At 63.6% G+C, this 113,616-nt stretch carries 103 protein-coding genes, 3 tRNA genes and 1 pseudogene (1 of these 107 only partly in view); 47 read left to right on the top strand and 60 right to left on the bottom strand.

Going from position 1 to position 113,616, the window contains the following annotated elements; all coding sequences use genetic code 11:
• The 3 genes in view from IG122_RS00535 to pobA are tightly spaced (at most 54 nt apart) and all read right to left on the bottom strand, a layout consistent with a single transcriptional unit that may run on beyond the window.
• Positions 1-1,473, bottom strand: the 5' portion of a protein-coding gene (locus IG122_RS00535; RefSeq protein ID WP_193179440.1) for a tetratricopeptide repeat protein. The gene continues 90 nt to the left of window position 1, outside the view; 1,473 of the gene's 1,563 nt are visible here — the first part of the coding sequence; its start codon is at positions 1,471-1,473; the stop codon falls past the left edge of the window.
• Positions 1,460-3,115 (bottom strand): tetratricopeptide repeat protein, encoded by a 1,656-nt coding sequence (locus IG122_RS00530; protein ID WP_193179438.1) that lies wholly within the window; start codon positions 3,113-3,115, stop codon positions 1,460-1,462. Before IG122_RS00530 ends, IG122_RS00535 begins: the two co-directional genes overlap by 14 nt.
• A 54-nt stretch (positions 3,116-3,169) precedes the next feature.
• Positions 3,170-4,360, bottom strand: coding sequence for a 4-hydroxybenzoate 3-monooxygenase (pobA, locus tag IG122_RS00525; protein WP_193179436.1), 1,191 nt, complete (start codon positions 4,358-4,360; stop codon positions 3,170-3,172).
• A 155-nt stretch (positions 4,361-4,515) separates the two neighbouring features.
• Here pobA and IG122_RS00520 point away from each other — a divergent pair, with 155 nt between their 5' ends.
• A complete protein-coding gene (locus tag IG122_RS00520) occupies positions 4,516-5,421 on the top strand; it encodes a helix-turn-helix domain-containing protein (RefSeq protein ID WP_193179434.1) in 906 nt (301 codons plus the stop codon).
• Here IG122_RS00520 and IG122_RS00515 read toward each other — a convergent pair.
• The 5 genes from IG122_RS00515 to IG122_RS00495 all read right to left on the bottom strand — a co-directional run bounded on the left by IG122_RS00515 (position 5,418) and on the right by IG122_RS00495 (position 12,243).
• Entirely contained in the window at positions 5,418-7,355 is a 1,938-nt protein-coding gene (locus IG122_RS00515; RefSeq protein ID WP_193179432.1) for a polysaccharide biosynthesis protein, read from the bottom strand. The genes IG122_RS00520 and IG122_RS00515 overlap by 4 nt on opposite strands.
• A 102-nt stretch (positions 7,356-7,457) precedes the next feature.
• The gene (locus IG122_RS00510; protein WP_193179430.1) at positions 7,458-8,483 is read right to left on the bottom strand and encodes an MraY family glycosyltransferase; all 1,026 of its coding nucleotides are present in this window, start codon (positions 8,481-8,483) and stop codon (positions 7,458-7,460) included.
• 43 nt (positions 8,484-8,526) lie between these two features.
• Complete coding sequence (locus tag IG122_RS00505; RefSeq protein ID WP_193179428.1) at positions 8,527-10,149, bottom strand: heparinase II/III family protein; 1,623 nt, start codon at positions 10,147-10,149, stop codon at positions 8,527-8,529.
• Between the two features lie 28 nt (positions 10,150-10,177).
• Entirely contained in the window at positions 10,178-10,843 is a 666-nt protein-coding gene (gene rpe / locus IG122_RS00500; RefSeq protein WP_193179426.1) for a ribulose-phosphate 3-epimerase, read from the bottom strand.
• Positions 10,844-10,884: 41 nt separating this feature from the next.
• Positions 10,885-12,243, bottom strand: a complete 1,359-nt coding sequence (locus IG122_RS00495) for an RsmB/NOP family class I SAM-dependent RNA methyltransferase (RefSeq protein WP_226893236.1) — start codon at positions 12,241-12,243, stop codon at positions 10,885-10,887.
• Positions 12,244-12,357: 114 nt separating this feature from the next.
• On the opposite strand from IG122_RS00495, the gene IG122_RS00490 reads away from it, so the two are divergent.
• Complete coding sequence (locus IG122_RS00490; protein WP_193179424.1) at positions 12,358-13,695, top strand: methyl-accepting chemotaxis protein; 1,338 nt, start codon at positions 12,358-12,360, stop codon at positions 13,693-13,695.
• 13 nt (positions 13,696-13,708) lie between these two features.
• On the opposite strand, the gene htpX is transcribed toward IG122_RS00490, so the two are convergent.
• Positions 13,709-14,572, bottom strand: a complete 864-nt coding sequence (gene htpX / locus IG122_RS00485) for a zinc metalloprotease HtpX (protein ID WP_193179422.1) — start codon at positions 14,570-14,572, stop codon at positions 13,709-13,711.
• Positions 14,573-14,690: 118 nt separating this feature from the next.
• Between htpX and IG122_RS00480 the strand changes: the two genes are divergently transcribed.
• Positions 14,691-14,903 carry a DUF1674 domain-containing protein gene (locus tag IG122_RS00480; RefSeq protein ID WP_193179420.1) on the top strand — a complete coding sequence of 71 codons (213 nt, stop codon included), beginning with the start codon at positions 14,691-14,693 and terminating at the stop codon, positions 14,901-14,903.
• Between the two features lie 23 nt (positions 14,904-14,926).
• On the opposite strand, the gene IG122_RS00475 is transcribed toward IG122_RS00480, so the two are convergent.
• From IG122_RS00475 to IG122_RS00465, 3 genes are read right to left on the bottom strand one after another with little or no spacing between them, the layout of a single operon-like run.
• Complete coding sequence (locus IG122_RS00475) at positions 14,927-15,889, bottom strand: dimethylarginine dimethylaminohydrolase family protein (protein WP_193179418.1); 963 nt, start codon at positions 15,887-15,889, stop codon at positions 14,927-14,929.
• On the bottom strand, positions 15,886-17,046 hold the full coding sequence (locus tag IG122_RS00470) for a CaiB/BaiF CoA transferase family protein (protein WP_193179416.1): 1,161 nt from the start codon (positions 17,044-17,046) through the stop codon (positions 15,886-15,888). The genes IG122_RS00475 and IG122_RS00470 overlap by 4 nt, the downstream gene beginning before the upstream one ends.
• Before the next feature lie 5 nt (positions 17,047-17,051).
• Entirely contained in the window at positions 17,052-17,990 is a 939-nt protein-coding gene (locus IG122_RS00465; RefSeq protein WP_193179414.1) for a hydroxymethylglutaryl-CoA lyase, read from the bottom strand.
• A 193-nt stretch (positions 17,991-18,183) separates the two neighbouring features.
• On the opposite strand from IG122_RS00465, the gene IG122_RS00460 reads away from it, so the two are divergent.
• The gene (locus IG122_RS00460) at positions 18,184-18,690 is read left to right on the top strand and encodes a YHS domain-containing (seleno)protein (RefSeq protein WP_193179412.1); all 507 of its coding nucleotides are present in this window, start codon (positions 18,184-18,186) and stop codon (positions 18,688-18,690) included.
• The gene (locus IG122_RS00455; protein WP_193179410.1) at positions 18,683-20,215 is read left to right on the top strand and encodes a sensor histidine kinase; all 1,533 of its coding nucleotides are present in this window, start codon (positions 18,683-18,685) and stop codon (positions 20,213-20,215) included. The genes IG122_RS00460 and IG122_RS00455 overlap by 8 nt, the downstream gene beginning before the upstream one ends.
• Before the next feature lie 86 nt (positions 20,216-20,301).
• Here the strand turns inward: IG122_RS00455 and IG122_RS00450 are convergent, their stop codons facing one another.
• Positions 20,302-20,538 (bottom strand): LysE family translocator, encoded by a 237-nt coding sequence (locus IG122_RS00450; protein ID WP_193179408.1) that lies wholly within the window; start codon positions 20,536-20,538, stop codon positions 20,302-20,304.
• Between the two features lie 116 nt (positions 20,539-20,654).
• Between IG122_RS00450 and IG122_RS00445 the strand changes: the two genes are divergently transcribed.
• The gene (locus IG122_RS00445; RefSeq protein ID WP_319024787.1) at positions 20,655-21,587 is read left to right on the top strand and encodes an SMP-30/gluconolactonase/LRE family protein; all 933 of its coding nucleotides are present in this window, start codon (positions 20,655-20,657) and stop codon (positions 21,585-21,587) included.
• 171 nt (positions 21,588-21,758) lie between these two features.
• On the top strand, positions 21,759-23,156 hold the full coding sequence (locus IG122_RS00440; RefSeq protein ID WP_193179406.1) for an MATE family efflux transporter: 1,398 nt from the start codon (positions 21,759-21,761) through the stop codon (positions 23,154-23,156).
• 3 nt (positions 23,157-23,159) lie between these two features.
• Here the strand turns inward: IG122_RS00440 and IG122_RS00435 are convergent, their stop codons facing one another.
• Positions 23,160-24,653, bottom strand: coding sequence for an alkaline phosphatase family protein (locus IG122_RS00435; RefSeq protein WP_193179404.1), 1,494 nt, complete (start codon positions 24,651-24,653; stop codon positions 23,160-23,162).
• A 183-nt stretch (positions 24,654-24,836) separates the two neighbouring features.
• On the opposite strand from IG122_RS00435, the gene IG122_RS00430 reads away from it, so the two are divergent.
• From IG122_RS00430 to cysE, 3 genes are all read left to right on the top strand, one after another.
• The gene (locus tag IG122_RS00430) at positions 24,837-25,157 is read left to right on the top strand and encodes an ArsR/SmtB family transcription factor (protein ID WP_193179402.1); all 321 of its coding nucleotides are present in this window, start codon (positions 24,837-24,839) and stop codon (positions 25,155-25,157) included.
• 53 nt (positions 25,158-25,210) lie between these two features.
• Positions 25,211-26,263: a permease gene (locus IG122_RS00425; protein ID WP_193179401.1), complete on the top strand. Its 1,053-nt coding sequence runs from the start codon at positions 25,211-25,213 to the stop codon at positions 26,261-26,263.
• 119 nt (positions 26,264-26,382) lie between these two features.
• Positions 26,383-27,201, top strand: coding sequence for a serine O-acetyltransferase (gene cysE, locus IG122_RS00420; protein ID WP_193179400.1), 819 nt, complete (start codon positions 26,383-26,385; stop codon positions 27,199-27,201).
• Between the two features lie 29 nt (positions 27,202-27,230).
• Here the strand turns inward: cysE and IG122_RS00415 are convergent, their stop codons facing one another.
• Complete coding sequence (locus IG122_RS00415) at positions 27,231-28,040, bottom strand: IclR family transcriptional regulator (protein ID WP_193179399.1); 810 nt, start codon at positions 28,038-28,040, stop codon at positions 27,231-27,233.
• Positions 28,041-28,243: 203 nt separating this feature from the next.
• On the opposite strand from IG122_RS00415, the gene IG122_RS00410 reads away from it, so the two are divergent.
• Genes IG122_RS00410 through IG122_RS00400 form a run of 3 tightly spaced genes read left to right on the top strand, consistent with a single transcriptional unit; the run spans position 28,244 to position 31,458 of the window.
• On the top strand, positions 28,244-29,305 hold the full coding sequence (locus IG122_RS00410; protein WP_193179398.1) for an NAD-dependent epimerase/dehydratase family protein: 1,062 nt from the start codon (positions 28,244-28,246) through the stop codon (positions 29,303-29,305).
• Between the two features lie 9 nt (positions 29,306-29,314).
• Positions 29,315-30,583: a TIGR04372 family glycosyltransferase gene (locus tag IG122_RS00405; protein WP_193179397.1), complete on the top strand. Its 1,269-nt coding sequence runs from the start codon at positions 29,315-29,317 to the stop codon at positions 30,581-30,583.
• A complete protein-coding gene (locus tag IG122_RS00400) occupies positions 30,580-31,458 on the top strand; it encodes a DMT family transporter (RefSeq protein ID WP_193179396.1) in 879 nt (292 codons plus the stop codon). The genes IG122_RS00405 and IG122_RS00400 overlap by 4 nt, the downstream gene beginning before the upstream one ends.
• A 13-nt stretch (positions 31,459-31,471) precedes the next feature.
• Here IG122_RS00400 and IG122_RS00395 read toward each other — a convergent pair whose 3' ends face one another.
• From IG122_RS00395 to IG122_RS00380, 4 genes are all read right to left on the bottom strand, one after another.
• Complete coding sequence (locus tag IG122_RS00395) at positions 31,472-32,704, bottom strand: hypothetical protein (protein WP_193179394.1); 1,233 nt, start codon at positions 32,702-32,704, stop codon at positions 31,472-31,474.
• 363 nt (positions 32,705-33,067) lie between these two features.
• A tRNA-Leu gene (locus IG122_RS00390) sits at positions 33,068-33,151 on the bottom strand.
• A 44-nt stretch (positions 33,152-33,195) separates the two neighbouring features.
• Complete coding sequence (locus IG122_RS00385; RefSeq protein WP_193179392.1) at positions 33,196-34,617, bottom strand: ATP-binding protein; 1,422 nt, start codon at positions 34,615-34,617, stop codon at positions 33,196-33,198.
• 30 nt (positions 34,618-34,647) lie between these two features.
• On the bottom strand, positions 34,648-35,403 hold the full coding sequence (locus IG122_RS00380; protein WP_226893235.1) for a response regulator: 756 nt from the start codon (positions 35,401-35,403) through the stop codon (positions 34,648-34,650).
• 191 nt (positions 35,404-35,594) lie between these two features.
• Between IG122_RS00380 and IG122_RS00375 the strand changes: the two genes are divergently transcribed.
• From IG122_RS00375 to IG122_RS00365, 3 genes are all read left to right on the top strand, one after another.
• A complete protein-coding gene (locus tag IG122_RS00375) occupies positions 35,595-36,383 on the top strand; it encodes a MipA/OmpV family protein (RefSeq protein WP_193179390.1) in 789 nt (262 codons plus the stop codon).
• A 17-nt stretch (positions 36,384-36,400) separates the two neighbouring features.
• Complete coding sequence (locus IG122_RS00370) at positions 36,401-36,658, top strand: hypothetical protein (protein WP_193179389.1); 258 nt, start codon at positions 36,401-36,403, stop codon at positions 36,656-36,658.
• 365 nt (positions 36,659-37,023) lie between these two features.
• Entirely contained in the window at positions 37,024-39,360 is a 2,337-nt protein-coding gene (locus IG122_RS00365) for a hypothetical protein (RefSeq protein ID WP_193179388.1), read from the top strand.
• A 103-nt stretch (positions 39,361-39,463) separates the two neighbouring features.
• Here the strand turns inward: IG122_RS00365 and IG122_RS00360 are convergent.
• Positions 39,464-39,550, bottom strand: a tRNA-Leu gene (locus IG122_RS00360).
• Between the two features lie 102 nt (positions 39,551-39,652).
• Between IG122_RS00360 and IG122_RS00355 the strand changes: the two genes are divergently transcribed.
• Entirely contained in the window at positions 39,653-40,273 is a 621-nt protein-coding gene (locus tag IG122_RS00355) for a YqaA family protein (RefSeq protein ID WP_319024786.1), read from the top strand.
• A gap of 6 nt (positions 40,274-40,279) precedes the next feature.
• Here the strand turns inward: IG122_RS00355 and mnmA are convergent, their stop codons facing one another.
• From mnmA to IG122_RS00320, 7 genes are all read right to left on the bottom strand, one after another.
• On the bottom strand, positions 40,280-41,455 hold the full coding sequence (gene mnmA, locus IG122_RS00350) for a tRNA 2-thiouridine(34) synthase MnmA (protein WP_193179387.1): 1,176 nt from the start codon (positions 41,453-41,455) through the stop codon (positions 40,280-40,282).
• Positions 41,456-41,524: 69 nt separating this feature from the next.
• Positions 41,525-42,256: a methyltransferase domain-containing protein gene (locus IG122_RS00345; protein WP_193179386.1), complete on the bottom strand. Its 732-nt coding sequence runs from the start codon at positions 42,254-42,256 to the stop codon at positions 41,525-41,527.
• 151 nt (positions 42,257-42,407) lie between these two features.
• Positions 42,408-43,727: a methyl-accepting chemotaxis protein gene (locus IG122_RS00340; RefSeq protein WP_193179385.1), complete on the bottom strand. Its 1,320-nt coding sequence runs from the start codon at positions 43,725-43,727 to the stop codon at positions 42,408-42,410.
• 118 nt (positions 43,728-43,845) lie between these two features.
• Entirely contained in the window at positions 43,846-44,538 is a 693-nt protein-coding gene (gene tenA / locus IG122_RS00335) for a thiaminase II (protein ID WP_193179384.1), read from the bottom strand.
• The gene (locus tag IG122_RS00330) at positions 44,535-44,855 is read right to left on the bottom strand and encodes a ferredoxin family 2Fe-2S iron-sulfur cluster binding protein (protein WP_193179383.1); all 321 of its coding nucleotides are present in this window, start codon (positions 44,853-44,855) and stop codon (positions 44,535-44,537) included. Before IG122_RS00330 ends, tenA begins: the two co-directional genes overlap by 4 nt.
• A 25-nt stretch (positions 44,856-44,880) precedes the next feature.
• A complete protein-coding gene (locus tag IG122_RS00325) occupies positions 44,881-46,002 on the bottom strand; it encodes a cysteine desulfurase family protein (RefSeq protein WP_193179382.1) in 1,122 nt (373 codons plus the stop codon).
• 72 nt (positions 46,003-46,074) lie between these two features.
• Complete coding sequence (locus IG122_RS00320; RefSeq protein ID WP_193179380.1) at positions 46,075-46,488, bottom strand: RrF2 family transcriptional regulator; 414 nt, start codon at positions 46,486-46,488, stop codon at positions 46,075-46,077.
• A gap of 354 nt (positions 46,489-46,842) precedes the next feature.
• On the opposite strand from IG122_RS00320, the gene IG122_RS00315 reads away from it, so the two are divergent.
• Complete coding sequence (locus IG122_RS00315; RefSeq protein ID WP_193179379.1) at positions 46,843-47,508, top strand: alpha/beta hydrolase; 666 nt, start codon at positions 46,843-46,845, stop codon at positions 47,506-47,508.
• Between the two features lie 10 nt (positions 47,509-47,518).
• Here IG122_RS00315 and IG122_RS00310 read toward each other — a convergent pair whose 3' ends face one another.
• On the bottom strand, positions 47,519-48,622 hold the full coding sequence (locus IG122_RS00310; protein WP_319024785.1) for an anhydro-N-acetylmuramic acid kinase: 1,104 nt from the start codon (positions 48,620-48,622) through the stop codon (positions 47,519-47,521).
• Positions 48,623-48,752: 130 nt separating this feature from the next.
• Between IG122_RS00310 and tyrS the strand changes: the two genes are divergently transcribed.
• The gene (gene tyrS, locus IG122_RS00305; protein ID WP_193179378.1) at positions 48,753-50,000 is read left to right on the top strand and encodes a tyrosine--tRNA ligase; all 1,248 of its coding nucleotides are present in this window, start codon (positions 48,753-48,755) and stop codon (positions 49,998-50,000) included.
• A 25-nt stretch (positions 50,001-50,025) separates the two neighbouring features.
• Here tyrS and IG122_RS00300 read toward each other — a convergent pair whose 3' ends face one another.
• On the bottom strand, positions 50,026-53,148 hold the full coding sequence (locus tag IG122_RS00300) for a YhdP family protein (protein WP_193179377.1): 3,123 nt from the start codon (positions 53,146-53,148) through the stop codon (positions 50,026-50,028).
• 167 nt (positions 53,149-53,315) lie between these two features.
• Here IG122_RS00300 and IG122_RS00295 point away from each other — a divergent pair, with 167 nt between their 5' ends.
• The 3 genes from IG122_RS00295 to bcp all read left to right on the top strand — a co-directional run bounded on the left by IG122_RS00295 (position 53,316) and on the right by bcp (position 58,789).
• Positions 53,316-56,312, top strand: a complete 2,997-nt coding sequence (locus tag IG122_RS00295) for a bifunctional [glutamine synthetase] adenylyltransferase/[glutamine synthetase]-adenylyl-L-tyrosine phosphorylase (protein ID WP_319024784.1) — start codon at positions 53,316-53,318, stop codon at positions 56,310-56,312.
• A 100-nt stretch (positions 56,313-56,412) separates the two neighbouring features.
• Complete coding sequence (gene recQ / locus IG122_RS00290) at positions 56,413-58,251, top strand: DNA helicase RecQ (RefSeq protein WP_193179376.1); 1,839 nt, start codon at positions 56,413-56,415, stop codon at positions 58,249-58,251.
• Between the two features lie 76 nt (positions 58,252-58,327).
• Positions 58,328-58,789: a thioredoxin-dependent thiol peroxidase gene (bcp, locus tag IG122_RS00285; RefSeq protein WP_193179375.1), complete on the top strand. Its 462-nt coding sequence runs from the start codon at positions 58,328-58,330 to the stop codon at positions 58,787-58,789.
• Between the two features lie 3 nt (positions 58,790-58,792).
• On the opposite strand, the gene IG122_RS00280 is transcribed toward bcp, so the two are convergent.
• Together IG122_RS00280 and IG122_RS00275 are read right to left on the bottom strand one after the other, a co-directional pair.
• Positions 58,793-59,215 carry a cupin domain-containing protein gene (locus IG122_RS00280; RefSeq protein ID WP_193179374.1) on the bottom strand — a complete coding sequence of 141 codons (423 nt, stop codon included), beginning with the start codon at positions 59,213-59,215 and terminating at the stop codon, positions 58,793-58,795.
• A gap of 10 nt (positions 59,216-59,225) precedes the next feature.
• The gene (locus tag IG122_RS00275) at positions 59,226-59,711 is read right to left on the bottom strand and encodes a GFA family protein (protein ID WP_226893234.1); all 486 of its coding nucleotides are present in this window, start codon (positions 59,709-59,711) and stop codon (positions 59,226-59,228) included.
• A 117-nt stretch (positions 59,712-59,828) separates the two neighbouring features.
• Here IG122_RS00275 and IG122_RS00270 point away from each other — a divergent pair, with 117 nt between their 5' ends.
• Complete coding sequence (locus tag IG122_RS00270) at positions 59,829-60,671, top strand: flagellin (RefSeq protein ID WP_193179373.1); 843 nt, start codon at positions 59,829-59,831, stop codon at positions 60,669-60,671.
• A 24-nt stretch (positions 60,672-60,695) separates the two neighbouring features.
• Here IG122_RS00270 and IG122_RS00265 read toward each other — a convergent pair whose 3' ends face one another.
• Positions 60,696-61,226 (bottom strand): Lrp/AsnC family transcriptional regulator, encoded by a 531-nt coding sequence (locus IG122_RS00265; RefSeq protein ID WP_193179372.1) that lies wholly within the window; start codon positions 61,224-61,226, stop codon positions 60,696-60,698.
• Positions 61,227-61,295: 69 nt separating this feature from the next.
• On the opposite strand from IG122_RS00265, the gene IG122_RS00260 reads away from it, so the two are divergent.
• Positions 61,296-61,679, top strand: coding sequence for a RidA family protein (locus IG122_RS00260; protein WP_193179371.1), 384 nt, complete (start codon positions 61,296-61,298; stop codon positions 61,677-61,679).
• Here IG122_RS00260 and IG122_RS00255 read toward each other — a convergent pair.
• Together IG122_RS00255 and hisI are read right to left on the bottom strand one after the other, a co-directional pair.
• Complete coding sequence (locus IG122_RS00255) at positions 61,676-62,227, bottom strand: cytidine deaminase (RefSeq protein WP_193179370.1); 552 nt, start codon at positions 62,225-62,227, stop codon at positions 61,676-61,678. The two genes, IG122_RS00260 and IG122_RS00255, sit on opposite strands and share 4 nt — an antisense overlap.
• Positions 62,228-62,231: 4 nt before the next feature.
• Positions 62,232-62,681 carry a phosphoribosyl-AMP cyclohydrolase gene (gene hisI / locus IG122_RS00250; protein ID WP_193179369.1) on the bottom strand — a complete coding sequence of 150 codons (450 nt, stop codon included), beginning with the start codon at positions 62,679-62,681 and terminating at the stop codon, positions 62,232-62,234.
• Positions 62,682-62,813: 132 nt separating this feature from the next.
• Here hisI and IG122_RS00245 point away from each other — a divergent pair, with 132 nt between their 5' ends.
• The 4 genes from IG122_RS00245 to IG122_RS00230 all read left to right on the top strand — a co-directional run bounded on the left by IG122_RS00245 (position 62,814) and on the right by IG122_RS00230 (position 67,113).
• Entirely contained in the window at positions 62,814-63,662 is an 849-nt protein-coding gene (locus tag IG122_RS00245) for a ferritin-like domain-containing protein (protein ID WP_193179368.1), read from the top strand.
• Positions 63,659-65,467, top strand: coding sequence for an adenylate/guanylate cyclase domain-containing protein (locus tag IG122_RS00240; RefSeq protein ID WP_193179367.1), 1,809 nt, complete (start codon positions 63,659-63,661; stop codon positions 65,465-65,467). Before IG122_RS00245 ends, IG122_RS00240 begins: the two co-directional genes overlap by 4 nt.
• 31 nt (positions 65,468-65,498) lie before the next feature.
• The gene (locus IG122_RS00235; RefSeq protein ID WP_193179366.1) at positions 65,499-66,656 is read left to right on the top strand and encodes a M20 family metallopeptidase; all 1,158 of its coding nucleotides are present in this window, start codon (positions 65,499-65,501) and stop codon (positions 66,654-66,656) included.
• A gap of 172 nt (positions 66,657-66,828) precedes the next feature.
• A complete protein-coding gene (locus tag IG122_RS00230; protein WP_193179365.1) occupies positions 66,829-67,113 on the top strand; it encodes a GIY-YIG nuclease family protein in 285 nt (94 codons plus the stop codon).
• A 118-nt stretch (positions 67,114-67,231) separates the two neighbouring features.
• Here the strand turns inward: IG122_RS00230 and IG122_RS00225 are convergent, their stop codons facing one another.
• On the bottom strand, positions 67,232-70,855 hold the full coding sequence (locus IG122_RS00225; protein WP_193179364.1) for an ABC transporter ATP-binding protein/permease: 3,624 nt from the start codon (positions 70,853-70,855) through the stop codon (positions 67,232-67,234).
• 165 nt (positions 70,856-71,020) lie between these two features.
• On the opposite strand from IG122_RS00225, the gene IG122_RS00220 reads away from it, so the two are divergent.
• The gene (locus IG122_RS00220) at positions 71,021-71,932 is read left to right on the top strand and encodes a LysR family transcriptional regulator (protein ID WP_193179363.1); all 912 of its coding nucleotides are present in this window, start codon (positions 71,021-71,023) and stop codon (positions 71,930-71,932) included.
• Between the two features lie 148 nt (positions 71,933-72,080).
• On the opposite strand, the gene IG122_RS00215 is transcribed toward IG122_RS00220, so the two are convergent.
• From IG122_RS00215 to IG122_RS00185, 7 genes are all read right to left on the bottom strand, one after another.
• Positions 72,081-72,692 (bottom strand): pyridoxamine 5'-phosphate oxidase family protein, encoded by a 612-nt coding sequence (locus IG122_RS00215; RefSeq protein ID WP_193179362.1) that lies wholly within the window; start codon positions 72,690-72,692, stop codon positions 72,081-72,083.
• A 57-nt stretch (positions 72,693-72,749) separates the two neighbouring features.
• Positions 72,750-73,817 carry an aromatic ring-hydroxylating oxygenase subunit alpha gene (locus tag IG122_RS00210; RefSeq protein ID WP_193179360.1) on the bottom strand — a complete coding sequence of 356 codons (1,068 nt, stop codon included), beginning with the start codon at positions 73,815-73,817 and terminating at the stop codon, positions 72,750-72,752.
• A 43-nt stretch (positions 73,818-73,860) separates the two neighbouring features.
• Positions 73,861-74,196 (bottom strand): TraR/DksA family transcriptional regulator, encoded by a 336-nt coding sequence (locus tag IG122_RS00205; RefSeq protein WP_193179358.1) that lies wholly within the window; start codon positions 74,194-74,196, stop codon positions 73,861-73,863.
• A 25-nt stretch (positions 74,197-74,221) separates the two neighbouring features.
• A complete protein-coding gene (fliG, locus tag IG122_RS00200; protein ID WP_193179357.1) occupies positions 74,222-75,244 on the bottom strand; it encodes a flagellar motor switch protein FliG in 1,023 nt (340 codons plus the stop codon).
• A gap of 100 nt (positions 75,245-75,344) precedes the next feature.
• Positions 75,345-76,157, bottom strand: coding sequence for a universal stress protein (locus IG122_RS00195; RefSeq protein WP_193179356.1), 813 nt, complete (start codon positions 76,155-76,157; stop codon positions 75,345-75,347).
• 227 nt (positions 76,158-76,384) lie between these two features.
• Positions 76,385-77,260, bottom strand: coding sequence for a DUF547 domain-containing protein (locus IG122_RS00190; protein ID WP_193179355.1), 876 nt, complete (start codon positions 77,258-77,260; stop codon positions 76,385-76,387).
• Positions 77,257-78,060, bottom strand: coding sequence for a 2-keto-4-pentenoate hydratase (locus tag IG122_RS00185; protein WP_193179354.1), 804 nt, complete (start codon positions 78,058-78,060; stop codon positions 77,257-77,259). The genes IG122_RS00190 and IG122_RS00185 overlap by 4 nt, the downstream gene beginning before the upstream one ends.
• A 144-nt stretch (positions 78,061-78,204) precedes the next feature.
• Here IG122_RS00185 and IG122_RS00180 point away from each other — a divergent pair, with 144 nt between their 5' ends.
• From IG122_RS00180 to IG122_RS00165, 4 genes are all read left to right on the top strand, one after another.
• Positions 78,205-79,023, top strand: coding sequence for a formate/nitrite transporter family protein (locus IG122_RS00180; RefSeq protein ID WP_226893233.1), 819 nt, complete (start codon positions 78,205-78,207; stop codon positions 79,021-79,023).
• A 188-nt stretch (positions 79,024-79,211) separates the two neighbouring features.
• Positions 79,212-79,601: a ParB N-terminal domain-containing protein gene (locus IG122_RS00175; RefSeq protein WP_193179351.1), complete on the top strand. Its 390-nt coding sequence runs from the start codon at positions 79,212-79,214 to the stop codon at positions 79,599-79,601.
• Positions 79,602-79,756: 155 nt separating this feature from the next.
• Positions 79,757-80,257: a DUF4405 domain-containing protein gene (locus tag IG122_RS00170; protein WP_193179350.1), complete on the top strand. Its 501-nt coding sequence runs from the start codon at positions 79,757-79,759 to the stop codon at positions 80,255-80,257.
• A gap of 91 nt (positions 80,258-80,348) precedes the next feature.
• Positions 80,349-80,425: transfer RNA gene (locus IG122_RS00165), tRNA-Arg, on the top strand.
• A gap of 39 nt (positions 80,426-80,464) precedes the next feature.
• On the opposite strand, the gene IG122_RS00160 is transcribed toward IG122_RS00165, so the two are convergent.
• On the bottom strand, positions 80,465-80,998 hold the full coding sequence (locus IG122_RS00160) for a helix-turn-helix transcriptional regulator (protein WP_193179349.1): 534 nt from the start codon (positions 80,996-80,998) through the stop codon (positions 80,465-80,467).
• A gap of 143 nt (positions 80,999-81,141) precedes the next feature.
• On the opposite strand from IG122_RS00160, the gene IG122_RS00155 reads away from it, so the two are divergent.
• On the top strand, positions 81,142-81,885 hold the full coding sequence (locus IG122_RS00155; RefSeq protein ID WP_193179348.1) for a calcium-binding protein: 744 nt from the start codon (positions 81,142-81,144) through the stop codon (positions 81,883-81,885).
• 19 nt (positions 81,886-81,904) lie between these two features.
• Here IG122_RS00155 and IG122_RS00150 read toward each other — a convergent pair whose 3' ends face one another.
• On the bottom strand, positions 81,905-82,795 hold the full coding sequence (locus IG122_RS00150; protein WP_193179347.1) for an NAD(P)-dependent oxidoreductase: 891 nt from the start codon (positions 82,793-82,795) through the stop codon (positions 81,905-81,907).
• Between the two features lie 159 nt (positions 82,796-82,954).
• On the opposite strand from IG122_RS00150, the gene IG122_RS00145 reads away from it, so the two are divergent.
• Positions 82,955-84,253, top strand: a complete 1,299-nt coding sequence (locus IG122_RS00145) for an MFS transporter (protein WP_226893232.1) — start codon at positions 82,955-82,957, stop codon at positions 84,251-84,253.
• On the opposite strand, the gene IG122_RS00140 is transcribed toward IG122_RS00145, so the two are convergent.
• Genes IG122_RS00140 through IG122_RS00125 form a run of 4 tightly spaced genes read right to left on the bottom strand, consistent with a single transcriptional unit; the run spans position 84,246 to position 87,647 of the window.
• Complete coding sequence (locus IG122_RS00140) at positions 84,246-85,349, bottom strand: CaiB/BaiF CoA transferase family protein (RefSeq protein ID WP_193179345.1); 1,104 nt, start codon at positions 85,347-85,349, stop codon at positions 84,246-84,248. The two genes, IG122_RS00145 and IG122_RS00140, sit on opposite strands and share 8 nt — an antisense overlap.
• Positions 85,350-85,357: 8 nt before the next feature.
• On the bottom strand, positions 85,358-86,515 hold the full coding sequence (locus tag IG122_RS00135; RefSeq protein WP_193179344.1) for an acyl-CoA dehydrogenase family protein: 1,158 nt from the start codon (positions 86,513-86,515) through the stop codon (positions 85,358-85,360).
• Positions 86,516-86,526: 11 nt separating this feature from the next.
• Complete coding sequence (locus IG122_RS00130; protein ID WP_193179343.1) at positions 86,527-87,111, bottom strand: thiamine pyrophosphate-dependent enzyme; 585 nt, start codon at positions 87,109-87,111, stop codon at positions 86,527-86,529.
• The gene (locus tag IG122_RS00125) at positions 87,111-87,647 is read right to left on the bottom strand and encodes a thiamine pyrophosphate-binding protein (RefSeq protein WP_193179342.1); all 537 of its coding nucleotides are present in this window, start codon (positions 87,645-87,647) and stop codon (positions 87,111-87,113) included. The genes IG122_RS00130 and IG122_RS00125 overlap by 1 nt, the downstream gene beginning before the upstream one ends.
• A gap of 107 nt (positions 87,648-87,754) precedes the next feature.
• Here IG122_RS00125 and IG122_RS00120 point away from each other — a divergent pair, with 107 nt between their 5' ends.
• The gene (locus IG122_RS00120; protein ID WP_193179341.1) at positions 87,755-88,693 is read left to right on the top strand and encodes a LysR family transcriptional regulator; all 939 of its coding nucleotides are present in this window, start codon (positions 87,755-87,757) and stop codon (positions 88,691-88,693) included.
• Between the two features lie 68 nt (positions 88,694-88,761).
• Here IG122_RS00120 and katG read toward each other — a convergent pair whose 3' ends face one another.
• From katG to IG122_RS00080, 8 genes are all read right to left on the bottom strand, one after another.
• Positions 88,762-90,915, bottom strand: coding sequence for a catalase/peroxidase HPI (gene katG, locus IG122_RS00115; protein ID WP_226893231.1), 2,154 nt, complete (start codon positions 90,913-90,915; stop codon positions 88,762-88,764).
• A gap of 193 nt (positions 90,916-91,108) precedes the next feature.
• A complete protein-coding gene (locus IG122_RS00110; protein ID WP_193179339.1) occupies positions 91,109-92,401 on the bottom strand; it encodes an NAD(P)/FAD-dependent oxidoreductase in 1,293 nt (430 codons plus the stop codon).
• 5 nt (positions 92,402-92,406) lie between these two features.
• Complete coding sequence (locus IG122_RS00105) at positions 92,407-93,168, bottom strand: DUF1028 domain-containing protein (RefSeq protein WP_193179333.1); 762 nt, start codon at positions 93,166-93,168, stop codon at positions 92,407-92,409.
• Positions 93,169-93,289: 121 nt separating this feature from the next.
• Positions 93,290-94,069, bottom strand: coding sequence for an ABC transporter permease (locus tag IG122_RS00100; RefSeq protein ID WP_193179331.1), 780 nt, complete (start codon positions 94,067-94,069; stop codon positions 93,290-93,292).
• Entirely contained in the window at positions 94,069-94,911 is an 843-nt protein-coding gene (locus IG122_RS00095; RefSeq protein ID WP_193179330.1) for an ABC transporter permease, read from the bottom strand. The genes IG122_RS00100 and IG122_RS00095 overlap by 1 nt, the downstream gene beginning before the upstream one ends.
• Positions 94,912-94,991: 80 nt before the next feature.
• Positions 94,992-96,125 (bottom strand): extracellular solute-binding protein, encoded by a 1,134-nt coding sequence (locus tag IG122_RS00090; RefSeq protein ID WP_193179322.1) that lies wholly within the window; start codon positions 96,123-96,125, stop codon positions 94,992-94,994.
• A gap of 52 nt (positions 96,126-96,177) precedes the next feature.
• On the bottom strand, positions 96,178-97,251 hold the full coding sequence (locus IG122_RS00085) for an ABC transporter ATP-binding protein (protein WP_193179320.1): 1,074 nt from the start codon (positions 97,249-97,251) through the stop codon (positions 96,178-96,180).
• 129 nt (positions 97,252-97,380) lie between these two features.
• Complete coding sequence (locus tag IG122_RS00080; RefSeq protein WP_193179318.1) at positions 97,381-98,289, bottom strand: LysR family transcriptional regulator; 909 nt, start codon at positions 98,287-98,289, stop codon at positions 97,381-97,383.
• 103 nt (positions 98,290-98,392) lie between these two features.
• Here IG122_RS00080 and IG122_RS00075 point away from each other — a divergent pair, with 103 nt between their 5' ends.
• The 10 genes from IG122_RS00075 to IG122_RS00030 all read left to right on the top strand — a co-directional run bounded on the left by IG122_RS00075 (position 98,393) and on the right by IG122_RS00030 (position 108,697).
• A complete protein-coding gene (locus IG122_RS00075; protein WP_226893230.1) occupies positions 98,393-99,328 on the top strand; it encodes an N-carbamoyl-D-amino-acid hydrolase in 936 nt (311 codons plus the stop codon).
• Positions 99,325-99,993, top strand: a complete 669-nt coding sequence (locus tag IG122_RS00070) for a DUF1028 domain-containing protein (RefSeq protein ID WP_193179316.1) — start codon at positions 99,325-99,327, stop codon at positions 99,991-99,993. Before IG122_RS00075 ends, IG122_RS00070 begins: the two co-directional genes overlap by 4 nt.
• 427 nt (positions 99,994-100,420) lie before the next feature.
• The gene (locus tag IG122_RS00065; RefSeq protein ID WP_193179314.1) at positions 100,421-101,974 is read left to right on the top strand and encodes a PfkB family carbohydrate kinase; all 1,554 of its coding nucleotides are present in this window, start codon (positions 100,421-100,423) and stop codon (positions 101,972-101,974) included.
• Positions 101,975-101,989: 15 nt separating this feature from the next.
• Positions 101,990-102,916, top strand: coding sequence for a Gfo/Idh/MocA family protein (locus IG122_RS00060; RefSeq protein ID WP_193179312.1), 927 nt, complete (start codon positions 101,990-101,992; stop codon positions 102,914-102,916).
• A gap of 4 nt (positions 102,917-102,920) precedes the next feature.
• The gene (locus tag IG122_RS00055) at positions 102,921-104,213 is read left to right on the top strand and encodes a UDP-glucose/GDP-mannose dehydrogenase family protein (protein ID WP_193179310.1); all 1,293 of its coding nucleotides are present in this window, start codon (positions 102,921-102,923) and stop codon (positions 104,211-104,213) included.
• A gap of 29 nt (positions 104,214-104,242) precedes the next feature.
• A complete protein-coding gene (locus IG122_RS00050) occupies positions 104,243-105,124 on the top strand; it encodes an NAD-dependent epimerase/dehydratase family protein (protein WP_193179308.1) in 882 nt (293 codons plus the stop codon).
• A 126-nt stretch (positions 105,125-105,250) separates the two neighbouring features.
• Positions 105,251-105,910 carry a class I SAM-dependent methyltransferase gene (locus tag IG122_RS00045; RefSeq protein WP_193179306.1) on the top strand — a complete coding sequence of 220 codons (660 nt, stop codon included), beginning with the start codon at positions 105,251-105,253 and terminating at the stop codon, positions 105,908-105,910.
• Positions 105,911-105,945: 35 nt separating this feature from the next.
• Positions 105,946-106,941, top strand: a complete 996-nt coding sequence (locus tag IG122_RS00040; RefSeq protein WP_193179304.1) for an NAD-dependent epimerase/dehydratase family protein — start codon at positions 105,946-105,948, stop codon at positions 106,939-106,941.
• An 11-nt stretch (positions 106,942-106,952) separates the two neighbouring features.
• On the top strand, positions 106,953-107,783 hold the full coding sequence (locus IG122_RS00035; RefSeq protein WP_193179302.1) for a transketolase: 831 nt from the start codon (positions 106,953-106,955) through the stop codon (positions 107,781-107,783).
• Entirely contained in the window at positions 107,780-108,697 is a 918-nt protein-coding gene (locus IG122_RS00030; protein ID WP_193179300.1) for a transketolase family protein, read from the top strand. Before IG122_RS00035 ends, IG122_RS00030 begins: the two co-directional genes overlap by 4 nt.
• Positions 108,698-108,804: 107 nt before the next feature.
• On the opposite strand, the gene IG122_RS00025 is transcribed toward IG122_RS00030, so the two are convergent.
• Positions 108,805-109,359 (bottom strand): SAM-dependent methyltransferase, encoded by a 555-nt coding sequence (locus tag IG122_RS00025; RefSeq protein WP_193179297.1) that lies wholly within the window; start codon positions 109,357-109,359, stop codon positions 108,805-108,807.
• A gap of 250 nt (positions 109,360-109,609) precedes the next feature.
• The gene (locus IG122_RS00020) at positions 109,610-110,542 is read right to left on the bottom strand and encodes a radical SAM/SPASM domain-containing protein (protein ID WP_193179295.1); all 933 of its coding nucleotides are present in this window, start codon (positions 110,540-110,542) and stop codon (positions 109,610-109,612) included.
• 387 nt (positions 110,543-110,929) lie between these two features.
• On the opposite strand from IG122_RS00020, the gene IG122_RS00015 reads away from it, so the two are divergent.
• Positions 110,930-112,084, top strand: a complete 1,155-nt coding sequence (locus IG122_RS00015) for an FkbM family methyltransferase (RefSeq protein WP_193179293.1) — start codon at positions 110,930-110,932, stop codon at positions 112,082-112,084.
• Between the two features lie 37 nt (positions 112,085-112,121).
• On the opposite strand, the gene IG122_RS00010 is transcribed toward IG122_RS00015, so the two are convergent.
• Together IG122_RS00010 and IG122_RS00005 are read right to left on the bottom strand one after the other, a co-directional pair.
• Entirely contained in the window at positions 112,122-113,345 is a 1,224-nt protein-coding gene (locus IG122_RS00010) for a DegT/DnrJ/EryC1/StrS family aminotransferase (RefSeq protein WP_193179291.1), read from the bottom strand.
• Positions 113,346-113,395: 50 nt separating this feature from the next.
• Positions 113,396-113,616, bottom strand: a pseudogene (locus tag IG122_RS00005) (SDR family NAD-dependent epimerase/dehydratase); the annotation flags it as partial.

The raw sequence follows: 113,616 nt of genomic DNA, 5'->3' as shown, positions 1-113,616 counted from the left end.
CGCGCGGGAATAGAGCGGACTGTCCGCCCGCTCGCGGAACCAGAACCAGCTGGAGCCGAAACCGGTCGGCAGCAGGACCCAGAACGGGGTCTTGGTGCATCCGGCGACATGTGCCGTCGTATTGGCGACCGTGATCACGAGGTCGAGATCCGCGATGATTTCCGCGAACGCCAGTGTCGACCCGAAGGGCTCGAAGCCGGGAATGCGCTCGACCTCCGGAAAGGCATCGAGTTCCCTTGCGACGTCACCGTATTGCAGCGAGAAGAACCGGCAGCCCGGCTGTCTCAGGACCGGCGACCAGTCGGCGAGCCGCGTCGATTTGAGCGCGCCGACCAGCGAGGCGTCAGACTTCCAGGATATCCCGATCTTGAGAGATCCGCCGCCGCTTCCGGCTTTTCGAGGGAGCGACCGGTGTCCGCCCGGGCAGGCAAGGTCTGCCGGCTGTGCAGAAAAGAACCGTCCGGCGAATTCCAGCGGATAGCCGGTCACAGGTCTCCAGTCCGGATCGGCCGGATCCTCTTCCGGCAGGGTGGCAATTACCCGGACTTGGGGATGCAGACGGGAGAGCAAGGCGACGTTGCGCCGGTCGACGACGGCGATCACCCTCCCTGCCGCCTGCCGGGCGCGTTCCAGAAAGACCGAGAACAGCAGTTCGTCCCCGACCTTGTCGACACTCCAGAGCAACAGGGCGCCGTTCCGGACCGGACCGCCGTCCCAGCGCGGGAGCCCATCGATCGGCGGCTCCCATTCAGGCAGCCGGAAGCGTTCCAGCCGGTCCCAGCCCTCGGCCAGATGGCCGTCGCTGAGCAGCGCCCGGCCAAGTTCCCCCTGCGCCTCCCGGCTGGTCGGGTTGACCGCGACGGCGCGGCGAAACCAGCGCGCGCCCTCGGCCGAGCGGTCCTGCTTGCGCTGCCAGAGCCCCATGTTGCGGAGCGCGTTGAAATCGGACGGACTGAGGGCGAGCGCCCGCAGGAACGCGGCGCCCGGATGCGCGCCATCCGTCAGCAGGCCCAGGATCCGGGCAATTTCGCCCAACGTTCCCGGATCGAGCGGTCTTGCGGCATTTGCGCGCCGGAGCTGGGTCAATGCGGCCCGGTAATTCTCCCTGCGGACCTCCATATTGGCCAGATTGAACAGGCCCGCCCCCTGATCGGGCGAGACCAGAACCGCCCGCCGGAGCGCATCCCGATGGCCCGCCGCAAGCCCCTGCAGCGTGAAGAGTTCCTTGTGCAACGGAACGACAACAGGACGTGGGATGGCTGCGCACGCCCAGTCCGCAGAGCGTCCAGACGAGGCGGCATCGCCGAGGCGACCGGTCGCGAGACTGAAGAAATAGCCCCCAATCGGGTCCCGCGGGCTGACGAGGAGAAGCTTCCGGGCAACGGCGCGGCAGGCACTCCAGTTACCCGCGACCGCTTGCTCCGAGGCAGACCGGCGCCATTCGTCCGCCGGCGGGGTCTCAGGTTCCGCCATGCCCGAACAGCATGGTGATATTGATCCGCCGGTGGATATAGCCGTCCTTGAAGCTGAAGCGGTCGGTCTCGTGGAACAGGCGGGAGTCGAACAGGAGCGCGCGGTTCTCGCGGTTCGGAACCCGGATCGGGTTGTTCCTGTCCTCACCGAGCGCCGCGTAGATCTCCTCCGCCGGAGCCGTGTTGTAACGCTGGAAAGTCCAGTCCTTCGGCGCCGGCTTGCGGAACACCAGCAACCCACCGGACTCAGGATCCAGGTTGGATTCGGCGTGATTGATCCAGAAATTCACGTTCACGGCCGCGAAGTCGGCATGCGGATTGATGCCGGACATGTGCTGGTCGTACTTGTAGGCCCACATCAGCTTCAGCCCGTGCGGCCCCAGAACGCGCGACATGCGTTCCCTGAGCCCACGTCCGATGGCGAAGAGCAGGGGATCGTTGAAACCGGAGCGGTAATAGGCGCCGAGATAGCCGGCGCCCTTCAGTTGGTGCCAGATCGTCGACTCGAAGCAGAAACGCCGGATGGCGGCGAGCGCTTCGCCGTTGAGCAGCGCATCGATCGCCACCGCCTGCGGGTCGGCATCGAGATAGCTTTCCTCGATCGCGGACCAGTCGAGATCGGGGTTCATTGGATCCGCATCTGCCCAGCCTGTCGCGGCAATATGGACGAAGCGGTTGTAGGAGCGCGCGATCCGTCCATAGCGCGCATCGTCGAGCTTGAAGGAGATCGCGTCCCGCTCCTCGGGATCGAGCCCGTCGAGGAGCTCCTGATAGGTCTTCCATTCGTCCTGATACTCGGGCGGCAGAACGCCCTGCTCCGTCAGGTAATGGTACTGTTCGGCATCGTGTTTCAGGCGATGGCGGGCGCAGGTCCGGTCGACGGGGACCACCGGATCCGCGGGCATCTCCGCATAGGCCGGTGCATCGTTCAGCGGCCGGCCATGCACGAGTCGCGCGCGCCGCGCATAGGGCTCTGCCGCGTCCTCGAAACGGTCGGACTCGATCAGCGTCACACCGAGATTGAACCAGAGGTCCGGATCGTTCGGGCTTTTCTCCAGGATGTTGCGGTAGAGCCGCTCGGCGTCAGCGCCGTAGCCGTTTTTCAGCAATTGGTGGGCGCTGTTGATCGAGGCCGCGCGATCCCTCGGATCTGTCGCCAGCAGCCTCGCAACCGCAGCCTCCACACGCATCGTGTCGCCCGCCTTGCGGGCAGCTTCCAGCAAAAGACCACACTGGCTTTTCGGATCTAGGTAAAAGGCCCGCTTTGCCGCGCGCAGCGCGGCAGCCGCATCGGCTCCAGCAGCGGCAGCCTCCGATGTCACGACATAGGGGCCGCCGCCCTCCGGAGCGAGAAGCGCCGCCCGCCGCGATGCAAGGCGCGCCACCTCCGGCTCCCCCGCGCGGTGCGACGCGAGCGCCAGGTTCGAATGAACCGCCGCAACGCCAGGCAGGCCGCGGGCCGCGGCCCTGTATGCTGCCGCAGCCTCCGCGTTTCGCCCCTGTTTCAGGCGGATGATCCCGAGATAAAACTGCGCCGCGGGCTGCCGCGGGTTCGCCTCGACAAAGGCCACGAGACCGGGCTCGGCGGCGTCGGTCCGACCCGCCTCGACCATTTTCATCAGCGCATTGAGATCTTCGCTCATAACCGGTTCTTAGCGCGGATGCGGCCGGGCGCCAACCGGCGAAAGTGCGCAGCCTCAGGCAGCTCCGGTCCAGCCGAACGGAAGCCCGACATAGTTCTCCGCGATGGTCCTGCGTCCGGCCTCGGTTCCCGTGAAGTAGTCGAGATCCGCGAACTGCACTTCCTCGTCGAACGCGTTGGCGCCCGGATCCTTGTGCAGCAGCCGCGTCATGAACCAGGAAAAGCGCTGCGCCGCCCAGATCCGCTTGAGGGCCAGCGCCTCATATCCGTCGAGCTGCGCGGTGTCGCCGGACTTGAAATAGGCAGCAAGCGCATCGCTCAGCAGCTTCACGTCGCCGGCCGCGAGATTGAGCCCTTTCGCACCGGTCGGCGGCACGATATGCGCGGCGTCACCGGCAAGGAACAGCCGGCCGTGGCGCATGGTCTCGCAGACGAAGCTCCGCATCGGGGTGACGTCCTTGCGGGTGATCCGGCCCTCGTTGACGCGAAAACCGTCCTTCGCCTCAAGACGTCGGTGCAGCTCGTCCCAGACCCGGCTGTCCGGCCATTCGCCCAGATTCTCTTCCGGATCGCACTGCAGGTAGAGGCGGGTGACCTCGGGCGAGCGCATGCTGAACAGCGCGAAGCCGTTCTCGTGCCGGGAATAGATCAGTTCGTCCTGCGCCGGCGCCGCATCCGCAAGGATACCGAGCCAGGCGAAGGGATAGATTTTCTCGAACAGCTTCAGCTTCGCGTCCGGAATGGACTGGCGGGCGACGCCGTGAAAGCCGTCGCATCCGGCAATGAAATCGCAGGAGAGCGCCTTCTTCTCGCCACCATGTGTGAAGGAAAGCGACGGGCTGTCGCTCTCGGCGCCGTGGATCGCGACGTCTTCCGACTCGAAGAAGATCTGGCCGTCGAAGTCCTTCTTCAGCCTGATCAGGTCCTTCACGACCTCCTGCTGGCCGTAGACCGTGACCTTCTTGCCGCCGGTGAGGCTCGGGAAATCGATGCGCCTTTTCTCGCCGCGGAACAGCATGTCGATGCCCTCGTGCGGCATGCCCTCCTTCGCGAGGCGCTCGCCGGCGCCCATCGCGTGAAGGAATTCGACCGCCGGGTGCTCCAGTACGCCGGCGCGGATCCGGCTGAGCACGTAATCTTCCGAACGCTGCTCGAGGATGACGGAGTCGATCCCGTGCAGCCGGAGAACCTGGGCCAGCATGAGACCGGCGGGCCCGGCGCCGATGATCCCGACTTGAGTCTTCATGGTCGTTTCCCCCTGCATTTTGACGTTTGTCAGTAATCTAGAGGGGCCAGGGAAGCGCCAGAAGAGCAGGACGGGACAAATTCTTGCATTTTCCGGCCAAAGGGGACTTTATCGATGCTCTTGCACGATGGTTGCGGCACCGACAGGCACTGCGAATGAACCTCGTTCCGTCCTTCACACTCTATGCGGACAGCAGATCGAACGTTCCGCCGCAGTTCATTCATATCGAGACCATTCCGGTTCGCAGCCGGGTCAATGATTGGATAATCCGGCCACATCGGCATCCGGAGCTCTTCCAGATCCTGCTTCTGACACGCGGCGGAGCGGAAATGCGGCTGGAGAGCAATTCGACCCGCCTGGAGGCGCCCACCCTGACGGCGATCGCGCCGAACGCCGTGCACGGCTACGCTTTCCAGACCGATGCCGAAGGGTTCGTGCTCAGCGTGTCGGACGCCTATCTGCGGGACCTGTTGCGTGCCACGGGCGATCAGGACGCCATCGACGCCGCCGCAACCTCGTCAATCATCCCTCTCTCAGGCTGGAACGAGGCCGCGGAGAACATCCGGGCCGCCTGCGAGCGCGTTGCCGTCGAAAGCCAGAGTGCGCGCACCGGCCGCCAGGCGCGGATCGGCAGCGACCTGATGCTTATCTTCGGCTTGCTGGCCGAACTCGGTCCGGACGGGCGGGGCACGACCTCGACGGAGCGCGGCGCCGATGCCGTGCTATTCGACAGGTTCCGGCTGCTGGTCGAGGAACGGTTCCGGGATCAGATGTCGATCCGGGAGTATGCCGCCGCCCTCGCAACGTCGGAACGCACCCTTCGACGTGCGGTAAAGGCGCGCTCGGGGGAGACGCCGCTCGACATTCTGCATCAGCGGATCTTGCTCGAGGCGCAGCGCGACCTGCTCTATTCCGCAATGTCGGTTTCCGAGATCGCCTACGGCCTCGGCTTCGAGGATCAGGCCTACTTCTCGCGTTTCTTCGCCGCGGCCACCGGGCAGAGCCCGAGCCGATTCCGCGCGACCCACAAGAGCGGCTGGGCCGGAACCGTCGCGGACTAGGCGGGCCGCGCGGCTCCTTCGGCCACAGGACCGGCCGCGCCCTCGGCCTTGCCGGAAAACTCGGGCACGAGCCTCGCCAAAAGCGTGAGCACCTGCTCTGCGTTGCGCTGGCCACCCGCGCTCTCGATCTCGTCCAGCGCCCGCGACAACACGGCCAGATCGGCGGTGCGCGGCGACGCCGTGCGGATACCCTCGATTGCGGTCGGCCGCAGCGACTCCGCGTCGTGGAACAGCTCCTCGTAGAGCTTCTCGCCCGGACGCGGGCCGGTAAAGGCGATGGCGATATCCTTGTCCGGCACGAAGCCCGAGAGCCGGATCATCTGGCGCGCGAGATCGACGATCTTCACCGGCTCGCCCATGTCGAGCACGCAGATCGCGCCGCTTTCCCGCGCATTGCCGTCGAGCCCGCCATCGATCGCGGCGGCCTGAAGCACCAGCTCCACCGCCTCGCGGACGGTCATGAAATAGCGGGTCATATCCGGATGGGTCACGGTCACCGGACCGCCGCGGGCGATCTGGCGGCGGAACAGCGGGATCACCGATCCGGTCGAGCCGAGCACGTTGCCGAACCGGACGGTGACGTAGCGCGGCCCGCCCTTCTCCGCCTGCTCTCGGTCCTTCGCCTGGCAATAGGCCTCGGCCGAGCGCTTGGTTGCGCCCATGACATTCGTCGGATTGACCGCCTTGTCGGTCGAGATCAGCACCATCGCTTTGACGCCGTGCCGCGCCACCGCGTCGGCGACGTTACGGGTGCCGATCACATTGGTCATGACGCCGTCGACCGGGTTCGCCTCGACCAGCGGCACGTGCTTCAGCGCCGCCGCATGGAAGACGATGTCCGGCGCGAAATCCGCGAAACAGGCATTCAGCGCCTCGACATCGCGGACATCGGTCAGCAGCGCCCGGCGCGGCAGGTCTGGGAAGCTCTCGGAGATCTCAAGATCGATCTGGTAGAGCGGAAACTCGCCCATATCCATCAGCGCCAACTCCGCCGGGCCGAGCGCGGCGATCTGGCGCGACAGCTCGCCGCCGATGGTGCCGCCGGCGCCGGTCACCAGCACCCGCCGGCCCTCGATCAGGTCGGAAACGCCCTTGCGGTCGAGCACTTTCTGAGGGCGTCCGAGCAGGTCCTCGACGCTGACCGAGCGCACCGTCTCCGCCTCGCCGTCGGCGCCCTCGAGCGTGCCGAGCTTCGGCATCCGCCCAACCGCGAGCCCGAGCTCGTTCGCCTTGTCGAGCAGCTCGCGCACCACCGCACCGTCGATCGACTGCCGGGTGATCACCAGGCGCTGCGGAGCGGTATCCCGTTTACGCAGGCCGGCGACGACCTCGTCGAGATCCTTCAGGGTCCCGAGAACCGGCACACCGCGGATCGCCCGGCCGACCCGGCCGCCGCGGTCGTCGACGATCCCGACCGCGCGGTAGGGTGCGTCCTTCTCACGGGCCATCTCGCGGATAAAGGCATCGGACCCGTCGCCAGCCCCGATCAGCAGCACCGGCACCCGGTTCGCCGCATTGCGCTCGAACAGGCTCGAGAACGCACCGTCCTTGACCAGCCGGTAGGCGAAGCGCGGCCCGGCGAGCAGCAGGGTCAGGACGAAGAATTCGATGACGAGGAAGGAGCGCGGGAAATCGTCGAGCCGGGTGGCGAGGAACTGCACCGCAAGAAAGAGCGTGATGCAGAGCACGACGGCGCGCACGATCCGGCTGAGATCGCTCATCGAGGAATAGCGCCAGACCGTGCGGTCGAGTCGCATGGAAAGGAAAACGAGCGCGGAAACACCGGTGAAGGCGAGAAGGCCGAAGACGACGACCTCGCGCGGCCAGACCAGAATGTCCTGGCCCAGCCGGAGCGTCAGCGAAATCAGGAAGGAGAGCGCCGCCATCCCGACATCGTGCAGGTAAGTCAGAAGACCGCGTTTAGACCCGAACATCGTACTCGCTCATCCAATCTCGCGCCCGTTGCCGGACGCAATCATCCGCAAACCTAAACCAGATGGAGCGATCCGTCTTGCCCCGGTTAGCCGACCGTCGGGTCACTCTGCCGCTTCCGTTTTCGTCAGCCCGCGGCGGAACAGCAGGCAGAGCGCGGCCACAGCGGCATATCCGGCCAGCAGCGCCGGCAGCGGAGCGTCCGGCGCCACGAACAGCGCGAGCAGGACCAGGACCGCGTTCAGCCCGGCGATCGCGAGGCAGGCGCCCGCATGGCTGAAGCCTTTCTGCGTCGCCTGCTGATAGAAATGCTGTCTGTGCGCCTCGAAGACGTTCTCCCGCCGCAGCAGCCTCTTGCCGAGCGTGAAGGTCGCGTCGAACAGGTAATAACCGGGCAGCAGCAAGGCCGCTGTCCACCCGCCGAGCCCGTCCGAGGCTGCGGCCGTTTCCAGCAACATCCAGCCGATCAGGAAGCCGAGCGGGATCGAGGCGACGTCGCCGATGAAGATCTTCGAGGGCTGCCAGTTCCACACCAGGAAACCGGAGATCGCCGCCACCATGGCGAGGGCCGGTAACTGCAGCGCGGCAGAGGTGCCGCCGATCAGGACAAGCGCCAGAATGCCGCCGCCGATGCTGATCGTCTCCACCCCGGTAATCCCGTCGATCCCGTCCATGAAGTTGAACAGGTTGACGAACCAGAGCCAGCCGAATCCCGCTATGGGCAGCTCAAGCCAGATCGGGAGCAGACCGCCCGTGAAGCCACTTTCCGGGACAGTTACCCAGAGCCCGCCCGCGACGCAGAGCGCCTGCACGACAAGCCGCAGGCGCGCCGGCAGGTTCTTCATATCGTCGACGAAGGAGAGCGCCGCGAGCGCCAGCGTCAGACCCGCGATGACCAGCGCTTTGCCGCCCAGACTGCCGGAAATACCGGCCCACCCGATCCAGCCCGCCAGCATCACCGCGACCACGGCGATGCCACCGCCACGCGGCTTCGGCACGTCGTGGCTGCTGCGCTCGTTCGGCACGTCGACGACGCGGCGACGCGTCAGCAGGGAGATCAAGAGCCGTGTCCCGATCAGGGCGGCGAGAAACAGGATCGCGAAAAAGACAATGGCTGAAAGCGGTTGCATGGGCGCCCTTATACCTTTCCGCCGGTTGCCAGCGCCAGCCGCATCAGCCGGCCGCCTTGCCGTCTTCCCGCTGCAGGGCCCAGCGCATCGTCACCTCTCCGCTCGCGCGGATATCGGCAAGCGGCTCGCGGATGACGAGTTGCTCGCAGCGCTGGAACTTGCCGTCCTGGCCGAAATAGACGCTCTCGTTGAGCGCCAGCCCGCGGTCGCAGCGCAACCGCCAGCCGGAGCCGCTGGCAAGCCGGATCAGCGCCGCCGTCCCGCTCTGGATGATCGAGGCGCGGACTTTCGGATGCAGATGCAGGCGAATGCACGCCTCCGCCGGAATGTCGCCCGGATCGCCGGTATAGAGCAGCCGGTCCTCGACCCGGATGTCGTCGCCGCTGCGCGCAAGATAGACCCGGCGGAAATGCTTCAGGCCGTGGGTCGGCAAGTAACCGTCATGCTCTGCCTCGACCAGCATGTCCCCGTCCTGGTCCATGCGCCGCGCCGCGACCTTGCCCGGCCGCTTGCCGACCGTCCCGTCGCTCTCGATCTCGGCCGCGTTCCGGTCGTCGACCACGAGGGTCGAGTGCGCCGCGGTGGCGCGCAGCACATTGTCCCATTTCGGATCCGCAGGGCTGGCGCCGCAATTCACGATCATGCGCTGCTTGCCGACGCTGAGTTCGAAGGAGAGCAGCCCCGCATGCGCGGCATGATCGGCCGAGGACGGTTTGCCGGTATCCATGATCAGGCAGGTGCGCCCGGCGATCAGCCTCTCGTAGCCGCTCTCCGGCGCGGAAAGCTGCGACTTCCGCTTGGTCTCGGCCTGCGCGATCAGGCTGTCGATGAACCAGACAGGCCCCTCGGTCGCGTGATTGAACACCGCGAGCCCGCCGTCTCCATGGCGCAACATCCGCAGCATTGCGGTCATCGAGGAGATCCGCTCGTCCAGCGTCTCGTCTTCCAGTCCGGCAAGGCGGAGCGCGCGGCGAATCTCGACCAGATCGGCCAGCACGGAGACCTGCTGGGCGGGCGAGCGGGAGATATGGCCGCCGTCGCCACGGACCTGCCGGCCGAGCTCCCGGTGCAGCCAGTGCAACGCCTGCGCGAACTTGCCCTCGCCCTCCCCGACCACCGCCATCGCGGCGAACAGCCCCTTGGCAGCAAGCAGCCGGCGGGCGCCCGGCGCGGAGGCCTCGATGTCACCGGAGAGATGACGGTACTGACGCCCGACCGAGTCGAAAAAGTCCGCCCGGAAGGCATCGTCGCCAGACGCGCCGAAGAAGTCGTAATTGCCGATCCAGGCCGCCAGCCGCGCGCCGAGGATGTCCGGACGCCAGATCAGCGCGTCCCACTCGTCATGGCGTTCGAGCCAGCCGTCGACCAGCTCGCGCGCCCGCAGACGCGCCGCCTCGCCGCCGAGATCCCGCAGGTCGCGCAGCCAGGAAAAACCGTGCAGATGTTCGAGCGCCCCCGGCTCGCCCGGCTCCCGCGCCCAGGCATCCTCGCCGAGCGCGATCGTGCCCTGGGTATAGGGCATCCGTCCTTCGAGGATCGCCCGGCCGCCGTCGGCGTCGCCCGGAAGATCGTCGGAGAGCCGGTCCCTGAACCCGATGAGGGATTTCGTCCCGAGACGCCAGCGATAGATCGGCGAGGCGAAATAGAGTTCCTTCAATGTGCGCATCACAGCCCCCAAAAGGCCCGGCCGATCGTCAGCCCGCCCCCCGGATCGCCGCGATGTTCGCAGCATAGGCTTCCGGCCCACCCTTGAAAACGGCGGTCCCGGCGACGAGCAGGTCGGCCCCCGCGGCGATGCAGCGCGGCGCGGTTTCCGCCGTCACCCCGCCATCGACCTCGAGATCGATGGTGCGGCCGGTCGCGTCGATGCGCTTGCGAATCGCCTCGATCTTGGAGAGCTGGCTGTCGATGAATTTCTGCCCGCCGAAACCCGGGTTGACCGACATGACGAGGATCAGGTCGCAGAGGTCGATCAGGTTGTCCACGACCTCCACCGGCGTGCCCGGATTGAGGGAGATGCCCGCCTTCTTGCCGAAGGACTTGATCAGCTGCAGCGTGCGGTGGGTATGCGCGCCCGCCTCCGGATGCACGGTGATGATGTCGGCGCCCGCATCGACGAAGGCCTCGATGAAGGGATCGACCGGCGAGATCATGAGGTGGACGTCGAAGGTCTTCTTCGTCACCCCGCGCACCGCCCTGGTCACCGCCGGGCCGAAGGAGATGTTCGGCACGAAATGGCCGTCCATCACATCGACATGGATATAGTCGGCGCCGGCCTTGTCGATGGCCTCGATTTCCGCCCCGAGCCGGGCGAAATCCGCCGCCAGGATCGAGGGTGCGATTCGCGTTTTCTGCTGCATGGCTTTCACCTAACAGGTTGCCTGACGGGGGACAAGGGCGGCTATCTCTTCCGGAACCGCGCGATGAAGAACCCGTCGAACCCGCCAAGCTCCTTGTAGAGATGCGGGCCTGTCCGGACATCGCCGTCCGGCGTGATCAGATCCCCGAGCCCGCCGAGTTCCTCCGGCGTTACCGGATCGCGCTCCAGCGGCAGCTCCTTCAACGCACGGGCGACCTGGGCCTCGCCTTCCTCCGCCTGCATCGAGCAGGTGCAATAAACCAGCCGCCCGCCCGGCTGCAACATGTCCGCCGCCTTGGCCAGCAGCCGGAACTGCAGGGTCGTGAGCTTGGCGAGATCGCCGATCCCCTTGGCATGGAGAATGTCCGGATGGCGCCGGATCGTGCCGGTCGCCGTGCAGGGCGGATCGAGCAGGATCGCGTCCGGCTGATAGGGCGGTTTCCATTCCGTGATGTCGGCCGCCGCGACTCCGGCCCTGAGGCCGAGCCGGTCGAGATTGCGTTCGAGCCGCTTCAGGCGTTTCGGCGAGCGGTCGACGGCAAGCACGTTCGCGCCCATGGCCGCGAGCTGCAGCGTCTTGCCGCCCGGTGCGGCACAGAGATCGAAGACCCGCTTGCCCTTGATGTCGCCGAGCAGTTTCGCCGGCAGGGCCGCCGCGGCGTCCTGCACCCACCAGGCCCCCTCCTCGAAGCCCGGCAGGCCGGTGATCGCACCGTCGAATTCCCGCCGGAGCGAGCCGGTCGGCAGCAGGGTCGCTTCCAGTTTCTCCGCCCAGAGTTCCGGGTCCGCCTTCACCGAGATATCGAGCGTCGGCGCGCTCAGCGAGGCCTCGGCGATGGCATGCGCAATCTCGGCGCCGTAGGCGGCCTGCCAGCTCTCGATCATCCAGGGCTGGTAATTCGTCTCGGCCGGGAAGTCGGCAAGCCGCTCCCGTCCCTCCTTCGCCACCCGGCGGAGGACGGCATTGACCAGCCCCTTGAACTTCGGATGACCACGGCTCTCCGCCAGCGTCACGGCGCTGTCGACAGCGGCATGGGGCGCAACGTCGAGGAACAGCAATTCGCCCACCGCGAGACGGAGAATGTCGCGCACGGTGCCGGCCTGACGCGGCAGCGGTTTTTCGATGAAAGTCTCGATCAGCGCGTCGATCTGGCCGAGGCGGCGCAACGCCACGCCGACGATGCTGCGGGCAAAGCCTCGGTCCCGCCGGGGCAACTTGTTCAGCCCGTCATGCACGGCGATCGCTTCGTCCAGCGGCGTATTCTTGCTCAGAACCGCACGGAGCAGATCGAAGGCGACGCTTCTCGCTGCGGAGACATCCTGTTTACGTTCGGTTTCCATCAGCGTCGGATAATGCAGATTGCAGCCGGCAGGCCAGAAGATTCGCTGCAAGGCGGCCATGCGGCTGCGTTTTCGCCCGAGCGGGAGAGACGCGAGTGCACCGACCGGCAGATCTTTAAGGAAAATTAACCGAGACTGCCTTTAGTGGGCCTCAGGGACAGAAAGGGCGAGGACATGACCACCGATACCGAAAGCGACGAGAAAATCGAGGTGATCCCGGACGCGTTCGTGGACGCGCTTCTCAGCCGGCGCGCCGACCTGATCGAACCCTATCTCGGCGCCCGCACTGCCGAAGTCGTCGCCGCGCTCAATGGCTCTTCCGCTGCGGAAGAGCAACTGAAACAGTGGGTCGAGATGTCGATCACGGCCAACAGCAGCGTCCGGCAGGTGGCGGAGATGACCCGCTCCGTCCAGGAGGTCGATCACCGCACCCAGTCGATCGCCTCGGCCGTGGAAGAACTCTCGGCGACGGTGCAGAGCATCAGTTCCACGTCCGAGGCCGCGGCGTCCGAGGCGCGCGACGCCGTGGAAGTCTCCGAGTCCGGACGGCGCGCGACGACCGATGCCGTCGCGGCGATGGAAGCGGTTTTCGAGGTCGTGCAGTCGGCGGTGGAAAAGGTCGAGTCTCTGGCGGAGGCCTCGAAAACCATCGGCGAGATCGTCTCCACCATCGAGGCCATCGCCAAGCAGACCAATCTGCTCGCCCTCAACGCGACCATCGAGGCGGCACGTGCCGGCGAGGCCGGCAAGGGTTTCGCAGTCGTCGCCGGCGAAGTGAAGGGCCTTGCGAACCAGACCGCCGGCGCGACCGACGATATCCGGGCCCGGATCTCCGAACTGCGGAGCGAGATGGACCAAATCGTCACGGTGATGCGCGACGGCGCCGAGAAGGTCGAGCACGGCCGCGGATCGATCGACACAGCCGGTACCGAAATGGAGCGGCTGGCCGCCGGCATTACTTCGGTCACCGACCGGATGGAACAGGTCGCCGGCATCCTCATCGAACAGGAAGCCGCCACCTCCGAAATCGCGAGCGGCGTTTCCGTCATCGCCCGGATGAGCGCCGAGAACGTCGAACTTATCAACGGCGCGATTACCTCGCTCGAACGAAGCGCGCCGATCGTCGCCAAGTCGATCGACGCGTTCGTGAAGCAGGGAGTGCCCAACGCCACCATTCACGCGGCGAAATCGGATCACATGATCTGGATGCGCCGGCTGTCCCAGATGCTGGCTGGACGTCAGGTGCTCAACCCTACGGAACTTGCAGACCACCACAGCTGCCGCCTTGGCAAGTGGTACGACGCGCAGAACGACGCCGAGCTGACCGGCCATCCGGCCTGGAAGGCTCTGGTCGCGCCGCATAAGGAAGTTCACCGCGCCGGGATCGCGGCGGCGGAAACCTTCAATTCAGGCGACCTGGATGGCGCGATCAAATTGGTCTACGAGGCCAGCAAGGCTTCGGACGAGGTGATGCGCCTCCTGGACGACCTCTCCGAGCATCTCGCGGCATAGGGAGAGGGGGCGGCTAGCCCCACGGCCCCTGCACCGCGCCGCGCGTACCGGCCATCTTTTCGAGCGCTGCGATCCGGTTCCGCGTGTTCGGATGGGTGGAGAAGAGATTGTCCACCGCGTGGGCATGCAGCGGATTGATGATGAACATGTGTGCCGTCGCCGGGTTCCGCTCGGCGGCGTGGTTATCAATCGTCTGCGCGCCTTTCTCCAGCTTGGCGAGCGCCGAGGCGAGCCAGAGCGGACGGCCACAGATCTCCGCGCCGATCCGGTCCGCTTCGTATTCCCGAGAGCGGCTGATCGCCATCTGCACCAGCATGGCGGCCATCGGCGCAAGAAACATCATCGCAAGCGTGCCGATGAGGCCGAGCGGATTGTTCCGGTTGTTTCCGAAGAAGAGCGCGAAATTCGCCAGCATGGAGATCGCGCCGGCAATGGTCGCGGTGATGGTCATGATCAGAGTGTCGCGATTCTTCACGTGGGCGAGTTCGTGCGCCATAACCCCCGCGACCTCCTCGCGGCTCATCCGTTCCAGCAGACCGCGGGTCGCCGCGACGGCCGCGTTCTCGGGATTGCGCCCGGTCGCGAAGGCATTCGGCTGGGCCTGGTCGATCAGGTAGACCTTCGGCATCGGCAACTCGGCGCGGGCCGCGAGGTCCCGCACCAAGTCGTGAAACCACGGCAGATCGCCGCGTTGGATTTCCCGCGCGCCATACATGCCGAGCACCATCTTGTCGGCATTCCAGTAGGTGAAGAGATTCATGCCGGCCGCGAAGACCAGCGCCATCAGCATGCCCGCCTCGCCGCCGAGCAGATAGCCGACGCCGAGAAACAGCGCCGTCATCCCGGCCAGAAGTAAAGCAGTGCGCGCGTACCCCATTTTTTCCTCTGCTCGTTCGCCAATTCGCCCGGGAAGCCCCGGAACGTTGAATAGGTGGGAACGGCCACCGCCCGATCAAGACTTGGCGAGGAACACGCGAGAGCGCATATAGGGGCACATGAGCGACAAGAAACGAAGCTTCACCGAAGTCACGGTCAAGGGCGCCGGCACGACACGCAAGGTGCTCGACGCCGCCGAGTTCGTCGTCCCGGCCCAGTTGAAACCGGAGACGAAAGGCGCGCCGAACGCGGACGAGATCGGCGGCTATGACGGGCCGGAGCCGACCCGTTTTGGCGACTGGGAGCACAAGGGCCGCACGACGGACTTCTGAGCCGCGCGGCCTCTTACGTCAGATCAGGCGACCGGCTCGCGGTGAATGACGCCGGTCAGGCATCCCATCGCGCCCGCCGCCTTCACGAGTTCCGAGCAGTCGACCGTGATGCATTCCACACCCGCATCTTCATAGACCTTCTGCGCGGCCTCGTACCCGGCACACATCAGGATCTTGCGGGGGCCGAGAGTGACGATGTTCATCGCCCGGTTCAGCTCCAGATCCGGGCCTTCCGGCAGCCAGATCACCTTGTAGCCGCGCTCTTCCAGCGTCCTCACCGTCGCGTGCGGCGTACGGCGCCACCAGCAGACCGCCAGATCCTTGTCGATGATCCGGAGCAGGCCCATGAAATGCATGCAGCCGAACGGCATGTCGACCGGGATGGTCTCGATCTCCATGTCCGCCATCAGATCGTCGATCTGCATCGCGGCCTCGGCGTTGGTGCGCTGGCCGAGACCGATCATGACGGTCTCGGGATCGAGCCACATCAGGTCCGCGCCCTCGAACAGCGCATCGCCGCGCAGGGTCCTGAGGATCGGCACCCCGATATCCGCGAGCCGACGGGCGACCAGCCGCTCCTCGCCCGCGCGCACGGTCGAGGCCGGGCGGGCCAGGATCGCGCCCTCCGGGGTCATGACGAAGAGGTCGGCGCAGAACATCTGGTTCGGCGAGGGCGTCGCCGGCGGATCGACATAGTGCACCTCGACGCCGTTCGCCCTGTAGGCCTCGGCGATCGCATCGTGCTGGGCCCGGGCGAGCCCGAGATCCACCGGCGCCAGCATTTGCACCGCGTCCGGATCGTTGTGCGAGATATCGAGCTCGGCGCCTGGACGATGCATCAGCACGCTCTTGAGCGGCGCCCATTCGGTATCGATCCCTGAAGGCGCCCAGAGATCGCCGATCTCTTCCCTGTGTGTACGCTCACGCCCGGACCAGCCGGGGCCACCATAGGCGGACGTGTTGAACAGACCCTTGCGGTCGCTCATGCGGTGTCTCCTCTGTCTTCGGGCACCGGGCGGAGTGATGCCAGGACGGCCTCCGTATCCGCTCCGAGGGCCGGAACGGGTCGGCGGAGCCTCGCCGGTGTATCGGATAGCTTGACCGGGAAACCGGTCATCCGGATCGTGCTACCATCCGGCTGCTCGACATCCAAGACAAGATCCTGCGCCAGTACCTGCGGATCGCTGAAAACCTCCTCGAGGTTCATCACCCGGCCGCAGGGACAGCCCGCCTTGTTGATCGCCCCGATCCAGTGATCGACGGACTGTTTCTCCATCGTCTCGTTGATCGCCGCGTTGAGCGCCGGCCGGTTCCGCATCCGGCGCTCGTTGGTGGCGTAATCCGGCTGCTCCAGCAGATGCCCGAGACCGATGCAGTTCAGGAAGCGGACGACGAAGGCGTCGTTGGAGGGCGCCACCGCGACCATCCCGTCCGAAGCCCGGAAGAGACCGTAAGGCGCCACGATCGGGTGATCGTTACCGGTGCGCTTCGGAACGTTACCCGTCGCAAAATACTCCGCCGAGAGATACCCCATCATGCTGATCAACCCGCCGGTCAGCGAGGATTCGACGCGCTGTCCCTTCCCGATCCGGCCTCGCGCATGCAGCGCCGCGAGCGTCCCGAAAGCGGCATAGAGTCCCGCGATCAGGTCGCTCATCGGCGGCGCCGCCCGCATCGGATCTTCGCCGTCCGCCCCGTTCACGCTCATGAAGCCGCTCATCGCCTGGGCGATAAAGTCGAAGGACGGCCGGTCGACATAGGGTCCGGTCGAACCGTAGCCGTTGACGCTGGTGACGATCAGGTTCGGGTTCAGATCGTCGAGCCGCGCCTGGGTGAACCCCATCTTGGCAAGCACGCCCGGCCGGTAGTTCTCCACCAGAACATCCGCGGTCTCGATCAGCCGCCCAAGCGTCTCCTTGCCCTCCTCCGTGTAGAGGTCGAGCACGACCGAGCGCTTGTTGCGGTTGAACTGGGCGAAATACCAGCTGACGCCATGCTTGATGACGCCCTGATCGCGGACCGGGTCGCCGGACGGCGTCTCGACCTTGATCACTTCGGCGCCCATGTCGGCGAGCAGCTGGGTACAGAACGGTCCGGCCAGAATGCGGGTCAGATCGACGACCCGGATATCGGAAAGCGGCATCTGGATCAGCCCACCGCCGTCTGCACATCCCCCATGCCATGAAGCTGCAGGCGCGGGCCCGCCTTCATCACCTGTCCCGGCAGCGGATGATCGAGCGCCTCCTCGACCTCGTTCGCGATATGCATCAGCTTCTCGAGATCGATGCCGGTTTCGATGCCCATCTCGTGCATCAGATAGACCAGATCCTCGGTGCAGATATTGCCCGTCGCCTTCGGCGCAAAGGGACAGCCGCCGGCACCGCCGAAGGAACTGTCGTAATGGGTCACGCCCTCGTCGAGGCCGGCCACAACGTTCACGAGGCCGATGCCACGCGTGTTGTGGAAATGCAGATGAATCGGCAGGCTCGGCACGTGCTCCTTCAGATAGCGCACGTTGCGGGAGACCAGCGGCGGCGTCGCCATCCCGGTGGTGTCGCCCAGCGCCACGCTCTGGAAGCCGAAATCGACGAAATGCTTGGCGATATAGCCGAGCCGCTCCGCCGGGACATTGCCCTCGAACGGACAGCCAAAAGCGGTCGCGATCGCGGCGGACACAGGAATTTTCGCCTCCTCGGCGATCTTCGCGACCTGGGCGAAGCCGGCGAGCGACTCGTCCGTGGAGCGGTTCACGTTCTTTTGATTGTGGCTCTCGGAGGCGGAGACGAAGACGATCATCTCGTCCACTCCGGCCTCGGCGGCGCGGATCGCGCCCTTCACGTTCGGGACGAGAGCCGCCAGCACGGCGCCCTTGCTGCGGTCGACGCCCGCGAGGACATCGAGCACATCGGCCAGCTGCGGCACCGCCCGCGGCGAGACGAAAGAGGAGAACTCCATACGCTTCACACCCGCGTCGATCAGCTCGTTGATCAATTTGATCTTGAGTTCCGTCGGCACGAATTTCGGCTCCGCCTGAAGGCCGTCACGCGGCCCGACTTCCGTAATTTCCACCCTGGTCGGCCTTGCCATTTTCCTGACTCCTGTCGCCTGTGTCGCACCGGTTCCCGGTTTCGGCCCGCATCCTAGCGGATTCCGCCGCCCGATCCAGTCGCCGCTCGGGAACAATTGCCGTTCCGAGCGACGGATGAGAGGCGCTCGAATTTAGGAATTGGTAACGAAATGCGCCGATATTGTTTTTGCAAACGATTCGCGGAACTTCGCCATGAAGAGCAAGAAGAGCAAGGCCCTTCAACCAATTGACCCTAGACCGCTGGCGCTCGCCGCCCTGATTGCGGTGCTTTTCTGGTGCGCCCAGGCATTCGGAGCCTCGCCGGCGCGCAACCTGAATCAGGATGGTCTGGCGCTCCGGGGATACGATCCCGTCGCTTATTTCGTCGTCGGCCGAGCCGAGCGCGGCGACGCTTCCTTTGCGGCGGCCTATGAGGGCGCGACCTACCATTTTGCCTCGGCAGAGCGCCGCGAGGCCTTTCTCGCGGAACCGCGCCTCTATGTACCGAGCTATGGCGGGTTCTGCGCCTACGGCGTCGCTGTCGGCCAGAAATTCGACGGCGATCCGGAAGTGTTCGCCCTGGTGGAGGGCAAGCTGTATCTGCAGCTCGATCGCGCGACCCAGACGCTCTGGAAAGCCGACCTCGACAAGAACATCGCGATCGCCGACCGGACATGGCCGGTGATCGCAAAGATTCCCGCGGCGGTCCTGAATGACTAATCCCACCACCCCGAGCCCCGTGGACCAACCCGCCCTCAAATCGATCAGCGCCCGGTACCTCACACGGTTCGTGCCGATCATCGTCGTGGTGTTCGCCGTCCTGATTGCCATCTACGGCACCATCACCTACCGCGAATCGAAGGTGAATCTGGCCGCGAAGCTCGATACGCTCCTCGCCCGGCAGTCGCTGCTGCTCGGAGAAGCGGTCGCAAACAGGCGCGACGACCGCATCGGCCTGCTGGTTGCACAGACCATCGCCGACCGGGACCTTGCAACCATCGCCGTGCTCGACAGCGATGGCGCCGTACTGAACAAATACGGCTCCGTTCCGGATCGGACCGACGCCCTCGTGGGGCGGATCGCGATCAATCACATGAGCGCGGACAGCTATGAGCGTGTCGGGACCCTCATCGTCAGCATGAGCGACGGGCCGGCGATCGCGCAGCTGGTCAATTCGCTGATCTATATTTCTCTGCTCGGGCTCGCCCTGATCGCGTCGGCCGCGGTCGCGGCGCATCTCGTGCTCCGTGCGACCGTTAGCCAGCCGCTCGACATGATGCTGAACGCGATCCATATCCAGCGCGACAGCGGCGCCCGGATCCCGATCGATTGGGAAAGCCAGGACCAGATCGGCCAGGTGGTGGCGGCCTACAACGCGCTGCAGGGCCGTCAGACGAAGACCGAAGCTGACCTGACCCGGCTGCGAGACAAGGCGGAGCGGGCGCACCAGTCGAAATCCGATTTCGTCGCCCGCGTGATCGACGAGATCCGGACGCCTCTCAACTCGATCGTCGGGTTCTCGGAGATCGTCAGCACCCGGCGCTTCGGACCGGACACGATCCAGCGTTACATAAACTATGCGGGCAACATCAACCAGGCGGCCCGCCACCTTCTGTTTCTGATCGAGAACGTTCTGGAGCTTACCCGGCTCGAAGGCGGCGAAGTCGAGCCGACCTTCGCTCCGACGCCGGTGATCTCGATCCTGCGCCGCGCCGAGACAAACGCCGCGTCTCTCCCGCGCAACCGCGATGTGCGTCTGCGGGTGGCGGGCGGCAAAGCAGACCAAGCGTTGCATGTCGACGGAGAGCTCATGGTTTCCCTACTCGGGAAACTGCTCGAAAACGCGCTGCGCCACACGCCCGAAGGGGGCAATGTCGAGCTGTCCTACGAGGTCAGACCGAGCGGTACCGCTTGCTTTACCGTGACGGACCCGGGCCCTGGAATGCCCGAGGAAGAGGCGCAGAGACTGCTTATTCCTTTTGCGGCCTCGCGCGATTTCGAGGATCGCAGTTCCCAAGGCTCCGGCCTCGGCCTGCCGATCTGCAAGATCCTCGCGGAACTGCACGGCGGCGCCATCGAGATCACCAACCTCGCGGGGGGCGGCCTCGCGGTATCCGTTCTGCTTCCGCCCTCGCGGACGATCGAGGCACGGCCATCCGATGCATCAGCGCGTGGCGATGAAGAGCCCCGCACCGATCATCACGCCTCCGGCGCTGCGGTTCAGCACCTGAACGGCGCGGGCTGAGCGAACACTTGGAGCCGACCGGGCGCGCCTCGAGCGGAACCGGTTTCGCCAGCCAGAGCTTCGCCCCGAGCCAGAGCAGATAGGCCCTACATCCACTTCACGACGAAGAACACATCGCCCAGCAATTCGGCGACGATCTGCAGGCCGGAGATGGCGAGCATGAGGAAGATCAGATCGCCGATGCAGACGCCGATATTGTACTGGAACCCGCTCCAGAACCCGTTCGCCAGGGATTTGGCGATCGTGGTCAGCATTGAGGGGCCGGGCGTCAGGGTCAGGATGACCATGCCGAGCGCGAAGGCAAGCGCGGTTTCCAGTGTCATGGGATCAACTCCGAAAGGCAAAGGGAGAAGCGGGTAATTGACCGATTGCACGGCCAAACGGCGCCGGCCGATACTCCCTACAAAACCATAACAGGCGCTCCGGGGAGGAAAGACCAGTGGCAAACGACAGGATCATCACCGACGGCCTGATGTTCCCGGAAGGACCGATCGCGATGCCGGACGGCACGGTTGTTCTGGTCGAGATCGGGCGCCGCACGCTGACGCGCGTCTTCCCGGACGGGCGCAAGGAGATTATCGCCGAGCCCGGCGGCGGCCCGAACGGCGCTGCCATCGGCCCCGACGGCAAGTGCTATGTCTGCAACAATGGCGGCTTCAAGTTCCTCGGGGGCAACGCGCCCGGCAACATGCGGGTGGTCGGTCAGGCGGACGATTACAGTGGCGGGCGCATAGAACGTATCGACCTGGAAACCGGGAAGGTCGAACGGCTCTATGACAGCTGCGACGGCCGGCCGCTCAAAGGTCCGAACGACATCGTCTTCGACCGCGACGGCGGCTTCTGGTTCACCGATCTCGGCAAGGTGCGCGACCGGGAGATGGATCGGGGTGCGGTCTACTACGCGAAAGCGGACGGCAGCCTGATCAAGGAGGCGATCCAGCCGATCCTGACCCCGAACGGCATCGGTCTCAGCCCTGACGAGAAAACCCTCTATGTCGCCGAGACCGAAAGCGGTCAGCTCTGGGCCTATCCTATCACCGGCCAGGGCGAGGTCTCGAAGCTGGGCTTTCCGCCTTCAATCAACGGCGGCCGGCTGGTCGGCGCGGACGGCGGGTGGCGGCGCTACGACTCGCTCGCTGTCGAAGCGAACGGCAATATCTGCGTCGCCACGCTGATGAGCGGCGGCATCACCGTCGCCAGGCCGGAGGGCGGTCTGGTCGAGTTCATCGAGACCGGCGATCCCTACACGACGAACATCTGCTTCGGCGGTCCGGATCTGAAGACCGCCTACATCACGCTCTCCTGGGCCGGGCAGCTGCTCGAGATGGACTGGCCCCGCCCCGGACTGCCGCTCAACTTCCTCAATGTCTGAAGAGATATCCCGCATTGCCTCCCGGCGGGTTGACCACCCCTGTCGGGAGGCGTAAAGACAGCTCCATGGAAATCAAGCTCCAGGCCCTACCGCCACGAATGTCCGAATAAGCGGCCGCGCTGCGCGGTGACCGCCCGCCGACTTTCGTCCATTTTCGCCTGAGCTTTTTCCATGACCGATTTTTCCACGATCACTCCTGTCCGCACGCCGTGGCGCCATGAACTTTCGGCGACCCTGAAACTCGCTTGGCCGCTGGTTCTGACACAGCTCGCCACCATCGCGCTGAACACCATCGACGTCATCATGATAGGCTGGCTCGGCCCGGAAGAACTGGCCGCCGCCACGCTGGCGACCTCCACGATCTTCCCGCTGGTATTCTTCGGCATCGGCCTGCTTGCCGCGACCGCCGCGATGTTCAGCCATGAGATCGGCGGCATCCATCTGCGCGGCGTCAGGCGGACATTGCGCCAGGGCTTCTGGGTCGCGATCACCCTTTGCATCCCCTGCATAGCGCTGCTCTCGAATGCCGAGGCACTGATGCTCCTGATGGGCCAGGATCCGTGGCTCGCGGCGACCGCCGACACCTATGTCGCACATGCCAAATGGGGACTGCTGCCGCTGATGTGCTTCACGGTGCTGCGCAATTTCGTCACCGCCCATTCCCGGCCGCGGTCCTCGATGGTGATCCTGATCGTCTCCATCGGCCTCAACGCCGTGCTGGATTATGGCCTGATCTTCGGCAGGTTCGGCTTTCCGGAAATGGGGCTCGTCGGTGCCGCCATCGCAACGGTCGCCGTGCAGTGCTTCATGTTCCTGGCCCAGACCGCCTTCGTGCTGACCGACCGCAAGTTCCGGCGCTACAACCTGTTCGGCCGCTTTTGGCGCCCGGACTGGCACCGCTATTTCGAGATCATGAAGATCGGTGTGCCGATCGGTCTGACCGTTCTCGCAGAGGCCGGGCTGTTCGCGGCAAGCTCCTTCATGGTCGGCCTGTTCGGTCCCGACCAGCTCGCCGCGCACGCCGTTGCGCTGCAATGTTCGTCGGTCACCTTCATGGTCCCGCTCGGCGTCAGCCAGGCGGCGACCATCCGGGTCGGCCTCGCCATGGGCCGCAAGCGGCTGCACGACGCCCTGCTCGCGGGCCGGATATCGGCCTTTGTCGGGGTGGGATTCGCGGTGATCGCCGCCCTGATCTTCTGGTTCGGGAGCGAGATCCTCGTCGGCTTCTATCTGCACCTCGACGATCCGGAGAATGCGGACGCCGTCAGGTTTGCCGTCCTGTTCCTCTGGATCAGCGCGGTCTTCCAGCTCGTCGATGCGGGGCAAGCCGTGGCAGCGGGCAGTCTGCGCGGGTTGAAAGACACGACGATCCCGGCGGTTCTGGCGTTCCTCGGATATTGGGTCTTCGGTTTCTCGGCGGGCGCCCTGCTCGCCTTCGAGTTCGATCTGAAGGGCGCGGGCGTCTGGAGCGGGCTCGCGGTCGGGCTGACCGCCGCCTGCTTCGCGCTGATGATCCGCTTCGAGGTGCTGATGCGCCGGGCGATCGCCCGGCACGACGCACCGGCCTAACCGTCAGGCGGTGCGCCGGCCCCCGCGCAGATAGTGGTTCGGCGCGCCCTCGACCTGCGCGACGCGGAGTTCCTGGGCATAGTCGCCGCGCTCCGCGCGCAGCAGCATTTCCTGCCAGAACGGCGGACGGGTCTCGATGCGGAAGGCCTCGGCCAGCACCCGCCCGGTCATGCTCTCCGGCGCCTCGACCTCCAGCGCGGCCAGCATGGTCGGCACGATGTCGACCAGCCCCGTCGGCGTTTCGACCACATGTGCCTCGCGGAACAGGTCGCCTCCGGCGGTGAGCAGGTTGTTCAGCTCGTGCTGGTGCAGCCCGCCATGCATGCCACCGCCGACCGAGATGTCGCCGTTATCGGCATAGGCCAGCCCCGGATAACCATGCGCGTTGGCGCCGTCCGAGGTGCGCAGCACCATGTAGAGATCGGGCGCCCGGCTGCCCGCGACGTTGATCGCGCTCATCGGCAGCGCGCCCTGCCGCTCCTCGCGGCTGAAGACGAGACCGCACCAGTCCTGCCGGATCAGCCAGTCGAAGACCTTCTCCGTGATCTCCGGGTCGCGATCCCGGATGCTGATGCCGCCCGCGTAGCTCCGCTTGACGACCACGTCCACGTCCGGACCGATCGCCCGGCCGACCCGGAACCCGGCCTTCGCCAGTTCGTCTGCGACATTGATCTGCCCGGTGACGGTGATCTGGCCGTGATCGGAGGCGGCGACGATCTGCCAGCCTTCCTCCCGGCCCACGGCTTCCCACCAATCGAGAATGCGGCGGAAAGCATCGTCCACCGCCTTGATCGCCCTGAGGCTCTCCGGCGAGCCGATCTCCCGGTAATGGAAACTGAGGTCCGGCTCGTTGAACCAGACCACCTGAACGTCGGCGTCGTGCTTCGGAATGAACTCCTCGAGCAGCACGCTCGCCGCATAGTCCATCACCGCGACATTGGGCAATTGCTGTTCCGGAACCGGACCGAAGCGTTCGACAACCGCGTCGAATTCCGCCGCCGGGCTGGAGATATCCGCGCCCCAGATCGAGAACACCGGTTGGCCCTGAGAGGCGGCGCCGAGATTGAGCAGACGGGCATTCCCGATCTTGCCGGTCGTGACCACGGCATATTTCCGTCCCGCCTCGTGCAGGATCTCGCCGATATTGCGCGAGCCCTGCAGGCGACCGTAATGCTTCGCCGCCGCTGTCATCTTGGCATCGTCCGAAGTATCCATCGGCCCGTCGAAGCCGAGATCAGGATCGTAGAAGCTGTTGCCCATGATCCCGTGTCCCGGGCGCTGGTTGTCGCCCGCCGGATGCAGCGCGGCATGCCCCGGAAAGGACCCGGTGACGAAGCTGGACACTTGCACCCGGGTCTCTACGGGGAAGACCGAGGCGCTGTTCGGAAAATCGGTCCAGGTCTGGCGGAAACCATGGATGGCCGGCGCGGTGTCGGCACGCACCATGTCCCGGCGGAGGCCGTCGAAAAGCACGAAGAGAAAACGCGGCCGCGGCATGGAATAACCTCACGAGACATGGGCAAAAGACCCGGCATTCTCCTCCCGCGAAGAACGCCGGGCAAGATGCCTCCGCGTGAAAGCTGCGTTACGGAATGCGACAGGATGGCTGCAAATTTATTTCAGTTCGATAAGTCTAGAACAATCGTTGACTCGGTTCCTCAACGCGATTAGATTGGGCCCATGGATATCGAAACCGCATCGAAGTGCCTTTCCGAACTCGGCAACCCGCATCGGCTTGAGGCGTTCCGCCTGCTGATCAAGGCGGGGCCCGAGGGGGTGTCTGTCGGGGATATTCAGAGGCATCTGAACATCCCGAAATCGACCCTCTCCCATCACATCTCGCATCTGGTCTGGGCCGGTCTCGCCCGCCAGGAACGGGAAGGAAGGGTGCTGCGCTGCACGGCGAATTTCGAACTGGCCAACCAGCTCGTCGCTTATCTCTGTGCCGAGTGCTGCAGCGGTCTCGATGTCGTGCCGATGGAAGAACAGGAAGGCGCCTGAGCCTTTTTATTTGCGAAAATAATTCGACAATTCTGGAATCACGGGACAAGATCATGACCACCGCAGAACTGACACGCTCCCTCTCGCTCAGGTTCGGCCGCATCGACCGGGTCTGGATCGTCATCGCCCTGCTCTTCGGCGCACTCGCGCTTCTGGCGCCCCCGCAAATGCCGACCAGCGCCCGCTTCACGATCAACGCCCTGATCAACATCGCCCCCTTCCTCGCCGTTTCCGTGGCCGTTGCCGCCTTCGCCCGGGCGAGCGGTCTCGACCACCAGATCGGGCGCGCCTTTTCCGGCAATGCCCCACGGGCGATCATGCTAGCCGCCGCCTTCGGCGCGCTGTCGCCCTTCTGTTCCTGCGGCGTGGTACCGATCATCGCCGGATTGCTCGGCGCCGGCGTTCCCCTGGCTCCGGTCATGGCCTTCTGGCTCGCCTCGCCGCTGATGGATCCGGAGATGTTCATCCTGATGCTGCCGGTGATGGGCGTTGAATTCACCGTCGCCAAAATGCTCGCCGCCTTCGGGATCGGCGCGGTCGCCGGTTTCGCCACCCATGTCATGATCAAGGGAGGCGCCTTCAGCGACGCCTTGCGGCCGCAACTGACCAAAGGATGCGGCAGCGGCTGCGGCGGCTCCAGCGCCCTTAGAACGGAAAAGATCGTCTGGTCCTTCTGGTCGGAGCCCGAGCGGCGCTCGGCCTTTGCAGGCGAAGCCAGGACCACAGGCCTCTTTCTGCTGAAATGGCTGACCCTCGCCTTCCTGCTCGAGAGCCTGATGGTCGCCTACGTGCCCGCGGACAAGATCGCGACCTATCTCGGCGGCGGCGAGTGGTGGACCATTCCGGCGGCCATTCTGGTCGGCGTGCCGACTTATCTCAACGGCTACGCGGCAATCCCGCTGGTCGGCGGCCTGATGGATCTCGGTATGATGCCGGCGGCAGGCCTCGCCTTCATGATCGCGGGCGGGATCACCAGCATTCCCGCGTCCATGGCCGTATTCGCCTTGGTACGCGGTGGTGTCTTCGCCTGGTACCTGGCGCTCGGTCTGCTCGGGTCGCTCGCCACGGCGTACGGATTTGCCCTCTATCTTGCGATTTCGGCATGATATCCTTGCATCTAGCCGGTTATTGCTTCAGCAAGCGACGTGCTTACTTAAGCTGACACCGCCGGGCCTCTGACGGGCCCTGCAGCCAACGACGCCGCGGATGCAGCGGGGAGGACTGAATGGTGGACATAAATCCGAGACCTAAAGCGGTCCTCGATCCGGTCTGGAACGACATGTTGAGGGATGCGGCGGCTTGGGCTGACCAGGAATCCGCGCTTGCGAGCTGGATGCATGCAAGTGTCCTCGATCAGCAGACATTCGAAGACGCGCTCTCCTATCTGATCTCGCAAAAAATCGGCGGGCCGGAAATGAGCGATCTCTCGGTCTACCAGGTCGTGCACAGCGCCGTGCTGTCCGATCCGAGGATCGGCGAGGCGGCCCGGGCCGATCTCTCCGCCACTTACGAGCGCGACCCCGCCTGCACCAGCTATCTGGAGCCGTTCCTTTACTTCAAGGGTTTCCACGCCCTGCAGGCCTACCGCATCTCCCACTGGCTCTGGGGCCACGGGCGCGAATATCTCGCCAAGTATTTCCAGAGCCGGATTGCCAGCGTGTTCGGCGTCGACATCCACCCGGCCGCCCGCATCGGCAAGGGCATCATGGTCGACCATGGCACCGGCCTTGTCATCGGCGAGACCGCGGTGGTCGAGGACGGCGTCTCCCTGCTCCACGCGGTGACCCTCGGCGGTACCGGCAAGGAAACCGGCGACCGTCACCCGAAGGTCCGCCGCGGCACCATGATCGGTGCCGGCGCAAAAATCCTCGGCAATATCGAAGTCGGAGAATGCTCCCGCGGCGGCGCGGGGTCCGTGGTGGAGAAGACCGTGCCGCCGACCCCCACCGTCGCCGGCGTGCCGGCGAAAGAAGTGGGCACGGCCGGCTGCGAGCAGCCGGCCCTCTCCATGAACCAGCAGTTTCTCGAGGAAGATTACGACTGACCTGCGGGCGAACCTGAGCGCGGATGCGCTCAGGCTGCCTTCTGCGGCCAGATTCCTCCGAGCGCGGCGGTCGCCTCGCGTGCGACCGAGCAGACGATCTTTCCGAGCTTGTCGATCCGCTCGTCGGTGATACGTGCGGTCGGCCCCGAGATCGAGATCGCCGCCAGCGGTTCGCTGTGATGCCCGAAGACAGCCGAGGCGACACAGCGCAGCCCGACCGAGTGTTCCTCGTTGTCGACAGCGAATTCGACGTCGCGAACACGCTGGAGTTCCGCTTCCATCCTCGGCAGAGCGTCGATGGTGCGGCGCGTCTTGTATTCCGCACTGACCCGGGCCAGCAGTTTCGACACCTCGTCGGTCTTCATCCGCGCCAGCAAGGTCTTGCCGACGGCGGAGCCGGCGATGGGCACACGCGCGCCCGGCTTGGCAAAGGCCCGCATCATCTCGCGGCATTCAACCTGGGCCAGATAGACCATTTCGTCATGGTCGCGGACCGCCAGGTTGACGGTCTCCCCGCTCTCCTCCATCAGGCGGCGCATATAGGGACGGGTGATCGCGACGAGATCCCGGGTGCGCAGAAAGGCATTGCCGACGGCGAAACACTGCACGCCGATCTGCCAGGCGCCGCGTTCGGTATCGAAACGGACATAGCGCTCCTGCTGCAACGTCGTGAGCAGCCGGTGCACCGTTGAGGGTGGCAGTGTGACGGTGTGGGCAATCTCTGTCAGGGTCATGCCGTCCTCGTCCGCCGCGAGCGCGTTCAGAACGCTTATAGCGCGTGCGACAGATTGGATCTGGCCTGACCGTTCTGCATCCGATCGCTTGGGAGATGCGGTCATGTGCTCGTATGTTTCCCTTAGCTTTGTATACAATTTCTATTGGCGCGACTTTACTGCCAACGTCCGGTTTTGATTCATTCTAAGTTTCCGCATGGTGGGATACAATTGCATTTTTGGAATGAATGGTTCTCATTTGAGTTTGCCCCGCTGACGGGGCTGCGCTAAGTCGAGTCAGACAGAGCCCGGGAGCTGACGAAAGACCTATGCGCATTCTCGTAACCGGTGGCGCCGGCTTCGTCGGCTCAAGCCTTGCCCTTGCCTTCAAAAACGACAATCCGTCCGCCGAGATCATCGCCGCCGATAACCTGAAGCGGCGCGGAAGCGAGCTCAACCTGCCGCGCCTCAGGGAGGCAGGAATCCGTTTCGAGCATGCCGACATTCGCGAGCCGGACGACATCGCGGCACTGGGACCGATGGATCTGCTGCTGGAATGCTCGGCCGAACCCTCGGTTCAGGCCGGTTATTCCGGCAGCCCGGCCTACCTGCTCGACACGAACCTGCGCGGCACGCTGAATTGCCTGGAAGCCGCGCGGCACCACGATGCCATCATGGTCTTCCTTTCCACCAGCCGGATCTACCCGATCGATCCTCTGTGTGCATTGCCGCTGGAGACGGAGAACCACGCCCTATCGATCCCGTCCGGAGCGACCGGCCCGGGGTGGTCGGAGCATGGCATCGCAGAGGGTTTTCCTCTCGACGGTCACCGCTCGCTCTACGGCACGACGAAACTCGCCTCGGAGCAGTTCATCGAGGAATACCGTGCCGCCTTCGGCCTGAAAGCCATCATCAACCGTTGCGGTGTGCTCGCCGGTCCGTGGCAGATGGGAAAGGTGGATCAGGGCTTCATGTGTCTTTGGGCCGCGCGTCATCTTTACGGCGGCAAACTCAGCTACAACGGCTTCGGCGGTTTCGGGCATCAGGTCCGCGACGTGCTGCATGTCGCGGACCTCTACGATCTCCTGGTCCGTCAGCTCGCCGACATGGAGATCTCGGCCAAGGGCGTGTGGAATGTCGGCGGCGGCAAAGCGAACGCCACTTCGCTTCGCCAGTTGAGTGCGGCTTGTGCTGCCCGCGCTCGCCGGGAACTCGATATCGTATCTCATCCGGACACAAACCCGGCGGACATCCCTTGGTTCGTAACCGATGCGCGGCGTGCCATGGCTGCTTTCGGCTGGGCGCCGAAACGTCCTCTCGACATACTGCTCGACGAGATCTTCGATTGGCTGGAGGCCAAGCGGGAAAGTCTCCAGCCGCTGCTGTCCTAGGGAGAGGTTTTGGCGGAATCGCAATCCATCAACCGGCTCGGAGCAACACAGCTTCGGCGCATCTTTGACCCGGAGCGCGTCGCCCGGCTGATCCAGATCGTCGGCCCGCATCTCGTTGGAGGGCGCCGCTGCGTGCTGCATATCATGCCGCTGGCCTGGCGCATCGGCCATATCGCCATGGAGCCGCACGCGCTATGGGAACTCTACGGAGAGTCCCATGATCGCATGGTCCTGCTCTTTCCCGACAGCCGCGTGGCCCCCCACAGCCTCGGCATGCGCGCCGTCATCGATCCCTATTTCCGGATCCAGGAGACTGACGAACCCGGGATCATGATCATGGGTCATGTGGATGCCGGAATCCTCGAGCAGCAGAACCTCACCTGGTTTCAGAGAGGGCCGAGCGGACTCCTGGACAATTACATCAAGCGTCTGATCGAAACCGGTGCACGGCCGCGCCACTTCGAAGTGCCACCCCAGGTGCGGGATGCCGCCCGCGACTTCTGTGCGAGCCGTGGAATGACGGATAGCGACCGATTGGTCGTGCTCAATGTCAGGGACCGGAATTTTCTCGCCGACCAGGAGATGCATTTCTACCGGACCGCCGATATCTCGACATATGTCCCGGCAATCCGGCATTTGCTCGACAAGGGCTACTGGGTAATGCGCCTCGGCGTCGACGGCTCGGTCCCCGGTCCGATCGACGATCCGCGCTATGTCGAGGTCTGGCGGGAGCCGGATTACACCACCCTGCTCGATCCGGGACTGATCGCACGGGCGTGCTTCGGGATCACCTGCTCATCGGGACCGGAAGCTGTGTTCCGCGTTCTTGGCATCCCGCAGATCATAGTCAACTGTATCCTGCAATGCGAGATGTGGACCAATCCCGGCGACCGGCTACTTTTCAAGTCCTACCGCACCGTCGAGGACGGCAAGCCGGCCCGGCTGACCGCCATGCTGGAAGGTGGTGTCGCACTTCATGCGGATGCCGAAGCGGTGAAACAGTGCGGTTTCGTCGTCGAGGACAACAGCGCCGCCGAGATCCTTGCAAGCGTGGAGGAAATGGACGCTTTGGTGGGGGTCGCCGAGACCGCGACGCCATCTTGCGATGCTGGACGCTTTCTGGAGATCGGCAGAGAGTACCAACTCTTCCTGGACGAGACGGGTCATCCGCGAGACGCTCGGAGCCTGACAGCCGCCCTCACACAGTTCGCCTATGCTCTCCCTTGGACGCGGCTCTCCGTCGCCAATCAGAGTGCCAACCCGGATTTTCTTGAATGACATTCCTGTCGCAGGTTGTGGCTCCGATGATCTTCGTGATCCTCTGGAGCTCTGCCTTTATCGCCGCCAAATTCGGCGTCGCTCATGTCGAGCCTTTCACCTTCCTGACCACCCGTTTCGGTTTCGTCACAGTGATCTTCGCCGCCATGGCGCTGGCGGCGAGAGCTCCCTGGCCCCGCTCCCCCCGGGCCTATTTCGACATCGCCGTGGTCGGGCTGTTCCTGCACGCCTTCTATCTCTCCAGCGTCTTCATCGCCATCCGGAGCGGGATGCCGTCCGGACTGGTCGCGCTGGTTTCGGGGCTACAGCCGGTGCTGACGGCGGTCGCCGCCGGGCTCTTCCTCGGCGAACCGCCGAGCGCGCGGCAATGGGCCGGATGCTTCGTCGGCTTCGCAGGCATGGTGCTCGTGCTCTCGGACCGGATCAGTGTCGAGGGCGTCACAATGCTCGGCATCGGCTTTTCCGTGCTGGCCCTCATTTCGATCAGCTTCGGCACGCTCTACCAGAAGCGGAACGCCGCCGAGATGAACCTGCTGACAGGAAATGCCGTCATGGCCGCCACCGGCTGCCTCGTCACGCTTGCCGGCGCCGCCCTTTTCGAGACTATGAAGCTGGTCTGGGAGCCAGCCTTTATCGGCGCCTTTCTCTGGCTTTCGCTCGCGGTTTCACTCGGCGCCTTCTCCCTGCTGATGATGCTGATCAAACACGGGCAGGCGACCAAGGTGGCGAGCCTGTTCTATCTCGTGCCGCCGACGGCGGCAGTGATGGCCTATATCGCGTTCGGGGAGGAGATCAGCATCCTTGCCGGCATCGGCATTCTGGTCACGGCAGGCGGCGTGGCAATGGTGGTGTTGCCGCAGGCGAAACGCGCCTGAACTCCCCCGGCGGTCAGGAAATCAGCCGTCCGGCGTCCTCGGTCTCGACCTGTTTCTGACCCTTTTCGACCCGGCGCGCCAGTTCGATATCGAGTTCCTCGGTCGACCAGGAATGCATGGCCGCGACGATCTTGACCCGGGCGCGCTCGATGCTCGCCTGCGTATCGAATCCGTCGTCCGGATAGAGTTCCTTGTGCGGGATGATCGGCAGGAAATTCATCACGTAGGCAACCGCCTTGTCGCGGTGTTCAACGTTGCCCGCGACCTTGCAGTCCTCCGCGTCCGCCTCCGTCCAGCGTTCGATCAGGCTTGCCCAGCCATCGAGCGCATAGGCCACATCCCGGCGCAGCTTGATCAGGTAGGAGACGTTCGCGTCCTGCTTGCCGAAGACGTTCGCGAAACTGCCCAAGAGGGAGTCCAGCGTCACGATGCGCTCGTCGACATACATGATGGTCTGGTCGATCACCTGCAGCAGGATCTCGGCGGTGGCACCGTACTCGTCCGGCTTCTGCGCCAGATAGGCGGCAACGGACTTGCGAAACTCCATCAGGTTTACATGCTCGAGAAACAGGTGCCCGTTGGTGCGGTCCTTTTGCGTGCCCTTCACCGTGCCGAACGGTGTGATCAGCCCGACCAGCGGCTCCAGCCATTCACGGACATTGTCGACGCTGACCCCGCTGCGCTGGGAGGCAAACAGAAATACCCGGTCGATCAGCATCTCGAGATCGAAATGAGCCTTTGATTCCTCCGCCGTCATCAATTCGACGAGGGTTTTGGTGTTGGCGCTCGCCATCACCGGGTCGCCGCGTTCAATCCCGCATTCCTTCATCAACTGCGCGATACAGGACATGCGGACAACCTCCTTGTCCTCGCTGTCCTGCTTCGCCTGGGCCTGGGCCCTGGCGCGAACCTCCGGATCGTCCGAATGGGCGGCGTTGATCTTGTTCACCAGTTCGCGGACCTGCAGCGGATCGATGCCGTTCTTGCCGACGATCCCCGGGATGCCGTCATGAAGCTCGCGGTCCCTGTCGTTGAGCGGGACAAAATTGGGCAGATCCTTCCACGGCACGACCATCAGCTCGCCGCGCCGTCCGCCGCCAAGGCTCGGGATCACGGCTTCGAGTATGCGGTCATTGCCGTGCTTGTAGATGCGCGCGCGAGTGTGGCGCAACGACTCGTTTGCCGTAAAAGGCACCGTCGTCCCACGCCGTTCAAAGGTCTGCGCGACACTGATATTATTCGCCATCAGGCGGCGTCCCAAGCATCTGTGTGAGCCGTGATTACGGCAAAAATTCTCTGATTTTGCAAGAATTTAGGGCTATGTCACCACGATTACGTTAACGATTGGTTACCGCACCCGCGAAAACGCAACCCCGGAATCCTGCCCCGAGGCATGGCGTCAGCGCACAAATTGCATTCGTGAACCGCAGCGTCGCACCATCCGGCTCGATGTACGTTCGCTGCTTTCTGCAGGCTAGGAATTGCAAAACGGCCGTTATCGGATCGTTAGCTGGATGCTCAAAACCGGCAAACCCGTTGCGATCCGAGAAAAGGGAAGCGGCCGACGCAGGATTATCGAACGGTAACATTCGCGGGAAAGTCCGATCGGTACCCCCGGGAGACTCGAACTCCCACTCCGTAGCCGGAAACAGATTTTGAGTCTGCCGCGTCTACCGGTTCCGCCACGGGGGGCCCTGCCTCGGCGTTTACCCCCGGCTCATGGCGATCATCGGCTGATCAGCGATCCCGCACTCTCGGCAGTGTAACGGACACTTCCAGGCCATGCGGCGGCGCGGGTGCAAAAGCAAGAATTCCACGGTGCGCCCGGATCACTTCGTCGGTAATGGCAAGGCCGAGACCGCTCCCGCCGGTATCGCGGTTACGCGAAGTCTCCAGCCGAACAAAGGGGCGGAGGGCCACCTCGACCTGATCCGCCGGGATTCCCGGGCCGTCGTCCGACACCATGACCCGGACTGCCTCCGCCGTAACGTCGAGCGCCACCTTGACCGATTTCGCATATTTGCAGCCGTTATCGATCAAATTCGCGAAAGCACGGCGGATGGCTACCGGCTGGCAGGCAATGAGAGCATGGTCCGGGCCGTCATAAGAGACAGCGCAGCCAGCATCGGATGCCGTGTCACAAATGCTGATCAGGAGGGCGGCGAGATCGACCGTTTCCGGAGTTTCCTTGCTGAGCTGATGACTGGCAAAAGTCAGTGTCGAGCTGACGATAGCCTCCATTTCAGCAATATCGGCCAGGACCGTGCGACGCTGTTCCGCATCCGGAAGGTACTCGGCAAAGAGCCGTAGCCGCGTCAGCGGCGTGCGCAGATCGTGGGAAATGGCGGCGACCAACTGAAGGCGTTCGTCGACGAAACGTTTCAGCTCATGCTGCATCTGATTGAAAGAGTCGGAGATCGCCTGCAGCTCTGGGCTTCCATAATTGCCGATCGGCGTCGGCTCACGATCCCGTCCGAGACGCTCCGCAGCGGCGGAAAGGTCGGTCAATGGCCGTACGATGCTGCGCGCGACCCAGACCGACAGGCTGCAAATCAGCAGAATGGCCGCGATTGGCACCAGGAGGTTACGAACGAGGCGGGCCGTTTCCAGCCCATCGCTCTTGGGCGAGATCGTAAGCCATCCCCCGGACGATAGGCGGACGGCAATCCGCAGATGCTCCACGACCATCTTGTCGGTATCGTCTTCTATCAGATCGGAGATCAGCATCGGGATGCTCTCGAGAATGATCACGATCGGAGTCAGAGCACGCTCGGGTCCTTCTGTATCGCCAGTCCGCACAAGCACGTCATCAACCTGCAGACCCAGGCGCCCGGCCAGTTCCTCCCGGAGGATTCCGAATGCATGCTGCTCCCAATGATTGGTTATCGGTTGCTCGACCGTCTCTTCGAATTCAAGCCATTGGGCGCCCGGCAAGGCCTCCAACTCCCCGGCCCGCTCCCCAGAGCCTGCTTGCTCGGCGCGCTGCACCGTTTCGACCACCGTGTCGACCAGCCAATTCTGCTCAAAAAACAGGATGTCCGGCATGCCGACCAGCATTCCGAGAAGCTTGTCCGTCACGGTTGTCGCGACGAACGTCACGACGATGACAATTCCGATCCGCGGGGCGAGGCGCAGGCGGGACCAAACCGGTATGCGCATGAGCGAACTGCTTCCATGACTGGCCACCGCTCACCCTCCTGCCTTGGGCAAGTCGGTGACTGTAGCCGTGAAAAAATATCCCTCGTTCCTGACCGTCTTGATGAGAACGGGGGCCTGTGGATTGGCTTCGATCTTGCGGCGAAGACGGCTGATCTGGACGTCTATGCTGCGATCGTAAGCCTGGCTCGACCGGCCATGAGCGAGATCGAGCAACTGGTCGCGGTTCAGAACGCGCTGCGGATGCTCAAGGAAAACCGTCAACAAGTCGAACTCGCCGCTTGTGAGATCCGTCAAAGCACCGTCGGGCGAGATCAGCGTCCGGCGGTTGGCGTCCAGCACCCAGCCCTCGAACGTGTATGTGGCACTCCCACGGCCTTTCGGAACCGTGCTGTTCGCCATCATCCGCCGTGTAACGGCACGGATACGAGCCAGCAGCTCGCGCGGATTGAAAGGTTTCACCACGTAATCGTCGGCACCGATCTCCAGCCCGATGATACGATCGGTCTCGGCATTCATCGCGGTCAGCAGGATAATCGGCACCGGGCTTTCCGCCCGCATCCGGCGGCACAGCGAAAGGCCGTCTTCGCCGGGCATCATGATGTCGAGAACGATGACGTCTATCCGCGCATCGGCGCTTACCTGAAACATCTCCACTCCGTTGCTCGCCTGGCTGACACGAAGACCGTGATCCACCAGAAACCGCGCCAGCATCGTGCGGATCCGTTGATCGTCATCGACGACAAGGACATGCGTCCCGCCGCCATTCAGGCTGCCGCTCTGGTCCATTGGGTCTCTCCGACTGAATGGGATGGTAGCTCTTTCGCTCGCGGCCGGCACGGCACAGCAACATTCTGAAACATATTGATACGCTACCGACACGCATCACGCCGTCGCTCTCGGTAGTTTGCCTTCGCAACGCATACAGCGAACGGATTTTAGATATGAGATGCCAAATTGCCAAAGTGATCGGCGCCCGGATGACAGCCCAGATCCTGATGATCAGCGCGTTGGCGATCCTGGGCAGTTCCTGCAGTGTATTGGCAGAAGAACCTGCGTCCGACTGGGATATCCAGATCGGCGCCGGCGCCATGGTCAAACCTGACTATGAAGGCAGCGACGACTATGAAGCCAGCCCGCTGCCCTTGGTAAATATCAGCTACAAGGATCTTGTCTTTCTGGACGGTCCGTCGCTTGGGGCCAACCTTTTCGTCTGGAACGGCACCCGGCCGGGCGATCAGCTCAAGATCGGTCCGCTTGTGCGCTATCAGATGGGACGAGACGACGACGACAATGATGCGCTGAACGGGCTCGGCAGTGTTGACGGTTCCGCCGAGATCGGCGGCTTCATAAGCTATGACAACGGGCCGTTCTCCGCCGGACTCAAAGCATTTCAGGATGTCGGAGACGGGCATGAGGGCATGACCGTCGAGCTTGAAGGCGGATACAGGCATCGTTTTGACGAAACCTGGTCCGTGCAGGCCGGAATCGCAACAACCTGGGCTGACGAGGACTATACGCAGTCCTTTTTCGGCATCGATGCCGGCCAGTCGCTCCGCAGCGGCTACCGGGAATACAGCCCTGACGCCGGGTTCAAGGATGTCAGCCTGTCAATCGGTGTCAATTACGCTTTGACCGAGAACTGGAATGTCACCGGAATGGTCGGATACAGCCGGCTCCTCGGCGACGTTGCGGACAGTCCGATCGTGGACGGACAGGGTTCCGCCGACGCCTTCATGACCGGGATATTCGTCGGCTACCGCTTCTAGTCCGGCTGGACGACAACATGCAAAAAATCGAAACCAAATCCGCCGCGCCGGAGTGCCCGCCGGGGCACGACCGGGCGCCCGTCGCCGATAGCGACGTCACGGCAGAGATGATCTGGGCCGGCCTCGAGGAATGGTCCTGCTTCGACGAAGCCCGCGATGAACTGCAGGAGTTTCTCGCCCGCATGTACCGGGCGATGAACGCAGTTCACCGCAAAACCGGCGCCCGTCGCATCCCGCCGATCGCTCACGCCGATGGGGCGGACACATCGGGGTGAAATGCCCCGTTCCTGATGAAATGCTGCTCCCGGGGAGACTTGAACTCCCACTCCGTTGTCGGGAACGGATTTTGAGTCTTCCGCGGCCTTGACGTCGCGCGACATTTCAAGGCGTTTCAGCGGTGCACCGTTACCGAGCCACCGACTCATAAAAAGCTCCGTCCTTGACAAAATATGCAATCTTTGCATGTATTTTTTTTGCGCCTATAGGATGCCTACGACGGCATAGCTTCGCACCGCCTCGCGCCGCATCGCGTAGCTCAGAAGAAAGGCCGCAAGAAATGACATACCCATATCAATGGTTGCAGCCTAGTGTCGGGTTACCAGCCAACTACCTTCAGTTCGGCTGGAACGCCCGTCCGCGAATGGGCACCATTAATTGGAACGATTCAATCTATCTCGCATATCAGTTTGGTTACGAATGGTCGAATAAAGGTAATCCCTATCCACCAGGCGGCGGCCCTAAAGGAAGTTTCATCTATAAAGGCAGCGTCGCGTACGACGACAGCAACGGCATCTTCTGCAGTGAATCGTTCAATCAAACAAGCCAGGGATTCCTTGAATTCAATTTTGATTACAGCGCCCCTGTCCAAACGTTCCTCTTCTCATTCTGTGCCTTTAATTCCGACGTACTTTTCCTCTGCGAAACCGTTATCGACCCTGGCACCTGCGAATTTGTCAGCCTCTCATTTTTTACGGAACAGCCGACATCGGACGGGAGCCTCAATTTCGCTCTCCCGACACCGGCAATCGATCAGACGGAATTTAAAGCACCAACCGGAGCGATTCGTGACGTCAAACTTGCCTCGGCAGGCCGCATTGCCTTTCTGATCATCGCAACGGATACAGCGCTTTCGATCTCTACTTTTGACGGCATCCGACTATCGGCGCCGACGCTCATTCCGCTTTCATTCTTCTCTTCAATTTCGAGCATCGATGCAGAAAGCATGTTGCTGCCGGCCTCCGGGCACGGCGGAGGCCAGGTCATGGTGGCGGTCATGGGAGCATCGGCCGGGACCCGCCAAGTTGCAGTCAAATTGTACGGCCTTGACCTCCTCAACGACGCTCCGGAGCTCTCGGAATACCAAGCGAATATTACCGTCCCGAACCATACGCAGTATGCGGAACCGGCGCTCCGCCTCGGATCGGGTTGCCTGGCCCCGGATGCTTCTATGCCGCAGTCCACGACGCCCGGATATACCCTGATGCTGATTCTGGAAGAAGAGGAGCCTCCAAAGTCAAATCTAGCTTACGGATATGGGAGAGTATTTGTCGGTTGCGGGACCCTCGATGGGACGGGAGATCCTTCCGACATAACCTCGTTTGAATTGATCGAACAGACATGGCCGACTGTCGTGCCGGCAAACCTCGGTGCCTGCAGCGTAACAGTTAGGAAACCGAACAGCTCGCCTGAGGTCGCATATTCGTTCCTCCAACTTTTTTGCTGCATTTACAGGAACCAACCCGAAGACAAGACAGCCCCATTCGTGACGTCAATCACTTTTCAGAAATATCAGTTGAAGCAGATTGGGTCGCCGGAAACAGCTCCGACAACGGCGAGCTCCGGCGATCCGGACGAATGGGACGCAGCGGTTTCAGCCTGGATTCTGCAAGGCATTATCCTCGGCCCCCCACCCTACCCCACGAATTTCGACTACGGTTCCAGCACCTCGGTGTTCGGCTTGCAGACTCAGGATTCCGGCGGCCAGACATTGTCCTACAAAACCACGGCCGGAGTGAGCGTCAGCGCCGGACCAGGTATCGGCCAGGTCTTTTCAGTCGACGCGACCTACTCGAATTCCGTCAGCACCGGCAGTGAAGTTAATTACAACGTCAGTAAGCTTTCTTCCGAGTCTCTGAGTGCGGAAATAAATCAACTCGCCTCTGACGGAAACACCGTCGGATGGTATATTTTTCTCGAACCCACCTACACGCGGTACGACTACCAGCTGTACACATTCGATGGAAACAAACAGATCAGCTACAATGGCCAGGATCCAATAACACTCATTTCCATCTTTCTCGATAGTCCGCTCGACGATCCAATCAGCAGCACTTGTGCGTTTTATATAACGGACCCGTCAACAGCCCCCACCAATCCGAGCATCGCCGCAGGACCTCCCGCTCTCTATGTTTTTTCCGATCCGACCGAAATCGCGACCTGGCCACAAAGCTCGAATTGCGGAAGCAGCCCTGAGCTGAACTGGTACAGCGCCTTCGCCGGAGCGAGGACCACGGAGTGCAACCTTGTTCCGGCCGATCTGGGCAATCAGTCAAGCTCGAATATTATTGGTGGACTTACCGGATTAATCGATAACCCGCCAAGTTCCGCTTCCACATTGTTCAGCTATTCCAAGACCGGCACGAAATCGACCACGAATACGGTCTCAGTCGGCGGTAAGGTCAGTATCGGCGTGTTCCACTCAAGCGAGAAAAGCACTTTTGAGATCGAGCATTCGATCACTCAGACGCAGGATCTGGGCTGGCAATGGAGCGCTCAACTCGGCAATTTCACGCAAATTCACGAAGGGTCCGAAGTTCCTGACGGGCAAACCGCGTTTGCTCAGGTGAACGAGAACGTATTGCTTTTTGGCTTCGGAAACCAGACCCCGACACTGCAGATCTTGCCGGCAGTCCTTAGCAAACAGAAACCCTGGGTCGTCGGTTATGAAGTGACCCAGACGACCGCAACAGATTCTTGAGCCTTACGCACGAGAGAAGCGCTTATCCAGAAGCGGCGTTCCCGCCCACGAACGTCGCCCCCTCCGGGGGAGCCAGTATTCCGATTTGCTCTGATGGGATATTTGGTGCCCCCGGGGAGACTTGAACTCCCACTCCGTTGCCGGAAACAGATTTTGAGTCTGCCGCGTCTACCGATTCCGCCACAGGGGCCCCGCCTCGGCGAGGAGCGCGCATCATAGCCAAACAGCTTGCCCGGTCAATCGCCAAGCGGCGGCCTTGCGCGCTGCCGCCGGCGGCTGATAAAGCGGAGCGGTGACGCGCCCGATCAGGCTTCAGGACAGGCAGGACGACATGCTGCAAGCGACCTACGACCGGCTGATGCGGGCCGCCGCCCACCGGCACGCCAATTACTGGCTGGCGCTGATTTCCTTCATCGAAAGCTCGGTCTTCCCGATCCCGCCGGACACCATGCTGATCCCGATGGTGCTGGCGGACCGAAGGAACGCCTGGCGCGCCGCCGGAATCTGTACCGCCGCTTCTGTGATCGGCGGATTGGCCGGCTACGCCATCGGCGCGCTGCTCTACGAAACCGTCGGCCTGCCGCTGCTGGAGTTCTACGGCTATGCGGAAAAGTTCGCCGCCTTCACCGCGCAGTACAACGAATGGGGCGCCTGGATCGTCTTTGGCGCGGGGATCACGCCGTTCCCTTACAAGGTGATCACAATCGCCAGCGGAGTCACCCATCTCGATCTCGCGATCTTTGTCATCGCCTCCGTCCTGGCGCGCGGCATCCGCTTCTATCTCGTCGCGGCGCTCTGCTGGCGCTTCGGGCCGGCGGTGCAGAAGACGATCGAGAAGAACCTGGGTCTCTGGACCACCGCGGCCTTCCTGCTGCTGATCGGCGGTTTCGCACTGGTGAAGTTTCTCGGATAGGCGGGATCAGGCCGCTTCGGCGCGTTCTTCCGTGCCGGTGATCCAGCCGCCGCCAAGCACTCGCGTCGAGTCGCCCGGCGCGTAGAACACCGCTGCCTGGCCGCGCGCGATCCCGTGCTGCGGGGTATCGAGCACCACCCGCCCCGATCCGTCCGGATTGCTGTAGAGCGTGGCTCCCGCCGGCCTGGAGGCCGAACGCAGCTTGACCTCGATGGACACGCCCTCGTCACCGGGCAATGCGTCGCCGAGCCAGTTCAGCTCGCCGACGAAGACCGTGTCCCGTCCCAGCGCAGCGCGCGGGCCGACGATGACTTTCCGTGCCGAGGGGTCGAGCCGCACGACATAGAGCGCCTCGGTATCCGCATTGCCGTCCTCGTCCCGGCGCCCGCCGATGCCGAGGCCTTTGCGCTGGCCGACCGTGTAATGAATGATCCCGTCATGCCGTCCGAGCACGGTGCCGTCGACATGCACGATCTCGCCCGGCTCCGCCGCGCCGGGACGCAGCTTCTCGACCAGTTCGGCATAGCGGCCGTTCGGCACGAAGCAGATGTCCTGGCTGTCCGGCTTGTCGGCGATGGCGAGACCGAAGCGCCGCGCATGCTCGCGGGTCTCCTCCTTCTCCATCCCGCCGAGTGGGAAACGGAGAAAATCGAGCTGCGCGCGCGTGGTAGCGAAGAGGAAGTAGCTCTGATCCTTCTGCGGATCGATCGCCCGGTGCAGTTCCGCGCCTTCCGGCCCCTCTTCCCGGCGCACGTAATGGCCGGTGCAGAGCACGTCCGCCTGCAGATCCTTCGCGGTCGCCAGAAGATCGCGGAACTTGACCGTCTGATTGCAGCGCACGCAGGGGATCGGCGTCTCGCCGCGCAGATAGCTGTCGGCGAAGTCGTCGATCACTTCCTGCCGGAACCGGCTCTCGTAATCGAGCACGTAATGCGGAAAGCCGAGCTTGTCAGCCACGTTGCGGGCATCGTGGATGTCGAGCCCGGCGCAGCAGGCGCCCTTCTTGGCGAGCGCCGCACCATGGTCGTAGAGCTGCAGGGTAATGCCGACCACGTCATAGCCCTGCTCGGCCATCAGCGCCGCGGTCACGGAACTGTCGACACCGCCGGACATGGCGACGACGACCCGTGTGTCCTTCGGGGCCTTGGCAATACCGAGCGAGTTGAGCTTCGTGGCGGTCATGATGGGCGCAATATAGGAAAAGCCACGCCGGAGACAAGAAATCTCGATGCATGGCTCCCCGTCACATATCTAGGGACCACCATACATTCGCTGCCGCGGCCAGGTGATCTCCTTCTCCTCGACCTTCAGGGCAATAACATCCAGAAGGACCGGACCGGCAGGCAGATCGTCCAGCACGTCGAACGTCATCCGGTCGTGCTCGGTCGCATTCCAGTCATCGTCAAAACTGACCTGCACTATCTTCAGGGTCAGGAACCCGTTTCGCTCATAGTAATCGAGGAAGAAGGTCGGGGAGAACGAATAGAATCCGTGATTGATATAGCTCCCGGGCACCAGATGGAAGATTCCGCCGCCGACCTTGAGAGCGCTGGAGGAATTCTTCATGCATTGCGCCACGTTGAAGCAATGCTCTGTCGTCCCGGGATCGATCACCAGATCAAATTGACCGACAAGTGACTCCGGAAGCGGCTCGTTGAGGTCGACCACCATATCGGTCGTGGGGAACTGCTGGATATCGATCGCCAGAAAATCTGATCCAAACTCTGCGAACAGATCCTTGGCATCGGGGACATATCCCTGCAGATGATGTTGCTTGTGGGCCCGCGCGATATGCTCCGCGTTTTCCCGGAGCGATACCCGGGACGTCGCTTCCTCGCCGATCAGGGCAACCAGTTGCGGACGGCTGATCAGAAGGTCCGGATATCCGAGGCTAAGCGTTCTGAAAGTTCCGCCTTGAGACCGCTTTTTCAGATTCTCGATAAGCCACGCGATCTGGCCGATTTCCCATACATTCAAGCCCACGGATCGACAGCCCCCTCCGAATCAGTCTTGTCAGGGAAAACAAGCGTAGCACAGGCGACGCAGGCCGGAGAATACATACCCACAATCGCGAACCGTCAACCCGTCCGATTCATGGCGCCCGTTCCAATATGGGGCGGCTTTCTTCATCCGCTCAGATGCGGTTGATGTTGGACAGGAAGGCCTGAACCTTTTCGAACAGCATCCGGGCGCGCTCGTCCAACTTCTCCGAAGCCGCAGCCATCCGGTCCGCGACCTGAAGCGTTTCGGACGACGATTTTCCGAGGCTCGCTGCGACATTGTTGACCTCGTGGGCACTGTCCGTCGCTTGCCGCGTGTTCATCGCGACCTGTCTCGTGTGATCGTGCTGCTCGCTCATCGTGTCGGAGACTTCGCGGCTGTTCTGCTCCATCCGGTCGATGGTGTCGCTGAGTTCCCGGATGATGCCGACGATATTCCGCGTGTTGTCCTGATTTTCGAGAATGTGGTTCTCGATCTCGCCGGTCGCACTGGAGGTTTGATTTGCCAGGTTCTTGACCTCGTTCGCGACCACCGCGAAGCCTTTGCCCGCCTCGCCGGCGCGTGCCGCCTCGATGGTCGCATTCAGCGCCAGGAGGTTCGTCTGCTCCGCGATATCGCGGATCAGACCGACCACCTCGCCGATCTTCTGGGAATTGTGCTCGAGAGTCGCGATGGCCTCGTCGGCGCTACGCGCCTTCTCGACCGCCTGGGCGGCGATCCGGCTTGAGGTCTGCACGCTCTCGACGACCCGCTGGATCGAACGGGAGAGTTCATCCGCCGCCTGACTGACCATTTCGACGCTCTGGGTCGCCGTACCGGCGGAGGCCTCGAGCTGCCCGGACTGGCTCTGATTGGTTCCCGCCACTTGGTCGAGACTCTTCGCCGTCTCTTTCAGGTCGGCGACAGAAGACGTCAGATCGTCCATGAAGGCCTTGATCACCGCCTCGAACTCGTCGGTCAGTCTGGATACCTGCTGATATTTCTCGAGCTCCGCTTGCTGCAGGCGCTCCTTTTCGGCGCGGGCTTCGCTCTCGCGGATGATGTTCTGCTTGAAGACGAGCATGGCACGCGCCAGCTCGCCGATTTCATCCTTCCGGTCAGTATGTTCGACCTCGACATCTGTACCGCCGCCCGCCAGCACCGACGTCGTCGAGGTCAGGGAGGTCAGGGGATTTGTTATCCGGAAGAAATAGACCCAGACCGTTACCGCGACACCGAAGACCATCAGCGGCGGCACCCCCCAGAAGGCGAGCGCAATGACCTCTCGGAGGTCGGAAATCTGCTGTCCGAGGAGAGCCGATGCTTCCGAATCGGTTTTCAGGCTCGCCCATGTGTCCTGGAGAGACCCGATTTCGGCATGCAAAGCAACCACTGCCGCGACGAGAACCACTCCGAATGCCACCAAGCCGCAGATCACCAGCCAGGCGATATGCTTGATCCGGATTTCCACCATAAAACCCGCCTTAAGCTATTGATCTAAATTATATTTTTGAGCATACAGCCTACTCTTTACGGTAGAGCGACGCCATTACATTCAGAAAGCGCGTGTATTTTCCATACAACGAAAATGGTTAACCCGCTACCGCATCAAGCCCCATTTGCCAGAAATCGCGTTCGAGAACGGTGGCGGCCTCAAAGGTCTTCGCCAGTTCGGCAAAGCGGGCCTCACCGCCTCGCCGCGCGGCGAGATCCTCGATATGCGCCGCCGCGCCGCGGGCGAGGTCGAGATACTCCTCATCCGAATACATCTCGATCCAGGCAAGATAGGGATTGCCTTCCCGCCTCGTCAACGGGTCGTTGGCAAGCCGCTGCCCGATCACGCCGTAGCCGACGACGCAGGGCGCAAGCGCCGCATGCAGATCGAGCACGTCGCCCGCCATGCCGCGCTCCAGCACGTAGCGGGTATAGGCCATGCACGCGGGATCTTCGGGAAGCGCCGCCATCTCCACCTCGGAGAGCCCCCAGCCGGCGCAGTATTTGACGTGCAACTCCATCTCGACGTCGAGAATGCCGCTGATCACGGCGGAGGCCGCGCGCATGTCCTCGAGCCGCTCGGACTTGTAGACGGCGAGCCCATAAGCGCGGGCGAAATGGATCAGAAAGAGATAGTCTTGGCCGAGATAGTGCCGGAAGGCCGCTTCCGGCAGCGTGCCGTCCGCCATGCCGGCGACGAAGCGGTGTCCGGTATAGGCCGACCAGGCCTCGGGGGCGGAACGGATCAGGCGATCGAGATAACTTCCCTCCTGAATGAGCGCAGCGCTCATGCCGAGCCGTCCGGCGGCAGGGTGACGACGAGCCCGTCGAGTTCCTCGGTAATGCGGATCTGGCAGCCGAGACGGGAGGTGTCGGAGAGATTGAAAGCGAGATCGAGCATGTCTTCCTCGTCGTCGCTCGGCGCCGGCAGCTTGTCGAACCACTCCGCTGCGACATGAACGTGACAGGTGGCGCAGGCGAGGCATCCCTCGCAGGCCCCTTCGATATCCACATCGTTCTCGCGTGCGATCTGCAGCAGCGTGTATCCGAGCGGGGCATCGACTTCCTGCCGGGTGCCGTCGCGGCCGATGAATGTCATGCGGGGCAAGTTTCTCTCCGTTGCTTTCTCGATCTCAGACGGATCGTTCTGTGTCGGCTGACGCGCGGTTGTACAAATCGCACCATGCGTCGACAAGCCTGTCGACATCTTCGTCAATGCTTTCCCAGCCAAGGGAAACGCGGATTGCCGTTTCGGCATCGGCGGAACCCGGGTCCATGGCGTCGAGCACGTGACTGCGGCGGACCTTTCCGGAAGAGCAGGCGGAGCCCGAACTGACCGCGATGCCGGCAAGATCGAGCGCAATCACCTGGGTTTCGCCGCGCACGCCCGAGAGCGAGACGCAGCTCGTGTTCGGCAACCGCGGCGCCGCGGCGGAAAAGATCCGCGCGCCCGGACCCGCGGCCCGGACCGCGGCCTCGAACCGGTCACGCAGGGCGGCGACGCGATCCCAATCGGCAAGCGTTTCACGGGCGGCTCCGGCTGCCGCGCCGAACCCGACGATTCCGATCTTGTTCTCGGTTCCCGAGCGGCGCCCCTTTTCCTGTCCGCCGCCGGTCTGCACCGCCGCAAGATCCAGTCCTTCGCGGACGTAGAGCGCTCCCACTCCCGCGGGCCCGCCAATCTTGTGCGCGGAAAGCGACAGCAGATCGAGGCCGGCGGCGGTGACGTCGAGCGGAAGCTTCCCGGCCGCCTGCACGGCGTCGCTGTGCAGCAGCGCGCCGAACGTGCGCGTGAGGGCGGCGATCTCCTCTATCGGCTGCAGGGCTCCGGTTTCGTTATTGGCCCACTGCACCGAGACGAGTGTCTCACCTCCATCCGCCTCGAGCGCGGAGCGGAGGGCATCGAGATCAAGGATGCCGTTCGCGTCGACGGGAAGCCGGACCGCGTCCGGCACCGCCGCGAGGACCGCTTCATGCTCGACGGCGCTGGTCACGACCCGTCGGCGGCCCGCGCCTTTGAGTGCCAGCGCAGAGGCCTCTGTTCCGCCGCTCGTAAAGACGATGGTTTGCGGCGCAGCGCCGATCAGAGCGGCGACCTGCGCGCGAGCCTTCTCGATCGCGGCCCGCGCGGTCCGCCCCGGCCCATGCACCGAAGACGGATTGCCGACCGAGCGCATCGCTCCCGACATTGCCTCGACGGCAACGTCCCGAAGCGGCGCGGTCGCATTGTAATCGGCATAGACTGTCGCGGGCATGGAGATCCGGATCCCGGTGAAACGCACAGCCGAGATAGGCAGACGAGGCAATCCCGTCAAGAATCTCCGGAGTTAATTGGGTATTCGCCCCGACACAATATCGTCGACCGTGACCTGATCGAGATATCCGAGGACCTGACGCCCGACCTCCTCCCAAAGCGGTTTCGTCGGATCGTCGGCGCATCCCCTCGTCGCGAACATTCCGTCGTCGTCGCTGTTTCCCCGCACCGGCTGCTCGATCGCAGTCATCACCTCGGAGATCTTGATCTGGTCCGGTTCTATTGCAAGCAGATAGCCGCCCCCCGGCCCTCTGACACTGCGCACGAACCGCGCCTTGCGGAGCTGTGCAAACATCTGTTCGAGATAGGAGACTGAAATTTTCTGTCGCGATGCGATCTCGGCCAACGAGACCGGACGGCCATCGTCGTGTCGCGCAAGATCACATACCGCCATAACGGCATATCGCCCCTTAGTACTGAATTTCACCTTATATGACCCCCGTGCCGAACACGTTACCCATCGCCATGCCCCCAACAACGGCGATCTCTTCAGCAGAACGGGGTCCCATCCGTTCAGTACCCTTGGACGGTCGAACAAAGAACCGTCCGTAGCGTTGCGCCATGCTTCCGTTTCAAAGCAGCAATGCTACACTTGAATTCGGCAGCCTGACTGAGCTAAAGCCAGACTCCGACTGTCAGAATGAGATTACAGCCATCGCGCAATGAAAGTAAACCGGGATAGCGGCGGTTAATTTCCGGGTCGCGGAAAGAAGACTATTGCGACTCTTAGCCCCTTCCCGGAACTGGAAAACCGGCCTGCCGGTGTTGAGGAACGGATCGAATGCCTGAAGTAATCATGAATGGTCCCGAGGGACGTCTCGAAGGACGTTACGTCCACAGCAAGAAAGAGAACGCGCCCATCGCCCTGCTGCTGCATCCGCATCCGCAGCATGGCGGAACCATGAACAACAAGGTCGTCTATTCCCTGTTCCAGAACTTCGTGAATCGCGGTTTCTCGACCCTGCGCTTCAACTTCCGGGGCGTCGGACGAAGCCAGGGCGTGTTCGACCGCGGCGAGGGCGAGCTCAGCGATGCCGCGTCCGCGCTGGACTGGCTGCAGACCTACAATCCGAACGCGCCCTATTGCTGGATCGGTGGCTTCTCCTTCGGCGCCTGGATCGGCATGCAGTTGCTGATGCGCCGGCCGGAGATCACCGGCTTTATCTCCATCGCCCCGCCGGCCAACATGTTCGACTTCAGCTTCCTCGCCCCCTGCCCCTCGTCGGGGCTGATGCTGCACGGCGATTCCGACGATGTCGTCCCGCCGGACTCGGTGAAGAAGCTGGTCGACAAGCTCTCCACGCAGAAGGGCATCACCATCGACCATGTCCTGGTGAAAAACGCCGACCACTATTTCGGCAAGCATCTCGACGACGTGAACAAGATCGTTACCGACTATCTCAACAAGTCGCTGCCCGAGGCCGAACAGCTGGTCGACGCGAAGTAAGGGGGCCGGTTCAGTCCGGCCGGTGCAACGTGCCGCCGCTCAGCGGCACGGGCACTCCCGTTGTGCCCGGAAAGGTCAGCGGACGGCCGAGCAGGCTGCGGATCGCCAGATAGGCGAAAGCCTCGGCCTCGACGGCGTCTCCGTTCCAGCCAAGGCTGTCCGACGAGACGATCGGGGCGTCTAGCCAACCGGCCAACTCCCGCATCAGGGTCGCGTTCCGGCGGCCGCCACCGCAGGCGATCCATTGTCCGGGCGGATGCGGAAACCATTGCTGCGCTGCCGCCACCGCGGCTGCGGAGAATGCGGTCAGCAAGGCGGCGCCGTCCGCATCGGAGAGGTTTTCGACGGCCTTTGCCGCGCGCGCTGCGAAATGATCGCGATCAAGCGACTTTGGCGGACGTCTTTTGAAATAGGGATCGTCGAGGAGCGCGGACAACCGCTCCTCATCGACCTTGCCCGTCGCCGCGAGCGCCCCACCCAGGTCGCATTGCGCGCCGAGACGCCGACGCATGAAATCATCGACCGGCGCGTTCGCGGGGCCCGTATCGAAGGCCAGCATCGCTTCCGGACCGGCGTTCTCGCTGCCGTCTATCCAGGTGACGTTGCCGACGCCGCCGAGGTTCAGGACGGCGACCGTCGCCCCGAGCGAGCGGGTGAGCGCGCGGTGATAGACCGGCACCAGCGGCGCCCCCTCCCCGCCGGCCGCAACGTCCGTCAGCCGGAGACCGAACACGACCGGCCGCCCCGTGACCCTTGCCAGAAGATCCGGCGCCCCGATCTGCAGCGTCCGGCGGAGATGCGGCTCGTGCAGGATGGTCTGGCCGTGAAAGCCGATCACGTCAACTTCGCTGGCGGGACAGCCTTCGAGATCCAAAAGCCCGGCAACCGCTTCCGCATGCCGCTCGGTCAGCTCCCGTGCGAGTTCCGGGTGCGCCTCGGAGGTGCCGAGAATTGCCTTCAGACGGCAGCGGAACTCGTCCGTATAGGGCAGGCTGAAAAAGCCGCAGCGTCGCACGGAGCCTTCGCCGTCGCTCTCGATCAGCGCCGCGTCGACCCCGTCCATCGAGGTTCCGCTCATCAGTCCGATTGCCTTGAAAGTCTTCTGCCCGTCCACTCGATAGCCTCATCGTCCGAAAAGCCGCCCACGTGCGCATCCTGAACGGCGGTTCCGGTTGAGACGCCGCAGGCCATGTGCTAAGTCCACGCGCCTTGGATTCTGACACATCTTCACCGGGAACACGACCATGAGCCAGTTCAAGTCGGGCTTCATGCAGACCATGACCGAGCGCGGTTTCGTGCATCAGTGCACCGACGCCGAAGCGCTGGACGAGCTGCTGACCAATCAGGTCGTGACCGCCTATATCGGCTTCGATTGCACGGCGGACAGCCTGCATGTCGGCAGCCTCATCCAGATCATGATGCTGCGCCACCTGCAGAAAACCGGGCACCGCCCGATCGTCCTGATGGGTGGCGGCACCAGCAAGATCGGCGACCCGTCCTTCAAGGACGAGGCGCGCAAGCTCTTGTCCGACGACGATATCGAGCACAACAAAAACGGCATCAAGAAGGTCTTCCAGAAGTTCCTGACCTTCGGGGACGAGGCAAGCGATGCCGTCATGTGCGACAACGCGGAATGGCTGGACGGGCTCGAATACATCCCGTTCCTGCGCAAGATCGGACAGCATTTCTCGGTCAACCGGATGCTCAGCTTCGACAGCGTCAAGCTGCGCCTCGACCGCGAGCAGTCGCTGAGCTTCCTCGAGTTCAACTACATGATCCTGCAGGGCTACGACTTCCTTGAGCTGCGCCGGCGCTACGGCTGCCAGCTGCAGATGGGCGGCTCGGACCAGTGGGGCAATATCGTCAATGGCGTGGAGCTGACCCGCCGGGTTGATCAGCAGACCGTCTTCGGGCTGACCACGCCGCTGCTCACCACCGCCTCCGGGCAGAAGATGGGCAAGACGGAGAAAGGCGCCATCTGGCTCAACAAGGAGCGGCTCTCGCCCTACGACTACTGGCAGTTCTGGCGCAATACCGAGGATGCCGACGTCGGCAAGTTCCTGCGTCTCTTCACCGAGATGCCGCTGGACGAGATTGCCCGGCTGGAAAAGCTGGAAGGCGCTGAGCTGAACGAGGCGAAGAAGGTCCTCGCCAACGAGGCGACGACGCTGCTGCATGGCAAGGACGAAGCGGAGGCTGCGGCCGAGACCGCGCGCAAGACCTTCGAACAGGGCGCGCTCGGTGAAGGTCTGCCGCGCGTCCCGGTCGAAGCCTCCCGGCTCGCCGAGGGCCTCTGGATCGTCGACGCCCTGCGTCTCGCCGGTTTCGCCGCATCCAGCGGCGAGGCGCGCCGGCTCATCAAGGGTGGCGGTGCCCGCGTGAATGACGTTCAGGTGACAGACGAGAACCTGAAGCTCGGCGACGGCGACATCGCCGACGGTGTGATCAAGCTCTCCTCGGGCAAGAAGAAGCACGTCCTGCTGGAAGTCTGACCGGATCTTCCCGACCGGTCCCGGATCAGGGACTGCGATCCGGGACCGGCGGTTCGGCCGGCTCCGGATCCTTCGGGCGCGCATCTTCGAGCCGGAACAGATTGCGGAAGATCCCTGGCGTCAGGGCCGTCAGCGGATTGACCGTGACCTCTGGCCGCTGCAGCGGTCCCTTGACCGTGAACTCGGAAGCGAGGAACCCCTCGCCTTCGCCGCCGGTGAGCAGTGTGCCGAGAATGGGGATCGAGCCGAGGATCTGGTTCAACACATAGGCGGGAACCACCATTCCGGTCAGGTCGCTCTCGTCGATGATACGATCAATCTCGCCGGAGGCCGAGATTCCGAGCGATCGCCCCTGGGCCAGCAAACGGTCCAGAACGAGTTTCTCGTCGCTGACATACATGTTCACGTCCAGCCTGTCGAAATGAACGCCGCGCCCCTGCACGACCGCCGGCAGCCCGGTTATGGAGACCGCGCTCAGCAGCTGCGCCATCACCGGAGCGTCGACCAGATCGAAATCAAGCACCGTGAGCGAAACGTTCCAACCCCGGCCACCTTCGCGCTCCTCCATCTCGCCGGAAGCCACCAGCCGGCCGCCGGAGATCGAGTCGAAGCCCTCGAAAGCCTGCATCACGTTGCCCGCATTCTGAGTGCTCAGATCGAAATGCGGAGTTCCCGATGCCGTGCTGTAGAGGAGATCGGCAGGCTCGGTTCCGATCACACCGTTCGCCGCGAGCGAGAACCTCCCCTTTCCGTCGTTCTCGATCAGCAGGGTCACGTCCTTCATCGGCTCCAGCTTGCCGATAAGGACCTGATCGATCCGGGCGTTCACAACCAGCGGAACCTTGGAGGACGCCTCCGTCTCGTCGAACTTCTCCACCAGCTTGCGAAGGTCGGCGAAGGGACCTTGCACATTCGCGGTGTAGCCGCCCGCCCCGTCGGCCGCGATGACACCTGAGAGGTCGGTCCTGCCGAGCTGCAGCTGATCGATCGTGAAGCGGGTCGGCCGCAATGTGTCGTCGGAGAACTCCACCGATCCCGACGCCGCGAGATCCGCCGTCGCGACGCTGAACTGATCGATCGCAACGACGGCATCGTCGCGAGCACGAATCTGCGCCCTGAATGTCCCGGCGGCACCCGCGGGCTTCTCCCAGCCGAGTTCGTCGACCTTGAACTCGGTTTTCTGCAGCCCCATGACCAGATCGACCCGCATGTCGCCGTCGCGCGGCTCCTGGATGGTCGCATCGAGCTCGACCTCGCCCCTGGCGAACCGCCGCATGTCGAGACCAAGCTGCGCGATTTTATCCACATCTGGACGCACGATGACATGTGTGCGCCGTCGAATCTCGGCCGCATCCTCGAAGGATTGCAGAAAGGCGATCTGTGCCTGCTGCCCGGATAGATCGCCGGTTCCGTCGAGCAGCATGCCGGTCTTGTCGAGGTCCAGGGTCATCGTCCCGTTCTCGAACGGCAACCGGGTCGTCCGGGTAGGCAGCGAGACCCCGGTGAACTGACCGCTGGCCTGAAGGTCGACCATCTCGAAGGTCATTTTCCTGAGCAAAGGCATCTCGAACCGCATAATCCCGCGCCCTGTCCCGCCGACTTCCTCGGGGGCCAGACCGAGTGCGCGTGCGTAGCCGAAGGGTTCGGTATCGAGAACGCGGAGAATTTCCGAGATCGGGCCGTCGATTTCGGCCTCGATGCTCGCATAATCGTCGCTGACCGTGTGGATTCCCGTCAGCGAAACATCGGCGCGCTTCAGCTGGATGTCGCCGAGATGTCCCTTCGTCACCTCCGCATCGATACGTTTTTCCGTGAAAGTCGCGCGGCCACCGACATCCAGGGCGGGAGGAAGCGGCCGGAGGTAATGCACGGTCACGCCGTCGAAGCTCATGAAGCCTTCGAGCGACACATCGCGCAGCCGGGTCTTCTCGCCCACCTCCAGATCCCCGTCGAGCGTGGCGACCATCTCGGTGACGGTTCCCGACAGCAGGTTGCCGGTCGTCCAGTCCCGCGCCAGTTCGAAGAGATCCGCGGGCCATAGCCCCTCGATCTCATCCACCGGCATGCCGGTGACCTTGGTCCGCAGTTCCAGCTTGGGAGCCGCGAGATCGCGCAGGGAACCACTCAGCATGGCGGTCATCCCGCCCCGTTCGAGGACGAAGTTCCGCAGCGTGACAGCGTCGTCATGAGCGTCGTAGCCAACCTGGAAGCGCAGGCTGTCGTAAGGGATCGGCGCCGGGAGGACGGATCCGAAAGCAACCTCTCCCTTTGTCGTGGTGGCGATCACGTCCACATTGAGAAGCGAGCGGAAGTCCGCCAGCGAGAAGGCGATACTGCCGCTGAGGCGGCTCGATACGGCCAGATCCGCCGGGGAATGCGGCAGATTCGACAGCACCAGATCCGGGGTCAACCCCTGGAACAGAACCGAGCCGTCGAGCTCCCGACTGCGGAAGAAATAGTTTCCGTCACCGCGGATCTCTACGGTCTCGTCTCCGAGCGTGAGGTCGGCCCGGGCTTCCACGCGCCAGCCGTCGCGCTCCCTCGCAAACACACTGTCGAGGCCCGACAGACGGAGATTGTCGAACGTGCCGGCGTGGTCCGTCATGCGGACGGTCGCGCGCCGGAGCAGGAACCGTTCCAGCCGCTCCAGGCCGGCAAGCCCCGCAGCCCCGTCTCCGGTCGGTTGCTGAAGGATGGAAAAGAGATCGCCTGCGATGGCCCCTCCGTCACCGGGGGCGGCGCCATAGAGCTGGTAGGTGCCGTCGGAGCGGCGCTCGAGATTCAGAACCGGCTGGTCGACCGCGATCTGCACGGGTGCGATCTCGCCAAGCAGGAGCCGCGGGCCGGAGAGAGCGATATCGGCCGACGGAGCGAAGAGGATCACGCCGCCCGCCTCGTTCTCGAATTTGAGGCTGGTGACCCTCACTTCGAAGAGCCGGCTCCAGCCGCGCCATTCCATCCGGAGTTCGCCGATCGACGCCGACCCGAGATCCGCCGGCGAAAGCGCCGCGGCAACGCGGTCCTTCAAGAATTCGAGTGGAATCGGCTGAGTGCTGGCACGCCAGAACACCAGAGCCGAGAGGACGACGAGGCCCGTAAAAACCGCGGCAACGACTTCCAGGGCGATCTTGGTGGTTCTTCTCAGCACGCGGGGCACTCTTGGCTCGGGGTCATTCCGCTTAACATAGGGCGCCGGACCGCGCGACGCCAAAGAGGCGACGCCGGAACATCCTCGGAACAGCGCGGTTGGTCCCGGTTGACGCGGGCGGTCCCGGTGCGCACCCTCCGTCGGATAATACTGCAGCGGGGGCACCGGTGTTTCTGGACCAAATCACTTATTTTCCGACGGTCACCGACAGCGAGGCCGCCCGCATAGGGCTTGAGCGCTGGTGCGAGCAGCCCGGGCTGACGGGCGAAGACGCTCTCGCCACGCGCATTGCGGCACTCGCCGAACATCGGAATGGCACGCCGCTGTTACAAGGGCTGTTCGCAAACAGTCCCTACCTCACCCGTCTCATGATTCGGGATATCGAATTCGCCGCGGACCTTCTGGAAAACGGTCCGGATGCGATGGAAGTCCGGCTGCAAGAGCGTGCGGCGGCACTGGATCCTCTCGCCATGGACACCACCGCTCTGATGTCGGCCCTGCGGGTCCTCAAGCGGCATTATTCCCTGACGACGGCGATCGCCGACATCACCCGGGTCTGGCCGCTGGAACGGGTCACGGGCGCGCTGAGCGAGCTTGCCGACATCGCCATCGCGGCGGCCTGGCGCCACGCGCTCGGAATAGAGGCGCGTGCCGGGAGGCTGCCGCTCGACGCGGACGGGCCGGGCGACATCCTCGACGGCTCCGGGCTGATCTGCCTCGGCATGGGCAAGCTCGGCGCGAAGGAGCTCAACTATTCCAGCGATATCGACCTGATCGTGTTCTACGACAACGAGCTGCCGGCCTATGCCGGGGTCGAGGAACTGCAGAAGCATTTCGTCACCATGACGCGGCTGGTTGTCCGGCTCCTGGAGGAGCGGACGCCCGACGGCTATGTCTTCCGCACCGACCTGCGCCTGCGGCCGGATGCCAGCGCGACACCGATAGCCGTCTCGGTCGCGGCAGCGGAAATCTATTACGAAAGCCTCGGCCAGAACTGGGAACGCGCAGCCATGATCAAGGCGCGCCCGATTGGCTGCGACATGAAGGCGGCGGCGATGTTTCTCTCGCTGATACGGCCTTTCGTCTGGCGCAAGCATCTCGATTTTGCCGCGATCGAGGACATCCACTCGATCAAGCGCCAGATCGCCGCGCATAAGGGCGGCAGCAAGATCAAGGTCGAGGGTCACAACGTGAAGCTCGGCCGCGGCGGGATCCGCGAGATCGAGTTCTTCGTGCAGACCCAGCAGCTGATATGGGGCGGGCGGGACGCCCGCCTGCGCGGCAAGAAGACCGCCGACGCCATGCAGGCCCTGGTCGATCTCGGCCGCGTCAAGGCGGATGTCGCCAAGGCGATGATGGATGCCTACCGCTTCCTGCGCACGGTCGAGCACAGACTGCAGATGGTGAACGACGCGCAAACCCACTCGCTCCCCGAAACCACGGACGGCCTCACAAAGATCTCCGGCTTCCTTGGCATCGAGGAGGTCGACCGCTTCCGCCGCGAGCTGATCCACCAGCTCTCAACCGTGGCGCATCATTACCGCAACCTGTTCGAGGAAAGCGCTCCTCTCTCCTCCGATGTCGAGGATGCGGGCAGCCTGGTCTTCACCGGGGTCGAGAGCGATCCCGAGACGCTGAAAACCCTTGAATCCCTTGGCTTCGCGGACCCGGAATTCGTCGCCACCAGGATCCGCACCTGGCATCACGGACGCTACCGGGCGACAAGAAGCGAGCGCTCGCGTCAGATCCTGACCGAGATCGTCCCGGCGCTGCTCACCTCCTTCGGAAAGGCGCCCGAGCCGGACACCGCATTCCGCCGGTTCGACCGGTTTCTGGAGGGCCTGCCCGCGGGCGTGCAGCTCTTCTCCCTCTTCCAGGCAAACCCTCCGCTGCTTGAGATGCTGGCGGACATCATGGGCATGGCGCCCTCGCTGGCGCGCCAGCTCGGCCATCATCCATCCCTCTTCGAAGGCGTGCTGACCCACGATCCGTCCGCCAAGCTCGGCGACCGGGACAGCCTGGAGGCGGAACTCGAGCGCGATCTCGCGGGCGCCCGCTATTATGAGGACGTGCTAGACATCGCGCGGCGCTGGATCAACGACCAGCGCTTTCTGGTCGGCATTCAGGTCCTGCAGGGACGGGTACCTGCAACCCGCGCGGCCGAATGCCTCTCCGATATCGTCGATGTGGGGATCCGGGCGCTGCTGCCACGGGTCGAAGCGGAGTTCGCGCTCCGACACGGACGCATTCCCGGCTGCACGCTCCCGGCGCTCGCCGTCATCGCCTACGGCAAGCTCGGGGCGAGGGAGATCTCCGCCGGCTCCGACCTCGATCTGGTGTTCCTCTACGACGCGCCTTTCGATGCCGAGTCGGACGGAGAGAAACCGCTACCTGCCAGCACATATTTCACCCGCCTCGGCCAGCGCCTGCTTGCGGCGCTGACCGCCCAGACGGCGGAAGGCGGCCTGTTCGAGGTCGATCTGCGTCTACGCCCGAGCGGCAACAAGGGCACAATGGTGCCGAGCCTCGAGGGTTTCGAGAAATATCACCGCGAGGAAGCCTGGACATGGGAACGCATGGCGCTCACCCGCGCCCGTGTGGTCTCGGCCTCACAGGAGCTGACCGCCAAGCTCGAATGGCTCTTCGCGGACCTGCTTACCGAGGAACGAGACCAGGAAAAGCTGCTCCGTGACGTGGCGGACATGCGAGAGCGGATCGCAAAGGAACATTCCAGCGCCTCCCATTGGAAGATCAAGCATTGGCGCGGCGGTCTGGTGGACCTCGAATTCATGGCTCAGTATCTCCTCCTGAAGCACTGCCGGGAGCACCCGGAGCTGCTGACCGGCAACACGGCGGACGTTTTCGACCGCTTGGGCGACGCGAAGCTCCTTGAGCGGGACCTTGCCGACAAGCTCGCCGGCACCACCCGGCTCTGGCGTGCGATCCAGTGGATTCTCCGGCTGACCGTCGACGAAAGCTTCGATCCGGAGACCGCGCCGGCCGCCTTGAAGGCGCGGCTCTCCATGTCGGCCGGCGTAAACGCGTTCGAGGATCTGGACAGAATCATCGAGAAGCGCGGGGCCGAGGTGCGCGACGCCTTCAGGACCGTGATCGAGGAGCCCGCCGCCGCTCTTCCGCCGGTGGACGCGGATTCCGCGGAGTGAACGGAGGGACGGTTGCGGGATGACGGTGCCTCCTGTACCAAGAACACCAGATCTTGACGTCGGCCAAGCCGAACCCCACCAGACTTGGACCTACACTCCGATGATGCATGCCGTCCGCCCGGACCCGGAAAGCGAAAAATACCGCATTCTGAAAGATGTTTTCGGGTTCGACGGCTTCCGGCCGGGACAGGAGCCTGTGGTGGATGCGATCCTTGGCGGCAGCAACGCCCTCGCGGTGATGCCGACCGGCTCCGGGAAGTCGCTCTGTTTCCAGCTTCCGGCGCTCGTGCGCGGCGGCCTGACCGTAGTGGTCTCTCCCCTCGTCGCGCTGATGCAGGACCAAGTGGCAGCCCTGAAACTGGCCGGGGTGCGCGCCGATACCATCAATTCGGCCAAGGACCGGGCGGCGAATGTCGCGGTCTGGCACAAGGTCGCCTCGGGAGAGCTCGACCTGCTCTATCTCTCGCCGGAGCGGCTGATGACGGACCGCATGCTGGCGGCGATCTCGAAGCTGCCGCTTTCGCTTCTCGTGGTCGACGAGGCGCACTGCATCTCGCAATGGGGCGCCTCCTTCCGCCCGGAATATGACGATCTCGCCCGCCTGCGGACCGTCTTCCCGAATGTCCCGATCGCCGCCTTCACGGCGACGGCGGACCAGGTCACCCGCCTCGACATCGCGGAGAAACTGTTTGCCGGGAAGGCCGAGATCTTCGTGCATGGCTTCGACCGCCCGAACATCCGCCTCGACGTCGCTTTGCGCGCCGACTGGAAGGCACAGGTTCTGGACTTCCTGGAGGCCCATGCGGGCGAAAGCGGCGTTGTCTATTGTCTCTCCCGCAAGAAGACCGAGGAAATCGCCGGTTTCCTTCGCGCGAAAGGCTACAATGCCCTTCCCTACCATGCCGGCATGGACAAGGAAGAACGCGACCGCAACCAGGACCTCTTCATGTCGGAGAGCGCGGTTATCATGGTCGCGACCATCGCCTTCGGCATGGGGATCGACAAGCCGGACGTGCGCTTCGTGCTGCACACCGACATGCCGGGCAGCGTCGAGGCTTATTATCAGGAATTCGGCCGCGCCGGGCGCGACGGGGCGCCCGCGCACGCGCTGATGCTCTACGGGCTCGACGATATCCGCATGCGCCGGATGTTCATCGATCAGGAGCATGAGGAGGGCGACCGCCGGCGGCGCGAGCATAAGCGCCTCGATGCGCTGATCGCCTATTGCGAGGCTGCGGAATGCCGGCGCCAGTCGCTGCTACGCTATTTCGGCGAGGAGTCGGAGCCCTGCGGCAATTGCGATGCCTGCCTCAATCCGGCGGAAACGGCGGACGGCACCGAGGACGCCAAGTTGGCCCTGAAGACGATCCAGGAGACCGGGGAGCGCTTCGGCACCGTTCACATCGTCGACGTGCTCCGCGGCGGAAACACCGAACGCATCCGCAAGTTCGGACATGACAAGGTCTCGACCTACGGCGCCGGCACCGCGCACGGGGCGAAGGACTGGCAGTCCCTGATCCGGCAACTGGTCTCGGGCGGTTTCCTCGATCTCGACATCCAGGGTTTCGGCGGCCTCTCGGTCAGCACCAAGGGGAAGGCCCTGCTCGGCGGCGAGGTGGAATTCCGCTACCGTCAGGACAGTCTGCGCCGCGAGCGCAAAGCGAAGACCGCGCGCTCGACCGCCGCGCCGACCGAATCCATGAGCGGCCCGGAATTGCGGCTCTTCAAGGCGCTGAAACAGCTCCGCTCCGAAATCGCGCGCGAAGGCAACGTGCCGGCCTATGTCGTCTTTACCGACCGCAGCCTCGCCGACATGGCGGCCAAGCGCCCGACCTGCAAGGAAAGCTTCGCCTCGATCCACGGCGTCGGGCAGGCCAAACTGGAGAAATTCGCCGCCCCGTTCATAGATCTGATCCTCAGCGAGGGGACCTCCGCCTGACCTTCTCTTGACGGTGGGCCCAAGCGCGCCAGATTGCCTCCTGTCCTTACTGCAATCCACAATCCGGAGAAGTTTCATGGCCGATGTCGGCGATAAGGCACCTGATTTCAACATGGCCACGGATGGTGGCGGGACCGTCTCGCTCGCCGATCTGAAGGGAAAGAAAGTCGTCCTCTATTTCTACCCGAAGGACGACACCCCCGGCTGCACCAAGGAAGCCTGCGCGTTCCGCGATGCGATGCCGGACTTTTCCGGCGTGGATGCCGAGATCATCGGCGTCTCCAAGGATTCCGCTGCCAAGCACGACAAGTTCAAGGCGAAATACGACCTGCCCTTCACCCTGGCATCCGACGAAGACAGCGACGTCTGCGAGCGCTATGGCGTCTGGGTCGAGAAGAACATGTACGGCAAGAAATACATGGGCATCGAGCGCGCCACCTTCCTGATCGATGGCGACGGCAAGGTCCGCCACGTCTGGCGCAAGGTGAAGGTTCCGGGCCACGCGGACGAAGTCCTCGCGGCGGCGAAGGCGCTCTGAAGCTCAGACCTCGGGCGGACGGGCATCGCCCGGCGGGTTCTCGCGGAACCAGTCGACGATCGAGGGCATGTTCGGCTCGAATCCGCCCGGGATCGAGAAGTTCAGCAGTCCCGCGCGGGCATTGCGACGGTTCTCGAAATCGTGCCGCACACCGGCCGGAACGAGGATGAACGAGCCGGCCGGTGCGTCCTGCCAAGCCTCGCCGACGAGAAAGCTCATTGTGCCTTCCAGAACGAAAAACACGTCATCGCCGTCCTCGTGGACATGGGCGCCCGGCCCGGTCGTGTTCGCCTCCAGCCACCATTCGGATATGGAATAGCGGTCTCCGGTCTCCGCACCGTCGGCTTTGAACAGCGCGCTGATGCGCCCCATCTCGTAGCCGCGCCCCCCATGCGGGGCGAGCACGACCGGTTTGCGATCCGTCATCCCTGTCTCCTCATTCCTGGCGGCGAAGCGCCCGCATGCGATCAAGCGTATCCTGCGGCCATGTCTCCCCCGGATCGTAGAAATCCTGAAAAACCGGGACATCATCGGGAAGACGCACCCACGGGAGCTTTGTGGTTGTGAAGATATGCGCGTCCGGCGGCAGGGCGCCCGGGTCGTCGAGGGTGCCCACCCGGACGAAATGTACCTTGTCGCCGGCCCCGGAATAGTTGCTCCAGAGGGCGACGCGGCAGATCTCGCAACGCCAGATCTTTTGCCCCTTGCCACTCAGCGACGGCGTCGGAACCATCACCGGCACGCCTCTGAGGAGCGTCACCCGGTCGGCCTCGATCATTGCGTTCAACACGAAGGCCGACCCGGTCTCGCGCTGGCACCAGGAGCAGTGACAGCAATTGACGAAAAGCGGCTCACTCTCAAGACGGTAGCGGATCTCGCCGCAGGTACAGCCGCCTTCCAACAGCGAGGCATTGTCCGGCATGTGCAGTCCCCAAGATGATCCGAATCCGGTCGCGCGCCATTCAGGCAAATTAAGTTTCCAGATGCAACCGAAGAGACACCCTCAAACCGGCACGCATCTTGCTTCAATGGATCTGCGATGCTTTCGATACACACAAATCCACCCGCGATGACGGCGCTCAGAAACCTGACCGGCATCCAGATGGCGAAGGACAGGGTGCAAGACCATGTCTCCACTGGCCTCCGCGTCACCGGCGCGGTTGAGGATGCCTCCAATTTTGCCATTGCCCAGGGTATACGGACGGACCTCCGCGCGATCGATGCCGTCATCAAGGGTTTGAACAACGCCAAGGGCGTGGCACAGGTCGGCATCGCCGGGGCGACGGCCGTCTCCAACCTGATGATCGACATCCGCAAGAAGATCACCGAAGGCGCCAACGAGGGAAACACGACGCTTCAGCAGCAGATCCTGCAGAACGACTACAGCGACATGATCGCGCAGATGCGCCAGATCCTGGAGAACTCCACCTTCAACGGCGAGAATATCCTGATCGAGGACGCGATCCCGTTCAATCTCGCGATCGGCACGGTGAACGACATCAACGTCCTCTCCAATATCGACGGCAGTACCCTGACCGTTCGCGGTCAGCGCATCGACGTCAGCTATGCCCGGCTCGTGAACGAAGATATCAGCACACCTGCGAACGCCCAGAACGCGCTCACCGTCTGGGAAACCGCGATGACGGATATCGGGACGGCTCTCGGGGAACTCGGTGCCGACGCGAGGGCGCTGAACCTGCAGACGACCTTTCTGGAGAGCACACGCGATGCCGTCGACGAGGGCCTCGGCAATATCGTCGATGCGAACATGGCTCGCGAAAGCGCCCGGCTGACCGCCCTTCAGGTCCAGGAGCAGCTCGCCGTCCAGACCCTCGGCCTTGCCAACCAGCGCCCGCAGACGATCCTCGGGCTGTTCCAGTAACGAACCTGCATCGAAAGGGCGCTGTTATTCCGGCGGTAAAGGGATATCCGGCCAGTCTTCTGTCACCTCCGCCTGTACCGGCCGTTCGAGATAGGTCGAAAGAACGACAAAGCTTCTCGTTCCCCGCACGCCCGGCAGGACGTAGAGCTGGGAGAGAAACTGCTCCATTGCCTGCGCGCTCGCTGTGCGGACTTTCAGAATCACGCAGGTATCTCCCGCAACCGAGTGCATCTCCTCGACTTCGGGAAACTTCCGCAAACGCATCATCCGCTGGCTCTTGCCCCAGCCGTCGGCATCGACATGCACATAGGCCAAAAACGGTTTGCCCACTGCAGCGGGATCCACCCGCGCCGCGGTACCGGTCAGGACACCTGTCACCCGCATCCGCTTCACCCGCTCGAACACAGCCGGGGCGGAAAGCCCGATCCCCTTACCGATCTCGGCGTAGGATTGCCGCGCATCCTCAAGCAGGGCGCTTAAGATCTTTCGGTCCTGGACGTCAAGATCGCGATGCTGAATATTCTTCTTCTGAATGATTTCTGTTTCTTCGTTCATCAAGTTAAATTCCGCTTTTTCCCAACATTATTCGACCATATCAGGAAATTCCTGAATGGAGATCGAATCATGAAAACACGACTGATCGAACCGACCGACGGCATTTATCCGGCGAGAGATTACGCGCACGGCATTCAAATCGAAGATATGCGGAAGCTGATCTTCACCGCCGGAACGATGGGCCTCACTCCCGACTTCCGGCCGCCGGAAACTCTGGAGGAGCAGCTCACACTCGTCTGGCAGAATCTCTCCCGCATTCTCGCCGCCGCGGACATGACCCTCGACGATATCATTCGAGTGACAAGCTATCTGAGGCGTGCCGACTATGCGGCAGCCAATAGGGACGCCCGCCTCGCCGCCCTTGGCGGAAGAAGGATTCCGACAACCGCAATCGTCGCGGAGACGCTGGAGCCCGGCTGGATGATCGAGATCGAGGCGATCGCCGCAGCCTAGAGCCGGAAACCGTAAGGCAGCAGCCGGTCGATATCGACAATATCGGCGGTGAAATTCGCATCGCCGGTATCGATCAGAATCAGAGCCGCTCCGCCGGACTCGTCCCTGTCAATGAACTCGCGCATCACCTGCCGGCAGATGCCGCAGGGCGAGCGCTCTTGCAGCGGACCGCCCAGACTGTCCGCCGTCGAGAGGGCGAGGAAGCGGATCTTGCGAAAGCCTTTCGCCGCCGCCGCGTGCAGCGCGTTGCGCTCGCCGCAGACGGTCGCGCCGTAGGAGGCGTTCTCGATGTTGGCGCCGGTGATGATCCGTCCTTCCGGGTCGTCCGCCATGATCACGGCGGCACCGACATGGAAATGCGAATAGGGCACATGGGCCTTTGCCGCCGCCGCGCGCGCCACCTTCACCAGGTCGCGCAGAAGTTCTGGATCGGCGGTGACCCGCTTTTCGGGGATCCTCACGCCCGCGACGCGGAAGCGTCCGGCGGCCGTTTCGACCACCCTGTCCTCGGCTTCGACCGCCGGCAGAACGATCTCGATCGCGGCCATGGGCTCAACCCTTCTTTCCGTAGACCGCATCCGGATCGTAGGCCTTGCCGTCCTTCACCACCGCCAGCACCGCCCTGCCGTCCTGGACCGTCGCCGCGCGATAGAAGCAGCTGTCATAGCCGACATGGCAGGCGGGGCCCGAGAGCACCCTGAGCAGCACCACGTCCTGATCGCAGTCGGTCCTGAGTTCTACGACCTTCTGCACATGGCCGCTGGTCGCACCCTTGTGCCAGATCTCGTTCCGCGACCGGCTCCAATAGACCGCCTCGCCCAGTTCGAGCGTTCGTGCCAGCGCTTCGCGGTTCATGAAGGCGAACATCAGCACCTCACCGGTCTCGGCATGCTGGGTGATACAGGGGATCAGACCATCCGCATCGAATTTCGGCTGGAAGGCGCTGCCTTCCTCGATCTCGGCCTTGCTCCCGCGCTCGGCAAACAGGCTTTGTGCTGTCATGACACATGCTCCAGATATCAGGCCCGGTTATAGGCCGTGCCACGCGCCGGCCGCAACGTCGCCGAAAGTGGACCAAAAGGGTTCCAAGCGCGTAAAACCATCAAGAGGGAAAGCGATAGGGACCGCAACGGCATGTCCGAGGCAAAAGAATTCACCACACTGGCCGAGGCGGCGGTCGCCGTCCTTGAGACCGCCGATCCGCGCGAAAAAGCGAAGCTCGGCAGGGCCGCCGTCGCCGCCTGGCGCGAGGGCGCCTTCCAAGGTATCGGCAGCGCCACGGCTCCGGAACGCCCGGGCCGGCCGGAAACACCCGCCCTGCGTCCGCCGCGCGAGGTGCCCAAGCGCAAGATCACCGGAGCCCCCGCGGGCCGGATCGCCCTGCTGCACGCGCTCGCCCATATCGAGCTGAACGCCGTCGATCTCTCCTGGGACATGATCGCCCGCTACACCGATCACGGCCTGCCGGAGGGGTTCTATATCGATTGGATGAAGGTTGCCGACGACGAGTCGAAACATTTCCTGATGATCTCCGACCGGCTGGAGGAGCTCGGCTCGCATTACGGCGCGCTCAACGCCCATGACGGCCTCTGGCAGGCGGCGACCGAGACGGCGCCCGACCTGCTCGCCCGACTCTCCATCGTGCCGCTGGTGCTGGAGGCGCGGGGGCTCGACGTGACGCCGGCGATGATCAAGAAGATGCGGGAAGTCGGCGACGATGCCAGCGCCGAGATCCTGCAGGTGATCTTCGACGACGAGATCACCCATGTCGCCGTCGGCAAGCGCTGGTTCGACCATGTCTGCGACCGCGAGGGCAAACCCAGGATCGAGACCTGGCAGCACCTTGTGCGCACCCATTTCCGCGGCGGCGTGAAGCCTCCCTTCAATGTCCCGGCCCGCGAACTCGCCGGTTTCGCCGCCGCCTTCTACGTTCCGCTCGGCGAGGAATTCCAGGCGCAGCAGGATAGCGGGCGGGACGCGTGAGCACTCTGCTGTCCCGGGAGTTCGTGCGGCATTTCGAGGCGCCGCGGGAGCTTGTGTGGGAAGCGCTCGCCGACACCAAGCGGTACAACGAATCCATCGGGCTACCGAAACACGAGATCCGCGAAGAGCCTCAACCGGACAGCAGCGTCCGTTTCTTCGCCACGGCGAAGCTCGGACCCTTCACGCTGCATTGGGAGGACATTCCCCAGGAATGGGCCGCGGGGCGCTGGTTCCGCCACCGGCGCCTGTTCCTGAAAGGCCCTCTCAAGCAGCTCAATGTCTTCGTGCGGTTCGACGACGAAGGAGACGGCTGCACGGTGCGCTACCGCATCGAGGTCGAGCCGGCCGGGCTGCTCGGCAGCCTGATCGCCCACAAGGCCGTCTTCGCGGCAAGCGAGCGCGATTTCTTCCGCGTCGCCGACCAGGTGGAAGCCTGGGCGCAGGAACAGGTCGAAACGCCCTACCCGACCGAACCGCTGGCACTCGACGAGACCCACAGCCGGCGCCTCGAGACCGCGCTTGGTCGCCTGGACGCCTCGCGCTACGGGCACGGTCTCGGGCGCAAGCTTGCCGACTGGCTGCTCTCAGCCCAGGAGGTCGACCTGATGAGCATCCGGCCGCTGAAGCTCGCCCGGATGTGGCAGGAAGAGGAACGCCACGTCATCGAGCTGTGCCTCGAGGCGGTGAAGGACGGGTTACTGGAAAGCCGCTGGGACCTGCTCTGCCCGCGTTGCAAGGGCGCCAAGCTCTCGGAGGCCAGCCTCGACGAACTGCCCCAGGGCGCGCACTGCGCCTCCTGCAATGTCAGCTACGACCGGGATTTCGCCCGCAATGTCGAACTGACCTTCCAGCCGGCCGCCAGCATCCGCAAGGTGGTGCATGGCGAATTCTGCCTGTTCGGCCCGATGTCGACGCCCCATGTCCGCCTCCAGGTCCGCGTCGCGCCCGGCGGCAGCGAAAATGTAGAGACAGTGCTCGCACCCGGCTCCTACCGCATCCGCACGCTGGAGCCCGGGCCGGAACGGATCATCGATTATTCGGGCGGCGGCTTTCCCGCCATAGCGATCGAAGAGGACGATATCCCCGTCGGCGCCGAGGCTGGCGAAACCGGCACAGTCACGCTTCGAAACCGCTGCGCCCGTCCACGGGTCGTCATTGTCGAGGCGCGCGACTGGGCCGAGGACGCGCTGACCGCGCATCGGGTGACCACCATGCAGGCCTTCCGCCATCTCTTCGCCGAGGACGTGCTGCGCGGCGGCGATGAGGTCGGCATTGCCCATATCGCGCTGATGTTCACCGACCTTTCCGGTTCGACCGCGCTTTACGAGCGGATCGGCGACGCTCCGGCCTACGGCCTTGTGCGCGAGCATTTCGACTTTCTCTCCCGCATCGTCCGCGAGCATGACGGCGGCGTGGTGAAGACCATCGGAGATGCGGTGATGGCGGCCTTCACCGAGCCGGAGAGCGCGCTCGCCGCCGCACTCGACATCCGCGCCCATGTGCGGGACTTCAACCGCCAGCACCGGGGCTCGCCGATCGGCCTCAAGCTCGGGCTCCATGCCGGCCCCTGCATTGCCGTCACCCTCAACGGACGGCTCGATTATTTCGGCGGCACGGTGAACATGGCGGCCCGCCTGCAGGGCGAGGCGCGGCCGGGAGAGATCGTCGTCAGCGAAACCATTGCCGCCGATCCGGCGGCGGCGGACATTCTGAATTCGCAATGGATGGAGCAGGACCGACAAGCTATAAGAGGCTTCAGCAATCCCGTCAGCTTCCGGCGGCTCCCGCCGGAAGACGCAGCATAAAACCAGCATCCGAACGAAAGGCCGCGCGCCCATGAGCACGGACTCCAGCGCCCAATCCAACACCCCGAAAATCGAGCCCGAAGAGATCCTGGACGGCATCCTCGACTGGGTCGAGGCGGAGAGCCCGACCACCGACGCGGCGGCCGTCAACAAGGTCGCGGACAAGGTCCAGGGTCTCTATGCCGGCCTCGGCCTCGCCATCGAACGGACTGCAGGGCGGGACGGCTATGGCGACATCGTCCGCGCCCGCACCGAGAACGGCTCCGGCGAGAAGGGCATTCTGGTGCTCAGCCATATCGACACGGTGCATCCGATCGGCGTCAAGGAGGGTGAGCTCAAGATCCGCCGCGAGGGCGACGAGATCTACGGCCCCGGCATCTACGACATGAAGTCCGGCGCCTACCTGCCCTATTACGCCTACCGCCATCTGCAGCGCCTCGGCCGGACGACGAAACTGCCGGTGACCTTCCTCTACGTTTCGGAGGAGGAGGTCGGCAGCCCGATCTCCCAGGAGATCATCGAGGAAGAGGCCCGCAAGGCGAAATACGTGCTGGTCACCGAGCCCGCGCGCGACGGCGGCAAGGTCGTGGTCTCGCGCAAGGGCGTCGGCCGCTTCGTGATGAAGATCACCGGCCGCCCGTCGCACGCAGGTGGACACCATGAGAAGGGCCGCAGCGCCATCAGCGAACTCGCCAACCAGATCAAGGCGGTGGACGCGATGGTCGATTACGAACGCGGGATCACCACCAATGTCGGCCTGATCAGCGGCGGCACCGCGGTGAACGTGGTCGCGCGCGACGTGGTCGCCGAGATCGACCTGCGCGTCCTCACCAAGGAGGACGGCGAGGAGATGACGGCCAAGATGCTCGCCCTCAAGGCGCAGAATCCGGACGTCATGGTCGAGGTCACCGGCGGCATGAACCGCCCGCCTTTCGAGGCGAGCGAAGAGAGCATGAAGCTCTTCGAACATGCCAAGAAATGCGCCGCCGAAGCCGGCCTCGCGCTCGAGGCCACCGTCACGACCGGCGGCGGCAGCGACGGCAACTTCACGGCGGCTCTCGGCGTCCCCACCCTCGACGGCCTCGGCGCCGACGGCGCGGGCGCGCATACGCTCGAAGAGAAGATCTATTTCTCCTCTCTGGAGCCCCGCGCGAAGATGTGGGTGCGGCTCTTGGAGACGCTTGAGTAGCGGCAGCTTTTTCAGCCCACAAAGCTCAAGCCAAAAAAACGGTCGTCATTCCCGCGAACGCGGGGACCCAGGGAACACGGTCACCGCCCTACGTTCCCCTGGGTCCCTACTTGCGTGAGGATGACGACCGTTATGTTGGGAATAAATGGCCAATCCGTCCCATTGAGCGGACATGCGGCCATTTCTTTACATCCTCGCCAGCAAGCGCAACGGAACGCTCTACACGGGCGTCACGTCAGACCTGACGGCCCGGGTCGCGCAGCACAAACACGGGATGGCCGGCGGCTTCACGGCACAGTATGGCGTCAAGACGCTCGTCTATTTCGAGCCGCATGAGACCATGGAAAATGCGGTTCGGCGCGAGCGGCAAGTCAAAAAATGGCGCCGCCGCTGGAAGCTCGAACTGATCGAGCGGCAGAACCCGCGCTGGCGCGATCTCTATCCGGATCTGTTCTGAACTGAAAAACAGTCGTCATCCCCACGCAAGTGGGGACCCAGGGATCGTAGAGCGAGCATGTGTTCCCTGGGTCCCCGCGTTCGCGGGAATGACGACCTTTGTTGGGTGTGCAGCGCGATTACTCCGCCGCCACCGCCGACGCGAGCTGGTGCGAGACCAGCTTCGCATAGAGCCCGCCCTTCGCCACCAGCTCGTCGTGCGTGCCCGTCTCCATCAGCGCGCCCTCGCTCAGCACCGCGATCAGGTCGGCGTCGCGGATGGTCGAGAGGCGGTGGGCGATGACCACCGTGGTGCGGTCGGACTGCAGCCGGTCGAGGGCGACGCGGACCGCACGCTCGTTCACCGCGTCGAGATGCGAGGTCGCCTCGTCGAGGATCAGCACCGGCGCGTCCTTGAGAAACGCCCGGGCGATGGCAACGCGCTGGCGCTGACCTCCTGAGAGGCTGGTCCCGCGCTCCCCGACAGGGGTGTCGAGTCCCTCCGGCAGCATCGCCACCAGGTCCTCCAGCGAGGCATGGCGCACCGCCGCCCTTAGCTCCTCCTCGCTCGCCCCCGGCTTCGCCAGCAGGATGTTGGCGCGGAGCGTGTCGTTGAAAAGGTAGGTGTCCTGAGCGACCAGCGCGATCCGGCTGCGCAGCTCGTCGAGCCTGTAGTCGCGGAGGTCCGTGCCGTTCATCAAAACCTTGCCGGCATCCGGATCCCAGAACCGCATCAGCATCTGCGCCAGCGTGGTCTTGCCGGCGCCCGAGGTGCCGACCAGTGCCACTGTCTTGCCCGCCGGGATCTCCAGCGTGAAATCGCGGATCGCGCGCCGGTTCTGCCCGGGATAGCGGAAATCCACCTTCTCCAGCGCCAGCGAGACCGGACCGTCTTTGGCGGCCACACCCGGTCCGTCCTTCACCGGCACCGGCTCGTTCCAGAGCCCGTAGACCCTTCGGGTGGAGCCGAGCGTGTCGGCGAGCTGACGGCCGATCTGCGCGATCTCGGAGACCGGCAGGAAAGCCGCCATGGCGAGGATGGTCAGCAACGGCAGGACACCGGCATCGATCGTTCCCGCTGCGGCAAGCGCGGCGCCGGTCACGACGATGGCAAGGCCGCCAAGACCGGTCAGTGCCTCCAGAAGGCTCTGCTGCGCCGTCAGTTCCCGGAAGAACGGCAGGCGAAGATCGACGTGGCGCTGCCCGAGCCGGTCCAGCTTTTCGCCACGCTCCGCTTCCTGCTGGAAGGCCACGATCTCGCCGAGGCCCTGCACGCTGTCCACCGCGAAGGCGCCGAGTTCGCCCGAGGCTTCCCGCGCTTCCGAGCCGAGCCGGTCGACCCGACCGCGCATCAGGAAGGGACTGATCCCGACCGCGAGCAGGAACGGTGTGAGCGCGAGGGCCAGCGCCGGGCTTGCCGCGCCAAGCCAGAGCAGCACGCAGCCGGGCACCAGGATGGCGACGAAGGCGGGCGCCACAGTGTGGGCGAAGAAATACTCCACCAGCTCGATATCGTGGGTGACCAGCGTCATCAGGTCGCCGGTGCGGCGGCGGACGAGATAGGCAGGCGCGAGCGCGTCGAGCTTGCGATAGGCCTCCACCCGCATCTCCGCGAGCAACCGGAAGGCCATGTCATGGGCGAGCCAGGACTCCAGCCAGTGCAGCACGCCGGAAAGCGGCGCGACCGCGGCGAGCCCCCAGAGCCAGGGCGTGAAGTCCTCGCCGTTCTTCAGGGCCAGCACGACCAGCGCGCTGAGCACGCCGACGCCGATGAAACCGACGACCCGGAGGACGCCGAAGAGGAAGGTGAAGATGAGCCTCCCCTTCCAAGGCATGATCACCTTCATCAGTTCGACCACGACCTGGAACCAGCTGAGCCCCTCGGCCTTGATGATGCCCTCGGTCGGCGCCTGCACGGCCCCGCCCGGAGTGTCGGAAAGGGTCTCGGCGTCCGGCTTCGGTGCTTCCTCGCGCGCGACCGGCTCTGCCGTCCTCGCGGCGGCGGCCTCGCGCGCGACCGGCTCTGCCGTCCTCGCGGCGGCGGCCTCGCGCGCCTGCTCCGCCATCAGGCCGGCATAGAGACCGCCCGCCTTCATGAGTGCGGCGTGGGTCCCCTCCTCGGCCACCTTGCCATGGTCGAGGACGAGAATGCGGTCGCAATCGATCACGCTGGAAAGCCGGTGCGCGAGGACCAGCGTGGTGCGGCCCTTCATCAACCGGTTGAGCGCGTCCTGGATCACCGCCTCGTTCTCGGCATCCACCGCCGAGAGCGCCTCGTCGAGCACGAGGATTGGGGTGTCGCGCAGCAGCGCCCGGGCGATGGCAACACGCTGGCGCTGGCCGCCGGAGAGCTTGATCCCGCGCTCGCCGATCACGGTGCGGTACCCATCCGGCAGGCCCTCGATGAAATCGTGGATGTTCGCCGCCTTGGCGGCCGCGACGACGGCGGCATGGTCCGCCCCCGGATCGCCCATGCGGATATTCTCCTCGACCGTGCCATGGAAAAGGAAGGTGTCCTGATTGACCACTGAGATCATCGAGCGGATCTGCTCGAAGGAGAGCTCGTTCAGCGGCTTGCCGCCGAGCAGGACGCGGCCCTCGACCGGGTCGAAGAAGCGCAGCAGCAGGCGGACGACGGAGCTCTTGCCGCAGCCGCTCGGCCCGACGAGACCGATGCGTTCGCCCGGCTTCACGGTGAAGTCGAGCCCATCATGCACGGTGCGCTGATTGCCCGGATAGCGGAAGCCGACATGCTCGAATGTGATCAAGGGCTCGAGCTTGCCGGTGGCGGCCGAGAGCGCGTCCTCGACGTCCGGTTCGCCGTCGAGCACCCGGTAGATGCCTTTGGCCGCCGAAAGCCCGACCATGCCCTCGTGCAGCACGTTGCGCAGTTCCCGCATCGGCCGGAAAACCTCGACGCCGAGCATCAGGATGACGAGCAGCGAGGTCAGTTCGAGCTGCCCCTCGGTCACCCGAAAGGCGCCGAGCGCAAGCGCCGCGGCCGCGCCGCAGGCGATGGAGCTGTCGGTGATGCCGCGAGCGAGGACGTTGCCGCTCAGCACCCACATGGTGCTGCGGAAGACTTCTCGCGCCTTCACTTCCAGCACATCGCCGCGTGCCCGGCTCTGCCCGAAGGCCTTCAGCGTGGCGAGGCCCTGCAGGCTGTCCAGGAACTCCGAGGCGAAGGAGGCATAGGCCTGCTGGCGGCGGCGGGCGCTCTTCTCGTTCGAACTGTGCCAGAGCGAGGGGGCGAAGACAGCGACAAGCGCGAAGCCGAGCATGACCAACGCGACCGGCAGGTCGATCCAGGCGACGAAGGCGAAGATCAGAACGGGTGTCAGCAGCGAGACCGCAAGCTGCGGCAGATACTGGCCGAAATAGACCTCGAGCCGGTCGACTGCATCGGTCAGGGCAAGCGAGATGGCGCCGGAGCGCTCACGACCGACATAGGCCGGGCCGAGGCTGGCAAGCTTGTCGTAGACCTTGCGACGGAGGCTGATCTGCACCTTGGCCGCAGTCTCGTGCGCCACCATGTTGCGCCACTGTTCGACCCATCCCCGGGCGATCATCACCACCGCGATACCCGCGATCGCGGGCCAGAGTTCCTCCAGCGACTTCCCGGCGAAGACCTGTCCGATGAGCCAGCCGAGGAGACCGAGGCGCGCGACGCCGAGAGTGACCCCGAGCAGGCCGATCAGGATCGCCCAGGAAATGCGTCCGCGGACGCCTTCGGTAAATTGCCAGAGCCGGGTCTCGAAATGCATCGCGTGGTCCCCTTGCGACTGTCCGGACATGCAAGAGCCATCGCCCGGAAATCCAACCGCGATCAGATTATCGGAAAGATAATTTTCCGGGACTGGATAAATTTTGTATCACGGCGAACAAAATTGTACCGTCTATTTGCGAACCACTCGCAGTAAGGTGCCGCCATGTTGACCGACTGGGACGATTACCGGGTCTTTCTGACCCTCGCGCGCGAACGCAGCCTGACGGCGGCGGCGAAGGCGCTGAATGTCAGCCATCCGACTGTTGCGCGGCGGGTGAAGTCGCTCGAGGACGCGATCGGCGCCCGACTGTTCGACCGTCTGCCGGACGGCTATGTCCTGACCCCTGCGGCGGAACAGCTGCTGGCCGATGTGGAAGCGATGGATGACGCGGCGCAGGCGATCGAGCGGCGCAGCCTCGGCCTCACCGACACGGCGCGCGGCACGGTCCGGGTTTCCGTCGGCGAGCACATGATGCAGTTCCTGACCCGGCACCTCGTCGAGCTGCGCGACCGCTTGCCGGAGATCGAGATCGAGTTTCACGTTACCCACCTGATGGCGAATCTCTCGCGCCGCGAGGCGGACATCTCGATCCGCGAGCAGGTGCCGGACGCGGCGGATCTCGTGACACGGCGGATCGGCCGGTTCCGCTACGCGGTCTACGGCACGCCGCAGCTCGTCGGTCAGATTGGGAGCGGAGGCGCGGGCTGCGATCCCCTGAACATATCCCTCGCCTACCTGCCGTGGGTCGGCTTCGACGAGGCCCACCAGTACATGCCGGGCCAGGCCTGGATCCGCCGCCTGCTCGGAAACCGCGTCCCGGCGGTCCGCACCAACAACGGCAACAACCTGCATTACGCGGTTTCGTCAGGTGCGGGCGTGACCGTGCTGCCCTGCTTCATCGGCGATCCGGACCCGAACCTCGTCCGCGCGACGCCGGTGCTGGAGGACGTGATCGCCGACCAGTGGATGCTGGTCCATCGCGACCTCCGCACCCTGCCCCGCGTCCGCGCGATGATGGACGAGCTCGCGCGGCTGTTTCAGAAGGAAAAAGAGGTTCTGGAGGGGGTTGCTTAGCGCCTCTCTGAGTTAGTTCGCGCCAAAAAAGTCGTCATTCCCGCGAAAGCGGGGACCCAGGGATCCAGGTTACCGCTCTACGCTCCCTGGGTCCCCATTTGCATGGGGATGACGACCGATTATGAGCGGCGAAGGAAGCGCTTAAGGCTCAGTACAGCGTTTCCTTGTAGCGCGCGACCATCTCTGCCTGGGTCTCGACCGGCATGTCGATGCCGATCTGGTCCTTGATCATCTGGCCGAGGCTCGGCAGCACGGAGCGGTCATTCACCGTCGCCGGATCCCAGAGACGCGAGCGCATCAGCGCCTTGGCGCAATGCAGGAAGGCGGTGTCGATCGCGATCCGGATCACGGTCGCCGGCAGCCGTTTCTGGACCTCGAACCCGGCGCGCAGATCCTCGTCGTCGCGAACCTCGGCCCGGCCCCGGATCCGCAGGGTCTCGTCCACGCCGGGCACAAGGAAGATCACCGAAACCGTCGGGTTCTCGAGGATGTTCTGCAGGGAATCGAGCCGGTTGTTGCCCGGCCGGTCCGGAATCAACAGGGTGCTGTCGTCCGGCATGGCGACGAAGCCCGGTCCGTCGCCGCGCGGCGAGATATCGACAACGCCCTCCGCGTTGTGGGTTGCCAGCAGCAGGAAAGGCGAGAGCTCGATGAAACGGCGGCAGTGCTTGTCGAGAACCGGAATTTCCTTCTGCCGCGCCCGCTCATGCACGGGTTTGTAGATGGCGCGCAGCGCCTCGACGGTCTCGATCTTCGCCATGATTTTCGTCCGGGAGTGATTAAAGAGCGGCCATGCTGCGCCGCGACCGCTCCGAGGTCAACTCCGCCAGCGCAGCACCGTGTCGCGCACCGGATTGTCGAAGGCGCCGCCATCCTTGCGCCAGGTCTCGAAGGATTTCTTCAGGCGGAAATACCATTTGGCCTGGATGTCCGAGTCGTTGATCAGCATGAGCTGCGGGTTGAACGCGAGGCCGCGCTGCTGCTTCACCACAACGTCCCGGTCCTGCCCGAGAAAGCGCTTCACCAGCGGGATCAGCAGCGGCTTCAGCGGCGTCAGCCAGGGCGCGGTCCAGTAGACCATGTGATGCACCTCGGTCTGCATCGGGCCGATCGGCGTCACGCAGGTGAGGTTACAGAGCTGGTAGCGGCCGGCGATGATATGCTCGACCCGGATGCCCGGGAGCCGGAAGCGAATCTCGGTGGTGATCTCGCCGCCGAGGATCTTGTAGGCGGCCGCGTTCTTCGACGGAGGATGGCGCTTCATGGCGAAACCGAACTCGGACGGGCCGAACGCCTTCGCCTTGTCGTGCATGCTCTTCTCGTCGCGCCAGAGGATGCTCTTGTGCACATAGGGCCCGTGGGCCGGATCCATCAGGCCGATCACCGCATGGTCGATATGACAGGGAAAATCCATGCTGACCTGGATGTTCGGGAGCTCCGCGAAATCGGGAATGTCCGGCAATCCCGGATCCGGCAGATCCGCCGACAGCAACTTCGCGTCGGGCCGCGCCATGAATATCCAGAGCCCGCCATGTTTCTCCACCAGCGGATAGTTCCGCACCCTGATTCGGGTCGAATCGAAATCCTGCTCCGTCGTGATCGACGGGATCAGCGTGCAGGTGCCCTCGCAGTTGAAGCGCCAGCCGTGATAGCAGCACTCGACCTCGTCGCCGACCATGCGGCCGTCGGACAGCGGGATGCCGCGATGCGGACAGATGTCGCGCAGCGCGTAGGCCGTTCCGTCGGCCTGGCGGGCGATCACCACCGGCTCGCCGAGAAGCGTCTTGGCGATCATCTGTCCCGGCTTCAGGGCCGATGCCGGCAGGGCGAAATACCAGAGATCGCGGAGAAATCCGTCGTCGGTCTTTTGTGTGAGCTCGTTCATGGGGCCGGAGAGTGCCAAGGGCGCCACAGGCCCGCAAGCGCCATCATTTGCCGGCACAGTCGATGCAAGTCGTAACCGCCGGATCGAACTCGAGGCGCTTCAGGGGGATTTCCTCGCCGCAGGAAACGCAATAGCCGAACTCCTCCTCCTCGATACGCTCAAGGGCGGTTCTGATGCGCTGCAGTTCGAGCCCGCGCCGGCGTTCGGTTTCCTTGGCCATGGCCTGTCCCTGCAGGGCATCCATACGCGACAGACGGCCGACCCGCGTCTGGTCCAGTTCGACCGGTTTGGCAGAGTCGGATGCGGCTTCCATCACGGACTGGATTTCCGCCCGCCGGGCGAGAAGACGTTCGCGGAAATGGTCGAAATCGAACCCCATGACGCCTCCGGCATCCGTTGCCGGTTCAGTATACCAGCTGGTCGTCGCCGCCGGAGCCGCCGATCACGAGTTCGCCGCGGTCCGCCAGATCCTTCGCCGCCGTGACCATCGCGGTCTGCGCCTCCTCCACGTCCTTCAGCCGCATCGGGCCGAGCGACTGCATGTCCTCGCGCAGCAGCTTCGCCGCACGTTCCGACATGTTGGAGAAGAACAGATCCTTCAGCTCCTCCGACGCGCCCTTCAGCGCGATCGTCAGCTTGTCCTTGTCGACGGCCCTGAGCAGCGTCTGCACACCTGCCGGATCGATCCGCGCCAGATCCTCGAAGGTGAACATCAGGCTGCGGATCTTCTCCGCGCTGTCCTTGTTGCGCTCTTCCAGCGCCGAGAGGAACCGGCTCTCCGTCGCCCGGTCGAGGTTGTTGAAGATCTCCGCCATCATCTCGTGCGCGTCGCGACGGTTGGTGCGGGCGAGGTTCGACATGAACTCGGTGCGCAGCACCCGCTCCACGTCCTTCTCGATCTCCTTGTTCACGGCCTCCATGCGCAGCATGCGCATGACCACTTCCATGGCGAAGTTCTCCGGCAGGATCGAGAGCACCTTGCCGGCATGGGCCTGGCCGATCTTGCCGAGAATGACCGCGACGGTCTGCGGATATTCGTTCTTCAGGTAATTCGCGAGGACCTGCTCGTTCACATTGGCGAGCTTGTCCCACATGGTGCGGCCGGCCGGACCGCGGATTTCCTCCATGATCTCGTTGACGCGGTCGCCGCCAAGCACCTTGGTCAGCAGCCGCTCGGTCGAATCCATGGAGCCCACGAGGGAGCCGGTGGAGGAGACCTGCTCGGCGAACTCGACGAACAGCCGCTCGACGATATTGGAGCTGACCGTGCCGAGCCCGGCCATCACCTGCGAGACTTCCTTGATCTCCTCGTCGTCGAGCAGAGCAAAAATCTTCGCCGCCTGGTCTTCCCCAAGCGACATCAGAAGGATCGCGGCCTTCTCCGGTCCGGTAATGCCCCGGTAATCCTCACGGACCCGCATGCCCATGGTGGGAGCCCTCTCTCAGATCAACCCATGCATTTGGTTAATAATAACAAATCTGAGCGAAGCATCAAAGCCCGGCTCTGACCGCACGGCTGCCCGCGGATCAATGAGCGAAGATGACGGGGATGTCCGATTGCTCGAGCACCTGACGGGTGGCGCCACCAAAGATCAGCTGTGTCAGGCGGCTTTGCGTGTAGGCCCCCTTCAGCATCAGATCGGCGCCGAGATCGCGCGACAGTTCCACCATCTTCGCGCCCGGTCCGTTCGGGGCGTCGGCCTTGTGGTGCTGGGCCTCGATGCCGTGGCCGGCAAAGTAGGCCTGCAGCGCCTTGCCGTCCGGCCCGGCCGTGTACCAGCCTTCCAGCTCGACGATATGCACGGACTTCGCCGCCTTGAGCGCGCCCAGGCTCTGGCCGATCAGACGCGCCGTCTCGGTGCTGCGGTTCCAGGCGATGACCACCGTGTCGCCGAACGGCTTGCTCCAGCCTTCCGGCACCAGCATCACCGGCCGGCCGCCCTCGAACAGCGCCATCTCGAACAGGGTCTGCCAGTGCGGGCTCTTGCTCGCCCGCGCCACCACGGTGAGATCGAAGACCCGCGATTCCTCGCCGATCTGACGCCAGTTCGACAGGCGCTGCATGTCGACCGAGATCCGGGCCGCGAGATCCGCCGCGAGCCCGTCCTTCAGGGCGGCGAACTGGCCCTGCGCCTGCTCGCGCTGCGCCGCGACCTCCTCGTCGATTCCCTCGTAGGAGACGACGCCGCCGCTCATCGGATCGACGATCACCGGATCCGGCAGCCGCGGATAGAACAGGGCCGTGACCTTGCCGTCGAACCGGCTCGCGAACTGCGCGGCGGCCGCGACCGGCGTGACATCGGCATTGTCAGACCCGAACGGGAGAAGGACTTGTTTCATTGCATGCGTCTCCTTGCCAGACCGGTTGTGCTGCGGCGGTGATGCCTTTTGAAAGACACTAGCGCGTCAAGAGCGAGGGCGGGACAGAATTTCGTCCCCGTTGGAAAGAGCACCACTCAACCCGATTGCGGCGGCAAGATCAAACCCGGACTGACGATATGTTCTCTCCGCCGCCGTGACAGATCAACGCGGAGGCTCCGCCGAAGGTTCCGGGAAGGATCGAGAACTCAAATCTTCCCGAGGCTGCCGGTCGCGTCGTTGAGCGACCAGTCGAACGCATAGTCGAGGGCGAGGTCCTCACGCAGCAACGGCCTCAGGCCCGGCAGCGCGTAGAGCTTCAGGTGCGCCAGTATCGCCGCCCGCGAGCCGCCGAAGTCCTCGGCATACCAGTCGTAGATGGCGGACAGCACCGCTCTGTTGCCATCGACCCAGACGCCACGCGGATGATTGACGAAATCGAGTGCCTGCTCGTCGAGCAGCCTGTCGACATTGGCCCCAGTAAAAGCCTCGCCAAGCAGGCCGGGCGAGCCGATGGCGCCATAGCTGAGACCGTAATGCAACCGGCCGTCCCGCCAAAAGGCGCGCAGGACCCGATCCCGGATATCGGCGAGGCTGAGGCGCTGCCCCTCGACCTCAACGATCGGGCGGTTCCAGGGCGTGCCGTCACCGAAATCGATGTCGCGGATGGAAAGCACGAGATAGGCCCGCTCGATCAGACGGACCACCAGCGCATTGTGGAGGTTCAGCCAGAAGGCGTACTGCTCCGGCCGGTCGAGGCTGCGTACCGGTGTCGCCGCGAGCTGCGAGAGATATTCGTCGAGCAGCTCCAGTTCGGCGCTCGCCACCTCGCCGTAGGGCAGCAGCGGCACCCGGTCGGAGCGGAGCCGCCGGTAGGTCCTGAGGAAACGGTTCCAGAGACTGTGATCGACCAGACGCTGCGAGCCGGGACTGAAGGCCTTCCAGTGTTCGAGCGGCCGTACCGGGCCCGGCCGGAAGGGCGTGTCCTCCCGGTAGGCACCCAGACCTGAGCAGCCGCCGAGCGCAACCGCCGTCATCAGACCCGCCAGCACCTGGCGGCGCGCCGGTGCGGGAGATCGGGTCATGGCAGGATGGACAGCCGGACCTCGCCCACTCCCTCGATCCCGTAATGGAACGCGTCTCCTGCGGCCGGGAATCGCGTCTTCATGGTCGAACCGGTCATCACGATCATGCCGGCCGAAAGCGGCCGCCCCTGCGCGCCGAGCTCGTTCGCCGCCCACGCCAGCGCGTTCAGCGGATTGCCGAGCGCGGCTCCGGTCGTTGCTGTCTCCACCTCGCCGTTCGCCTCCAGCCGCGCCGGTGTGGCGGCGAGATCGAGGGCGCGCCAATCGCCGACCGGGGTCCCGAGAACCACGCCCGCGCTCCAGGCATTGTCAGCGACAAGGGAGAGAGCATCGAAATTCTCGTAGACCGCGTTTCGGTCCTCGACCAGTTCGAAGGCGGGAATCACCGCGTCGACGAAGGCAGCGATACTTTCGGCGTCATAGGGCGCCGGCGCCGCGGGTACGTCGCGTCCGAGCCTGAGCGCCAATTCGAACTCGATGCCGACGCGCTGAAAATCGGCGAGAGATATGTCCGCCGGAGAGGCGCTCACCGTGTCCTCGAAAATAGCACCGAGCAGCGGATGGCCGACGCCGACGAAGTCCTGCATCGCCTTGGAGGTCAGAGCGATCTTGTAGCCGGCGATCCCGACTCCCTTGTCAGCGCGGCGCTGGGCGATGAAAGCCTGTTGCGCCCGGTAGGCCTCCGCCATGTTCGCAAGCGCCAGGTCGCCCGTCAGCGTATGGTAAGGTGTCCGGGATGCGTGTTCCGCAAGCAGTTGCCGGGCGATCGCCCGTTCCTTTTCAATAGTCCCGCCGGTCATGTTCGGTTCCTCCATCGCGCTTGCGTGGCGGCAGTCTCTCCGATCCGCAAGCGCCCCACAAGCCCGGCCGCCGCTTGACCCGCGGGGCGGTCATGTCAGTCTATCGCCAAGGGAAACGATGTCCGGATGCCTGGATTGGGGGGAATGAAAATGACGCAAGAGGAATCCCGGCCGGGTGCGCGCCCGTCGGCCTTCGAGGCCCACACGCCGGCAAGGATCGCCGAACTCGTCGAGACCTCCGGCGTCGGCAAGGCCCACCTCCCGGCTCTGAAGATCCTGCTTCTCGCCATCCTCGCCGGTGCCTTCATTTCCTTCGGCGCCATGGTCTTCACCGTGACCGTGACGGGCAGCGATCTCGGTCTCGGGCCGACCCGGCTCCTCGGCGGTCTCGCCTTCTCCCTCGGGCTCGTTCTGGTCGTGGTCGGCGGGGCCGAGCTCTTTACCGGCAACAGCCTGATGGTCATGGCCTGGGTCGACGGCAAGGTCAGCGCCTCCGCCCTCGTCCGCAACTGGGTGCTGGTCTATCTCGGAAATCTGGTCGGCGCGGTCGCCACCGCTCTCATCGCCTGGCGCGCAGGGGTGCTGGAGATCGGCGGCGGGGCGGTGCTGGAGACCGCGACGCGCATCGCGATTGGCAAATTCGAACTTTCGTTCGAACAAAACTTCTGGCGCGGCCTGCTCTGCAACGTTCTGGTTTGTCTCGCGGTCTGGCTCTGCGTCGCGGCGCGCTCCGTGCCGGGGAAGATTTCCGCCATCCTGTTCCCGATCAGCGCCTTCGTCGCGATCGGTCTCGAACACTCGATCGCCAACATGTACTTTCTGCCGATTGCCGCGTTTTCAGGCGTTCCGGAGGCCACGCTGGCGCGAATCGCGGGCAACATCCTGCCCGTCACGCTTGGCAACATGGTCGGCGGAGGGGGCTTCGTCGCCTTCATCTACTGGATGATCTATCGCCGCCCGTAAGGCGTCGCCGACTACCTTTGCGGTAGTTTTTCAGAGGCATGGGGCGACCGCGCCGCTCCGCCGGACGCGGCGGACGCAAAAATAAAGCGCAACCAGTGCGCATTTTTTACTGGAAACCGAATTCGTTCGAACCTAAGTTAATAGCGTTGATGTGCAACGATTCCTGTGAGGCTTCAGGACCGGCGGATATGGTCATCAAGGGCAAGGTCAAGAAATCGATCAAGAAACAGCTTCGCGAGCAGGGCTTCGCGGAAGTGGACCTTACGCTCGACCAGATCCAGAAGCTGCACCTGATCAACGACGATCGCGGCACGGACCGGCAGAACGACCGCTTCTGGCGCCTCGTACATGCGATTCGCGATCACGGCTACGCCTCCTCCGACCCGCTCCGGATCTTCTATCTCGACGACAGCTTCGTCCTGATCGACGGCGGCCACCGTCTGTCGGCGGCCCGCAAGGTGGCCGAGGAATGGCTTTCCAACCTGTTCCGGGAAAAGGTGCATTACATCAGCTGCCTGGTGACGCCGGGCCCGCTCGATCAGATCGATGTCCCCGGCAGCCGGGCTCCCGCGGAATAAACCTCACGAACTTTCCGCAACAGGTGGTCAGTCCTCGTTCTCCGAAAAATGACGATCACCGCGACGGATACACTCTCTTGGATCCGTTATATTCATGTCTGTCGAGGAGCGCACGAGACGCCGCTCCTCACCCCCCGGTTTTCAGGAGACTCCCCGTGACACCCCTCTTCAACCGCTATGCGACGCCGCTGACCACCGGACTTTTCGCGGTTTCCGCCGTTTCCGGCATCGCTCTCTTCTTTCACTGGGCACCGGCGGCGTTCCACGGCATGCACGAATGGCTCAGCATCGCCCTTCTGCTTCCGTTCGGCCTGCATCTCTGGAAGAACTGGCCGGCATTCGCCGCCTATGTGCGGCGTGGAGCCCTGACCATTCCGCTCGCCCTGTCGGTCGCCGTCGCGGTACCGTTCGCCGTACCGGCACTGACCGGAAACGCGAGCGGCGGCAATCCCGCCTTCAAAGCGGTCTCCCTGCTGACCGAAGCACCGCTCTCCGACCTGGCACCGGTCCTGAAGACAACGCCACAAGCCTTGCGCGCCCGGCTGGAGAGCGACGGCTTCAAAGCCGCATCCGACGGCGCGACGCTCTCTCAAATCGCCGCCGATGCGGGAAGCGAGGCGAACCGGCTTCTATTCGCCCTGATGACTGGCAAGTAACGGGCATTGCGGACAGCCCGGACACCGGCCTCGAAGGCTGCCGCAAGCCATTGGCAAGTCCGCGACGGTCCTGTATCACTTCGTCCGGTGCGACCCCGTAGCTCAGCAGGATAGAGCAACAGATTCCTAATCTGTAGGTCACAGGTTCGAATCCTGTCGGGGTCGCCAGTTTCCCGCCGCTTCGCGCCTGTCAGTCCAGACCGCTCCTCACGTCTCCACGTTCGAGACGTCGATGAACTCGTCCAGCACGCTGCTCATCAGCTCGGTGCGGGACGAGACGCCGATCTTGCGGAAGATCGAGGAGGACTGGGCCTTCACCGTTCCGGGGGCGGTGTTCCGCGCGCTCGCGATATCGTTGATGCTGAGCCCCTTGATGATCAAGAGCGTCACGTCCTTCTCGGCGGGCGTCAGGTTCCAGCCGTCGAACTTTTCGGTCAGGACCTGCTCGAAACTGCCCCTGAGCGAGGCGATGGTTTGCTGGTTACGGTCGGTCTCGCGGCGCAGGAAGGCGACGTAGCCGCGAAGCAGCCAGGCCCCGTAGCCGAGGCCGGCGACCGCGAGGATCTCGAACACCAGATGCACGGACTCCCCGGCGCCGTATCCGCTGCCGGCCCCCAGATGCTCCCAGAGATCCCAGACAACATCGAACGCAAAGAACAGCATGCAGAGCAGCAGGCTTGCGGCACCGACGAGCACCGCGGCGGTGCGCGGCTGCGATCTACCTATTTCCGCAGTCTGCAAGGCATCCTCCGTCGGTCATACGACTTTGGATTATGCCCCCGGAAAGCGCCGCGAACAAACCCTCGTCCAATAGAGGCGCCGGACATAACGACGCATGTTTCTCCCAGCATCGAGAACAGATGACCCGACGAGAGGAGAACGCCATGTCCGGCTACGAACAATATGAAGACGAGCTCTACCGGTCCCGTTTCGAAGACAGCGACGAGCATGACGACCATGATGATCGGGATGAGGATCATTATGATGATCGCGACGACGACCACGGCGACGACCGACACGGCCTCGACGACGACGACATCTCCGGCCATGACGGACATGACGAGCTCAGCGGCCTCGACGGCGACGACAGCATCCATGGGATGGACGGCAGCGACCTGATCTACGGCAACCGGGGCAACGACCACGTCTTCGGCGAGGAGGGCGACGACGTCATCTTCACCGGGCAGCACGACGATATCGCCGAAGGCGGCGCCGGCAACGACGTGATCTACGGAAATTTCGGCAATGACAACCTGATCGGCGACGCCGGAAACGACTGGATCCACGGCGGACGCGACCAGGACACGATCTCCGGCGGTGACGGCGCCGATACGCTGAACGGCGGTGTCGGCAACGACCTCCTGGTCGGCGGCGCAGGAGCGGATATCTTCACCTTTTCGGGCCGTTCCGGCAACGACACCATCTTCGATTTCAATGCCGCCGAAGGCGACAAGATCGTCTGGGTCCGCACGCCGGACCAGGCCCAGACCTCGGCCGAAGATCTGCTCCGGAACGCGTCCCAGACGGAAACGGGCGACGCCGTCGTCAGCCTCGGCGACGGCAATACGGTGACGCTGATCGGGGTCGCGCCGGCGAACCTCAGCGCCTCCGACTTCCTGCTGGTCTGAGCGGCGCCCGCCTCGCGGTTCAAAGACCGTTCAGGCGGCTCAGCACGTCCATCAGTTTCGGCACATGGGTCTTGCCCTCGCCCTGGGCATTGGCGAGGGCATAGATCTGCTGCACGGTCGCGCCGATCGGGGCCGTCGCGCCCGCGTCTGCGGCGACGCGGTTGTAATAGGAGACATCCTTCAGCGCGTTCTCGATGGCGAACTGCAGCCCGCCCGCGTCGCCCTTCAGCGGCCAGTCCATAACCTTCTGGAAGAGCGGGTTGTTGAGCGCGCCGGCTGAGATCAGCTCGTGCAGGCCCTCGACGCTGACGCCGGCCTTGCGCGCCGTCGTCACCGCCTCGGCGAAGAGCGCGACCATGCTCATGGACATGAAATTGTTGATCAGCTTCAGGCTGTGCGCGGCGCCGAGCGGGCCGACATGGAAGATGTTCCTGCCGAAACAGGCGATGGCCGGGCGCACTTTTTCCAGAACCTCGGCCGGTCCGCCGACCAGCACGTTCAGCGTCCCGGCCTCGGCCTCTTTCGGGGTCATGGTGAGCGGCGTGTCGAGCATCAGGACACCTTTCTCCGCCAGCGCCGCGCCGATGCGTTTGGTCTCCGTCGGGTCGGCGGTCGTCGAGTCCGCGACGATCAGGCCCTCGCGCGCACCCTCGGCGATCCCGTCCGGGCCGAGCACGACCTTGTCCACCACCGTCGAGTTCGGCAGGCAGAGAAAGACGATGTCGGAGGCCTCGGCGACGGCGCGGGGCGTCTTCGCCTCCGTCGCCCCGAGCGAGACAAGATGATCGATGGGCTGGCGATTGCGGTTTCCCATGACCGTCAGAGGGAAGCCCTTCTCGACCAGATTCTTCGCCATCCCGTGCCCCATCAGCCCGGCGCCGATGAAGCCCACGCGCACTTTGCCGCTCATGCCGTTCCCCCCGTGAATGATTTTGCGACAGCTTAGCGGCTCGGCCCCTCCGCGACATCCCGTCATGATGCATCATGCGCCGACCGGTCCTATCTCTGGTCATGCCCAGCGCAATGCGCGAACCTGATCCTTCCGCCGTTACGTCAAAGAGTGAGCTTCATGTCCGCAGCGGAAATGCCCGTGACCCATCCGCCGGAGCTTCGCCACCGGATCATGGCCGGGTTCGCCGGCAACGTGATCGAGTGGTACGATTTCGCGCTCTACGGCTATCTCGCGGGAATCATAGCGCCTGTCTTCTTTCCCGAGCACGACCGGACGGCGGGCCTGATCGCGACCTACGGCATTTTTGCCGCGGGCTTCCTCATGCGCCCGCTCGGCGCAGCCGTCTTCGGCTGGTTCGGCGACCGTTTCGGCCGGGCGCGGACGATGCAGATCTCGGTCACCATGATGGTTTTGCCGACGCTCTTGCTCGGCGTCCTGCCGTCCTACGAAACGGCCGGATTGCTTGCCCCGGCGCTTCTGGTCCTTGTCCGGCTACTTCAGGGACTGTCTGTCGGCGGCGAATTTTCCTCCTCGGCGACCTACCTGGTCGAAACCGCACCGGCCGGCGAACGGGGGCTCACCGGTAGCTGGGCCAACATCGGCTCAATGACAGGCTCGCTCCTCGGGGTCGGTGCGGCAGCGCTGACCACGAGCCTGTTCGCTCCGGAAACCGTCGCGGACTGGGCCTGGCGCCTGCCTTTCTTCGCCGGGGCGATACTCGGCGCATCTGCCATCCTTCTACGCCGGAACCTGCACGAGTCCCGGCATTTCGAAGAGCATGACAGTGGCCGTTCGGAAACCTCCCCCCTTCTCGAGGCCTTCACCACGAACCGGCGCGAGACCCTTCTGGCGCTCGCCTTCGCCGCGGGCTACGGCACCTGCTACTATCTCGCCTTCGTGTATCTGCCGGAATGGCTGTCCCGCCAGGGGCTGATGGAGCGCGCAACGTCGCTCACCATCAACACGGCGATGACGCTCCTGGTGATCCCCCTGATGCCGCTCTTCGCCATCGTCGGAGACCGGTGGGTACCGCGGCGAACACTGATTGCGATATCGGTCCTGCTCCTGGCACTCGTGGCCTGGCCGCTGCACGAATGGATGCTGCTCTCCGGCGGATCGATGACGTCCGTGATCACGGCCCACCTGGTGGCCTTCACCCTGCTTGCCGTTCCGCTCGGCTCGGGCCCGGCCCTGTTCGTCGAGCTGTTTCCGGAAGAGGACCGGCTTTCCGGCTATTCCGTCGCCTTCAATCTCGGTATGGGCGTCTTCGGGGGACTGACCCCGATGATCGCGACAGCCCTGATTGCGTTCAGCGGGCTGGCAACGGCAGGCGCGCTCTATCTCGGTGCGGCCGCCCTCGCCGCGGTCCTTGCCCTTTTGCTCATGCCGGACCGCAGCAGATCTCCTCTCAGATAGTCTCGGGCGTCTCTCCAACCGCCGGCACCGGACCGTAACGGCGCGGTTCACCGACGAAGATCGCGGCGGGCGCAGGGTAGGCAACCGGGCCGTTCGGCGTCTCCACCGTGATGCGTCGGAGATGCGGATGGCTCGAGAGCGCGCCGGTGTCATTGACCCGCGCGAAGGCGATGTCGGCCGCGTCGAGTTTCGCTTCCAGAGCCTCGACCGGCAATTTTCCGAACACGCCGCCGACCAGGGCGTCCGTTTCCGCCCGGTTCTGCACCCGGGCCACGTTGGTTGAGAAGCGCGGATCGGTGATCGCGCTCTCGTCTTCCAGAACCTTGCGGCAAAGCACCGCCCATTCCCGTTCGCTCTGGATCGAAATCAGCACCGAGGGCCCGTCCGCCGTCGGGAAGACGCCGTAGGGCGCGATGGACGGGTGCCGGAGGCCGAGCCGTTTCGGGGACTTGCCGCCCTCGTGGTTCAGGAGCGGCACCGTCATCCAGTCCGCCATCACGTCAAACATGGAGACCCGGATGTCCGCTCCCTCGCCCGAGATCGAGCGGGCGATCAGCGCTTCGAGCACTGCGGCATGTGCAGTCTGGCCCGTGGCTATATCGACGATGGAGACACCGACCCGCGCCGGTTCCTCGGGCCCGCCGGTGATCGAGCAAAGGCCGGATTCCGCCTGGATCAGCAGATCGTAGGCCTTGCGCGCGGCGAGCGGCCCCTCGTCTCCATAGCCACTGATCGAGAGCGTGATCAGCTTCGGATAGGTCTTCCGCAGCTCCTCCACCGGAAAGCCGAGCCGCGCAAGTGCGCCCGGCTTCAGGTTCTGCACCAAAACGTCCGCTTCGGCGACAAGCTCGCGGAACGCTGCCTTGCCCTCGTCCGACGCGAGGTTGAGCACCACCGACTCCTTGCCCCGGTTGAGCCAGACGAAATAGCTGCTCTGGCCCTTTGCGACATCGTCATAACCCCGGGCGAAATCGCCCTCCGGCCGCTCGATCTTGATCACCCGCGCGCCGGCATCGGCGAGCCGCGAGGTACAGAACGGCGCCGCGACCGCCTGCTCCAGCGCGAGCACGGTCAGGCCTTTCAGGGGAAGCGTCATGGCGGGCCTCAGAAGGAGCGCGGCAGGCCGAGGATATGCTCGGCGACGTAGCTCAGGATCAGGTTGGTGGAGATCGGCGCAACCTGGTAGAGCCGGGTCTCCCGGAACTTCCGCTCGACATCGTATTCGCAGGCGAAGCCGAAGCCGCCATGGGTCTGTAGGCAGGCGTTCCCCGCCTCCCAGGAGGCCTTGGCGGCGAGGTATTTGGCCATGTTGGCCTGCGCGCCGCAGGGCTGGTGCGCATCAAACAGGCGGCAGGCCTCGTAGCGCATCAGGTTCGCCGCCTCGATCTCGATATGCGCCTCGGCGAGCGGGAACTGCACGCCCTGGTTCTGCCCGATCGGCCGGCCGAAGACGACGCGGTCCTTGGCATAGGCCGCCGCCTTGTCGACGAACCAGTAGCCGTCGCCGATGCATTCGGCGGCGATCAGGGTGCGCTCGGCATTGAGGCCGTCGAGGATGTACTTGAAGCCCTTACCCTCCTCGCCGATCAGGTTCTCCGCCGGGATCTCGAGATTGTCGAAGAAGAGCTCGTTGGTCTCGTGATTGACCATGTTCGGGATCGGGCGGACGGACATGCCGTTGCCGATCGCCTGATGCAAATCGACGATGAAGATCGACATGCCTTCCGACTTCTTCTTCACCTCTTCAAGCGGTGTCGTCCGCGCCAAGAGGATCATCAGGTCGGAATGCTGGATGCGGGAGATCCAGACCTTCTGTCCGTTCACCACATAGCGGTCGCCCTTGCGCTCCGCCCTGGTCTTCAGCTTGGTGGTGTCGGTGCCCGTGGTCGGCTCGGTCACGCCCATGGACTGCAGGCGAAGCTCGCCGCTCGCGATCTTCGGCAGGTAGAGCTGCTTCTGCGCGTCCGAGCCGTGCCGGAGCAGCGTGCCCATATTGTACATCTGGCCGTGGCAGGCGCCGGAATTGCCGCCTGCCCGGTTGATCTCCTCCATGATGATGGAGGCTTCGGTGAGGCCGAGGCCCGACCCCCCATATTCCTCGGGGATCATGGCGGCGAGCCAGCCGGCCTTGGTCAGGGCGTCGACGAATTCCTCCGGATAGCCGCGCTTCTCGTCGACCTCGCGGTGATATTCCGGCGGGAACTCGGCGCAGAGCGCGCGCACGGCGTCGCGGATGTCCTGATAATCGTTGGCGGCAGACATGGCTGTTCCTCTCAGATCGTGGAATGGCCGAGCGCGGCCCGGAAACGGTTCCTCACATGAACGGCGTCGCGTGGCGGCAGGGCACGCGGCAGTTCGTCCGCCGCGATCTTGAGCGCCGCGAAGGACGTCCCGGCCTTGTCATGGATACGGGCGCGCAGATCGGCGACGCCGTCCATGTCCTCAATCACCCGGGTCCAGGGGAAATTGGCCGCCTCGGCGAAGCGCGCGAGCTCCAGCCCGTTGCCGGTATGGCTCTTCTGCATGCCGGTCTCGCCGTAATGCCCGTTGTCGAGCACCGCGATGGTGAGGTTCGGCGGCAGCTTCTGGCCGATCGAGGCGAGCGCGCCGAGGCCCATCAGCATCTCGCCGTCGCCGGTCAGCACCAGCACCGGCCTGTCGCGCTGGGTCATGGCGAGGCCGAAACCGACCGTCGCGGCGCTGCCCATGGCGGCCCAGAGATAGTAGTTCAGGTCGCTATCGCCGGCGGCCATGGCATCGTAGCTCGGCGAACCGAGGCCGGTGACGACGAGGAGGTCGCCGCGATCCTGCAGGAGAGCCGCCGTGGCGGCGCGGCGGTCGAGGAGTTGCTTGCTCATCACTTCACCCACTTCTTCTCGCCGATGAGGCTCTGGCCGAGCAGCACGGCGCAGGCCTCGTCCCCGTTGAAGGCCATCGTGGCCGCGCCATGCACCAGATGCGGCACGTCTTCCGGCCGGTCCGCGCGCCAGGTGCGCACGCCCATCAGCTTCAGCGCCGCCTCGGTCGCCTGCCCCATCGGGTTCTGCCACGGATTGAACTCGGCCCAGTCGCCGCGCATGGTCACCAGCATCAGGAGCGGAAAGCGCGTCATGGTCTGCAACGCGAGGGTGTTGAGGCAATTGCCGACGCCGCTTGACTGCATCAGCAGCGCGCCCCGCTCGCCGCCGAGATGGGCGCCGAGCAGGTAGCCGATGCCCTCCTCCTCGGTGGTCAGCGCGAGGGAGACGATGCCGTTGTCGAGTTCGGCGGCGCGGATCGCGGCGGCATGGCCCGCATCGGGCACATAGACCAGATGACGGACATCGAAGCTTTTCAGGATCGGCAGGATCTGGTCCTGCCAGGACGGGGCCTTTTCGGCCGGAACTGCACTCATCTCGCCTCCCCGGACGCGATCGTTTGCGGTCCGGAGTGCGTAGCGCTCACCCGAGCAAAATACGAGAAGCATATTTCTTCTTCAGATATGCCGTGATTATATAAATTATGGATCTGAAGCAGTTGCGCACCTTCCTCACCGTGGCCGAGACCGGCAGCCTCAGCCGGGCGGCCGAACGGCTCAACATTGCCCAGCCAGCGCTGGGGCGGCAGATCCGCCTACTGGAGGAGGAGCTCTCGGTTCCGCTCTTCACCCGCCACGGCCGCGGCATGATGCCGACCCCGTCCGGCGAGTTGCTGGCCGACCGGGCGACGGCGATCCTGAGGATGGTCGAAGATACCCGCGCCGCGATCTCCGCCGACGCCAACGCGGTCAAGGGCACCGTCAGTCTCGGCGTGCCGCCGACCGTCGGCGAGGTCATCGCCGGGCATCTCGCGGAACGCTTTCTGACCGACTATCCCGAAGTCACGCTGCGCATCGTTCCCGCCTTCAGCGGCTACCTGCTCGACATGATCCAGCGCGGCGAGGCCGACCTCGCGGTGATGTACGAAACCGGCGCGGTGCTGAACGTCCGCTCCGAACCGCTGATCGAGGAAACGCTCTACCTGATCGGCCCGCCGGACGCCGCAACCACGGAACCGGCCGATTTCCGCTCCCTTGCCGGCAAGCCGCTGATCCTGCCCGGCCCGCGCCACGGATTGCGCAAACTGCTGGAGGCAGCGGCTCGCGAGCACGATATCGCGCTCCGAGTCATCGTCGAGGCAGATGCACTGCAGACACTGAAGGACCTTGTGATCCGAGGCCTCGGCTACACGGTGCTGCCGCTGGCGGCGGTGCATGTTCAGGTCGAGGCGGGAGAACTCGCCGCCATCGCGATCCGCGCACCGACCGTGACCCGCAAGATGGTGCTGGTCCGCTCTCTCGCCCGCCCGGAAACCAACGCGGTCCGCATCTTCGCCAACACGTTGAAGGCCGAGACCGCCGCTATGGTCCGGCAAGGCGTCTGGGAAGGCAGCCTGCTTTTCGACGGCACTGCCTCCAAATAGAAACGGCCCGGCCGAAATGGCCGGGCCGTCCCCTATACGGGCCGTCCCCTATAGATGTCAGACCGCTATCAGATGTCGAAGCGGCCTGCGTCCATCACCTTGGTCCAGGCGGCGACGAAGTCCTTCACGAACTTCTCCTTGTTGTCGTCCTGGGCATAGACCTCGGCATAGGCACGGAGGATCGAGTTGGAGCCGAAGACGAGATCCATACGGGTCGCCGTCCACTTCACCGCGCCGGTCTTCCGGTCCTGGATCTCGTAGGTCTTGCCCTTCGGGACCCACTTGTAGGCCATGTCGCAGAGATTGACGAAGAAGTCGGTCGTCAGCGCGCCTTCCTTGTCGGTGAAGACGCCGTGCTTGGTGCCGCCGTGGTTGGTGCCCATCATCCGCATGCCGCCGACGAGGCAGGTCATCTCCGGGCCGGTCAGGCCCATGAGCTGCGCACGGTCGAGCATGATCTCTTCCGGGCTGACCACATATTCGGCCTTCTGCCAGTTCCGGAAACCGTCCGCGAGCGGCTCCATCATGTCGAAGGAGTCGGCATCGGTCTGCGCATCGGTCGCGTCGCCGCGGCCCGGGGTGAACGGCACCGCGACGTTGAAGCCGGCGGCCTTGATCGCCTGCTCGACGCCGACGTTACCGGCAAGGACGATCACGTCGGCGAGGCTGGCGCCCGCGTCCTTGGCGATCGGCCCGAGCACGGAGAGCACCTTTTCCAGGCGCTTCGGCTCGTTGCCGTCCCAGTCCTTCTGCGGCGCGAGGCGGATGCGGGCACCGTCGGTGCCGCCCCGCATGTCGGAGCCGCGGTAGGTCCGGGCGCTGTCCCAGGCGGTGGCGACCATCTCGCCCATGGAAAGACCGCTGGCGGCGATCTTCGCCTTGACCGCACCCACGTCGTAATTCTTCGAACCCTCGGGAACCGGATCCATCCAGACCAGCTCTTCGGACGGCACGTCCGGACCGAAGTAGCGGGCTTTCGGGCCCATGTCGCGGTGGGTCAGCTTGAACCAGGCGCGGGCGAAGCAATCCGAGAAATAGTCGAAGTCCTTGTAGAACTTCTCGGAAATCTTCCGGTATTCCGGATCCATCTTCATCGCCATGTCGGCGTCGGTCATCATCGGCATCTTGCGCACCGACGGATCGGACGCGTCGACCGGCATGTCTTCGTCCTTGATGCCGATCGGTTGCCACTGGTTGGCGCCGGCCGGGCTCTTGGTGAGCTCCCACTCGTAGTTCAGCAGCAGGTGCAGATAGCCGTTGTCCCACGTGGTCGGGTTCGCGGTCCAGGCGCCCTCGATGCCGCTGGTGATGGCCATGTTGGCCTTCGCGGTGCCTTTCGGGTTGGTCCAGCCGAAGCCCTGCTCCTCGAGGCCCGCCGCTTCCGGCTCGGCGCCGAGCGCGCCGGCGTCACCGGCACCATGCGCCTTGCCGACGGTGTGACCGCCGACGGTGAGCGCGACGGTTTCCTCGTCGTTCATCGCCATGCGGGCGAAGGTCTCGCGCACCTGGGCGGCGGTCTTCAGCGGATCCGGCTTGCCGTTCACACCTTCCGGGTTCACGTAGATCAGGCCCATCTGCACCGCGGCCAGCGGATTTTCCATGGTCGACGGCTTGTCGACGCTGCCGTAGCGGGTGTCGCTCGGCGCCAGCCATTCCTTCTCGGCGCCCCAGTAGACGTCCTTTTCCGGATGCCAGATGTCCTCTCGGCCGAAGCCGAAGCCGAAGGTCTTCAGGCCCATCGACTCGTAGGCGATGGTGCCGGCGAGAATGTAGAGATCCGCCCAGCTGACCTTGTTGCCGTACTTCTTCTTCAGCGGCCAGAGCAGACGGCGCGCCTTGTCGAGGCTCGCATTGTCCGGCCAGGAGTTCAGCGGCGCGAAGCGGATGTTGCCGGTACCGGCGCCGCCGCGGCCGTCGGCCAGGCGGTAGGAACCCGCGGAGTGCCAGGCGAGACGGATCATCAGGCCGCCATAGTGGCCCCAGTCGGCCGGCCACCAGTCCTGGCTCTCGGTCATCAGCGCGTGCATGTCTTTTTTCAGCGCCGCGATGTCGAGCTTCTTCAGCTCCTCACGATAGTTGAAATCCTTGCCCAGCGGGTTGGACTTCGTGTCGTGCTGATGGAGGATGTCCAGGTTCAGCGTCTTCGGCCACCACTCGGTCGGCGACATGCTCGACTCGGTATTGCCGCCGTGCATCACGGGGCAGGTTTTCATCTCGTTCATTGGAGACCCTCCCATTTGGTCCGAATACTGCCCACGGGGAGTGAGCGCGAATTATAATCATTCTAAAATGCGCTTTTCACAGCCGAGCGCAAGAGGGATGAGTCACTTTTTAGAAAGATTCTGAACTGGCTCAGAATTCAGGCGCGCGCTGCCGAGCAATTGCGGCTGGATGTGTGCGGTCGGCTCGCGTTGCTCAGCCGCGCCGGCGCAGGTCCTGCGCGTCCTGCCAGGACCACCAGCGGGTCATGAGCTCGGCTGCGAGGCGAGAGAACGGCTTGAACGGCACCTTGCCGAAAGGCAAATCGTCGAAAGCGGTTTCCGCGTCCTTCTCGCCGAGAATGCGGCGCGCAAGTTTGGTGCCGAAATAGAGGCTGCGGGTGACGCCGGAGCCGCAATAGCCGCCGGCGAGCCAGACACCGTCCTCGAAGCCGAGATGCGGCGCGTGGTCCGGCGTGTAGGCGACGTCGCCCGACCAGGCATGGCTGATGTCGATACCCGCAAGCTGCGGGAAGACCCGGGCGATCGCCTTCTTCGTCGCGGCCGCCCGCTCCTCCGCGCTGCAGCCGGGGCCGCCCATGCGGCCACCGAAGATGAAGCGCCTGCCGTCGGAGGTCGGCCGGTACCACATGAAAATCCGTCCGGACTCGCCGAACATGCGACCTTTCGGCGAAAGTTCGGCCATCAGCGCCCCGGGAATCTCCTCAGTGGCGACAGCACCGGTTTCGATTTGCACGACACGGCTGTGCATCGCATCGGTGCGACGGTCGGCATAGGCATTGGTCGCGACCACGACGTCACGCGCACGGACCGTCGCGCCACCGCATCTGAGCTCACTTCCCTCGCCGTCCCGCCGGATGCCAGTGACAGGCGTTTCCGGAAACAACAGCACGCCCGCTTCGAGCGCTTTGGCGGCCAGCGCGACAACCAGTTTGCGCGGCTGGATCCCGCCGTCGCGCAGATAGACCACACCGCCGCGATAGAAATCCGAACCGATCTCGGCGCGCTGGTCCGCGGCGGAAATCATCTCGTACGGTAGACCAACCGCCTTGTTCAGACGCTCGCATTCCCGCGCCATCGCGTCGTAGTCCGCCAAAGTCCGCGCGCCGCGGAACCGCCCGCGCATCTGCAGGTCGCACTCGAGCTTCTCCGCGGCAACGAAGGCCTCGAAGTGATCGAGCGCGTTCATCCCCTCCTGCATGATCGCGTAGGCTTTCGTATCGCCGTACTTGGCCGTCAGCCCGGTCATGCCGAGCTTGTGGAAGCTCGGCCCGACCATCCCGCCGTTGCGCGACGAGCAGCCATGCCCGATCTGCCCGGCCTCGAACAGAGCCACCGATCGGCCGCCGCGCGCGAGATGGATTGCGGTCGAGAGCCCGGTATAGCCGCCACCGACCACCGCCACGTCGATTTCCCGCGGCAGTTCCACGGCCGGCGCGTCAAGTTCCGGCGCCCCCGCTTCGTTCCAGTAGACTCCGTGCTTGACCATGGCCGTCAGCCTTTCACCGTCCAGCTTTCCCGGTTCCGCGCCGTGGGGAAGCGGTCCTGCAGACCGAGTTCCTCGATCCGCGCGATGCTGGCATCGAACAGGCTCCGCATCACCGGCATGGTGTCCGGCCGGAGAGCGACGTTGCGGATCGTGTCCTCGCGGTTCTTGTAGGATTCGTAGAGCGCGCGCAGATCGGCAACCGCATCCGTGCCGGAAATATCGATCCTGAGATCGTAGGTATCGATCTTGTAGTCTCCGGAAACCTTGAGCGCCGCCGAGCGCAGCGGTCCGAGGATTTCCCCGCCCGCATCCCGTCCCGCCTCGAGCGCCGACGTGAGTTTCTCCGCAAGCGGGGCCGCGGGATCGCGGGAGAAGGCCTCGACCATGCGCTGGGGCACGTCCGGATTGTCGAGAATGTTGCCGAGCGCAAGGCAGTTGCGGCCCGCCGCATGAGCATAGATCGAGTACATCCGCCGGCCGTGATAGAAGGCGGCGCGCCCCTCGCTGTCGAGCGCGCCGATCTGCCGCCACTCGATATCGGCCGTCGAGGCGCAGACCTTGGCGACCACACGGTCGGCGGACTCGCCTTCGGCCAGCATCGAGATCCCGAGATCGCCGAGCCGGCTGTCGGTGCGGTGCTGGGAGAGCATGGCACCGCGCCCGTGCGCGAGCCGGACGCAGCGCGAGCCGACCGCGAGATCGGAGGTCGTGATCGCCGCGCCGTAGGCACCCGTGCGCTCGCAGCGGCCGATGATCGAAAAGGTCATGTTTCTCTCCCTGCGCCCCACTTGTCCGGCATCGAACCGGACGGCGCGTGTCGTTTGTCGGCGAAGCGATCGGGCTTGTCACGCATCGGCACTTCCGAAGCGCGAAATCTGCCGAACCGGCTCATGCGATCCGTCGGCGCAGCACCACAACGGCGGTTGCCGCCAGCGTGATCATGACGAGGAAGGTCGAGACGGCGGCGATGGTCGGATCGATATTCTCCTGGATGCCTTCCCAGATCACTTTCGGGAGCGTGTTCACCGCGCGTACGGTAATGAACAGCACCCCGACGATCTCGTCGAAACTGACGATGAAGGCGAAGACAGCGCCGGTCAGCATGCCCGGGCGGGCCGCCGGCACGACGACGTTCGTCACCGTCTGCCAGACAGAAGCGCCGAGGCTGCGGGCGGCCTGCGGAATCCGCCGGTCGAGATTGGCGAGTGCCGCGAAAACGGAGATCGAGACGTAGGGCAGCGCCAGCAGCGTGTGCGCCAGAATGACCCCGGTATAGGTGTCGATCAGGTCCAGCTTGACCCAGAAGCGGTAGAAGCCGAGCGACTGCACGACCGGCGGCACCAGGATCGGCGTGATCAGAACCCAGCGCGCGATGGTCGCCGCCCGGTCCGAGAGGAACCAGCAGCCGATGGAGAACGCGGTGCCGAGAACGGTCGCGGCCGCGGCGACGGCAAGGCCGACCCAGATGCTGGTCCAGGTCGCGTGCAGCCATTCCGGCGAGGTGAAATAGGACTCGTAGTGCTGCAGCGAGAGATGCTCTTTCGGCAGGCCGATATAGCTGGTGTCGGTGAGCGACACCGGCACGACCACGAGCAGCGGCAGCACAAGGAATGCGAGCACGAGCCAGGCGCCGGTGTTGAAGAAGATGCGGAAGGTCGAGGTCTTCATCAGTGGCGTTCCAGCAGGGCGGATTTCAGGTTCACGAAGCGCGCCGCCACCAGCAGCACCAGCGCCGTCGCGATCAGCAACGCGACAGAGAGCGCGGAACCGAGCCCCCAGGCGAGGAATTCCTGGATCTGGTAGGTGATGTATTCCGAGATCATCAGCACACGGCCGCCGCCGAGCAGGGCCGGCGTCACGAAGAAGCCGAGCGAGAGCACGAAGACCAGCAGCGCGCCGGAAAAGACGCCGGGCAGCGTCTGTGGGAAATAGACGGAACGGAACGCGGTCCATTCGCTGGCGCCGAGGCCGCGGGCGGCGTCCGTATAGGAGCGCGAGATGCCGCGCATGTTGGCCAGCATCGGCAGCACGGCGAAGGGCAGCATGACGTGGATCATCGCGATCAGCACGCCGGTCTCGTTATGCATGAGACGAAGCGGGCTGGTGATCAGCCCGACATCCCGGAGCGTGTCGTTGACGAGGCCGGAGCGGCCGAGCAGCACGATCCAGCTGAAGGAGCGGATCAGCACCGAAACCCAGAAGGGAAGCAGCACCAGCGCGACCATCAGCGGGGTCAGGCGGCTGGCGAAATTGGAAATCGTGTAGGCGACGATATAGCCGAGCAGCAGACAACCGATCGTGGTGATCGCGGCGACCCGGAAGGTCAGGATGAAGCTCGTCTTGACGGCGTTGGACTCCGTCATCTTCACGTAATTGCCGAATCCGAAATCCGGTTCGGTGACGGAGATCTCCCAGATGCCGAGCACCGGCAGGATGTAGAAGATGATCATGATCGCCAGAGCGGGCAGCACCAGCATCCAGTAACGGGCCTTGTCGGTCAGGCGGGGCATGTCGGCTCCGGAGGGAGAAATCTGTTCGGGAAGGGCGGGACGGCAGCGAGGGGGTCTGCCGTCCCGCACTTGACGGCCGATCAGTTGATCAGCGCGTCCACATAGAGTTCTTCGGCGGCAATCTGGTTCTTCGCGTACCATGCGTCGTTGTACATGATCTGCGTTGCCAGATTCTCGGGGCTGGACGGGTTCCAACTCTGGAAGTCCGCCGGCACCAGTGCGGCTGCCGCCGGGTTCGCCGGGCCGCATCCAATCTTCTCAAGCCACTGCACCTGAAGTTCCGGCGTCTGGGCATGGGCGATGAACTTCATCACCTCTTCGGTGCCGACCGGGTTGTTCTTCGGCACCACCCAGATACCGGGCGCCACGACACCGCCGTTGAAGGTGACGGTGAAGGAGTCCTTGTCCATCTGGTCCTTCAGCAGGTGGGCTCGGGTCGACCAGATGTTGCCCATCGTGACCTCTTCCTGCAGGAACAGGTTCTGGCTGTCACTGCCGGAGCCCCAGACGATGACGTGCTCGCGGAGCTGGCGGAAACGGTCGATCGCGGCCTTGATGCCATCGTCGGTGCCGAGCGCCTCATAGACGTCCTTCGGCGCGACGCCCATGGACATGGTCGCGCTTTCCAGCATGCCGCGGACCGACTTGCGGAACGTGCGCATGCCCGGGAAGTCCTTCGTGTTCCAAACATCCACCCAGCTCTGCGGGACGTTGCCGCCGAGCAGCTTCGGGTTGGAGGCGAGGACATAGGAATAGACGTAGTTGGCGACGCCGTTGTTGTAGATCCCGCCGTCGAGCACCTTGCTCTTGTCGACGATGCTGTAGTCGATCGCCTGGGTGACGCCCTGCTGCTCCAGGATAATCGCCGAGCCGGCGCCGCTGTCGCAGAGATCCCAGACCACCGCGCCGCTTTCGACCATCGCCCGGATCTTGCCGGCGGACGGGCCGGAGCCGTCGACCGTCACCTTGATGCCGGTTTCCTTGGTGTAGGTGTCGCACATGACTTCCTGGAGGATGTCCTTGGCCGCACCGCCCCAGTTCACGACGATGATTTCCTTGGTATTCGCCATCGCCTTGGCGCCGAGCGCCGGCAGAATGCCGAGGGCACCCATGGCGGCGATGAAGCCGCGTCGGGTCAAGAGACCCTGCTTGTAGCGTTCGACCGCGATCTCCGCGATGTCCGCCTTGGCTTCGAAATCGGTTGTTTCAGTCATTTGAAGCTCCTTGTTGCTGAAATGTCGGTCTTCTTGCTTTTGCGGGGCCGGTTCAGTCGGCCTCGAGAATGACGCAGGCATCGGCATCCCAGCCAAAGCCGACCTCCAGGCCCGGCGCGGGATCGATCCCCGCTTTCCAGGTCGGGCAGGAGACCAGGATCTGGCCGAGCGCGCCGTGCGAGAGCAGCACCTGGCAACGTTCGCCGAGATAGCTGACCTGTTTGACGGTCCCGGTGAGGAACTCAGAGCCGGCAGTGCCGAGACGGATCCGTTCCGGGCGCAGCGCGACCTCGGCGCTGTTGCCCATGACCAAACCGTGCGCGGAGGCGTCCACCGGGAAACGGGCCCCGCCGGCGACGCATTCGAGCTGATCGCCGGTCCGCTCTTTGATGGTGACGTTGAGGAAGTTCGACTTGCCGAGGAAATCCGCGACGAAACGGGTGCGCGGCCGGTTGTAAAGCTCGCCCGGGATGCCGGATTGCTGAATCTTTCCATCCTTCAGGATCACGATCCGGTCGGACATCGAGAGCGCCTCATCCTGATCGTGGGTCACGTAGATGAAGGTGACGCCGAGCTGGTCGTGCAGCGCCTTCAGTTCCCACTGCAGGTCGGCGCGAAGCTTCTTGTCGAGCGCCGAAAGCGGCTCGTCGAGCAAAAGGACCTGCGGCTTGAAGGAAAGCGCGCGGGCGAGCGCGACGCGCTGTTGCTGGCCGCCGGAAAGCTGGCTTGGCATGCGATCCGCATATTCGCCCATCTGCACCAGATCGAGACATTCGTCGACGCGGGCGCGGATCTCGCTCGCCGGCCGTTTGCGGACCTTCAGCGGGAAGCCGACATTTTGCCGCACGGTCATGGTCGGAAACAGCGCATAGCCTTGGAAGACCATCCCGAAATCGCGATGCTCCGGCGGCTCCTTGGTGATGTCACGACCGCGGAGGGAAACGGTTCCCTCGGTCAGGTCGGTGAAGCCCGCGATCGCTGTCAGAAGGGTCGTCTTTCCGGAACCGGACGGTCCGAGCAGCGTCAGGAATTCGCCTTCGGCCACATCGAGATCGACATGATCGAGCGCGTGCACGTTTCCATAGCGCTTTACCGAATTGCGGATCGAGAGGATCGGATGGCTCATCGCGTGCGGGCGTCCTGTCGTTGGTAGCGACCGGAGCCGTTCCGGCCAAACTCGACCCGAAGGAAATCACGCTGTCTCTAGAAGCCAGAAATTAATAATCAGGCCTGGAATATAATCTGAAATTATTCGTCAGACGTCCGTATGCGCCGGATCGTGCGGCTTGAGGTATTCGCCGAAGAAGCTCTGGAACTGCAGCGCGACATTGGAAGTCGGGAACAGGTTGCAGGTGATGCTGAAGAGGTTGAGCTTCAGCACGGGGTTGGTCGGGCGGACCGCCAGGGTGGTCAGGTCACGCCCCACGAGCGCGAAACTGTCGACCAGGGTGACCCCCAAGCCGTTGAGCGCCATTTCCAGCGCGGTTGCCGTGTGGCGCACCTCGCAGAAATAGCGCCGTTCGAGCCCCTGCTTCGAGAAGACCGGATCGATCAGCTGCCCGAGCGGCGTGTTGGCGGCGTAGGAGATGTGCTTCACATGATTGAGGTCGGTCACGTTGACGCGCTCGGAATAGGCCAGTTCGTGATCCGTCGGGCAGACGCACATCATCCGGCCTTCCGCGACCGGGCGCACGGTCAGCACCGAATGCCGGGGCTGGGTGATCGAGAACCCGAGATCCGCCCGGCCGCTGACCAGATGCTCGATGATCTCGTCGATGCTGCCGAATTCCACCGAGAGCTTCAGCTTCGGCTTGTTGCGGACAAACTCGGAGATCACCCGCGGCAGGATGCCGTGCCCGAGCGAGGGCGTGGCGTAGAGATTGAGCCGGCCGATGGTTCCGCCGCGGAGTTCGCTGACGATATCGTCGATCCGCTTCTGCTGCATGAAGAGATATTGCGCTTCCTGCGCAATGTGCTGGGCCTCGCGGGTCGGCGTCAGACGCCCGCGCTCGCGCACGAAGAGCGGAAAACCGATCAGATCCTCCGTGTGGCGGATCATGTTGCTAACGGCGGGCTGGCTGACATTCAGCAATTCTGCGGCACGCGCCGTGGTACCGACCTCGATCACGGTACAGATCACTTCCAGCTGCCGCGCATTGATCACGATTCAATAACCTCATCTTATTTTATATCCGCTCTAATTTATTTCACGGTGATATTCCGGCTGTCTAGCTCTAGAGAGGCAAAGATCAGCGGGAGTGGACTAAATGAGCCGGAAGGAAGTGTTCGCCGTCGCCCAGATGGGGCCGGTTCATCTGAAGGATACGAAGGCGGAGGTCGTCGCGCGCCTGATAGAGATGCTGCGCGAGGCGCACGGACGCGGCGCGAGATGGATCACTTTCCCGGAACTCGCCCTCACCACCTTCTTCCCCCGCTACATCTACGACACGCCCGAGGAATACGACGTATTCTTCGAGGAAGGCCTCCCCTCTCCGGCGATGGCGCCCCTGTTCGAGAAGGCGAAGGAGCTCGGCGTCGGCTTCTATCTCGGCTACGCGGAGAAAATCATGGAGGGCGGCCAATACCGCCGCTTCAATACGTCCGTCCTCGTCGGTCCGGACGGAAGCATCCTCGGCAAGTACCGCAAGATCCACCTCCCCGGCACGAAGGACCCGATCGGCGACCGCGAGTTCGAGCATCTGGAGAAGCGCTATTTCGAGGTCGGCGATCTCGGCTTCCCGACCTTCGCGACCCCGTCCGGCCGGATCGGCATGTGCATCTGCAACGACCGGCGCTGGCCGGAGACCTTCCGCGTCATGGCGCTGAAGGGCGCCGAGATCTTCATGCTCGGCTACAACACGCCGACACGTAACATCCATCACCCGGAACCGGCCCATCTGCGCGAGTTCCATCATCGCCTCAGCATCGAGTCCGCGGCCTATCAGAACGCGGCCTGGGTGATGGCGGCGGCGAAATGCGGCGCCGAGGACGGCTTCGCGATGATCGGCGGCTCCGCCATCGTCGCACCGACCGGAGAGGTCGCGGTGCGCGCCATCTCCGAGGAGGATGAGGTCATCACCCACAATTGCGATCTCGATCTCGGCGCCTATATCCGGCGCTCCGTGTTCGATTTCGCCCGGCACCGCCGGATCGAGCATTACGGACCGATCACCGCACAGACAGGCATAGAGGCAGCGGAATGACCTTCTCCATCGCAGGACGCTGCCTCGAAACCGGCCGCATCGGCTTCGCCGTTGCCACCTCCTCCGTCTGTGTCGGCGCCAGGGTCGGGGCGGTCACCGACGGCTGTGTCGTCTTCTCCCAGGCGCGGACAGACCCGCGCTTGCACAGCTTCGGTCTCGCGGCATGGCACCGCACCGCTGACGCCGGGCAGACGCTCGCCGCCATGCGCGATGCCGCGACCGCCCCGCACTGGCGCCAGCTCGGCGTGCTTCCCTTCAAGGGCACGCCCCTGCACCATACCGGCGCCTCCTGCCTGCCTCATTGCGGCGGGGAAATCGGGACCGACTGCCTCGCCCTCGGCAACTTCCTCGGCACTGCGGACGTCCTGCCGGAGATGGTGCGCGCCTTCGAAGCGGCGAGCGGGCCGCTCGAGGAGCGCCTGCAGGCCGGTATGAAGGCCGGCGAAGCCGCCGGAAGCGAGAAGGAGCCGCTGCAGTCGGCAGCGCTCAAGGTCCTCGGCAGCGACGATCTGATGGACGCCGACCTCAGGGTCGACTTCTCCACCGATCCGCTGTCGGATCTGCTGAAACTCTGGCGGGACTGGGCGCCCAAAGCAGCCGCCTACCGCCTGCGGGCGACGGATCCGGATTCAGCGCCATCGTCGGCGGAAGTCGAAGGCCGCTAAAAACAGACGCGCTTCATCGGAGTCAACCGGTGAGGTCTGCTGACCAGGACGCACTTTATTCAGTGACCTTTGCCCTCGATTCGGCCTAGGACGCGACTTGAAGTCGTGCCGACTGATATCGCCTGCTGATCGCCGGCATTGCCGCGTATCCATTCCCAATTTACTCGCTTCAACCGCGAGACGCTCTGGTCTCTCGATCCGGTGGAAACTCCGTTTTTCCCCAGAATGCACCAAATAGGAAATGGTTATTCGGGCTGAACGACAACGTTTCATCGACGTTGGCGTCAGGCATCTGAAACGCTCACGACGCGCTATTTCACGGGTACAGATAGCCCGAAACCCGAGCGGCAAAATTTCTGCTATCCTACGCTTTCAACCGGGAAATTTCGCATCCGGTCAGTGCATCGAGAAGCCGGAACACGTCCTGATGACCACTGAATTTGCAGAACGCTACAAGCACAAGATCAAGACCGCCGAGGAAATCGCGAAAATTGTCGGCCCCCGCCCGCGCAAAAAGAAAGTGATCGTGTGCCATGGCGTGTTCGACGTGGTTCATCCGGGACACCTGCGCCATCTCATGTTTGCAAAGAGCAAGGCGGACATACTGATCGCGAGCTTGACGGCCGATCAGCATATCGCGAAAGGCGTCTATCGCCCCCATGTGCCGGAACAGCTCCGGGCCATGAATCTCGCCGCCTTCGAAATCGTCGATTTCGTCGTGATCGACCCGAATGCAAAACCACTCGAGAATCTCCGGATCATCAAGCCCGACCTTTTCGCGAAGGGATACGAGTATGCGGCAAGCGGTTTGCCGCCGAAGACCCAGGAAGAGGTCGAGACCGTTCAATCCTTCGGCGGCGAGGTGATCTTTACGCCCGGCGATATTGTCTACTCCTCATCGAAGCTGATCGAACTCGAAGCTCCGCGGATTCCGATGGAGAAACTTCTGATGCTGATGCAGCAGGAGCGGTTCGGATTCGACGAGTTGACGGGCGCCCTGGAGAACATGGCGGGACAGAAGGTGCACGTGATCGGCGATACGATCGTCGACAGCTATACGGAAACGTCGATGATCGGCGGCCAGACGAAGACGCCGACAATCAGCGTTCTGTATCAGGGCAGGAGAGATTATGTCGGCGGCGCGGCCATCGTCGCCAAGCACCTCGCCGCCGCCGGTGCGGACGTCACGTTCTCTACCGTCCTCGGAGAGGACGATTACAAGGATTTCGTCCTGGCCGACCTCAAGGAGGCCGGAATCACACTGAAGCCGATCATCGACCCGACACGGCCGACGACAAATAAAAACGCGATCGTCGCCGGAGGATACCGCCTGCTCAAAATCGATACGCTGGACAATTCGAGCATCTCCGACGAGATCGCCGGCAAGCTGACAAAGCAGATTCGGGCCACGGCGGAAGGCGCCGTGGTCTTCAGCGACTTCCGGCACGGCATCTTCAACCGGAGGACCATACCGTCCCTGATCTCTGCCATCCGTCCGGGCGTGTTCAAAGTGGCCGACAGCCAAGTCGCGAGCCGATGGGGCAACATCACCGAATTCAAGGGCTTCGATCTGATCACGCCGAACGAGCGCGAAGCGCGGTTCAGCATCGCCGATCAGGATTCCGGCATCCGTCCGCTGGCGTCACAGATCTACGATGCGGCGGAATGCGGGACGCTGATCCTGAAACTCGGGGATCGCGGTGTACTGACCTGTCGCAGCGCCGATCATCATTTGCTCGACTCGTTCTTCGTCGTCGACAGTTTCGTCGATCACCTGGAAGACGCGGTCGGAGCCGGCGACGCACTGCTTGCCTATGCCACCCTCGCCATGATGACCACTGGCAGCGCACCGATCTCGACCGTGCTCGGGTCCTTCGCCGCAGCCGTCGAATGCGAGCAGGACGGCAATATTCCGGTTACCCCGGCGGACGTACTGAAAAAGATCAACGCGATCCAGCGGCGCGCGAATTTCGAGAACTAGAACGGGACCACGTTCATGAGAGCACTTGTCGTCGGGCTCGGCATCCAGGGCCACAAGCGGCGTCGCGTCGTGGGCGAGGAATGCATCGGGACCGTCGACCCCGTTCATGGAGACGCCGACTTCCGGACGCTTGAGGAGGTGCCACTCGAGCGGTTCGATGCAGCTCTCGTCTGTACCCCGGACGAGCCGAAATTCGAGCTCCTGAAATACCTGCTCGCACACGGCAAGCATGTTCTGGTGGAAAAGCCCCTGTGGTTCTCTAACGAAAATCAGATCGACGAGCTCGCCGGGCTTGCCGCGACGTCCGGCGCGGTCTGCTATACCGCCTACAATCATCGCTTCGAGCCCCATTTCGTCCGCATGCGCGACCTCATCACCTCAGGCGCGCTCGGCGAGATCTATCGCTGCCGGATGTTCTATGGAAACGGCACGGCCCGCCTCGTCCGGGAGTCCGCCTGGCGCGACACGGGCGCTGGCGTGTTGCCGGATCTCGGAAGTCATCTGCTCGATACGGCGCGCTTCTGGTTCGGCGATATCGCCGACGACTTCTCGATCATCTCCGCCGACCGGTTCGAAAACCGGGCGCCGGATCATGTGGTGATCGCATCCGGAAACGCCGGCCCGCGTATCGAGCTGGAGATGACTCTCCTCTCCTGGCGCAACCACTTTACCTGCGACGTCTTTGCGGAGCATGGCACCGCGCATATCGAGTCGCTCTGCAAATGGGGCCCGTCCCGCTTCGTTCACCGTCACCGGATTCTGCCCAGCGGACGCCCGCCGGAGGAAGCTTTGACCCTGGTCCAGGACGATCCGACCTGGGAAGCCGAGTACACACATTTCAAGGCGCTCTGCGCCGGAGGCGGCGGCTCCAACCTGGAAAACGATCGCTGGCTCTATCGTTCGCTCGGACGCCTTGCCGCCGAAATCGATGGAGCGGCCTGAGAACATGCCTGTCGGAAGGAAAAAGCCCGTCATCGGGTTCGCCGGAATGACCCATCTCGGACTGAACTCGGCCGTCGCCGTCACGGATCTCGGTTTCGAGGTGATCGGTTTTTCCGAAACCGATGCGGAGACAACAGGTCTCCGGCGCGGCGACCTTCCGATAATGGAACCGGACTTGCCCGAAATGCTCGCCGCGAACCCGGACCGGCTGCACTTCACATCAAGTCCGTCAGACCTGACGCGTGCGGATATCGTCTACATCTCGGTCGATGTGCCGACCGACGATGAAGGGCAATCGGACCTGACCCGTATCAGGGCGATCCTCGACAGGATCGTCCCGGTGCTCGGCTCCGAAGCGCTGCTCGTCATTCTCTGTCAGGTGCCCCCGGGCTTCACGCGGGCGCTCGATTTCCCGAAGGAGCGCCTCTACTACCAGGTCGAGACGCTGGTTTTCGGTCGCGCAATCGAACGGGCACGCCATCCGGAACGCTACATCGTCGGCTGCGCGGACGCTGCGGAGCCGTTACCCGGCAAATACCGTGCGCTCCTGGAGGCGTTCGACTGCCCCATTCTGCCGATGCGCTACGAGAGTGCCGAGCTGGCGAAGATCTCCATCAACTGCTGTCTCGTGGCCTCACTTTCCACGGCGAACACGCTCGCCGAGCTTTGCGAGAAGATCGGAGCGGACTGGTCCGAGATCGTTCCGGCGCTGAAACTCGACAGGCGGATCGGACAATATTCCTATCTCACTCCGGGCCTCGGTCTTTCCGGCGGTAATCTGGAACGCGATCTCGCGACGGTGATCCGCTTTGCCGAGGCGAACGGGACCGATGGCGGCGTGGTCGAAGCCTGGATCTCCAACAGCAAATGGCGGAAGGACTGGCCGTACAGAATCTATCGCGACCTCGTCCGCCCGATGCTACCGGGCCGACCGCGCGTGGCGATCCTCGGACTCGCCTACAAGGAGAACACCCATTCCCTGAAGAACGCGCCGTCACTGGTGCTGCTGGACGGGCTCGGCGGAGAGGCCGACATAAAGGTCTTCGATCCCGTGGTCGGCAGAGACGCCCTGCCGGGGCTCGACCATGCCGCCTCGGCGCTCGAGGCCTGTGCAGATGCCGACGTGCTGTTCCTGACCACGCCATGGCCGGCATTTCGCGAGATCGAGGTCAGCGCCCTGAAGGCCGCGATGCGCGGTCGCGCCGTGATCGACCCCTATGGGCTGATCGACAACGACACCGCGCGTGCGGCCGGCTTCGCCCATTTCATGCTCGGCCGCCCGCTCGGCGAAGGCTGACTGATCCGCCCGGAAGGAAGAGAGACGACATGCTGAAACATCTGCTCGACAGGAACACGCTGCCGGACCGGGTCGCCGTCATCGGCGGGGCCGGCTTTGTCGGCGGCGCGGTCGCGAAGGCGCTGAAACACGCCGGAGCGAGGGTCGTTTCGATTTCCCGGGCGGACGTGGACCTGCTGGCCACCGATGCGCCGTCGAAGCTGTCCGGCCTGGTCAGCGACGGCGACAGCGTGGTTTTCGTGTCCGCCATGGCGCCGGTGCGCAACACCGCGATGCTGCGGGATAATATGAGCCTTGTCGCGAATGTGATCGAGGCGCTCGGTCCGAAGAAGCTCGCACATCTCGTGAATGTCAGTTCGGATGCGGTCTACCGCGACGTACTCTACCCGATGTCGGAGAGTGCCGCGGCCGAGCCGGCCAGTCTGCACGGTGCCATGCATCTCGGCCGCGAAGTCGCCCTCCAGGCGGAGCTCGACGTCCCGCTCGCGACCATCCGGCCGACACTGATCTACGGCGCGTCCGATCCGCATAACGGCTACGGACCGAACCGTTTCATGCGTCTCGCAGCAGCCAATGAGGAGATCCGGCTGTTCGGCGAGGGCGAGGAACAGCGCGACCACATCCTTGTCGAGGATGTCGCCGAGCTGGTGAAACGGATGGTGCTTCGCCGTAGCACCGGAGTGATCAACGGCGCCACCGGGGAAGTACATTCCTTCCGCAAGCTCGCGGAAACGATCGTCCGCCTCTCGGGTTCGAAAAGCGCGATCGTCGGCCAGCCGCGGCAGGGACCGATGCCGCATAACGGCTACCGGCCGTTCGATCCGGCCAATGTCTTCCGCGCCTTCCCGGATTTCCGGTTCACGGTACTTGAGGATGGGTTGAGACAGACCATCGCGGCCCGGATGCGCTAGGCTCGTTTTCACTCCTGCCTCCTCCGCCGAGGCAGGAGCGAAACGGGAGAGATGCGTAAGACAAAGATTTTTCGGACCTTCAAACACGCAGGTTAGCGAGCTTACAGAGGCAGTTGGTTGTTCAAGATGGGAAATGAGATCAATCTCCTAAGTGCGCTTCCGAAAACCAAACGGAATCTGGACGCACGCGAACAGTCGAGAGATCGCGCCGTCGTCGAGGCATCCAAGCAATACGGCGAGCTCTATTTCGACGGGCCACGCGATTATGGCTACGGCGGATACCGCTATGACGGCAGATGGGTGCCGGTCGCGAAGGATCTCGTCGCGCATTTCGGCCTCAAGGCGGGCGACCGTGTTCTCGATGTCGGTTGTGCCAAAGGTTTTCTTGTCAGAGACCTCCTGGCTTCGACGCCCGGACTTGAGGTCTTCGGGCTCGATATCTCGGAATATGCGCTGATGAACTGCCATCCGGAGGTGATCGGACGGCTCCATCTCGGCAGCGCGGACCACCTCCCCTTTCCCGACGGCGCTTTCGACGCCGTGATCTCCCTGGACACCATTCACAACCTGCCGCGCCCGCGCGCGCTTGAGGCGTTGAGGGAAATCCAGCGGATCTCGAATGGTCACGCTTACGTCAGAGTGGACAGCTACAGAACCCCCGAACAGAAGGCCGTCTTCGAGAATTGGGTCCTTACCGCCGAGTTCCACGATTACCCGGACGGCTGGATCAAGCTGTTCGAAGAAGCCGGATATACCGGTGACTATTACTGGACGATAATCGAGTAGCCTCTGCTGCCGAGAGAACAAACCGAGGGATGAACATGAGCGGAAAAAGATATGCGGTCCTGGGCGGCGGCGGATCGTTCGGCATACATACCGCGCTCTATCTTCTGGAGAATGCAGAACCGGAGAAGGTCCTCGGCATCGGCCGCAACCCGCTGCGTTCCGAACCGTTTTCACTCGGCATCGATCGCAAACCCCGGTTTGAGTATCACGCTCGACATGTCACGTATGAGCTGGACCTGCTGCTGGAGCTTCTCGATCGGGAAAAGCCGCAGGTGATCATCAATTATGCGGCTCAGGGCGAAGGCGCCGTCTCGTGGAAACATTCCTGGCGGTTCTTCGAGACCAATTCCATGGCACTCGCGCGCCTGGCTGAAGAGCTTGCCAAACGGGACTGGCTTGAACATTTCATGCAGATCGGAACGTCCGAGATGTACGGCTCGGTCGATCACGCGGTGACGGAGGATGCTCCGATTCAGCCGACGAGCCCCTATGCGGCATCGAAGGTCGCCTTCGACATGTACCTGCTGTCGATCGGCAGGTTCTCGGAGTTCCCGATGACGATCGTCCGTCCCTGCAACTGCTATTGCCCGGGACAGCTTCTGCATCGCGTCATTCCCAAGGCGATCTGGGCCGGGCTTACGGGCCACAAGCTGCCGCTCCACGGCGGGGGGCGCGCGGAGAAATCCTACATGCACGCGCGGGACCTGGCGCGGGCGATCCATCTGCTGGCGAAAAAGGGACCGACCGGGCGCGTCTTCAACGCCGGACCCGAGAAGCCGACATCGATCAGGGAGGTCGTCGAGCGATGCGCCGGCGCGCTGGGGATGCAGCTGAACGAACTGGCCGAGGTCGCCGAGGACCGGCTCGGCCAGGACAGTCGGTACTGGCTCGATTCCACACGCCTGCATGAGGAAACCGGCTGGAAGCCCGAGATCGACTGGGATACCGGGCTCGCGGAGATGGTCGAATGGGGCAAGAAGTACCTCGATGATATCCGCGACTATCCCACCGACTACGTTCTGAGAGCGTGATTGCCGCCGCCATGGAAGCACGACGATCAAACTCTTTCGATGCGAGCGCCGCATTCGACCGGTGCAAGCACTACAGAAGACGTGTTCTCGACGTCTCCCAGAAAGTCGGAGCGCTGCATGTCGCGCCGGCATTCTCCTGCACGGAGATCGTCGACTCGATCTACAATCACCTGATGTCGGGCAACGGAACGGTCGCCGGAGAAGACATTTTCCTCATGTCCAAGGGCCACGCCTGCATCCTGCAATACATCATCCTCGCGGAGTGCGGCGTGCTCACCGAAGAGGACCTGGACCGATACTGCACGCCGGACGGCCGGCTTGGCACTCACCCCGATTACGGTACGCCCGGCGTGGCGGCCGCGACCGGATCGCTCGGGCATGGGATGGGCATCGCTGCCGGCATCGCGAAAGCGGAGCAATTGCTCAACCGCGGAAGCACGACCTTTCTGCTCCTGAGCGACGGAGAATGCCAGGAGGGTTCGACCTGGGAAGCGGCCATGACGGCAGCGAATCTCGGTCTCGACAACCTGGTCGCCTTCGTGGATTACAACGATTTTTCGGGGCTGGAGCGCATGAGCGAAGGCCACAAGGCTTTTCACCCTCTTGCCGACAAGTTTCGCTCCTTCGGATGGGACGTCGAAGAGGTCGACGGCCACAATTCCTCGGAAATCGTGCGCGCGGTGGAGGCCAGGAGCGGCTCGAAACCGTTCATCGCCGTCTGCCAGACGGTCAAAGGCAAGGGCGTGTCCTACATGGAGAACGTGCCTATCTGGCATTACCGTTCCCCGAATCCCGAGGAATATGCGCAAGCCATCCGAGAAATCGAGAGTACGACCCTGTGAGAAACAGATTTGCAGATGTGTTCTACGACCTCGGTCTGAAGGACGACCGGCTCTGCATGGTGGTCGCGGATATCTCGCCGGCCGGGTCGATCACGAAGTTCCGCGAGGAGTTCCCGGATCGCTTTATCAATACCGGCGTCGCGGAACAGGTCATGATCGGACTTGCAGCCGGGATGGCGCTGAGGGGCCTGCGCCCGTTCGCCTATACCATCGCGACCTTTACCCTCTATCGGCCGTTCGAGTTCATCCGGGACGACCTGTGCTATCAGAATCTGCCGGTCACGATCGTCGGAATCGGCGGCGGGGTGACCTACTCCACACTGGGCGGCACGCATCACGCGATGGAAGACATTGCAATCGCGAGCGCACTTCCGAACATGTCGGTGATCGCGCCGATCGACCCGGACGAGACGGAGGCCGCAACGCGATGGTGCGCCACGCAGACGCGCGGTCCGGTCTACCTGCGCCTCGGCAAGGCCGGCGAGCCCAATCTCTCCAAAGGCGCCGAGACCGAGTGGGAGTTCGGAAAGCCGCGCCTGCTCCAGCGCGGCCAGGACGTTCTCGTGCTCACATACGGTCCGATGTCAGGTGTGGCGTGGGACGTCGTTTGCGGTCTTCGGGACAAAGGTCAGTCCGTGAGCTTCGTCTCCTGCCACACGCTGAAACCGCTGGATACGGACACGATCCTCGATCTCATCCGCGCACATGGGCGGACGGTGATCATCGAGGAAACCACGCCGGAAGGATCTCTCGGGCAGAGTGTGAAGGCGTCGCTCTATAATTCGGGCATCGACAAGCCGGTCGACACGTTCTCGCTCAAGAACGAGTTCATCCACAGCTATGGCTCGCATACGGAACTTCTCGCGGTTCACGGTCTTTCGGCACCTGCGATCCTCGAGAAACTTGGCGCCTGACGACGGGTTAGCCGCGTGAGAGGCGGCGTCCGTCGCCGCTCACGCGACAGCGGAGACGGGCGGGGACATGCCCGCCTGTTTTCTCATTTCCTCATTCGAGGGCCCGATCAGCGTTTCGGGGTCACGCAGAGAGCGATCAGATACTGACTCATCGGGAAAAACCCGGTGTGCAGCACCTCGTCGTTCATCGAGAACATGAACACGTTCCGGAAATGCCGTTCGCAAATGTCCTTCAGCCCCTGGCCGGTCTTGCAGTTGATATGCCCGAGCTTCGACCCCTCGGACGCGTATTCCTGCGATTCCAGAGACGGGATGCCGCAAATGAAGACGCCCTGGTCCGTCAGTGAGCCCTTTATGTTCTCGAAATAGAGGTCTTCCTGAGCCGGATCGATATGCTCGAACACGTCCATGGAGAATGCCGCATCGAAGCCTCCTTCGACCGGTCCGTCGAGGATGTCGTGACCGCGGAATTCGACATTCGCCGCATAGGGGGCGATCTTCTCGACGGCGACCTTGATGTGCTCGCGGAAAAAATCCACCGACACCAGATTCTTGACGAACGAAGCTGTGAAAAGCGACGTGAAGCCTTCCTGGCAGCCGATTTCCAGAACTTTGTCGTATCCGGTCAGCATCTTGCCGACGAATTTGTGCCGCGCGAGCATGAACCCGAATCTCTTGGGATCCGACAACAAGGCCCGCGTCGTATAAGGACCGAGTTCGAGGCACCGGGCAGTACCACCTTCGACAAATTCGTCGACATGGTCATAAGCTTCCAAGGCAAATGGCGAACTCGCCTCACCAAAGAACTTGTTCAACTCTTTCTCCGTCACAAATGGCCGTTCCGCTTTGTATTGATCTTGAGTGTCCCGCGCGATTGGGACGCGCGATACCGCCAACCGGTGCCCGGGTGAATCAGGATTTTTCCGATCTCAGGGCCGAGATCGACTTCGCTTCAGGTTCCCAGATCGTGCAGTCTTTGCACATATTGACGCCGCAGCGGCCTTTCGACAGATGAATGGACCGGATCTTCTCGGCCTCTGCACCTCTCCAGATTTCCTGGAGCGACATTTCCTTCAGATTTCCCAGTTCGACCGCAGCGTTGTAATCGACACAGCAGAGCGCCGCGCGCCCGTCGGAAAGCAACATCATCGTCCCGAACGGAAGCGCACAAGCAGACTTGTTCAGCTCCGAAAGCTCGGCATTCACTTTTGAATCGATGTCGAGCCTGTTGCCCCAGTTATGCACATACTTTCCGTAGACCCGATCCCGCGGCGACACCACCTTCGACCAGAAATCGATGAATTCGTCGTACTGGTCGATATTCTCGTCCGTAACGACCATGCGTACGCTGATCGAGCAATCCGCCTTATCGCGGTCGCGGATCTCGACGAACTTCTTGATGTTTTCGACAATGATCGGAAACACCATTCCCGGGCGGAGCTTTTCGTGGGTTTCCGCCTTCACGCCATCGACCGAGAAATCGACTTCCGTCGCACCTGCATCCAGGATGCTCTTCGATCGCTCCGGGGTCATGAGAGAGGCGTTGGTGGAAAACCGTACGGACTCGACGCCAGCCCTCCGCAACTGGCGGATCCGGCTTTCGAGTTTCTTGTCCAGCAGGGGTTCACCGGTGCCATACACATGGATGTCCAGCGGGCTCTCCGGATGCGACTGACGTCGCTCCGCCACTTGCGCGACGAACTTGGTCCAGACATCAGGCTTGATCACCCTGGTCGATCTGGCCAGCTCCTCGATCGGGCAGAAAACGCATCGCGCATTGCAGGCGGCGACCGTTTCGATTGTGATGAATCGCGGAAAGTCGGCGAGATCTGCGCCTGACAGCAATCCAGTCTGCCGGGCAAAAGCATCAAGAAGCTGCTTATTACGCTCCACGATGTTCGCATTTGGCATCATAGAGTTCATCAGATGGCCAAATCTTTCACAAAGTTTTCAGACGCGCATTTTAAAGCAATTTCCGTACCATAATTCCCTCTACAAGGCCAGCCATACAGCTTTGTGGGCCTCTCCTCACACCGGTTCTATTGATTGACCTCCTTCTCTCGATATCCAAGATCCGCGTGATACGCGTTTTGCTCTGCAGAAGTCGGGATCATTGACGCCGTGGCGCCTGCATCGCCGGCCTAATTTTCTTCCCACGCTCAAGCCTAATTACGATAAGACCTCATGACCTTTATGTGCGACAGAAGGCGTACCTCTTTAGGAGACATTGCAATGTCGGCTTGGATTGATCGCGCCGAAAAGTTTCCGGATATCGAAACCGCCCGTGCGCATCTGAAATCCTCGATTGGAATTCAAGGCGTCGGCGATCTCGAGCGAATTGCAATCATCGGCACCGCTCCCGAAGGTCAAAGGCTGGACCGTATTGCCACGAAATCTGGCATCAGGATCGTGGCGGCAATGGACCGCGATCCGCAGAGGGTCAATGTGCCGCTTCCGGGCGGATGCCCGGTTCTGGAAGATCTGCCGGAAGATCTAGATCGGGACACCGTGCTTGTCGTTGCGTCACATGTCGCGCTCGCAGCGGTGAAGAATTTCAAGGAAAAAGGCTTCGGGAAAGTTCTGCCGTTCGGAGTGCTGCAATCGGCTTTTCCCGAAATCTTTGCGCCGCACATGTTCTATGAGCATTGGCTCGAGGACGCCCTCGAGCATGCCGAGGCCCTACGGAAGGTCTCCGGACTCCTCGACGACCAGAAGTCGAAGGACATTCTGAACGCCCAGATCGGGTATCGTATTTCGGGCAACGTTCTTCTGCTCGACGGGTTGATCGATCCGGTGCCGTTCTTTCCAACGGATCTGTTCAAACTCGCGGATGATGAAGTTTTCGTCGACGGCGGCGCCTATACCGGCGATACAATCGAGGAGTTTTTCCGGCAGACCGACGGACATTTCTCGAAAATCTTTCCGTTCGAGCCGGACCCGGACAATTTCGCTACGCTTGAGCGCAACTACATGTCCTGCGATCGCGTCAAGCCGATCATGAAAGGTTTGTTCGACCGTTCCGCGATGCTGAGATTTTCCAACGGCGAAGGACGTGCTTCCGGGATTTCCGAGCAGGTCGGCAGACATCGCTATTCTGATGAGGAACCCTCGACGATCGTTCCGGTGACCAGCATCGACGAAGAACTCGAAGGCGAGAGGATTTCCTACATCAAGATGAATATCGAGGGCGCGGAAATTCACGCCTTGAACGGCGCACGGAAGACTATCGCCAAGTGGCGGCCAAAGCTCGCCATCTCAGGCTATCACAAGCCGTCCCATATGCATGAGGTCCCTTTGTTGCTGAAAGAGCTGCTCCCCGACTGCAAGCTTTATCTGCGCCAGTACCTGGGCGGTGTCGTCGACGCCACCTATTTTGCGGTCCCGTGAGCCTTCGCGCGGTTCTGCAAGAAGCCGGGCCCCTTCGCTATGCGCAGAAGCGATCCTCGACTTTCTCGATGGCAAGGATGACGTCCTCCGCCTCCCTGTCCGTATAATTCTCATTCAGGTAGAGACAGAAACTGGAGTCCAGGACTCTGCGGGCATTTGCGAGCTCCGTCGGTCCGGACAGGTAGTCCTGAATCCATGGCCACTCGGACACGAGAAAACCGTAATGCGGGTTCAGATCGATCCCTTCCGCCTGGACCGCCAGAGCAAATTCGCGCTTCGTACAGCTGATCCGGTCCGTTCCGACCAGGACCGGGAGGAAAAATGGCGAGGCCGACCGGTCGATACTGACGACGCTGCAGGCCCGGCTTCTCGCACTTATCCGTTCTCGGACAGCCTCGACGAAATTCAGCCGGTCATTGATGCTTTTATCGAGCCTGCCGAGAGAAGAAATGCCGATCGCACAACTCAGTTCGTCCGTATTCCAATTATGGGCCGGGAGCATGTAATTGCTTGGGTGCCTGTCATTGAAATCCGCGTCCCAGAGCGGCTTCCCGCGATCCGAATGGAGGATCGCCCGCCTGTAGATCTCCTGATCTCTTGAATAGACCAGCCCGCCGCTGGATCCGGAAATATGGGCTTTGCGGTACATCGTTGAAAAAGCCGCAACGCTTCCGGCGGTTCCCACGCGGTCGCCGTTGTCGAGACGGGCGCCGTGAGCCTGGGAACAATCCTCGAACAGTTGCAGGCCGCGCTCGCGCGCGATCGTCGCGATGGCGCGGGCGTCGGCCGGAATCCCTGCGGAATGCACGAGCACAATGGCACGAGACTGACCGGTCATGCTCTCGACAACCTGTTCTGGGCCGACATTGTAACTGTCGGGTTGCGTATCCATCAGGCGGGGACGCAGTCCCTGGAGAATGATCGCGTTCAGCGTCCCCGGATCGGTGATCGGAGAAACCAGGACCTCTGAATGTTCCGGAAGCTCGAGAGCGCGCAGAGCGACGTAGCAGGAGGCCGAGCCCGTCGCGACGACGACGGTATTGCCCCCGCCCTGGTACCGGGTAAAGGCGTCGCCGTATTCCGTCTCGTATTTTCCCCCGTAGGGCAGGTCCTGGCCTATCTCTTGATAATAGGCCATCGCCTCTTCGACCTTGCGTCGCTCGGCGTCGCCAAAGGCCCGGCGTTTTGGCATCGGGGCGCTTCGAACAGGCGTGCCGCCCTCGATGGCCAGTTTCGGCGTTCCGGTCTGGATATTTCTCATTGGTGGCTCTCTATTGCCAATCAGGCCCGGCGCCGCTCGGCGACCGCGCCTTACTTCATGCCGAGGCGCTTGATGCGTCGGACGTTGTAATAGAAATCGTCCGTCATGGGGTCCGGCAGCTTGCCGGCCTTGAAGGCGGTCACCAGATCGCGCACCGCATCCTCGATCGAATGCTGCGGGCGGAAGCCGAGCTTCTCCGCGATCTTGTCCGAATTGATATGGTAGGACCGGTTGTCGTCGCTCGGCGTCGTGACGATCTCGATATCGCCGA

The sequence above is a fragment of the Nisaea sediminum genome (assembly GCF_014904705.1).
In the GTDB taxonomy this organism is placed as follows: domain Bacteria; phylum Pseudomonadota; class Alphaproteobacteria; order Thalassobaculales; family Thalassobaculaceae; genus Nisaea; species Nisaea sediminum.
This window is presented reverse-complemented; position numbering and strand designations above follow the sequence as displayed.

What these genes read in the sequence shown, in the direction of transcription:
- IG122_RS00530 (WP_193179438.1), bottom strand. Translation starts at nt 3,115, where the DNA reads ATGAGCGAAGATCTCAATGCGCTGATGAAAATGGTCGAGGCGGGTCGG.
- pobA (WP_193179436.1), bottom strand. Translation starts at nt 4,360, where the DNA reads ATGAAGACTCAAGTCGGGATCATCGGCGCCGGGCCCGCCGGTCTCATG.
- IG122_RS00520 (WP_193179434.1), top strand. Translation starts at nt 4,516, where the DNA reads ATGAACCTCGTTCCGTCCTTCACACTCTATGCGGACAGCAGATCGAAC.
- IG122_RS00515 (WP_193179432.1), bottom strand. Translation starts at nt 7,355, where the DNA reads ATGTTCGGGTCTAAACGCGGTCTTCTGACTTACCTGCACGATGTCGGG.
- IG122_RS00510 (WP_193179430.1), bottom strand. Translation starts at nt 8,483, where the DNA reads ATGCAACCGCTTTCAGCCATTGTCTTTTTCGCGATCCTGTTTCTCGCC.
- IG122_RS00505 (WP_193179428.1), bottom strand. Translation starts at nt 10,149, where the DNA reads ATGCGCACATTGAAGGAACTCTATTTCGCCTCGCCGATCTATCGCTGG.
- rpe (WP_193179426.1), bottom strand. Translation starts at nt 10,843, where the DNA reads ATGCAGCAGAAAACGCGAATCGCACCCTCGATCCTGGCGGCGGATTTC.
- IG122_RS00495 (WP_226893236.1), bottom strand. Translation starts at nt 12,243, where the DNA reads ATGGCCGCCTTGCAGCGAATCTTCTGGCCTGCCGGCTGCAATCTGCAT.
- IG122_RS00490 (WP_193179424.1), top strand. Translation starts at nt 12,358, where the DNA reads ATGACCACCGATACCGAAAGCGACGAGAAAATCGAGGTGATCCCGGAC.
- htpX (WP_193179422.1), bottom strand. Translation starts at nt 14,572, where the DNA reads ATGGGGTACGCGCGCACTGCTTTACTTCTGGCCGGGATGACGGCGCTG.
- IG122_RS00480 (WP_193179420.1), top strand. Translation starts at nt 14,691, where the DNA reads ATGAGCGACAAGAAACGAAGCTTCACCGAAGTCACGGTCAAGGGCGCC.
- IG122_RS00475 (WP_193179418.1), bottom strand. Translation starts at nt 15,889, where the DNA reads ATGAGCGACCGCAAGGGTCTGTTCAACACGTCCGCCTATGGTGGCCCC.
- IG122_RS00470 (WP_193179416.1), bottom strand. Translation starts at nt 17,046, where the DNA reads ATGCCGCTTTCCGATATCCGGGTCGTCGATCTGACCCGCATTCTGGCC.
- IG122_RS00465 (WP_193179414.1), bottom strand. Translation starts at nt 17,990, where the DNA reads ATGGCAAGGCCGACCAGGGTGGAAATTACGGAAGTCGGGCCGCGTGAC.
- IG122_RS00460 (WP_193179412.1), top strand. Translation starts at nt 18,184, where the DNA reads ATGAAGAGCAAGAAGAGCAAGGCCCTTCAACCAATTGACCCTAGACCG.
- IG122_RS00455 (WP_193179410.1), top strand. Translation starts at nt 18,683, where the DNA reads ATGACTAATCCCACCACCCCGAGCCCCGTGGACCAACCCGCCCTCAAA.
- IG122_RS00450 (WP_193179408.1), bottom strand. Translation starts at nt 20,538, where the DNA reads ATGACACTGGAAACCGCGCTTGCCTTCGCGCTCGGCATGGTCATCCTG.
- IG122_RS00440 (WP_193179406.1), top strand. Translation starts at nt 21,759, where the DNA reads ATGACCGATTTTTCCACGATCACTCCTGTCCGCACGCCGTGGCGCCAT.
- IG122_RS00435 (WP_193179404.1), bottom strand. Translation starts at nt 24,653, where the DNA reads ATGCCGCGGCCGCGTTTTCTCTTCGTGCTTTTCGACGGCCTCCGCCGG.
- IG122_RS00430 (WP_193179402.1), top strand. Translation starts at nt 24,837, where the DNA reads ATGGATATCGAAACCGCATCGAAGTGCCTTTCCGAACTCGGCAACCCG.
- IG122_RS00425 (WP_193179401.1), top strand. Translation starts at nt 25,211, where the DNA reads ATGACCACCGCAGAACTGACACGCTCCCTCTCGCTCAGGTTCGGCCGC.
- cysE (WP_193179400.1), top strand. Translation starts at nt 26,383, where the DNA reads ATGGTGGACATAAATCCGAGACCTAAAGCGGTCCTCGATCCGGTCTGG.
- IG122_RS00415 (WP_193179399.1), bottom strand. Translation starts at nt 28,040, where the DNA reads ATGACCGCATCTCCCAAGCGATCGGATGCAGAACGGTCAGGCCAGATC.
- IG122_RS00410 (WP_193179398.1), top strand. Translation starts at nt 28,244, where the DNA reads ATGCGCATTCTCGTAACCGGTGGCGCCGGCTTCGTCGGCTCAAGCCTT.
- IG122_RS00400 (WP_193179396.1), top strand. Translation starts at nt 30,580, where the DNA reads ATGACATTCCTGTCGCAGGTTGTGGCTCCGATGATCTTCGTGATCCTC.
- IG122_RS00395 (WP_193179394.1), bottom strand. Translation starts at nt 32,704, where the DNA reads ATGGCGAATAATATCAGTGTCGCGCAGACCTTTGAACGGCGTGGGACG.
- IG122_RS00385 (WP_193179392.1), bottom strand. Translation starts at nt 34,617, where the DNA reads ATGCGCATACCGGTTTGGTCCCGCCTGCGCCTCGCCCCGCGGATCGGA.
- IG122_RS00380 (WP_226893235.1), bottom strand. Translation starts at nt 35,403, where the DNA reads ATGGACCAGAGCGGCAGCCTGAATGGCGGCGGGACGCATGTCCTTGTC.
- IG122_RS00375 (WP_193179390.1), top strand. Translation starts at nt 35,595, where the DNA reads ATGACAGCCCAGATCCTGATGATCAGCGCGTTGGCGATCCTGGGCAGT.
- IG122_RS00370 (WP_193179389.1), top strand. Translation starts at nt 36,401, where the DNA reads ATGCAAAAAATCGAAACCAAATCCGCCGCGCCGGAGTGCCCGCCGGGG.
- IG122_RS00365 (WP_193179388.1), top strand. Translation starts at nt 37,024, where the DNA reads ATGGGCACCATTAATTGGAACGATTCAATCTATCTCGCATATCAGTTT.
- mnmA (WP_193179387.1), bottom strand. Translation starts at nt 41,455, where the DNA reads ATGACCGCCACGAAGCTCAACTCGCTCGGTATTGCCAAGGCCCCGAAG.
- IG122_RS00340 (WP_193179385.1), bottom strand. Translation starts at nt 43,727, where the DNA reads ATGGTGGAAATCCGGATCAAGCATATCGCCTGGCTGGTGATCTGCGGC.
- tenA (WP_193179384.1), bottom strand. Translation starts at nt 44,538, where the DNA reads ATGAGCGCTGCGCTCATTCAGGAGGGAAGTTATCTCGATCGCCTGATC.
- IG122_RS00325 (WP_193179382.1), bottom strand. Translation starts at nt 46,002, where the DNA reads ATGCCCGCGACAGTCTATGCCGATTACAATGCGACCGCGCCGCTTCGG.
- IG122_RS00315 (WP_193179379.1), top strand. Translation starts at nt 46,843, where the DNA reads ATGCCTGAAGTAATCATGAATGGTCCCGAGGGACGTCTCGAAGGACGT.
- tyrS (WP_193179378.1), top strand. Translation starts at nt 48,753, where the DNA reads ATGAGCCAGTTCAAGTCGGGCTTCATGCAGACCATGACCGAGCGCGGT.
- recQ (WP_193179376.1), top strand. Translation starts at nt 56,413, where the DNA reads ATGATGCATGCCGTCCGCCCGGACCCGGAAAGCGAAAAATACCGCATT.
- bcp (WP_193179375.1), top strand. Translation starts at nt 58,328, where the DNA reads ATGGCCGATGTCGGCGATAAGGCACCTGATTTCAACATGGCCACGGAT.
- IG122_RS00280 (WP_193179374.1), bottom strand. Translation starts at nt 59,215, where the DNA reads ATGACGGATCGCAAACCGGTCGTGCTCGCCCCGCATGGGGGGCGCGGC.
- IG122_RS00275 (WP_226893234.1), bottom strand. Translation starts at nt 59,711, where the DNA reads ATGCCGGACAATGCCTCGCTGTTGGAAGGCGGCTGTACCTGCGGCGAG.
- IG122_RS00270 (WP_193179373.1), top strand. Translation starts at nt 59,829, where the DNA reads ATGCTTTCGATACACACAAATCCACCCGCGATGACGGCGCTCAGAAAC.
- IG122_RS00265 (WP_193179372.1), bottom strand. Translation starts at nt 61,226, where the DNA reads ATGAACGAAGAAACAGAAATCATTCAGAAGAAGAATATTCAGCATCGC.
- IG122_RS00260 (WP_193179371.1), top strand. Translation starts at nt 61,296, where the DNA reads ATGAAAACACGACTGATCGAACCGACCGACGGCATTTATCCGGCGAGA.
- IG122_RS00255 (WP_193179370.1), bottom strand. Translation starts at nt 62,227, where the DNA reads ATGGCCGCGATCGAGATCGTTCTGCCGGCGGTCGAAGCCGAGGACAGG.
- hisI (WP_193179369.1), bottom strand. Translation starts at nt 62,681, where the DNA reads ATGACAGCACAAAGCCTGTTTGCCGAGCGCGGGAGCAAGGCCGAGATC.
- IG122_RS00245 (WP_193179368.1), top strand. Translation starts at nt 62,814, where the DNA reads ATGTCCGAGGCAAAAGAATTCACCACACTGGCCGAGGCGGCGGTCGCC.
- IG122_RS00235 (WP_193179366.1), top strand. Translation starts at nt 65,499, where the DNA reads ATGAGCACGGACTCCAGCGCCCAATCCAACACCCCGAAAATCGAGCCC.
- IG122_RS00230 (WP_193179365.1), top strand. Translation starts at nt 66,829, where the DNA reads ATGCGGCCATTTCTTTACATCCTCGCCAGCAAGCGCAACGGAACGCTC.
- IG122_RS00225 (WP_193179364.1), bottom strand. Translation starts at nt 70,855, where the DNA reads ATGCATTTCGAGACCCGGCTCTGGCAATTTACCGAAGGCGTCCGCGGA.
- IG122_RS00220 (WP_193179363.1), top strand. Translation starts at nt 71,021, where the DNA reads ATGTTGACCGACTGGGACGATTACCGGGTCTTTCTGACCCTCGCGCGC.
- IG122_RS00215 (WP_193179362.1), bottom strand. Translation starts at nt 72,692, where the DNA reads ATGGCGAAGATCGAGACCGTCGAGGCGCTGCGCGCCATCTACAAACCC.
- IG122_RS00210 (WP_193179360.1), bottom strand. Translation starts at nt 73,817, where the DNA reads ATGAACGAGCTCACACAAAAGACCGACGACGGATTTCTCCGCGATCTC.
- IG122_RS00205 (WP_193179358.1), bottom strand. Translation starts at nt 74,196, where the DNA reads ATGGGGTTCGATTTCGACCATTTCCGCGAACGTCTTCTCGCCCGGCGG.
- fliG (WP_193179357.1), bottom strand. Translation starts at nt 75,244, where the DNA reads ATGGGCATGCGGGTCCGTGAGGATTACCGGGGCATTACCGGACCGGAG.
- IG122_RS00195 (WP_193179356.1), bottom strand. Translation starts at nt 76,157, where the DNA reads ATGAAACAAGTCCTTCTCCCGTTCGGGTCTGACAATGCCGATGTCACG.
- IG122_RS00190 (WP_193179355.1), bottom strand. Translation starts at nt 77,260, where the DNA reads ATGACCCGATCTCCCGCACCGGCGCGCCGCCAGGTGCTGGCGGGTCTG.
- IG122_RS00185 (WP_193179354.1), bottom strand. Translation starts at nt 78,060, where the DNA reads ATGACCGGCGGGACTATTGAAAAGGAACGGGCGATCGCCCGGCAACTG.
- IG122_RS00180 (WP_226893233.1), top strand. Translation starts at nt 78,205, where the DNA reads ATGAAAATGACGCAAGAGGAATCCCGGCCGGGTGCGCGCCCGTCGGCC.
- IG122_RS00175 (WP_193179351.1), top strand. Translation starts at nt 79,212, where the DNA reads ATGGTCATCAAGGGCAAGGTCAAGAAATCGATCAAGAAACAGCTTCGC.
- IG122_RS00155 (WP_193179348.1), top strand. Translation starts at nt 81,142, where the DNA reads ATGTCCGGCTACGAACAATATGAAGACGAGCTCTACCGGTCCCGTTTC.
- IG122_RS00150 (WP_193179347.1), bottom strand. Translation starts at nt 82,795, where the DNA reads ATGAGCGGCAAAGTGCGCGTGGGCTTCATCGGCGCCGGGCTGATGGGG.
- IG122_RS00145 (WP_226893232.1), top strand. Translation starts at nt 82,955, where the DNA reads ATGTCCGCAGCGGAAATGCCCGTGACCCATCCGCCGGAGCTTCGCCAC.
- IG122_RS00140 (WP_193179345.1), bottom strand. Translation starts at nt 85,349, where the DNA reads ATGACGCTTCCCCTGAAAGGCCTGACCGTGCTCGCGCTGGAGCAGGCG.
- IG122_RS00135 (WP_193179344.1), bottom strand. Translation starts at nt 86,515, where the DNA reads ATGTCTGCCGCCAACGATTATCAGGACATCCGCGACGCCGTGCGCGCG.
- IG122_RS00130 (WP_193179343.1), bottom strand. Translation starts at nt 87,111, where the DNA reads ATGAGCAAGCAACTCCTCGACCGCCGCGCCGCCACGGCGGCTCTCCTG.
- IG122_RS00125 (WP_193179342.1), bottom strand. Translation starts at nt 87,647, where the DNA reads ATGAGTGCAGTTCCGGCCGAAAAGGCCCCGTCCTGGCAGGACCAGATC.
- IG122_RS00120 (WP_193179341.1), top strand. Translation starts at nt 87,755, where the DNA reads ATGGATCTGAAGCAGTTGCGCACCTTCCTCACCGTGGCCGAGACCGGC.
- katG (WP_226893231.1), bottom strand. Translation starts at nt 90,915, where the DNA reads ATGAACGAGATGAAAACCTGCCCCGTGATGCACGGCGGCAATACCGAG.
- IG122_RS00110 (WP_193179339.1), bottom strand. Translation starts at nt 92,401, where the DNA reads ATGGTCAAGCACGGAGTCTACTGGAACGAAGCGGGGGCGCCGGAACTT.
- IG122_RS00105 (WP_193179333.1), bottom strand. Translation starts at nt 93,168, where the DNA reads ATGACCTTTTCGATCATCGGCCGCTGCGAGCGCACGGGTGCCTACGGC.
- IG122_RS00100 (WP_193179331.1), bottom strand. Translation starts at nt 94,069, where the DNA reads ATGAAGACCTCGACCTTCCGCATCTTCTTCAACACCGGCGCCTGGCTC.
- IG122_RS00095 (WP_193179330.1), bottom strand. Translation starts at nt 94,911, where the DNA reads ATGCCCCGCCTGACCGACAAGGCCCGTTACTGGATGCTGGTGCTGCCC.
- IG122_RS00090 (WP_193179322.1), bottom strand. Translation starts at nt 96,125, where the DNA reads ATGACTGAAACAACCGATTTCGAAGCCAAGGCGGACATCGCGGAGATC.
- IG122_RS00085 (WP_193179320.1), bottom strand. Translation starts at nt 97,251, where the DNA reads ATGAGCCATCCGATCCTCTCGATCCGCAATTCGGTAAAGCGCTATGGA.
- IG122_RS00075 (WP_226893230.1), top strand. Translation starts at nt 98,393, where the DNA reads ATGAGCCGGAAGGAAGTGTTCGCCGTCGCCCAGATGGGGCCGGTTCAT.
- IG122_RS00070 (WP_193179316.1), top strand. Translation starts at nt 99,325, where the DNA reads ATGACCTTCTCCATCGCAGGACGCTGCCTCGAAACCGGCCGCATCGGC.
- IG122_RS00065 (WP_193179314.1), top strand. Translation starts at nt 100,421, where the DNA reads ATGACCACTGAATTTGCAGAACGCTACAAGCACAAGATCAAGACCGCC.
- IG122_RS00060 (WP_193179312.1), top strand. Translation starts at nt 101,990, where the DNA reads ATGAGAGCACTTGTCGTCGGGCTCGGCATCCAGGGCCACAAGCGGCGT.
- IG122_RS00055 (WP_193179310.1), top strand. Translation starts at nt 102,921, where the DNA reads ATGCCTGTCGGAAGGAAAAAGCCCGTCATCGGGTTCGCCGGAATGACC.
- IG122_RS00050 (WP_193179308.1), top strand. Translation starts at nt 104,243, where the DNA reads ATGCTGAAACATCTGCTCGACAGGAACACGCTGCCGGACCGGGTCGCC.
- IG122_RS00045 (WP_193179306.1), top strand. Translation starts at nt 105,251, where the DNA reads ATGGGAAATGAGATCAATCTCCTAAGTGCGCTTCCGAAAACCAAACGG.
- IG122_RS00040 (WP_193179304.1), top strand. Translation starts at nt 105,946, where the DNA reads ATGAGCGGAAAAAGATATGCGGTCCTGGGCGGCGGCGGATCGTTCGGC.
- IG122_RS00035 (WP_193179302.1), top strand. Translation starts at nt 106,953, where the DNA reads ATGGAAGCACGACGATCAAACTCTTTCGATGCGAGCGCCGCATTCGAC.
- IG122_RS00025 (WP_193179297.1), bottom strand. Translation starts at nt 109,359, where the DNA reads ATGCTCGCGCGGCACAAATTCGTCGGCAAGATGCTGACCGGATACGAC.
- IG122_RS00015 (WP_193179293.1), top strand. Translation starts at nt 110,930, where the DNA reads ATGTCGGCTTGGATTGATCGCGCCGAAAAGTTTCCGGATATCGAAACC.
- IG122_RS00010 (WP_193179291.1), bottom strand. Translation starts at nt 113,345, where the DNA reads ATGAGAAATATCCAGACCGGAACGCCGAAACTGGCCATCGAGGGCGGC.